General features: G+C 70.0%; 92 protein-coding genes, 1 tRNA gene and 4 pseudogenes (1 of these 97 running past the window's edge). 56 read left to right on the top strand and 41 right to left on the bottom strand.

The genetic code is table 11. From position 1 onward, the window contains the following. Positions 1–2154, bottom strand: partial view of an AfsR/SARP family transcriptional regulator gene (locus tag ACTWQR_RS07860; RefSeq protein WP_443226191.1) — the 5' portion only. The gene continues 807 nt to the left of window position 1, outside the view; 2154 of the gene's 2961 nt are visible here — the first part of the coding sequence; it begins with the start codon at positions 2152–2154; the stop codon falls past the left edge of the window. A gap of 268 nt (positions 2155–2422) precedes the next feature. Between ACTWQR_RS07860 and ACTWQR_RS07855 the strand changes: the two genes are divergently transcribed. The 8 genes from ACTWQR_RS07855 (at position 2423) to ACTWQR_RS07820 (ending at position 12394) form a co-directional block, all read left to right on the top strand. Then, a complete protein-coding gene (locus ACTWQR_RS07855) occupies positions 2423–3640 on the top strand; it encodes an amidohydrolase family protein (protein WP_443226190.1) in 1218 nt (405 codons plus the stop codon). A 74-nt stretch (positions 3641–3714) separates the two neighbouring features. Continuing rightward, positions 3715–4620: a TIGR03619 family F420-dependent LLM class oxidoreductase gene (locus ACTWQR_RS07850; RefSeq protein WP_443226309.1), complete on the top strand. Its 906-nt coding sequence runs from the start codon at positions 3715–3717 to the stop codon at positions 4618–4620. A gap of 157 nt (positions 4621–4777) precedes the next feature. Further along, entirely contained in the window at positions 4778–5560 is a 783-nt protein-coding gene (locus ACTWQR_RS07845) for an SDR family NAD(P)-dependent oxidoreductase (protein ID WP_443226189.1), read from the top strand. A 131-nt stretch (positions 5561–5691) separates the two neighbouring features. Next, positions 5692–6810 carry an LLM class flavin-dependent oxidoreductase gene (locus tag ACTWQR_RS07840; RefSeq protein WP_443226188.1) on the top strand — a complete coding sequence of 373 codons (1119 nt, stop codon included), beginning with the start codon at positions 5692–5694 and terminating at the stop codon, positions 6808–6810. Between the two features lie 131 nt (positions 6811–6941). Beyond that, on the top strand, positions 6942–8672 hold the full coding sequence (locus ACTWQR_RS07835) for an N-acyl-D-amino-acid deacylase family protein (RefSeq protein WP_443226187.1): 1731 nt from the start codon (positions 6942–6944) through the stop codon (positions 8670–8672). Positions 8673–8706: 34 nt separating this feature from the next. Further along, positions 8707–10170 carry an aldehyde dehydrogenase family protein gene (locus ACTWQR_RS07830; protein WP_443226186.1) on the top strand — a complete coding sequence of 488 codons (1464 nt, stop codon included), beginning with the start codon at positions 8707–8709 and terminating at the stop codon, positions 10168–10170. 111 nt (positions 10171–10281) lie between these two features. Next, entirely contained in the window at positions 10282–10455 is a 174-nt protein-coding gene (locus tag ACTWQR_RS07825; RefSeq protein WP_443226185.1) for a hypothetical protein, read from the top strand. 271 nt (positions 10456–10726) lie between these two features. Further along, positions 10727–12394: a serine/threonine-protein kinase gene (locus tag ACTWQR_RS07820; RefSeq protein WP_443226184.1), complete on the top strand. Its 1668-nt coding sequence runs from the start codon at positions 10727–10729 to the stop codon at positions 12392–12394. Here the strand turns inward: ACTWQR_RS07820 and ACTWQR_RS07815 are convergent. Genes ACTWQR_RS07815 through ACTWQR_RS07805 form a run of 3 tightly spaced genes read right to left on the bottom strand, consistent with a single transcriptional unit; the run spans position 12391 to position 13848 of the window. Further along, positions 12391–12786, bottom strand: coding sequence for a nitroreductase/quinone reductase family protein (locus tag ACTWQR_RS07815; protein ID WP_443226183.1), 396 nt, complete (start codon positions 12784–12786; stop codon positions 12391–12393). The genes ACTWQR_RS07820 and ACTWQR_RS07815 overlap by 4 nt on opposite strands. Before the next feature lies 1 nt (position 12787). Continuing rightward, positions 12788–12985, bottom strand: a complete 198-nt coding sequence (locus ACTWQR_RS07810; RefSeq protein ID WP_443226182.1) for a DUF397 domain-containing protein — start codon at positions 12983–12985, stop codon at positions 12788–12790. Positions 12986–12996: 11 nt separating this feature from the next. Beyond that, on the bottom strand, positions 12997–13848 hold the full coding sequence (locus ACTWQR_RS07805) for a helix-turn-helix domain-containing protein (protein WP_443226181.1): 852 nt from the start codon (positions 13846–13848) through the stop codon (positions 12997–12999). A gap of 224 nt (positions 13849–14072) precedes the next feature. Here ACTWQR_RS07805 and ACTWQR_RS07800 point away from each other — a divergent pair, with 224 nt between their 5' ends. The 4 genes from ACTWQR_RS07800 (at position 14073) to ACTWQR_RS07785 (ending at position 16852) form a co-directional block, all read left to right on the top strand. After that, a complete protein-coding gene (locus ACTWQR_RS07800) occupies positions 14073–14516 on the top strand; it encodes an ATP-binding protein (protein ID WP_443226180.1) in 444 nt (147 codons plus the stop codon). A gap of 104 nt (positions 14517–14620) precedes the next feature. Beyond that, on the top strand, positions 14621–14896 hold the full coding sequence (locus ACTWQR_RS07795) for a hypothetical protein (RefSeq protein ID WP_443226179.1): 276 nt from the start codon (positions 14621–14623) through the stop codon (positions 14894–14896). Continuing rightward, positions 14893–15174, top strand: a complete 282-nt coding sequence (locus ACTWQR_RS07790; RefSeq protein WP_443226178.1) for a hypothetical protein — start codon at positions 14893–14895, stop codon at positions 15172–15174. Before ACTWQR_RS07795 ends, ACTWQR_RS07790 begins: the two co-directional genes overlap by 4 nt. A 163-nt stretch (positions 15175–15337) precedes the next feature. After that, positions 15338–16852, top strand: a complete 1515-nt coding sequence (locus ACTWQR_RS07785; protein WP_443226177.1) for an alpha/beta hydrolase — start codon at positions 15338–15340, stop codon at positions 16850–16852. Positions 16853–17012: 160 nt separating this feature from the next. On the opposite strand, the gene ACTWQR_RS07780 is transcribed toward ACTWQR_RS07785, so the two are convergent. Next, positions 17013–18611, bottom strand: a complete 1599-nt coding sequence (locus tag ACTWQR_RS07780; protein ID WP_443226176.1) for a CehA/McbA family metallohydrolase — start codon at positions 18609–18611, stop codon at positions 17013–17015. 201 nt (positions 18612–18812) lie between these two features. On the opposite strand from ACTWQR_RS07780, the gene ACTWQR_RS07775 reads away from it, so the two are divergent. Continuing rightward, positions 18813–19589, top strand: coding sequence for a LuxR C-terminal-related transcriptional regulator (locus tag ACTWQR_RS07775; protein ID WP_443226175.1), 777 nt, complete (start codon positions 18813–18815; stop codon positions 19587–19589). Between the two features lie 188 nt (positions 19590–19777). Here the strand turns inward: ACTWQR_RS07775 and ACTWQR_RS07770 are convergent, their stop codons facing one another. Then, positions 19778–20593, bottom strand: a complete 816-nt coding sequence (locus ACTWQR_RS07770) for a hypothetical protein (protein ID WP_443226174.1) — start codon at positions 20591–20593, stop codon at positions 19778–19780. 124 nt (positions 20594–20717) lie between these two features. Then, entirely contained in the window at positions 20718–21431 is a 714-nt protein-coding gene (locus ACTWQR_RS07765) for a hypothetical protein (protein WP_443226173.1), read from the bottom strand. 277 nt (positions 21432–21708) lie between these two features. Between ACTWQR_RS07765 and ACTWQR_RS07760 the strand changes: the two genes are divergently transcribed. Together ACTWQR_RS07760 and ACTWQR_RS07755 are read left to right on the top strand one after the other, a co-directional pair. Further along, a complete protein-coding gene (locus ACTWQR_RS07760; RefSeq protein WP_443226172.1) occupies positions 21709–24300 on the top strand; it encodes a bifunctional FO biosynthesis protein CofGH in 2592 nt (863 codons plus the stop codon). Between the two features lie 184 nt (positions 24301–24484). Then, positions 24485–25051, top strand: coding sequence for a hypothetical protein (locus tag ACTWQR_RS07755; RefSeq protein ID WP_443226171.1), 567 nt, complete (start codon positions 24485–24487; stop codon positions 25049–25051). A gap of 127 nt (positions 25052–25178) precedes the next feature. Here the strand turns inward: ACTWQR_RS07755 and ACTWQR_RS07750 are convergent, their stop codons facing one another. The 4 genes and pseudogenes from ACTWQR_RS07750 to ACTWQR_RS07735 form a co-directional block, all read right to left on the bottom strand. Beyond that, the gene (locus ACTWQR_RS07750) at positions 25179–28592 is read right to left on the bottom strand and encodes a S8 family serine peptidase (RefSeq protein ID WP_443226170.1); all 3414 of its coding nucleotides are present in this window, start codon (positions 28590–28592) and stop codon (positions 25179–25181) included. 247 nt (positions 28593–28839) lie between these two features. After that, entirely contained in the window at positions 28840–29487 is a 648-nt protein-coding gene (locus ACTWQR_RS07745; protein WP_443226169.1) for a response regulator, read from the bottom strand. Further along, a pseudogene (locus ACTWQR_RS07740) lies at positions 29478–29909 on the bottom strand (sensor histidine kinase); the annotation flags it as partial. The pseudogene ACTWQR_RS07740 and the gene ACTWQR_RS07745, both read right to left, overlap by 10 nt. Before the next feature lie 131 nt (positions 29910–30040). Further along, the gene (locus tag ACTWQR_RS07735; RefSeq protein WP_443226168.1) at positions 30041–30550 is read right to left on the bottom strand and encodes a DUF2165 domain-containing protein; all 510 of its coding nucleotides are present in this window, start codon (positions 30548–30550) and stop codon (positions 30041–30043) included. A gap of 117 nt (positions 30551–30667) precedes the next feature. Here ACTWQR_RS07735 and ACTWQR_RS07730 point away from each other — a divergent pair, with 117 nt between their 5' ends. Further along, positions 30668–33502, top strand: a complete 2835-nt coding sequence (locus ACTWQR_RS07730) for a tetratricopeptide repeat protein (protein WP_443226167.1) — start codon at positions 30668–30670, stop codon at positions 33500–33502. Here the strand turns inward: ACTWQR_RS07730 and ACTWQR_RS07725 are convergent. Beyond that, positions 33453–34340 carry a hypothetical protein gene (locus ACTWQR_RS07725; protein ID WP_443226166.1) on the bottom strand — a complete coding sequence of 296 codons (888 nt, stop codon included), beginning with the start codon at positions 34338–34340 and terminating at the stop codon, positions 33453–33455. The genes ACTWQR_RS07730 and ACTWQR_RS07725 overlap by 50 nt on opposite strands. 80 nt (positions 34341–34420) lie before the next feature. Here ACTWQR_RS07725 and ACTWQR_RS07720 point away from each other — a divergent pair, with 80 nt between their 5' ends. Together ACTWQR_RS07720 and ACTWQR_RS07715 are read left to right on the top strand one after the other, a co-directional pair. Further along, a complete protein-coding gene (locus ACTWQR_RS07720) occupies positions 34421–35206 on the top strand; it encodes an SDR family oxidoreductase (protein ID WP_443226165.1) in 786 nt (261 codons plus the stop codon). A 143-nt stretch (positions 35207–35349) separates the two neighbouring features. Next, entirely contained in the window at positions 35350–36915 is a 1566-nt protein-coding gene (locus ACTWQR_RS07715; protein ID WP_443226164.1) for a sodium:solute symporter family protein, read from the top strand. Here the strand turns inward: ACTWQR_RS07715 and ACTWQR_RS07710 are convergent. The 5 genes from ACTWQR_RS07710 to ACTWQR_RS07690 all read right to left on the bottom strand — a co-directional run bounded on the left by ACTWQR_RS07710 (position 36905) and on the right by ACTWQR_RS07690 (position 41293). Beyond that, a complete protein-coding gene (locus tag ACTWQR_RS07710; RefSeq protein ID WP_443226163.1) occupies positions 36905–37090 on the bottom strand; it encodes a hypothetical protein in 186 nt (61 codons plus the stop codon). The genes ACTWQR_RS07715 and ACTWQR_RS07710 overlap by 11 nt on opposite strands. A gap of 107 nt (positions 37091–37197) precedes the next feature. Next, the gene (locus ACTWQR_RS07705; RefSeq protein WP_443226162.1) at positions 37198–38352 is read right to left on the bottom strand and encodes an ADP-ribosylglycohydrolase family protein; all 1155 of its coding nucleotides are present in this window, start codon (positions 38350–38352) and stop codon (positions 37198–37200) included. Between the two features lie 428 nt (positions 38353–38780). Beyond that, positions 38781–38981 (bottom strand): DUF397 domain-containing protein, encoded by a 201-nt coding sequence (locus ACTWQR_RS07700; RefSeq protein WP_151483176.1) that lies wholly within the window; start codon positions 38979–38981, stop codon positions 38781–38783. Positions 38982–39295: 314 nt separating this feature from the next. Then, positions 39296–40168 carry a helix-turn-helix domain-containing protein gene (locus tag ACTWQR_RS07695; protein WP_443226161.1) on the bottom strand — a complete coding sequence of 291 codons (873 nt, stop codon included), beginning with the start codon at positions 40166–40168 and terminating at the stop codon, positions 39296–39298. 369 nt (positions 40169–40537) lie between these two features. Next, positions 40538–41293, bottom strand: a complete 756-nt coding sequence (locus ACTWQR_RS07690) for a GOLPH3/VPS74 family protein (protein WP_055615874.1) — start codon at positions 41291–41293, stop codon at positions 40538–40540. Positions 41294–41538: 245 nt separating this feature from the next. Here ACTWQR_RS07690 and ACTWQR_RS07685 point away from each other — a divergent pair, with 245 nt between their 5' ends. Both ACTWQR_RS07685 and ACTWQR_RS07680 read left to right on the top strand, forming a co-directional pair. Then, positions 41539–44526, top strand: coding sequence for a D-alanyl-D-alanine carboxypeptidase (locus ACTWQR_RS07685; RefSeq protein ID WP_443226160.1), 2988 nt, complete (start codon positions 41539–41541; stop codon positions 44524–44526). A 200-nt stretch (positions 44527–44726) separates the two neighbouring features. Beyond that, complete coding sequence (locus ACTWQR_RS07680; protein WP_443226159.1) at positions 44727–46712, top strand: MFS transporter; 1986 nt, start codon at positions 44727–44729, stop codon at positions 46710–46712. An 85-nt stretch (positions 46713–46797) separates the two neighbouring features. Here ACTWQR_RS07680 and ACTWQR_RS07675 read toward each other — a convergent pair whose 3' ends face one another. The 3 genes from ACTWQR_RS07675 to ACTWQR_RS07665 all read right to left on the bottom strand — a co-directional run bounded on the left by ACTWQR_RS07675 (position 46798) and on the right by ACTWQR_RS07665 (position 48843). After that, positions 46798–47667, bottom strand: a complete 870-nt coding sequence (locus tag ACTWQR_RS07675; RefSeq protein WP_443226158.1) for a MerR family transcriptional regulator — start codon at positions 47665–47667, stop codon at positions 46798–46800. Positions 47668–47858: 191 nt separating this feature from the next. Further along, the gene (locus ACTWQR_RS07670) at positions 47859–48365 is read right to left on the bottom strand and encodes a glutathione peroxidase (RefSeq protein ID WP_443226157.1); all 507 of its coding nucleotides are present in this window, start codon (positions 48363–48365) and stop codon (positions 47859–47861) included. A gap of 112 nt (positions 48366–48477) precedes the next feature. Then, positions 48478–48843, bottom strand: coding sequence for a PH domain-containing protein (locus ACTWQR_RS07665; protein ID WP_443226156.1), 366 nt, complete (start codon positions 48841–48843; stop codon positions 48478–48480). A gap of 233 nt (positions 48844–49076) precedes the next feature. On the opposite strand from ACTWQR_RS07665, the gene ACTWQR_RS07660 reads away from it, so the two are divergent. The 3 genes from ACTWQR_RS07660 (at position 49077) to ACTWQR_RS07650 (ending at position 53238) form a co-directional block, all read left to right on the top strand. Next, positions 49077–50804, top strand: coding sequence for a PA14 domain-containing protein (locus ACTWQR_RS07660; protein WP_443226155.1), 1728 nt, complete (start codon positions 49077–49079; stop codon positions 50802–50804). Positions 50805–51083: 279 nt separating this feature from the next. Continuing rightward, positions 51084–51719 (top strand): TetR/AcrR family transcriptional regulator, encoded by a 636-nt coding sequence (locus ACTWQR_RS07655; RefSeq protein WP_443226154.1) that lies wholly within the window; start codon positions 51084–51086, stop codon positions 51717–51719. Positions 51720–51924: 205 nt separating this feature from the next. Continuing rightward, on the top strand, positions 51925–53238 hold the full coding sequence (locus ACTWQR_RS07650; protein WP_443226153.1) for an MFS transporter: 1314 nt from the start codon (positions 51925–51927) through the stop codon (positions 53236–53238). A 113-nt stretch (positions 53239–53351) separates the two neighbouring features. Here the strand turns inward: ACTWQR_RS07650 and ACTWQR_RS07645 are convergent, their stop codons facing one another. From ACTWQR_RS07645 to ACTWQR_RS07625, 5 genes are all read right to left on the bottom strand, one after another. After that, entirely contained in the window at positions 53352–55091 is a 1740-nt protein-coding gene (locus ACTWQR_RS07645; RefSeq protein WP_443226152.1) for an ABC transporter permease, read from the bottom strand. Between the two features lie 4 nt (positions 55092–55095). Further along, positions 55096–56271, bottom strand: coding sequence for an ABC transporter ATP-binding protein (locus ACTWQR_RS07640; RefSeq protein WP_443226151.1), 1176 nt, complete (start codon positions 56269–56271; stop codon positions 55096–55098). 117 nt (positions 56272–56388) lie between these two features. Further along, entirely contained in the window at positions 56389–57450 is a 1062-nt protein-coding gene (locus ACTWQR_RS07635; protein WP_443226150.1) for an ABC transporter substrate-binding protein, read from the bottom strand. 930 nt (positions 57451–58380) lie between these two features. Further along, on the bottom strand, positions 58381–59133 hold the full coding sequence (locus tag ACTWQR_RS07630) for an SDR family oxidoreductase (protein WP_443226149.1): 753 nt from the start codon (positions 59131–59133) through the stop codon (positions 58381–58383). Between the two features lie 66 nt (positions 59134–59199). Then, positions 59200–60240 carry an NAD(P)-dependent alcohol dehydrogenase gene (locus ACTWQR_RS07625; protein WP_443226148.1) on the bottom strand — a complete coding sequence of 347 codons (1041 nt, stop codon included), beginning with the start codon at positions 60238–60240 and terminating at the stop codon, positions 59200–59202. A gap of 94 nt (positions 60241–60334) precedes the next feature. On the opposite strand from ACTWQR_RS07625, the gene ACTWQR_RS07620 reads away from it, so the two are divergent. The 21 genes from ACTWQR_RS07620 (at position 60335) to ACTWQR_RS07520 (ending at position 82243) form a co-directional block, all read left to right on the top strand. Beyond that, on the top strand, positions 60335–61138 hold the full coding sequence (locus tag ACTWQR_RS07620; protein ID WP_443226147.1) for an SDR family NAD(P)-dependent oxidoreductase: 804 nt from the start codon (positions 60335–60337) through the stop codon (positions 61136–61138). A 117-nt stretch (positions 61139–61255) separates the two neighbouring features. Further along, a complete protein-coding gene (locus tag ACTWQR_RS07615) occupies positions 61256–62464 on the top strand; it encodes an acyl-CoA dehydrogenase family protein (protein WP_443226146.1) in 1209 nt (402 codons plus the stop codon). Between the two features lie 32 nt (positions 62465–62496). Next, the gene (locus tag ACTWQR_RS07610; RefSeq protein ID WP_443226145.1) at positions 62497–64476 is read left to right on the top strand and encodes an oxidoreductase; all 1980 of its coding nucleotides are present in this window, start codon (positions 62497–62499) and stop codon (positions 64474–64476) included. A gap of 118 nt (positions 64477–64594) precedes the next feature. Further along, complete coding sequence (locus ACTWQR_RS07605) at positions 64595–66049, top strand: aldehyde dehydrogenase (RefSeq protein ID WP_443226144.1); 1455 nt, start codon at positions 64595–64597, stop codon at positions 66047–66049. An 89-nt stretch (positions 66050–66138) separates the two neighbouring features. Further along, positions 66139–67680, top strand: a complete 1542-nt coding sequence (locus tag ACTWQR_RS07600) for a GMC family oxidoreductase (RefSeq protein WP_443226143.1) — start codon at positions 66139–66141, stop codon at positions 67678–67680. 281 nt (positions 67681–67961) lie between these two features. Then, entirely contained in the window at positions 67962–68750 is a 789-nt protein-coding gene (locus ACTWQR_RS07595) for an enoyl-CoA hydratase/isomerase family protein (RefSeq protein WP_443226142.1), read from the top strand. 5 nt (positions 68751–68755) lie between these two features. Then, positions 68756–69169, top strand: a complete 414-nt coding sequence (locus ACTWQR_RS07590) for a Zn-ribbon domain-containing OB-fold protein (RefSeq protein ID WP_443226308.1) — start codon at positions 68756–68758, stop codon at positions 69167–69169. Further along, entirely contained in the window at positions 69166–70320 is a 1155-nt protein-coding gene (locus ACTWQR_RS07585) for a thiolase family protein (RefSeq protein ID WP_443226141.1), read from the top strand. The genes ACTWQR_RS07590 and ACTWQR_RS07585 overlap by 4 nt, the downstream gene beginning before the upstream one ends. 42 nt (positions 70321–70362) lie before the next feature. Next, a complete protein-coding gene (locus ACTWQR_RS07580; protein ID WP_443226140.1) occupies positions 70363–71565 on the top strand; it encodes an acyl-CoA dehydrogenase family protein in 1203 nt (400 codons plus the stop codon). Continuing rightward, entirely contained in the window at positions 71562–72536 is a 975-nt protein-coding gene (locus ACTWQR_RS07575) for a phosphotransferase family protein (protein ID WP_443226139.1), read from the top strand. The genes ACTWQR_RS07580 and ACTWQR_RS07575 overlap by 4 nt, the downstream gene beginning before the upstream one ends. A gap of 70 nt (positions 72537–72606) precedes the next feature. Beyond that, positions 72607–73836, top strand: a complete 1230-nt coding sequence (locus ACTWQR_RS07570; RefSeq protein WP_443226138.1) for an acyl-CoA dehydrogenase family protein — start codon at positions 72607–72609, stop codon at positions 73834–73836. Then, positions 73833–74630, top strand: a complete 798-nt coding sequence (locus ACTWQR_RS07565) for an SDR family oxidoreductase (protein WP_443226137.1) — start codon at positions 73833–73835, stop codon at positions 74628–74630. The genes ACTWQR_RS07570 and ACTWQR_RS07565 overlap by 4 nt, the downstream gene beginning before the upstream one ends. Next, complete coding sequence (locus tag ACTWQR_RS07560) at positions 74627–75400, top strand: SDR family NAD(P)-dependent oxidoreductase (RefSeq protein WP_443226136.1); 774 nt, start codon at positions 74627–74629, stop codon at positions 75398–75400. The genes ACTWQR_RS07565 and ACTWQR_RS07560 overlap by 4 nt, the downstream gene beginning before the upstream one ends. After that, complete coding sequence (locus ACTWQR_RS07555; protein WP_443226135.1) at positions 75397–76206, top strand: enoyl-CoA hydratase/isomerase family protein; 810 nt, start codon at positions 75397–75399, stop codon at positions 76204–76206. Before ACTWQR_RS07560 ends, ACTWQR_RS07555 begins: the two co-directional genes overlap by 4 nt. A gap of 47 nt (positions 76207–76253) precedes the next feature. Continuing rightward, on the top strand, positions 76254–77402 hold the full coding sequence (locus tag ACTWQR_RS07550) for an acetyl-CoA C-acetyltransferase (RefSeq protein WP_443226307.1): 1149 nt from the start codon (positions 76254–76256) through the stop codon (positions 77400–77402). 105 nt (positions 77403–77507) lie between these two features. Further along, positions 77508–78131, top strand: coding sequence for a TetR/AcrR family transcriptional regulator (locus ACTWQR_RS07545; protein WP_443226134.1), 624 nt, complete (start codon positions 77508–77510; stop codon positions 78129–78131). Positions 78132–78350: 219 nt separating this feature from the next. Then, a complete protein-coding gene (locus tag ACTWQR_RS07540) occupies positions 78351–78722 on the top strand; it encodes a nuclear transport factor 2 family protein (protein WP_443226133.1) in 372 nt (123 codons plus the stop codon). Then, positions 78719–79096 (top strand): hypothetical protein, encoded by a 378-nt coding sequence (locus tag ACTWQR_RS07535; RefSeq protein WP_443226132.1) that lies wholly within the window; start codon positions 78719–78721, stop codon positions 79094–79096. The genes ACTWQR_RS07540 and ACTWQR_RS07535 overlap by 4 nt, the downstream gene beginning before the upstream one ends. A gap of 37 nt (positions 79097–79133) precedes the next feature. Further along, entirely contained in the window at positions 79134–79454 is a 321-nt protein-coding gene (locus ACTWQR_RS07530) for an EthD family reductase (protein WP_443226131.1), read from the top strand. Positions 79455–79545: 91 nt separating this feature from the next. Continuing rightward, a complete protein-coding gene (locus ACTWQR_RS07525; RefSeq protein WP_443226130.1) occupies positions 79546–81102 on the top strand; it encodes a class I adenylate-forming enzyme family protein in 1557 nt (518 codons plus the stop codon). A gap of 100 nt (positions 81103–81202) precedes the next feature. Beyond that, the gene (locus tag ACTWQR_RS07520) at positions 81203–82243 is read left to right on the top strand and encodes an MBL fold metallo-hydrolase (protein ID WP_443226129.1); all 1041 of its coding nucleotides are present in this window, start codon (positions 81203–81205) and stop codon (positions 82241–82243) included. 132 nt (positions 82244–82375) lie between these two features. On the opposite strand, the gene ACTWQR_RS07515 is transcribed toward ACTWQR_RS07520, so the two are convergent. The 4 genes from ACTWQR_RS07515 to ACTWQR_RS07500 form a co-directional block, all read right to left on the bottom strand. After that, complete coding sequence (locus tag ACTWQR_RS07515) at positions 82376–83134, bottom strand: SDR family NAD(P)-dependent oxidoreductase (protein WP_443226306.1); 759 nt, start codon at positions 83132–83134, stop codon at positions 82376–82378. Between the two features lie 38 nt (positions 83135–83172). Beyond that, complete coding sequence (locus ACTWQR_RS07510; protein ID WP_443226128.1) at positions 83173–84213, bottom strand: phosphotransferase family protein; 1041 nt, start codon at positions 84211–84213, stop codon at positions 83173–83175. Positions 84214–84233: 20 nt separating this feature from the next. Then, on the bottom strand, positions 84234–85436 hold the full coding sequence (locus ACTWQR_RS07505) for an acyl-CoA dehydrogenase family protein (RefSeq protein ID WP_443226127.1): 1203 nt from the start codon (positions 85434–85436) through the stop codon (positions 84234–84236). A gap of 337 nt (positions 85437–85773) precedes the next feature. Further along, positions 85774–89046, bottom strand: coding sequence for a BTAD domain-containing putative transcriptional regulator (locus ACTWQR_RS07500; protein WP_443226126.1), 3273 nt, complete (start codon positions 89044–89046; stop codon positions 85774–85776). 214 nt (positions 89047–89260) lie between these two features. On the opposite strand from ACTWQR_RS07500, the gene ACTWQR_RS07495 reads away from it, so the two are divergent. Further along, positions 89261–89644: a hypothetical protein gene (locus ACTWQR_RS07495; RefSeq protein WP_443226125.1), complete on the top strand. Its 384-nt coding sequence runs from the start codon at positions 89261–89263 to the stop codon at positions 89642–89644. Between the two features lie 103 nt (positions 89645–89747). Here ACTWQR_RS07495 and ACTWQR_RS07490 read toward each other — a convergent pair whose 3' ends face one another. Both ACTWQR_RS07490 and ACTWQR_RS07485 read right to left on the bottom strand, forming a co-directional pair. After that, a complete protein-coding gene (locus ACTWQR_RS07490) occupies positions 89748–91205 on the bottom strand; it encodes a VCBS repeat-containing protein (RefSeq protein WP_443226124.1) in 1458 nt (485 codons plus the stop codon). A 219-nt stretch (positions 91206–91424) separates the two neighbouring features. Further along, positions 91425–91980: pseudogene (locus ACTWQR_RS07485) on the bottom strand (MFS transporter); the annotation flags it as partial. Positions 91981–91989: 9 nt separating this feature from the next. On the opposite strand from ACTWQR_RS07485, the pseudogene ACTWQR_RS07480 reads away from it, so the two are divergent. Beyond that, positions 91990–92186 (top strand): annotated as a pseudogene (locus ACTWQR_RS07480) (SDR family NAD(P)-dependent oxidoreductase); the annotation flags it as partial. Between the two features lie 296 nt (positions 92187–92482). Here the strand turns inward: ACTWQR_RS07480 and ACTWQR_RS07475 are convergent. Further along, positions 92483–92555, bottom strand: a tRNA-Arg gene (locus ACTWQR_RS07475). A gap of 211 nt (positions 92556–92766) precedes the next feature. Beyond that, positions 92767–93921 (bottom strand): histidine kinase, encoded by a 1155-nt coding sequence (locus ACTWQR_RS07470; protein ID WP_443226123.1) that lies wholly within the window; start codon positions 93919–93921, stop codon positions 92767–92769. 173 nt (positions 93922–94094) lie between these two features. Between ACTWQR_RS07470 and ACTWQR_RS07465 the strand changes: the two genes are divergently transcribed. Then, entirely contained in the window at positions 94095–94304 is a 210-nt protein-coding gene (locus ACTWQR_RS07465) for a hypothetical protein (RefSeq protein ID WP_443226122.1), read from the top strand. A gap of 355 nt (positions 94305–94659) precedes the next feature. Continuing rightward, positions 94660–96903, top strand: a complete 2244-nt coding sequence (locus tag ACTWQR_RS07460; protein WP_443226121.1) for an MMPL family transporter — start codon at positions 94660–94662, stop codon at positions 96901–96903. A 110-nt stretch (positions 96904–97013) separates the two neighbouring features. Here the strand turns inward: ACTWQR_RS07460 and ACTWQR_RS07455 are convergent, their stop codons facing one another. Continuing rightward, entirely contained in the window at positions 97014–97853 is an 840-nt protein-coding gene (locus ACTWQR_RS07455; RefSeq protein ID WP_443226120.1) for an IclR family transcriptional regulator, read from the bottom strand. A 96-nt stretch (positions 97854–97949) separates the two neighbouring features. On the opposite strand from ACTWQR_RS07455, the gene ACTWQR_RS07450 reads away from it, so the two are divergent. From ACTWQR_RS07450 to ACTWQR_RS07440, 3 genes are all read left to right on the top strand, one after another. Next, on the top strand, positions 97950–98948 hold the full coding sequence (locus ACTWQR_RS07450) for a 5-dehydro-4-deoxyglucarate dehydratase (protein ID WP_443226119.1): 999 nt from the start codon (positions 97950–97952) through the stop codon (positions 98946–98948). Between the two features lie 187 nt (positions 98949–99135). Beyond that, positions 99136–100473: a gluconate:H+ symporter gene (locus ACTWQR_RS07445; RefSeq protein ID WP_443226118.1), complete on the top strand. Its 1338-nt coding sequence runs from the start codon at positions 99136–99138 to the stop codon at positions 100471–100473. A 65-nt stretch (positions 100474–100538) separates the two neighbouring features. Beyond that, on the top strand, positions 100539–101873 hold the full coding sequence (locus ACTWQR_RS07440) for an enolase C-terminal domain-like protein (RefSeq protein WP_443226117.1): 1335 nt from the start codon (positions 100539–100541) through the stop codon (positions 101871–101873). A gap of 105 nt (positions 101874–101978) precedes the next feature. On the opposite strand, the pseudogene ACTWQR_RS07435 reads toward ACTWQR_RS07440, so the two are convergent. After that, a pseudogene (locus tag ACTWQR_RS07435) lies at positions 101979–102047 on the bottom strand (hypothetical protein); the annotation flags it as partial. A 468-nt stretch (positions 102048–102515) separates the two neighbouring features. Here ACTWQR_RS07435 and ACTWQR_RS07430 point away from each other — a divergent pair. Continuing rightward, on the top strand, positions 102516–103352 hold the full coding sequence (locus tag ACTWQR_RS07430) for a ScbR family autoregulator-binding transcription factor (RefSeq protein ID WP_443226116.1): 837 nt from the start codon (positions 102516–102518) through the stop codon (positions 103350–103352). Here ACTWQR_RS07430 and ACTWQR_RS07425 read toward each other — a convergent pair. The 3 genes from ACTWQR_RS07425 to ACTWQR_RS07415 all read right to left on the bottom strand — a co-directional run bounded on the left by ACTWQR_RS07425 (position 103330) and on the right by ACTWQR_RS07415 (position 107356). Beyond that, positions 103330–103959, bottom strand: coding sequence for an NADPH-dependent F420 reductase (locus ACTWQR_RS07425; RefSeq protein ID WP_443226115.1), 630 nt, complete (start codon positions 103957–103959; stop codon positions 103330–103332). The two genes, ACTWQR_RS07430 and ACTWQR_RS07425, sit on opposite strands and share 23 nt — an antisense overlap. A 161-nt stretch (positions 103960–104120) precedes the next feature. Then, entirely contained in the window at positions 104121–105815 is a 1695-nt protein-coding gene (locus ACTWQR_RS07420; protein ID WP_443226114.1) for an IclR family transcriptional regulator domain-containing protein, read from the bottom strand. 257 nt (positions 105816–106072) lie between these two features. Continuing rightward, positions 106073–107356 (bottom strand): M6 family metalloprotease domain-containing protein, encoded by a 1284-nt coding sequence (locus ACTWQR_RS07415; protein ID WP_443226113.1) that lies wholly within the window; start codon positions 107354–107356, stop codon positions 106073–106075. A 352-nt stretch (positions 107357–107708) separates the two neighbouring features. Between ACTWQR_RS07415 and ACTWQR_RS07410 the strand changes: the two genes are divergently transcribed. Together ACTWQR_RS07410 and ACTWQR_RS07405 are read left to right on the top strand one after the other, a co-directional pair. Continuing rightward, positions 107709–108353, top strand: a complete 645-nt coding sequence (locus ACTWQR_RS07410) for a TetR/AcrR family transcriptional regulator (RefSeq protein WP_443226112.1) — start codon at positions 107709–107711, stop codon at positions 108351–108353. Between the two features lie 159 nt (positions 108354–108512). Continuing rightward, the gene (locus ACTWQR_RS07405; RefSeq protein ID WP_443226111.1) at positions 108513–110051 is read left to right on the top strand and encodes an MFS transporter; all 1539 of its coding nucleotides are present in this window, start codon (positions 108513–108515) and stop codon (positions 110049–110051) included. Between the two features lie 228 nt (positions 110052–110279). On the opposite strand, the gene ACTWQR_RS07400 is transcribed toward ACTWQR_RS07405, so the two are convergent. Then, on the bottom strand, positions 110280–110783 hold the full coding sequence (locus ACTWQR_RS07400; protein WP_443226110.1) for a MarR family winged helix-turn-helix transcriptional regulator: 504 nt from the start codon (positions 110781–110783) through the stop codon (positions 110280–110282). Between the two features lie 159 nt (positions 110784–110942). On the opposite strand from ACTWQR_RS07400, the gene ACTWQR_RS07395 reads away from it, so the two are divergent. Then, on the top strand, positions 110943–111704 hold the full coding sequence (locus ACTWQR_RS07395; protein WP_443226305.1) for a dioxygenase family protein: 762 nt from the start codon (positions 110943–110945) through the stop codon (positions 111702–111704). Between the two features lie 270 nt (positions 111705–111974). Here ACTWQR_RS07395 and ACTWQR_RS07390 read toward each other — a convergent pair whose 3' ends face one another. After that, entirely contained in the window at positions 111975–112493 is a 519-nt protein-coding gene (locus tag ACTWQR_RS07390) for a GNAT family N-acetyltransferase (RefSeq protein ID WP_443226109.1), read from the bottom strand. A gap of 167 nt (positions 112494–112660) precedes the next feature. On the opposite strand from ACTWQR_RS07390, the gene ACTWQR_RS07385 reads away from it, so the two are divergent. Beyond that, positions 112661–113659, top strand: a complete 999-nt coding sequence (locus ACTWQR_RS07385) for a sigma-70 family RNA polymerase sigma factor (RefSeq protein WP_443226108.1) — start codon at positions 112661–112663, stop codon at positions 113657–113659. Between the two features lie 894 nt (positions 113660–114553). Here ACTWQR_RS07385 and ACTWQR_RS07380 read toward each other — a convergent pair. Next, positions 114554–115096: an MOSC domain-containing protein gene (locus tag ACTWQR_RS07380; RefSeq protein ID WP_443226107.1), complete on the bottom strand. Its 543-nt coding sequence runs from the start codon at positions 115094–115096 to the stop codon at positions 114554–114556. Positions 115097–115343 lie beyond the last annotated feature (247 nt).

Raw genomic sequence — 115343 nt, 5'->3', positions numbered from 1 at the left:
CGTCGTCTCGTACTGGTGGGAGTTGGCCCCCGATTCGGTCAGGTCCTTGGCCGCCCAGTGGAGATCCACCGCCCGCCGCAGCCTCTCCGTGCCTGCGGCCTGCCGTACGCAAGCCAGCAGCGGAGCCGCCTCGTTGTACAGCCAGTCCCGGGCAGCCGCCCCTTCGGCGAACCGCAACCCTTCGTACTCGGTCGGTTCCAGGTGATCCACCAACCGATCCCCAGGCCGCTCAATCGCATAGACCCCCGCCGCCGTAGCCAAATAAAAGTCCAACAACCGAGACATAGCCGCCCCCCGCTCACTGGGCGGCTGCTCATCCCTCTCCGCACACGCACGCGCGTAGAGCCGAACCAGATCGTGGTAGCGATAACGACCCGGCGCGGCGGACTCCAACAGCGAGGTGTCGACCAGAGACTCCAGCAAGTCCTCGGTCTCTTCCACCGGTAGATCCAGCACCGCGGCCGCGGCCTTCACCGAAATATCCGGCCCATCCGCCAGCCCCAGCAGCCGAAACGCCCGAGCCTGCGCCCGCTCCAGCTGCCCGTACCCCAGCTCGAACGTGGCCTTCACCGCGAGATCCCCGGCCTGCAGCTCATCGAGCCGTCGCCGCTCATCCGCGAGCTTCGCCGCGAGCACGGAAACCGTCCACGTCCGCCGGGCCGCCAGCCGCGAGGCAGCGATCCGGATGGCGAGCGGCAGGAACCCGCAAGCCGCCACCACATCCAGCGCCGCCTCCCGCTCGGAAGCCACCCGCTCCTCCCCCACAATCTTCGTGAAGAGCTGAAGGGCCTCCTCGGGGGACATCACATCCAGGTCCACCAGATGCGCGCCCGCCAGGTCCACCATCCGCATCCGGGAAGTGATCAGCGCGGCGCACCCCTCCGTCCCCGGCAACAGCGGACGCACCTGGGCGGCATCCCGGGCGTTGTCCAGCAACACCAGCACCCGGCGCCCGTCCAGGACGGAGCGGAAGAGGGCGGCCCGCTCCTCCAGGGAGTCCGGGATCGCCGAGTCCGCGGTACCCAGGGCCCGCAGGAAGGCGCCCAGCACCGTCTCAGGCTCAGCCGCCCGCGCCCCCGCCCCCTGCAAGTCCACGTACAACTGCCCGTCGGGGAACGCCCCGCGAGCCTGGTGCGCCACATGCACCGCGAGCGTCGTCTTGCCCACGCCCCCGATGCCGGCCAGCGCCGAGACCGCCATGACCCGTCCCTCGGCGGAGGCGAGCACGTCGCCCAGTTCGGAGACGAAGGAGGCCCGGCCGGTGAAGTCGGGGACGGTGGCCGGGAGTTGGGCCGGACGCACCGGTGCCGCCGCGGGCTCCGCCACCGGAGCGGAGGGTTCCGCCAGCCGCGGGTCGGCTTGGAGAATCCGCTGCTGGAGATCCTTCAGACCGGAACGCGGATCGACCCCCAGCTCATCCGCCAGCAAGCGCCGCGTGTCCGCGTACACCGCCAGCGCCTCGGCCTGGCGTCCGCTTCGGTACAGCGCGAGCATCAGCAGTTCGCGCAAGCGTTCCCGCAACGGATGCGCCGCCGTGAGAGCCGTGAGCTCCGAGACCGCCTCCGCGTGGCAGCCCTGCTCCAGGTCCATGCCCAGGCGGGATTCCAGGAGTTGGAGGCGCCATTCCTCCAGGCGTGCCCGCTGCGTCTCCGCGTACGGGCCCGGAATGCTCGCCAGTGGTTCGCCGTCCCACAGGCTCAGCGTCTTCTTGAGGAGGGACCGCGCATGGCAGAGATCCCCGGTGCTCTTCGCCTTCTCGGCGTCCGCCGCGAGTTCCTGGGCGAGGGCGAGGTCCAGCGCCCCGTCGCCGAGCGACCGGATCGCGTATCCACCCGACTCGCTGACCAGGACACCCGGGTCCAGCACCTTCCGCAGCCGCGAGGCGTACGTACGGACCGCGGCCAGTGCCTGCGAGGGCGGCTCGTCGCCCCACAGCGCGTCGATCAGCTCGGATGCCGTGGCCGTACGCCCCTCGCGGAGCAGCAGGGCCGCCAGCAGGGCGCGTTGCTGCGGGGAACCCGTGGGCAAAGACTCCGCCCCGCGCCATGCGCGCACCGGGCCGAGCACGCTGAAGCGAAGCGTCGCCGCCGTCGAATCCTCGGGACGCCACTGCTCCGGTACCCGCGGCTCCGGTACTCGCGGTACACCGTCCATCGTTGTCCCCCTGCCGAACCACCTGCCGAACCGTCATGACAACCAGGCCAGTTTGCCTTGTTCATGGCGGATGCGTCAGCTGTGGGAGACACCGATCACAGGACGCCGTGCCAAGTCACGCAAGCCCACACGGGGCCCACACGTGGTCCCCGTAACCGGTCGGCCACCCCGGAGACCGTTCACCAGCCTCATTGCGAGAGGGATCAGGGAGCGGGCGGGAGCTGACAGGATAGCTGACGGACCGTCAGATCAGCGCTACCGTAGCCGTATGGAGACCTTCCCGAAGATCATCTCGGTGGATGACCACACAGTGGAGCCCCCCAACGTCTGGCGGGACCGGCTCCCGTCCAAGTACCAGGACCGGGGCCCGCGGATCGTCCGCGCCCCGCTCAAGGAAATGTCCTTCCTGGGCGGCAAGTTCGCCCCCGTCATGGGCAGCCCCGGGGACGACGGCCCCATCGGCGACTGGTGGATCTACGAGGACCTGCACCGCCCCCTCACCCGTCTCGACACGGCTGTCGGGTACGACAGGGACGAGATCAAGCTCGAGGTCATCACGTACGAGCAGATGCGCCCGGGCTCGTACGACGTCCCGCAACGCCTCGCCGACATGGACGTCAACCACGTCCAGTCCGCCGTCTGCTTCCCCACCTTCCCCCGCTTCTGCGGCCAGACCTTCACCGAGGCCAAGGACCGCGAACTGGCGCTCCTCTCGGTGCGCGCCTACAACGACTGGATGGTCGAGGAGTGGTGCGGACCCGAGGCCCGGGGCCGGCTGATACCGCTCATCCTCATACCGCTGTGGGACCCGCAGGCGGCGGCGGACGAGGTGCGCCGTAACGCCTCCCGAGGGGTGCGGGCGGTCGCCTTCTCCGAGATACCTCCGCACCTCGGACTCCCCTCCATCCATACGGACGAGTGGGACCCGTTCCTCGCCGCCTGCGCCGAGACCGGCACCGTCATCGCCATGCACATCGGCTCCAGCAGCCGCATGCCCTCCACCTCCGCCGACGCCCCGCCCGCCGTGGGCTCCACCATCACCTTCGCCAACTGCTGCTTCTCGATGGTGGACTGGCTGATGAGCGGCAAGTTCGAACGCTTCCCGGGGCTCAAGGTCATGTACGCGGAGGGGCAGATCGGGTGGATCCCCTACATCCTCGAGCGCGCGGACGTGGTGTGGGAGGAGAACCGCGGCTGGGGCGGCGTCGCCGACAAGGTCCACCGGCCGCCTTCCGAACTCTTCACCGAGCACGTCTTCGGCTGCTTCTTCGACGACGCCTTCGGGCTGAAGAACCTGGACGCGATCGGCGTCGGAAACGTCCTGTACGAGACCGACTACCCGCACTCCGACTCCACCTGGCCCAAGTCGAAGGAGGTCGGTGAGTCCCAGATGGGGCACCTGGACGCGGACGTCGTCGACCGGATCGTAAGGCGGAACGCGATCGAGCTGCTGGGGCTGACGGAGGACGGGTTGTGGGCACACTGAACGCCAACCCGGCCCCGAGTGCGAGAGCCCAAGCGAGTGCCCAGGTTCCGCCGGAAGGGCGACTGGCCTACGGGATGCAGCTCCCCGTCCAGTCCCAGAGCACCCTCTACGCGGAGGCGTGGGAGGCGGACGCGGGGCCGGACGACCTAGTCGAGATCGCCCGCACCGCCGACCGCTCCGGCTTCGCGTACCTCGCGAGCTGTGACCATGTCGCCATTCCGCGGCGGCTCGCGGCCGCCATGAGCACGGTCTGGTACGACCCTGTCGCCACCCTCGCCTTTCTCGCCGGAGTCACCGAGCGGGTGCGGCTGCTGAGCCATGTCGCCGTTGTCGGGCTGCGGCATCCCCTCCTCACCGCCAAGCAGTACGCGACCTTGGACCATCTCTGCGGCGGGCGGTTGATCCTCGGGGTCGGGGCCGGGCACGTACGGGAGGAGTTCGAGGCGCTGGGGGTGGACTTCGAGCGGCGCGGGTTCGTGCTCGACGAGTCCATCGATGCGTTGCGCTCCGCGCTCGGGGCCGATGAATTCCCGTCCCACCACGGGAAGTTGTATGACTTCGAGGGGCTCGGGCAGCGGCCCCGGCCCACCCAGTCCCGCGTCCCCTTCTGGGTCGGGGGCTCCTCTCCCGCCGCCGTGCGGCGGGCCGCGGTCAGGGGGGACGGGTGGCTGTCGCAGGGGGATTCGCGGGAGCGGCTGCCGGATCAGATCGCTCGGCTGTGGCGGTTGCGGGAGGAGGCGGGGGTTGCCGATTCCTTCACGGTCGGGGCTATCACCGAGCCGTTGTATGTGGGGGAGCCGGGGTGGGCGGTCGGGCGCCGGACCCTCACCGGCGGGCCCGAAGCGCTCGCCGAGTCGCTGCGGGCGTATCGGGCGATGGGGGTGCATCAGATCCAGGTGCGGTTCCGGTCGCGGAGTCGGAATGAACTCGTCGATCAGATGGCGGCGTTCGGGGCGGATGTGGCTCCGCTTCTCGACTGAGCGCTCCGCTGGAAGAACGGTGATGGCTGTGTCGATATGCGGCTCCGCCGCGGGCGCGGGCCGGTGGGGGCTGGTCGCGCAGTTCCCCGCGCCCCTTGCGGGGCGCCCCCCGCGCCCTTGCGGGCGCCGTTCCGCCAATCGTCGCTAGGGAGAACTCATGGGAAAGCTGGACGGACGCGTCATCCTGATCACCGGGGCCGCGCGCGGGCAGGGAGAGCAGGAGGCGCGGCTCTTTGTCGAGGAGGGCGCCGAGGTCGTCATCGGGGACATCCTTGACGATCAAGGGGAGGCGCTGGTCAAGGAGTTGGGCTCGCGTGCCCGGTACGTCCGTCTCGACGTGGGTCGGGAGGCGGACTGGGCGGCCGCCGTGGCTGTCGCGAAGGAGGCGTACGGGAAGCTCGACGGGCTGGTCAACAACGCGGGCATCCTGCGGTTCAACACGCTCGTCGACACGCCCCTCGACGAGTTCATGCAGGTCGTGCAGGTGAACCAGATCGGCTGCTTCCTGGGCATCAAGGCGGTGGCGGGAGAGCTGGCCGCCGCCGGCGGGGGCACGATCGTCAACACAGCCTCGTACACGGCGGTGACCGGCATGGCCGCCGTCGGCTCGTACGCGGCGACCAAGCACGCCGTCCTCGGGCTCACCCGGGTCGCGGCCCTGGAGCTGGCCGACCAGGGGATACGGGTCAACGCGATGTGCCCCGGTGCCATCGACACCGCGATGTCCAACCCGGCCCTGCTGGACCCCACGGCCGACGCCGAGGGGATGGCCAAGGCCATCGACGGGCTGTACCGCAAGCTCGTGCCGCTCGGCCGGATCGGCAGGCCGGAGGAGGTGGCCCGCCTCGCCCTCTTCCTCTCCTGCGAGGACTCCTCGTACATCACCGGGCAGCCGTTCGTGATCGACGGGGGGTGGCTGGCGGGGGTCAGCGTGATCTGATCTCCCGGCCCGACCGATCTGACGTCTCGTCAGCTATTGACGGTCCAAGTGGGCGGTGGAACAGTCGGCTGTGTGAATCTGACGAGGCGTCAGATAGGTCGGACAGGGACTCATGGGGATGGTGAACCTCCTTGGAATTCGGGCTCTTTGTACAGGGATACGTGGGTAAGCGGGCCGAGACGGATCCGCTCGCGGAGCACAAGGCGCTGATGGAGGAGACCGAGTACGTCATCCAGGCGGACAAGTCCGGCTTCAAGTACGCCTGGGCGTCCGAGCACCACTTCCTGGAGGAGTACTCGCACCTCTCGGCGAACGATGTCTTTCTCGGGTATCTGGCTCATGCCACCGAGCGCATTCACCTCGGGTCCGGGATCTTCAACCCCCTCGCCCAGGTCAACCACCCCGTGAAGGTCGCCGAGAAGGTCGCCATGCTCGACCATCTCAGCCAGAACCGCTTCGAGTTCGGCAGCGGGCGGGGCGCGGGCAGTCACGAGATCCTCGGCTTCATCCCCGGCGTCACCGACATGAACTACACCAAGGAGATCTGGGAAGAGACCATCGCCGAGTTCCCGAAGATGTGGCTCCAGGAGGAGTACGCCGGGTTCCAGGGCAAGCACTGGCAGCTCCCGCCGAGGAAGGTGCTGCCGAAGCCGTACGGGAAGTCGCACCCCGCCATGTGGTACGCCGCCGGGTCGCCGCCCTCGTACGCCATGGCCGCCCGCAAGGGCCTGGGCGTGCTCGGCTTCAGCGTGCAGAAGGTCTCCGACATGGAGTGGGTCCTTGAGCAGTACAAGACGGCGGTCGTGGAGGCCGAGCCGGTCGGGGACTTCGTCAACGACAACGTGATGGTGACGACGACCGCGATCTGCGCGCCGACGCATGAGGAGGCGATACGCGTCGCGGTCGGTGGCGGGCTGCACTATCTGCCGTCGCTCGTCTTCCGCTACCACGACACCTTCCCGCGGCCCGAGGGCTTCCCCGTGTGGCCCGAGACGCTTCCCGAGTACAACGAGGAGTTCATCGAACTCCTCATCTCCGAGGAGCTGTTGATCTGCGGGGACCCGGACGAGGTGCTCACGCAGTGCAAGCGGTGGGAGCAGGCCGGGGCCGATCAGTTGTCGTTCGGGCTGCCGGTCGGGGTGCCGAAGGAGGAGACGTTGCAGACGATTCGGCTGATCGGGGAGCACGTGATTCCGAAGATCGATACGGATCCCGTGCACCGGACCACCCGATTCCGTCAGGGGGCGTGAGCCGCGGGTTGGTTCGGAGGCTGCGGGCCGGTCGTGGCTGGTCGCGCAGTTCCCCGCGCCCCTTGGGGGCGCGCCGTACCGCAGCGGGATCTGCGAGACAGCCATAGCTTGAGCTTGAGAGGGGCGTAGGCATGCTCGACCATCTGATCAAGGGTGCGACCGTGGTGGACGGGACGGGCGCCCCCGCTTACACCGCCGACGTGGGCATACGCGACGGGCGTATCGCCGTGATCGGTACCGTCACCGAGCCGGCCCGTACGAGTGAGGACGCCACCGGGCTCGTACTCGCTCCCGGCTTCGTCGACCCGCACACGCACTACGACGCCCAGCTCTTCTGGGACCCGTACGCCACGCCCTCCCTGAATCACGGTGTGACGACCGTGGCGGGCGGCAACTGCGGTTTCACCCTTGCCCCCTTGAACCCCGCGCGCCCCGAAGACGCCGACTACACGCGGCGGATGATGTCCAAGGTCGAGGGGATGTCGCTGGTCGCGCTGGAGGAGGGGGCGCCCTGGAGCTGGCACTCCTTCGGGGAGTATCTGGACGCGTTGGAGGGGCGGATCGCCGTCAACGCGGGCTTCATGGTGGGGCATTGCGCGTTGCGGCGGTATGTGATGGGGCCGGACGCGGTCGGCGGGCAGCCGACGGCCGAGCAGTTGCAGCGGATGCTTCAGCTGCTCCACGAGTCGATGGAGGCCGGGGGATGGGGGCTGTCGACCACCCAGTCCTCCACCCACTCCGACGGCGACGGGAAACCGGTCGCCTCGCGGCACGCGAAGCCGGCCGAACTCCTGGCGCTCTCCCAGGCGGTCGGCGAGCACGAGGGTACGCAGATCGAGGCGATCGTGGCGGGCTGTCTCGATCAGTTCAGTGATGACGAGATCGATCTGTTCGTGGAGATGAGCGCTGTCGCCGGGCGCCCGCTGAACTGGAACGTCCTGACGATCGACTCGGCCGTCCCCGACCGTGTACCGCGACAGCTGGCGGCGAGCGAGCGGGCCCGTAAGGCCGGTGGGCGGATCGTGGCGCTGACGATGCCGATTCTCACGCCGATGAACATGTCGCTGGGTACCTTCTGCGCGCTGAACCTGATCCCCGGGTGGGGTGACGTGCTCGGGCTTCCCGTGCCCGAGCGAATCGCGCAGCTCCGGGATCCCGGAGTGCGGGCCGAGATGCTGCGGCGGGCCGGCTCGAAGGAAGCGGGCGTCTTCCGGCGGCTGACCGACTTCGGGCGGTACGTCATCGGGGACACCTACAGCGCCGAGAACGAGGGGCTCACCGGGCGGGTCGTACGGGACATCGCGGCCGAGCGGGGCCAGGAGCCCTTCGAGTGCCTCGTCGAGATCTGCGCCAAGGACCAGCTCCGTACGGTCCTTTGGCCCATGCCCACCGACAACGACCCCGACTCGTGGTCGCTGCGCCAGGAGACGTGGCGGCACGAGGACGTCATGCTCGGTGGCTCGGACGCGGGCGCCCATCTGGACCGGATGTGCGGGGCGCCGTACACGACCCGCTTCATCGGGGACTGCTTGCGGGGGCGTCGGCTGGTGACTCTGGAGCAGGCGGTGAAGATGCTCACGGACGATCCGGCACAGCTCTTCGGGCTCCGTGAGCGAGGACGTGTCGCGGAGGGCTTCCATGCGGACCTCGTGCTCTTCGACCCGGAACGGATCGACGCCGGCAAGGCCACCCTGGTGCACGACCTGCCGGGAGACAGCCCGCGGCTGGACTCCAAGGCGATCGGCATAACGGCCGTGTGGGTCAACGGCGTCGAGGCCATCCGGGGTGACGCGGTGACGGGTGCCGTGCCCGGCAAGGTGCTGCGGTCGGGGCGGGATACGCGGACGGTGAGCACCAAGTGAGGTACGACCTGGCGACGTACGACCTGGGGGCCAAGTGACCGACGGGCAGCGGCTGTTCATCGGTGGCTCTTGGGTCGCACCCGATGACGGTTTCTACGAGGTGATCGATCCGGCGACCGAGGGTGTCGTCGGGCTGGCGCCCGAGGCCTCGCGGGAGCAGGTGTACGCGGCGGCGGCCGCGGCCCGCGAGGCCTTCGGGGCGTGGTCGCGCACATCACCGGAGGAGCGTGCGGCCGTCCTCGACCGGGCGGCCGGGATCATTCAGCGCAACTTCCTCCCGTACGCCGAACTGGCCCAGGCCGAGAGCGGCGCCACGACCGGGACGGCGCGCGGCATGCAGGTGGGGGTGGGCGTGGCCCGCTTCCGCAGGTACGCGAAGGTGGAGCCGGTGGAGCAGGCGCTGCCACCGCAGATCAACGAGGCCGGGCCCTTCGGCAAGGCCGCTGTCATGGGTGCGCTGGTCGTACGGCAGCCGGTGGGGGTGGTCACCTGCATCACCTCGTACAACAATCCCTGGGCCAACCCCGCCGGCAAGATCGCCCCCGCGCTGGCCATGGGCAACACGGTCGTCGTGAAGCCCGCCCCGCAGGATCCGCTCTCCGTGTACCGGATGGCGGAGGCGCTGGAGGCGGCCGGTGCGCCGCCGGGTGTCGTGAACGTGGTGAGCGGCTCGCGGGCGGAGGTGGGCGAGGCGGCCGTCGACTCGAGCGACGTGGACATGGTGAGCTTCACCGGCTCGACCGCCGTCGGGCAGCGCATCGCCGAGGTGTGCGGGCGCGGGATGAAACGGCAGCTGATGGAGCTGGGCGGGAAGGGCGCGGCGGTCGTCTTCGAGGACGCGGATGTCGAGTCGGCGGTCCGGGGAATCGGCACGACGTTCTCGTTCTACAGCGGGCAGATCTGTACGGCTCCGACGCGGGTGCTCGCGCAGCGGGCGGTGTACGAGCGGGTTGTCGACCGACTGGCCGCGTACATCGGCTATTTGAAGGTGGGCGATCCGCGCGCCGACGGCACGGTGGTCGGCCCGGTGATCTCGGCCGCGCACCGGGACCGTATCGAGTCGTACGTCGAACTGGGCCGCAAGGAGGGCGCGCGGGTGGTCGCGGGCGGGGAGCGCCCCGCACACGGCGCCGAGTTCGAGCGAGGCTTCTACGTGGCGCCCACCCTCCTCGCCGACTGCACCAACGACATGCGGGTGGTCCGAGAGGAGATCTTCGGCCCGGTCGTCGTCGTCCTCCCCTTCGACGACGAGGAGCAGGCGATCACGCTGGCCAACGACAGCGAGTACGGCCTCATCGACTACGTCTGGTCCGGCGACGTGGCGCGGGGATTCCGGGTGGCCAGGCGCCTGCGGTCCGGCGGCGTCGGGGTCAACACGGTCGGGCGCAACATGGAGGCACCGTTCGGCGGCTTCAAGAAGAGCGGGGTGGGGCGGGACGTGGGGTCGTACGCGCTGCATGCGTACAGCGAGTTGCAGTCGATCGTCTGGCCGGGGTGACGTCGGCGGCTGCGCCACCCGGGCCGCACTACAGGACTACAGGGCGCGGGCGGCGGTGGGCCGGAGAGGCTGGGCCGCAGCGTCTTCCGGATCTCCGAGACCGTCTGGCTGGTGGAAGTGACCCGGGAGTCCTGGAATGCGTTTTTCAAAGAATCCCTCCGCGAGTCCTGGCACGTCTGGATCTCCGTCGGCGAACTCGAGCACTTCAAGGAGCCGACTGCCGCCGAGCCGCCGCCGCAGGTGACGACGGACGAAAAGCGGGGGCGGCTGTTCAAGCGCGGCTGAGGGGCGTTTTTCCGAGGTTCCGTAGCGGCGCCTCCGGTGTTCGGTAGCGATCCTCGAACGGGCCGCCGAACGGGGCAAGTTGCCCCTCGCCCCCGAACTGGCTGCCCAGATCATCATGTCCGCCAACTTAAGGCGTGGCGCCCATCGCCGGAACTCCGTCTCAATCTCGAACAGGTTCACGAAACCCGCGCAGTCGTGCTTGACTTTCCAGTCCCGTGCGATCTTGGCGGGGCGGCCGGAGGGGGCCAGGGGATCAGGGGGACGAGGGCCGATGAACAACGCGACCGAGGTGTTCCAGCCACTGCAGGCGGACGACCCGCCACTGGTGGCCGGCTACCGCCTTGCCGCCCGGCTCGGCGCGGGAGGCATGGGCCGGGTCTACCTGTCGCACACGCAGGGTGGCCGACCGGTGGCGATCAAGGTGATACGGCCGGAGCTGGCAGACGATCCGGCCTTCCGGCGTAGGTTCAGCCGGGAGATAAAGGCGGCCCAGCGGGTCCGGGGCGCGTACACCGCCGAACTGATCGACGCCGACGCGGACGGCGTACCGCCCTGGCTGGCCACGCTGTACGTGCCCGGCCCCTCCCTGGCAGACGCCGTCGCCCGGCGCGGACCCCTGCCGGTGCCGGCGGTGCTGTGGCTGATGGCGGGGGTGGCCGAGGCCTTGCAGGCCATCCACGGCGCGGGAATCGTGCACCGGGACCTGAAGCCGTCGAACGTGCTGTTGGCCGCCGACGGCCCGCGGGTGATCGACTTTGGTATCTCGCTGACCTCCGGCATCACCTCGCACACCGCCACGGGAGCCTCGGTCGGCACGCCCCAGTTCATGGCTCCCGAGCAGGCGTCCGCCGGCGAGGTCACGGCGGCGACCGACGTGTTCGCGCTCGGCCAGACAGCGGCGTTCGCGGCGCTGGGCGAGCCGCTGTACGGGGACGGCAACTCGGTCGGCGTGCTGTACCGGATCGTGCACGAGAGACCCGACCTGTCCCTGTTGCCCGCGCAGCTCCGTCCGCTGTTCGCCCGGTGCCTGGCCGCCGATCCGGAGGAGCGGGCCACCCCGGCGGAGATCGTCGAGTGGTGCCGGCAGCGGCTGGGCCGGGGCGTCGACGTGGGCGCGGGGCCGGCCGTCTGGCGCGAGGTCATGGGACCGGAGGTGCCGGTTCCGTCCCCGGTCCCCCATCCCACCCCGGTGCAACCGATGCCGTTGCTCCCGCAGCCGCAACTGCAGCCGACGGTGCCGGTGGCGGACGAGCGGCGGGCCCGCCGACGGCGTATCAGGATGTTGTCGGTCGTCGTGATCGTGGGTTCGCTGCTGTCGGTGGGCGTGGCCTGGACGAACCTGAACCTGTCGGACCGGCTCCGCGACCGGGACGCGGGGGCGTCCTCGACATCCGACCGGGAGTCCTCCGCACGGTCGTCGGCGTCGTCATCCGCGCCGTCCTCGGGGTCGAAGACCGGTGGCCGGGCAGCAGGAGGTTCGGACCCCTCCTCGACCGCGTCCGGGCCGCCGAAACCGATCGCGTACCCCGTGATGATGCTGAACGCGACGCTACGCCTGGATCTCAAGGATCCCTACCGCTACCTCCTCAAGGACGCCGAAGACGCCAAAGACGCCAAAGACGTCAAGGACGACAGGAGCGCAAAGGAACGCAAGGCCGACATCCGCTTCGTCTGCGGGCAGACCTGCGCGCTGGAGAGCGACACGAGTCTGATCGACTGGGTGCCCTCCGAGAAGCCGGGCGCCACCCTGGAATCCTGTCGCGCAACCCTTGTCGACGCCGAGCACACGCTCCCGCTCGCCATTGTGGCGGCCGGCAGCGAGATCTGCTTCGAACACCCTTCCGGAGACGTCGCTCTGTTCGTGGTCGACGTGAAGTCGACGGCGCTGCCGGACAGCGGGTTCGTGAGCGGCGACCTGACGGTCTGGCGGGCGGCCTAATCGGTCAGATCGACCCGCACCGTCAGCAGGTTCGTGCCGACCGCCCGGACCGCGGTGCTGTTCATGCGCGGCAGGGATTTCAGCCGGGCCCGGGCGTCGTCCTCCGGCATCAGATGGGCTGTGCCGTGGTGCCAGCGGCCGTTGACGCGGACCCGGACCTCCGGGTCGGCCTTGATGTTGCGGATGTACTGCGACTTTTCGCCGTACTCGGAGACCAGCCAGAACTCCTGCCCGACGCGGCGTCCGCCTACCGGAGTGCGGCGCGGCAGTCCTGACGTCCGCCCGGTGGTCTCCAGGAGGGTCTGGAACGGGAGGCGACGGTTGATCGGGTTGGCGATCCATCTCTGAACCGACGTGATGGCACGGAATTTGATCTCGTCGGAGCGCGACATCTCAGTTCTGGTTTCCCTTGAGGTTGCCCTTGAGCGTGCGGAGGAGGGTGCCGAAGGTGGTGGGGGTGGTCGAGAGTATGGAGTGGGCGGGGTCGCTGCTTTCGGTGAGATGGATCGTTTTTGCGGTGGCGGCGCCGACGTGGAGGCAGGCGTCGCCTTCCTGGCAGTAGGACGACTTCTGCCAGCTGTTTGTGGACATGGGGCTCCTCTTCACAGGTCTTGGGCGATGGCGTGGATCAGGTCCCGGGACTTCTCGGGGCCCAGGGCGGTGGCCTCCACGACGTTGAGCAGGTTCCGGTACTTCTCCAAGAGTGCTTCGGCGTCCAGCAGTACGGGACCGTGGAACTGGTCGAGTTGTGCGGTGTCGAGCTGTGGAACGGGACCGTGCAGGTAGTTGATGGACTGGCCCGACCCTGGGAACGCACCGACGTCGAACGGGAGTACTCGTACGGTGATGTGCTCCCGCTCACTCATGTCGAGCAGGTGCTGGAGCTGTGCACGGGCCACGTCTCTGCCGCCGACGCGCATGCGCAGGGCCGCTTCGTGAATGACGGTCCGGTACGGGATCGGGTCCGCCCGGTAGATGACGTCCTGCCGCTTGATGCGAAGCGAGACGCGGTGCTCGACCTCTGGTGGCGTGGGCGCGGGGATCACGTGGCGGAAGATCTCGCGGGCGTGGTCGTGCGTTTGGAGCAGTCCCGAGATGTGTGTGGTGTACGCCGTGCGTACGGCAGTGGCGTGGTGCTCCAGTTCGGCGAGGTCGAGCAGTCCTGACGGCAGGATCTCCCGGTACGTGTCCCACCAGCCGCGCGTCTTGTCCGTTGCCATGTCGACCAGGGCGTCGATGAAGGCCTGATCGGGGCAGGAGTACAAGCGGGCCATCGCTCTGATGCGGTCGGGGCTCGCTCCGAACCGCGCCAACTCGACGTTGGAGAGCTGACCTTGGCTGGTCCCCAGCGCGCGAGCCGCCTCGGTCGACGTCATGCCCGCGCGCTCGCGCATCTTGCGCAGCTCGACGGCCAGCCGGATGCGGCGAGCCGTCGGGGCGGGCCGTGCAGCCATGTGAACTCCTCTTGCACACGCGTTCAGTTGGGTCACTCACACGAGGGGAGTTCGCCTGGATTATCTCGGACCGGCGCAAATTTCATTTGCGCCTGCCCTACCTTCGTACTCAGGCGCCCCGCTCAGGAGCACCCCGCTCGACGGAGCGGCCGCGGTCACTGGGCACCGGAAACGACGATCCCAACCTCCTGCCTCCAACTCCCTCTCGTGATCGGAGACTTCCCATGGCAACCGTATCCCCGCCCTGGTCCTACGCCCTGCAACTCCCGCACGATCCACGCGCACCGGGTATCGCCCGCACAACCCTCCGTACCGTCCTCGCCGCCCACGGCCTCGCCGAACTCGCCGTCACCGCCGAGCTGGTGGCGTCCGAGCTGCTCACCAACGCCCACCTGCACACCCAGGGTCCGTACGCCCTGCGGCTGCGCCTCGCCGACTCCGGGCGGCTCCGGGTCGGGGTGTGGGACGCCGACCCGAAGGTCCCGCCCGGCTTCGGCGGATCCCCGGGGGTCCTGGGCGACGTACCCCCGGGCGCCGAACACGGTCGCGGGTTGCGCCTCGTGCGCGCCTGCGCCGACGCGTGGGGCGTGCAGGTGCTGCGCGAACTGGGCGTGTCGAAGGGCGGCAAGCTGCTGTGGGCCGAATGCGGGCACGGGACGGTGGCGTGATGGGGGTGCCGATGTGGGCCCCGGTGCAGGGTTCGCGATGTCCGTCTCGCGAAGGCGGCACCATACTGGGAGGTGGAGCCATGCCCTCTCACCAGGAGCAGAACATGAGCGCACAGCATGAGCACGGCTGGGGAACGATGCCCCTCCCGGAGATCCGGACCGTGGACGACCTGCGCAGCGCGCTCAGCCGGTACGGGTTCCCGGGCGACCGGGAGCGGTTCGAAGCGGAGCTGGCGGCTGCCATAGGAGCCTCCCCGACCAACGACTTCGAGGGCGCTTCCGCCGTGGTCAGGGCCTACCGCCACCGGGTCCGGATCAGGAACTCGCCGGAGATCATGGCAGCCCTCGAGGACGCACGTGCCGGAGGAAGCGGCACATGAACGAAGTTCCGCTGGAGGAGGCCGAGCCCGCCAAGAAGGCGTTGGTCGGCCTTACGGAGGGGGAGCGGGAAACTGTCCGGGACGCACTCGCGGCTATCGGGCGTGATCCGGCGGTCGGCCGCGAGATCCCCGGCTGGCGCCCTCCCTCCGTGGAGTACACGTACACAACGGCGCTCGCGCACGACTCGGCCGAAGCGATCACCGTCGTCTACACGCACACCCCCGGCATGGGTGTGACGGTCGTGTACTACTTCCGTGATCCACAGGTGGTGGACTAGCCAGGCCGGGACCAGGCCGTCTCCTGGTCCCGGGCCACCGTCGCCGCCGGTAATAAGCCGCCGCTCCAGAGCACTACTGGCCGGGTCCATGGAGCAAACCCGAACAAACACAGGCGGGTTGGCCGGATGGAGTGTCCGGGGGAGACCCGCGAGGCTCTTCCGTATGAGGAAAAACAAGCGCAATGTCGCCCTGATCGCCGCCTCCGGCGCGATTCTCGGGCTCACCGCATCCCTCACCGCGCCCCTCACCGCGACGGCCTCAACCGCCGCACCAGCTGCCAAGCCCCTTGAGTGGACGAAGTGCGAGGGCAGCGGGCTCGACCCCCGGCAGGAGTGCGCGACCGTCCGCGTACCCATGGACTACTCCGAGCCCGACGGCAAGAAGATCGGCATCGCCGTCTCCCGTATCCCCAGCGAGAAGCCGGACGTGCGCCGTGGGGCCTTATTGCTGATCGCCGGAGGGCCCGGCGGGGGCAGCCTCGACGAAATCTCCGGGAAGGGGCAGACGCTGCCGCAGGAGGTACGGAACGCGTACGACCTGATCGGGTTCGATCCCCGGGGGTTCGGCCGCTCCGCCCCGGTCAGCTGCGGTCTCGATCGCGGTGACCTGGTCAGGTCCAAGTACTTTCCCTGGCCCGCCCCGGACGGGTCCGTCACCGAGAGCATGGTCACCGCCCGGCGGACGGCCGATGCCTGCGAGCGCAATGGCGGCGAGTTGATGCGGCACATCAGCACCGCCGACAACGCTCGCGACATCGACCGCATCCGGGCGGCGCTCGGCGAGCGGAAGCTGTCCGCGTGGGGCCTCTCGTACGGGTCGTATGTCGGCGCCGTCTACGCTCAGTTGTTCCCGCACCGCACCGACCGCTTCGTGCTGGACAGCAACCTGGACGGGAACGGCGATCGCGTCAATGGCCAGGTCGGCCGCGCCTTGTGGGCGGGGTTCGAGACCGGCGTCGAGGACGTCTTCCCGGAGTTCGCCAAGTGGGCTTCGAAGCCAGGAAACCAGTACCGCCTCGCGGATACGGCGGCCGAGGTGCGGCCGCTCGTCCTGCGGCTCGCCGCCCGGCTGGACCGCGAGCCGATCCCGTGGCCGGGCGCCGACACGGCCGAGCTGAACGGCAACGTGCTGCGCCAAGCCATGGTGGACGCGTTCTACGACCCCGACGACGGCTTCCCGGCTTTGGCCCAGCTGATCCTGGCCGCGCAGAAGGGCACCGTCCCGCCCGCGCCCGAGCCGCCCCCCGAGCCGCTCATACAGAACGCCCTCGCCGTCATCCACGCCACCACCTGCAACGACAGCGACTGGCCCGAATCAAGTACGCAGTACCAGAAGGAGGTTGATCAGAGCCGGGCCAAGTATCCGCTGACCGCCGGGATGCCGAGGAACGCGACGACCTGCGCGGCCTGGCCCTATCCGCTGAAGCAGGATCCGGTACGGATCACCGACCGGGGTCCGTCCACCATCCTCCTCGTGCAGAACGAACGGGACGTGGCCGCCCCGCTGAGCGGCGCCCGCAACCTCCGCGCCGCCCTCGGCGAGCGCGCCGTCATGGTGACCGTGAACTCCACCGGCCACGACGCCTACCTGGGCAATGGCAACGCCTGCGGCGACCGGGCCGTCACCCGGTATCTGGCGACGGGGGAGCGGCCGGCCCGGGACGCCTACTGCGGGTAGCCCCGGCTGTCGTACCGTCCGAGCTGGAGCTGGACAGGCGGCGCACGCCGGCACTGGGGCTCGTGGCCGTGGGGCGGCGACGGCGACACGGCCTTCTCCGTATGCCCGGCCCGCCCCACGGCCCATCCGTCCTTCTAGGGCCGCCTCCCCGTTACACCGCCTACCGCCCCAGGAAGATCGGGTTGGTGAACGCCGCCAGCGCCCCCGGCAAGGGCCCGGCCGCCGCCTCGTGCCGCAGCTCCGCCCGTACGTACGCCGCGTACTGCGCCGTCGTACGCCACTCCACCGTCCCGGAGCCCGACACCGGCAGCACCGCGCTCGTGTGCAGCACGCCCTGGTCCGTGACGAAGCGGGCCGTGCAGCGGGGCGCGCCCGTGACCTCCAGCCGGACGGTGACCGGATCGTCGCGGTCCACCCTCAACCGGCCGCCGATGCCCGCGTGTTCACCCTTGGGACCGTAGGCAGCGAAGGACAGCGACACCGCCTTGGACTCGGCGACGTACGAGCGGCCGGCGCGCAGGCCCTCCTGGATCGCCTCGCGGGTGAGGTCGTCGGCGAGTACGACCGTCTGCGGGGTGCCGACGGGGTCGGGGTCGCGGTGCGCGTCGCTGTTGCCCATCGCGGGGATCCAGCCGCGGCCTTCCCGGGTCTCATTGCTCTCCCGAGCCTCATTGCCGTCCCGAGCCTCATTGCTCTGCCGGACCGACGCCACCAGCATGCTGTCCCAGTCGGCCAGGGACACCTCGTCGTCCGGCCCGTACGGGCCGTTCCACACCTCGACCACGTCCGCCTCGCCGAAGCCGAACTTCCAGTTGCAGCCGATGCAGGTGGCGTGCGGATGGGCGGGTACGACCAGGCCGCCGGAGCGGCGGATCTCCCGCGCGTACTTGCCGAAACGGTTGTCGCGGGCGCGGTAGCGCCAGTCCACGAAGGTCCCGGGGTCCGTGCCGAGCGCGACGACATGGCCGTTGCGCGTCGTCACCTCCTCGCCCAGCATGACCAGGAGGTCGTCACCCGCCTGGTCGGCCCAATGGGCGTGCGCGGCATGGGTGTTGTGCTCGGAGGTGTTGATGAAGTCCAGCCCGGCGGCGCGGGCGAGCGCCGCGATCTCGGCGGGCGTGCGGCGGCCGTCCGAGTACCAGGAGTGCAGGTGGCAGTCGCCCCGGTACCAGGCGCGGCCGCGGCCCTTCGCCCGCGAGGGCGGGTAGGCCGGCTTCACGACGGCGCCGGGTTCGCCGTACGTGAGCGTGATGGTGATCTCGTACGGGAGTCCCTGCGGGGCCACCGTGTAGGGGCCGAGCGCGATGTACCAGGTGCCTTCGCGCACCGGGCCCGGGATGTAGCCCGGTGTCGCGTCGTCGGCGCGGATGAAGAACTCCGTGCGCGCCCCGCCCGACCAGCCGCGGAAGCCCTTGCCGCCCAGCTCGGTGCCGCGCTGGTCGAAGATGCCGATGTCGAGCGCGTTGCCCGCGGTGCCCGCCGGGACGGAGGGCTTCTCGTAGGTGTACGCGACCTTGATCTCCCGTACGCCGGACGGGACTTCGACCGGCAGGTACACGAAGTCCGGCGAACCGGTGGGCAGGGTGCCGCGCACCGTCCGGGTCTCCGAACCGCCGGAACCGCCGGAACTGCCGGAACTGCCGAAACCGCCTGTCTCGTCGGCGCCGCTCGCGAAGCTCACGCTTCCCAACGTAAGCGCCGCGGCGGCCCCCGTCACGAACAGTGCGCGTCTGCCGAAGCCGTGGTCGTCCTCACACATGCTGCTGCTCCCCAGGTGTGGCGATTAGTGGCACGTAGCACTCTGGTATTCAGCCGTGAACTCCCGTACACGGGAAGGGAACCGGCGCCTTTCTTGAAGTTTTGAACAGCTCGGGGCCGGCTCCCGTACGTACTGACGTCATCTCTGTCATGGCTCCGACAGTTCGGCGGAAGGACATGCGGTGTGCGGCCCTTAAAGTGCGTGGACTCGACGAACCTTCCGAACGACACGCTGCAGGTGGCCCTCGCCTGCCCCGACGGCGATTGCACGGACAGCGGCGGGCGTGAGGGCGAGTGGCCGCACCACGGCCTGCCCGGTGCCGAAATGCCCGATGGCGACATGCCGATCCGGACCCATCACATCTCCCCGCCGTACGAAGCCCTGCGCGACGACGGCCTCCGCGACCTGCTGGACGTCGCGGTGCTGCGCTGTCAGGACCCGGTGAGCGAGGTGCCCCGGCTGCTGCGCGCGATGGGTGGGGAACCGGTCCCCGTGGTGGTCACCAGCCCGGCCGCCGAACCCGAGCGGATCGTACGGGCGTTCCAGTCCGGGGCCACCAGTTATCTGGTCGAGGGGGACTACCCTCCTTGCCTGCTCCAGAAGGCGGTCCTGGGTGCCGCCACCGGCCACATGCTGCTCTCGCCGATCGCCACCCGGGCGCTGCTGGAAACGGTGTTGCGCGGTGGTCCCGAGGTGCTGGGCGAACCGCCCGCCACCTCGGGCGAGGGAGAGGGCGAGGACGGGGACGGGGAGCGGCTGCGCGCGGTGCTCTCGCGGCGTGAGCGGCAGATCATGGAGTTGCTGTCCACCGGCCTGAGCGCGCAGGAGATCGGCCTGCGACTGCGTCTGAGAGAGAAGACCGTCCGCAACAACCTCAGCAACATCTACGCCAAGCTGGACGCCCGGGGCAGTACGGACGCGGTCCTGCGCTGGCTGAGAGCCTCGCCCGGCAACACCCTGGGGTCCCAGACCGGCTGAGAATCCCTTTTCGCGCGGCTTTGTTCGCCTGGCACGGTCTTTGTCTGCCCGAGACTCGAACGGTCTTTGTCTGCCCGAGACTCGCTCGGTCTCTGTTTGGCTGAGACTCGCACGGTCGCTGTTTGCCTGAGAGAAGAGTGCCCCCGCGTGGAACGCGGGGGCAGGTCGTGGCCGGGAGTCGCTCGCCGTTACTGTGGCGCGACCTCGGACAGCGGGATTTCGACGTCGGTGACCGCCTCGCCGCCCTTGCCGAATCCCGGCTCCGTTCGCTCCGCGCGAAGGGATTGGACGCTGCCGCTGTTCTCCGCGTTCAGCACCGCGTTCGCCTCGGGTGTGCCGCACTGCACATTGCGCAGCCAGAGCCGGCCGTCAGGGGTTCCGTTCTTCAGGAGCTGCGGGAAGAAGACGTGGAGGGAGGCGGAGCCCTCGCTGGGGGAGAAGAACACCGTCTGGCCGTCCTGTGCTTCCTTGTACGTCGCCTTGATGAAGCCGCTCACGTCGGTGCGCTTGTGCGACCACATGAAGTACGCGATGTGGTCGGGTTTCACGGTGTCCGTCCGATCGAAGGCCAGGTTGGTCTTCGTTTCGTCCCTCGTGATGTTGATTTCGCTCGTCGAGAACTTGGCGCCGATTTCGAAGACCGAGTTGCCCAGCTTGATGGAACTGTCGGTGACGAAGCCTTCTTCCAGCTGGATGACCCTGCTCACCGACGTGCTCACGCTGAAAGTCTTCGAGGTTCCCGTCTGCACCCCGCAGTTGTCGGAAACGGGGGAGACGCGCTCGTTGGGCCCCAGGCTGTTCCTCTTGAACTGGACGTCGACGAACTCGCAGTTCTCCAACTTGTCGGAGTCCGCCTTGCAGTCGGCCTGCACCTCCGACGGCGTGGCGGCCCCCGCCTGGCTCATCAGCGGAATGGCTACCGCGGCGGCGGCCACCGGCGCGAGTATGAGCGTGACGCGCTTCTTCTTGCTCCGGTGGGATCCCGAGCGGTTCGTGCGTGGCATGGTGTTTCTCCTGTGAGGGGATGCGGATCGTCGCAGGTGGAACGGTCCGCCGAGGGAAGGCCGAGGGAAGGCAGAAGGGCGGGGGAAGGCGCGGGGAAAGCGCGGGGGAGGGGCGGGCGCCCGGTCAGCAGTCGGTGAAGACGGGTTTGGCGACGCCGTCCACCACTCCCGGAGCCCCCGCGGCGCCCGGCAGCATGGAGGGTCCCTCGACGACGTCCTCCAGCACGAAGTTCTTCTCGGGGCTGGGGTTTACGGCGAAGCTTCCGGGATTGGCGTCGATGCGCACCCTCCATTCGCCGGTCATGCGCTGCATCTTCGGGGTGAACTCGATGTGCAGCACCTTTCCGGCGGGAACGTCGAAGGTGTCCCTGCTGCCGGCCTTGGCCGATTCGGTCGTCATGTTGAGGCTGCTCTTGTGTACCGACCAGGATCCGCTCAGGGCGCCGAAAATTCCGCCGGAGGCACCTTGCACAACAGTGATCTGCTTGCCCTTGCCCTGCGACACCTCGCTTTCCCACGCGACCGAGACCTTGGCGGGTTCGGTGGCGTCCTCGCAGTTCGGGAAGTCGATCGAAGCCTTTTCGGTGGGGCCGTTGAAGGTCTCGAACTTCGTCTCGACGAAATCGCAGTTGCTGGACTCGAAACCGTCCGCGAAGGCGCCGTTGAAATCCCGTACCGACTGCTGCTTACCGTTGAGCACTTCGGACCTCTGGCACATCCTCATGATCTGCGCCGGCGTCTTCTCCTCCGCGGCGTTCGCCGAGGGCAGCAGGGCGACGACAGCCGCTCCTGTGGCGAGCGCGGATCCGATGGCGACGAGCCGGATGATCTTGGGCATGTCCTGTTCCGTCCTTGGGGGTTTCTTTGCCGTTCCAAGGAGGAGTATTGGGAAAGCGCGGGATCGCCGACAGGGTCAAATATCCCTACTCCTCGGTTACTTCGGGTGGTCGCGAAAGGGCGTTACCAGGGGTAACCGCAGGGAGGCGATTTGCGAACGTACTCTCGGTGACGCAGATCACCGAAGGAACACCGGAGCGTGCTCGGCGTACGGGACGACAGTGGCGATGTTCGATGGCCCCCCGAACCGGTGAACTTGACATACGTATCCTCAAAGGATGACGAGCAGCGCCGACAACGCACGCCCCGAGGCACCCACCGCCAACGCGATGCGCCGCGCCCTCAAACGCGCCCGCGACGGCGTCGCACTCGACGTCACCGAAGCGGCCGTACTCCTCCAGGCGCGCGGCAGTGACCTTGACGACCTCACCGCCTCCGCCGTCCGCGTGCGCGACGCGGGACTGGCGACCGCGGGTCGCCCCGGCGTCATCACGTACTCGAAGAGCGTCTTCATCCCACTCACCCGCCTGTGCCGGGACAAATGCCACTACTGCACCTTCGTCACGGTCCCCGGCAAACTGCGCCGGGCGGGTCACGGGATGTTCATGTCCCCGGACGAGGTCCTCGACATCGCCCGCAAGGGCGCTGAACTCGGCTGCAAGGAAGCCCTGATCACCCTCGGCGACAAGCCCGAGGACCGCTGGCCCGAGGCCCGCGAATGGCTCGACGCGCACGGCTACGACGACACGATCGCGTACGTACGGGCCATCTCGATCCGCATCCTGGAGGAGACGGGCCTGCTGCCCCACCTCAACCCGGGCGTCATGTCGTGGACGGACTTCCAGCGGCTCAAGCCCGTCGCGCCCTCCATGGGCATGATGCTGGAGACGACCGCCACCCGCCTCTGGTCCGAGCCGGGCGGCCCGCACTACGGGTCGCCCGACAAGGAGCCGGCGGTCCGGCTGCGGGTCCTCGAGGACGCGGGCCGGTCGTCCGTCCCCTTCACCAGTGGGCTGCTGATCGGGATCGGGGAGACGTACGAGGAGCGCGCGGACTCGCTGTTCGCGCTGCGCCGCATCTCCAGGGCGTACCACGGCATCCAGGAACTGATCATCCAGAACTTCCGCGCCAAGCCGGACACGGCGATGCGCGGGATGCCGGACGCCGAGCTCGACGAGCTGGTCGCGACGATCGCCGTGGCCCGCCACATCATGGGCCCCGCGGCCTGCCTCCAGGCACCGCCCAACCTCGTCGACTCCGAGTACGGACGGCTGATCGGCGCCGGGATCGACGACTGGGGCGGGGTGTCGCCGCTGACCATCGACCACGTCAACCCCGAGCGCCCCTGGCCGCAGATCGACCTGCTCCGTGAGCAGTCGGCGGAGGCGGGCTTCGAACTCCGCGAACGGCTGTGCGTGTACCCGGAGTTCGTGCAGCGCGGCGAGCCCTGGCTGGACCCGCGGCTGCTCCCGCACGTACGGGCGCTGGCGGACCCGGAGACGGGGCTCGCACGACCGGACGCGGTCGTGGAGGGGCACGCGTGGCAGGAACCCGAGGAGGCGTTCACGTCGTCGGGCCGTACGGACCTCCACCACACGATCGACACCGAGGGCCGTACCGGCGACCGGCGCGAGGACTTCGACCTCGTCTACGGCGACTGGGAGTCACTCCGGGAGGCGGCGGCCCCGGGGATGGCCCCCTCCCGCATCGACACGGACGTTCGGGCTGCCCTGAGCGTGGCGGCCGACGACCCGACGAAGCTCACCGACGACGAGGCACTGGCCCTGCTGCACGCGGACGGCTCGGCGCTCGACGCCCTCACCCGCATCGCGGACGACGTCCGCAAGTCGGTGGTCGGTGACGACGTCACGTACATCGTCACGCGGAACATCAACTTCACGAACGTCTGTTACACCGGCTGCCGCTTCTGCGCCTTCGCGCAACGCCGCACGGACGCCGACGCCTACACCCTCTCCCTCGACCAGGTCGCGGACCGGGCCCAACAGGCCTGGGACGTGGGCGCCGTCGAGGTCTGCATGCAGGGCGGCATCCACCCCGACCTGCCCGGCACGGCGTACTTCGACATCGCGCGAGCGGTGAAGGAGAGGGTGCCCGGGATGCACGTCCACGCCTTCTCGCCGATGGAGGTCGTGAACGGCGCGACCCGGACCGGCATGTCCATCCGCGAGTGGCTGACGGCCGCCAAGGAGGCGGGTCTCGACACGATCCCCGGCACGGCGGCGGAGATCCTGGACGACGAGGTCCGCTGGGTCCTGACCAAGGGCAAGCTGCCCACGGCGACCTGGATCGAGGTCGTCACGACGGCGCACGAACTGGGCATCCGCTCCTCCTCGACCATGATGTACGGGCATGTGGACCAGCCCCGGCACTGGCTCGGCCACTTCCGGACGCTGGCCCGGATCCAGCAACAGACCGGTGGCTTCACGGAGTTCGTGACCCTCCCGTTCATCCACACGAACGCGCCGGTGTATCTGGCGGGGATCGCCCGCCCCGGCCCGACCATGCGTGACAACCGCGCCGTGATCGCCATGGCCCGGCTCCTCCTCCACCCCCACATCCCCAACATCCAGACCAGCTGGGTGAAGCTCGGTACGGAGGGCGCGGCGGAGATGCTCCGCTCGGGCGCCAACGACCTGGGCGGGACGCTGATGGAGGAGACCATCTCCCGTATGGCGGGGTCGAGTTACGGCTCGTACAAGTCCGTCAAGGACCTGATCGCGGTGGCGGAGGCGGCGGGCCGCCCGTCGAAGCCGCGGACGACGCTCTACGGGGAGGTGCCGGAGGAGCGGCAGCAGGCTGCCGCCGTGTCGGACGGGCATCTTCCGGAGTTGCTGCCGGTGCTGGAGTGACAAAAAACGCAGAAAGCACGACAAGCGCGGAGATTGGCTGAGGAGTAGCAGGGGAGCGGTGCTGAGGAGCAGCGGGAGAGCGGTGCTGAGGAGCAGTGGGAGAGCGGCTGGGGAATGGTCGATGGTCCCGTCGGAGTAGGATGATCCGACCCTCCGACGGGGTGAACCAGAGCTGAGGAGATGCGTGTCCGTGCCTGCCCGACGGCTTCCCTCATGGGTCTGGGTCACCGGTCTGACCGTGGTGGCGCTGGTGGTGGTGGCCGTGCTGGCCGTCAGGGCCGACAAGGGCGCGCAGCCGACGGCCTCGGCGAAGCCGAAGCCGTCCGCGTCCGCGCAGACCTCCGCCTCGCCCAAGGAACCCGAGGTGGTCGCCGTACCCGACGGCTCCGGTACGGGACGGCGCGTCGTCTACTCCCTCAACCAGCGCCGGGTGTGGCTGGTCGACGCGAGCGACGCGTCCCGGCGCACCTTCACGGTGTGGCCGGGGACGGTGAGCCCGGGGCTGGGCACGTACACGGTCGGGACCCGGCGCGAGGCCGCCACGGGCAGCGACGGCGTGGAGATCGAGAACATCGTCTACTTCACCGTCGCGTCCGGCATCAACATCGCCTTCTCCAACGCCGTGGACGGTTCGTCTCCGCCGCCGCCCGCGTCGGGGGTGCAGACGGGTGGCGTCCGCATGCGCGCGGCCGACGGGGACGCGGTCTGGAAGTTCGGCACGGAGGGGACCACGGTCGCGGTGGTCGAGTAACGGGCACCGGATACACCGGCCCTGGGCTGCGGGCAGCGGACCCACCGGACCTGGGGCTGCGGGCAGTGGAGGAGTCCGCCGGAGCGATGGCTCCGGCGGACCCGTCCGGTGCGCCTGGCCCACTCGCCTACTTGCCGAAGTACGCGTCGTACACCGACACCGACGACCTGTTGCCCTGCTTGTCGGTGATGTCGGCGCGGAGGGACATGGACTTGTCCTTGGCCGGGTTCTCGGTCGTGACGCGGCCGTCCTTCACCGGGGTCTTCTGCCAGGTGGCGCCGCGGTCGTAGGAGACGTACACGGCCAGTGACCTGAGGTTGCCGTCCGCCGCCGCGCCCTGGACGGTCACCGGGACCGAGACCCTCCGGCCGGCGGGGGCGTGGCTCGTCAGGTCGGTCTTCGCGTCGAAGCGGGCCGTGGAGACGGGGAGCCGAGTGCGGTCCGTGGTCCTGGCCGAGCGGAACGTCCAGGTCGCGTCCACGCGGGTGGCGGCGGCGCCGAGCGCGGGGGCCCGGCGGACGGAGGTCGTCAGGCGGTAGTCGGCGGCTTCGGACGGGACGGTGAAGCCGTCGCCGTTGCCGTCGAGCCGGTCGGAGTTCTCCGCGAGCTCGGTGCCGTTGCGGTACAGGGTCGTCCTGACCGAGGAGTACGTGGTCCGGCCCGCGTGGCCGTCACCGTCCGCGTGCAGCGGCAGGTCGCCGGTGATCGTGTCGCCGTCGCGGAAGACGCCGTCGTCGGCGGCCAGGCGTGGACCGAGCACGCCCGTGTTGAAGCGCACCTCGTAGGTGGCGCCGCCCTTGAAGGCGCGCGGCTCGTCGAAGCCGTAGTGCGACTCGATGGGCAGGGAGCCCTCCTCGTCCGGGGCGCCGTACTGCTCGAAGTCCACCTCCCACTTGGCGTTGTCCAGTGCGGAGAGGTGCAGTGTGCGGGTGCGCGGGAGCTTCTGCGGGGTGGGGATCAGGGAGATGCCGCCGAGTTCCGGGAAGTAGCCCGCCGCGCCGAGACCGCCCTGCTTGCCCGCCGCCGACGCGCCCATACCGACCTTCACCGTGGCGAGGTCGGCGGGCTTGAGGTGCTTGCGGTAGCCGGTCGCCAGTTTCCTGGTGTTGCCGCCCAGCATGACGTCGTACTCGGTGTCGGCGCCCTTCTTCCACACGCCGAGCCACTGCTGGTTCAGGACGCCGGTGGTGACCTCCGGACCCAGGTGGGCGGTGCGCAGTCCGTCGAACGAGTCGACCTCCACGCCCGTTTCGATGTTGTGGCCGTCACCCGCGTACCAGTACCGAGGCGCCACCCACACCGATTTCGCCGCGCTGTCCGGCACCGTGATGTCGACGGGCTTCGCGGTGCGTGCGTCGACGGTCACCGTCATGTCGCGGTCGACCTCCAGCTTCGGCTGGACCAGCCAGTCGGTGCCCGCCCGGGAGTCCGCGGGGTCCTCGGAGATGGTCGTGTCGAAGAGGTAGGTCCCCTTCGGGAGACGGGCCTCGACCGTGCCGGAGGGGTCGTACGGTTCCTGGAAGTGGCCGCCGTCGGGGATGTCCAGGCTCTGCAGGACCGACCTGTAGTCCGGCGTCGGGTGCCCGTCCCGACCCACGAACTTCAGCGTCACGTCGTACGCCTCGGCCTCCCGCCGCACCACCGCGGCCGTACGCACGTTCTGGCCGCCGCCGGTCGCGGTCACATACGCGGAGTACACGCCGTCCAGGGTTCCGCCCGGCTTCGTGTTCGCGGTCAGGTCCACCGAGGCCTTCCCGCCGGCCGGCACGGTCAGCGTCTTCGCCCCGAGCGCGAAGAAGCCGTCGGGGGCGGGCTCGCCCTTCGGACCGGCCGTCGTCACGGCGAGGTCGAGCGTGACGTCCGTCGTACCGAGATTCCGGTACGTGATCTCCTTGGCGACCGGGGTGTCGTCGGTGTGCGGCCACCGCTGGACGCCGAAGTTCACCGACACCGGGTCGGCGACCACCGTCTGCGCGAGGGCCCGGTCGACGGCGACACGTCCCGAACCCTGCTGGTACGGCGTGTGGTCGGCGCCGCCGGTCGCCGAGGCGGTCAGCGCGCCCTTGAGTTCGGCGTACGTCCACTGCGGGTGCCGCTGCTTCAGGATCGCGGCGGCGCCCGCCACGTGCGGGGCCGCCATCGACGTACCGGGGATCGTCAGATAGCCCTCCGGGTTCTGGCCGACCTCCTTCTCGATGACGCTGCCCGGTGCCGCCGCGGCCGTGATGTCCACGCCGGGTGCGGTGACGTCCGGCTTGATGCCGCCGTCGCCGACGCGCGGGCCCCGGCCGGAGAAGTCGGCGAGCCTGTCGTCGCCGTCCACCGCGCCGACGGTGAGCGCGGCCTCCGCGCTGCCGGGGGAGTCGATGCTCTGCTCGCGGTCGCCGGAGTTGCCCGCCGCCACGGCGAAGAGGACGCCCTTCTCCGCGGAGAACTTGTTGACGGCCGCTTCCAAGGGGTCCACGCCGGGGGTGTCGCCGCCGCCCAGGCTGAGGTTCACGATGTCGGCGCCCTGTTCTACGGCCCATTCGATGCCCGAGAGGACGCCGGAGTCGTCGCCGGAACCCTCGTCGTCGAGCACCTTGCCGTTGAGGAGAGCGGCACCGGGGGCGACGCCCTTGTACGCGCCGTTCGAGCGGGCGCCCGTGCCCGCCGCGATGGACGCGACATGTGTGCCGTGGCCGAAGCGGTCGGCCGCGTCGGGGGACGGCGTGAAGTTCTTGGCGGCGATCACCTGGTCCTTGAGGTCGGGGTGGCTCGCGTCGACTCCCGTGTCCAGGACGGCGATCTTGACGCCCTTGCCGTCGTAGCCGGACGCCCACGCCTTGGGTGCACCGATCTGCGGGACGGACTTGTCGAGGCTCGCCCTGCGGACGCCGTCCAGCCAGATGCGGGCGATACCGGCGGCGGCCCGCGCACTTCCGGTCCTCACGGTGCCGCCGGGTGTGTCGGTGACCGCGGCCCACAGATCGGCGGGGTCCCGGGTGGTGAGGGCCTCGGCGTCAAGGGACCTCAGCGTCCGGCGGACCTCGGTGCCGTCCGCGCCGCGTACGTCCGACTTCGCGGCGCCGGCCGCCGCGCCCTGGTAGCCGACGATCACCTTCAGGCCCTGCTTGTGGGAGGCGCGGACCGCCTTCCCGGTCAGCTCGGTGATGTCGAAGAGCCGCCGGTCGAGCCTGCCGGCGGCGATCAGGCGCTGCGCGTCGGCGGGAACGACGAGCGTGTGGCCGCCCTCGACCCTGAGCGTGCGGATCGCGATGTGCTCACGGCCCGCGGCACGTTCGACGCCGGTTACCCGGCCCTTCGCGTCCACGGCGACCCGGTCACCGGTGATGAGGGTGACGCGGTGCGCGACCGGCGCCTTCGTGGCCGCGCGGTCCGCGGCCCCGGTCCTGGCCCCGGCCCCGGCCCTGGTGGAAATGTCCGCCGACACAGGGCCGGTCGGGCCTGCCGACGCCGGGCCCGTCATGCCCGCCGTCAGCGCGACCGCGGCCGCCGCGGCGACCGTGGCGGCGTACGCCCTCTTCGTCCGTCTGTTCACGTCTCCCCCTGGGGATGACAGCAGCTCCCCGCGAACTCGGCTCGCAGGGACGGAAGTTGGTACCACTCAAGGGACGTGAGAGGTCAGGAGGAGAGTTGAGTTCCGGGGCAGAAGTCCGTCGCGCGTACCGCTCGGAACAGGTCGGCGGTACCCGAGAGGGACCGGATCGCGGCCCTCTCCGTCCGAAGACGGATGACCGGAAGTACCACCCCGCCCGACTCCCAGGTCGTCTACGAGTGAGGAGCGGTCACACGCGGAGGTAGGCCGGCACGGCGAGAACCCGGCGGTGCCCCTGGCCGTCGATGTGGAGGTCGAGTTTCTGCAGGATGCTGCTGACGTGCTTGTTCACCGCCGCCTCGGTGACGTGCAGTTCACGGGCGATGGCGGCGTTGGCGCGGCCCTCGGCCATGAGGGCGAGGACTTCGCGCTCGCGCGGAGTGAGCCGCCGCAGGGGATCGTGGCGGCGGTTCAGGAGCTGGCGTACCACCTCGGGGTCGACGACGGTCGCGCCGGCGGCGACCCGGTCCACCGCCTCGACGAACTCGCCGACAGCGCTCACGCGGTCCTTGAGGAGATAGCCGACACCGCTGTCACTGCCGAGGTCGAGCAGATGGGCCGCGTAGGACTGCTCGATGTACTGGCTGAGCACCAGGACCGGCAGGGCGGGGCGCTCGCGGCGCAGGGAGATGGCGGCGCGCAGGCCGTCGTCGGTGTTGTCCGGCGGCATACGGACGTCGGTGACGACGATGTCGGGGTCGTGCTCCCGAACGGCGGTGATCAGGGCGTCCGCGTCACCGACGGCGGCGAGCACCCGGTGGCCGAAGCGAGTGAGCACACCGACCAGGCCGTCCCGCGTCAGCGGGGAGTCCTCGGCGAGTACGACGGTCAGCGGCACGGCAGCTCCACGTGCAGGAGTGTAGGTCCGCCCCGAGGACTGGAGACGCGCAGCCTGCCGTCCGCCGCGGCGACGCGGTCGGCGAGGCCGGTCAGGCCGGTGCCCGCCTCGGGATCGGCGCCACCGACGCCGTTGTCGCTGACGGACAGCGTGAGGACGTCGGTGTGCAGCCGTGCATGGACCTGGGCCCGGGTCGCCCGGCTGTGCTTGGTGGCGTTCGCCAGGGCTTCGGCGATCACGAAGTATGCCGTGGTCTCCACGGAGACGGGCACCCGGCCGGGCAGGTGGACATCGACCGTGACGGGCAGCGCGGAGCGGGCGGCGAGGTTCTCGACGGCCGCGGTCAGACCGTGGTCGGTGAGGGCCTTGGGGTGGACGCCCCGGCTCAACTCACGCAACTCATCTACGGCGAGGGTGACTGCGTCCCGCAACCGGCTCAGGGAACAGTTTCCTCGCCGTGCCACGCCATGAGTGCGTCTACGTCTGCAACGTCACCTGGTACGGCTGAACAGTCCGCCGGAACGGTGACGTTCCGACGGACCGCGTAGTGCGCCTACTTGTCGGAGGCCACCCCGGCCCGGTCGATCGGCAGGTGGATGACCACAAGCACGACGCCGCTCAGCAAGAACACCCGCATCGCCGCGTCCAGGCCGTTCCAGTCCGACGACTGCCACATCGCGAACCACTCGCCGCCGATGGCGATGAAACCGGCGCCGAAGAGGAGCATCAGCATCAGCAGGCCGACGGTGGAGGTCCGCCGGGCCCGGAGGTGGTCGCGCCGGAACCACTGGAACGTGGCCCAGATCAGGATGAGCGCGGCGATCGTCTCCCACGCGATGATCGCGATGTACGCGGCGTCCTGGAGCCCCTTGGACTCGACGGCCCGCCACATCAGGTCGTCGTCCTTGAAGGTCGTGTCCATGGCCAGGACGTGCTGGACGAACTGCTGGTTGGTCCCGAAGTCCGTGATGTTCCCGAATGCCACGAGCGTGATGTAGAGCGCGACCGTGCCCGTGAGCAGAGTCGCCGTGATGGGAAGCGCGCGTGTTGCGGTTGCGGCCATCCTCAAGTCCCCTCTCGAATAAGTGTGTTGGTCAACGACAGCCTTTCACCGCGTATGCCGCTGCCGTCAGCCAGAATGGGGCGGGCCTGACCGGGGGAGAGGCGGAGGGAAGAACTGATGGGGCGTACGGAGCCGCCGATGCCGTCGATGGCGGAGCTCATCCGGCAGCGCAGGAGGGCCGGCTTCGTCGGGCGCGTCGCCGAACGTGCCGCGTTCCGGCAGAACCTCGACCTGTCGCCACGCGACGAGCGGCACCGGTTCCTGTTCCACGTCCACGGCAACGCCGGGGTCGGAAAGACCTTCCTCGTACGGGAGTTGGAGCAGGTCGCCCAGGAGTGCGGGGCTCACACCGTGTACGTCGACGAGGCGGCCGGCAGCGTACCGGAGGCGATGGCCGCGATCGGCGCGCAGCTCGGGCGCCAAGGACACCGGTTCAAGGAGCTGGAGCGGCTGCTGGCCACGCACCGCGAGCGCCGGCACGAGGCGGAGGCGGCGTCGGTGGCGACGCTGGAGCCCGCCGAGCCGGAAGAGCCGTCGACGGCGAGCGTGATCGTGGCCCGTGCGGGGATCGCCGGGCTCGGGCTCGTACCCGGTGTCGGCCCTCTCGCTCAGATCCTCGACGCGCACCAACTGGCCGAAGGGACCGACCGGTTGAGGGCCGGGCTCAGTGCGCGGCTGCGCAGCGAGGACGACGTGCGGCTGGTGCTCTCCCCCGAGAGCGTGCTCACTCCCGTGCTGCTCCGGGAGCTCGCCGAGGCCGCCGCTTCGGTGCCCTGGATCGTGCTGTTCTTCGACACGTACGAGCGGACCGGGCCCTTTCTCGACGGTTGGCTGAACGAGGTGATGACGAACGAGCGCTACGGTGCCGCGCTGCCCGGAAACGTGGTCGTGGTGACCGCCGGACAGCGCCCCTTCGACACCGCCCGCTGGGGCGGCCTGCCGGACTTCGTGGCGGACGTGCCCCTGGCCCCCTTCACGGAGACGGAGGCGCGGAGGCTGCTCGCCGCCCGGGACGTCGTGGCCGAGCCCGTGGTGGCGGAGGTCCTCCGGCTCACGGGCGGCCTCCCCGTACTCGTCTCCACCCTCGCCGAGAGCCGGCCCGCCGACCCCGACGACATCGGCGACCTGAGCGCCACCGCCGTCGAACGGTTCCTGAAGTGGGAGCCCGATCCCGTACGCCGGGCGACCGCTCTCGCCTGCGCGCTGCCCAGACGGCTGGACGCGGATGTGTTCCGGGCGGTCGTGGACTGCGGCGAGGACGAGGCGGCCGGGCTGTTCGCGTGGCTGCGGGGGCTGCCGTTCGTCAGCGATCGCGGGGACCGGGTGCAGTACCACGACGTCGTACGGGTGCCGATGCTGAGGCTGCAGCGCCGGCACTCTCCGCGGGGGTGGGCGGAACGGCACGCACGGCTCGCGGAGGTGTTCGGGCAGTGGCGGGCCGAGGCCGAAGGCCCCCTGGGCTCTGGTGAGTTGTGGGCGGACGAGGGGTGGCGGGAGTTGCGGCTGGCCGAGTCCTATCACCTGCTGTGCGCGGGGCCGCGTGCCGCGTTGCCGGATGTGCTGAGGGACGTCGTCGACGCCTGCAACTGGGGTGACGCCCCCGCTCAGCGCTGGGCGCAGGTTCTGGCGGACGCCGGGGAGGACACGGACGCGCCGGCGGTGGCGAAGTGGGGGCGCGAGCTGCTGGAGGCGCTCGCGGACGGGGGAGTGGTCGACGGCCTCGGACTGCTGTTGAACCGGGCCGGGCTCGACGTACGTGGGCAGGCGGTGGCGCGGGCCGTGCGGGGCAGCGCGCTGCGGGACAGCGGGGCGTACGAACGGGCGCTGGCGGAGCTCGACCAGGCCCTCGCGCTCGACCCGGAGCTGGCGCGGGCCTGGCGCAGCAGGGGCATGACCCACGCGGAGTCGGGCGACTACGCCGCCGGGATCCGCGATCTGGACCGGGCCCACGAACTCGCGCCGGACGACGCCCGGACCCTCGCCGTGCGCGGCGAGTACCACCGGATCCTGGGCCACCACGACGAGGCGATCAGGGATCTGGACCGGGCCGTCGAACTCGACCCGGCCCGCGACTTCCCCTGGGCGTCCCGGGGCGCCGTCCGCAACAGCCTCGGCCAGTACGACGAGGCGCTCGCCGATCTGAACAGGGCACTGGAGCTCAACCCCGACTACGCCTGGGCGCTGGCCCGACGGGCCCGCGTGTGGCGCGCTCTCGGCGAGCCGGAGCGGCAGCTCGCGGACCTGGACCGTGCCGTCGCGCTCAAGCCCGAGTCGGCCTGGATGGCCTGCGAGCGGGGTGACGCCCTGCGCGTCGCCGGCCGCCACCAGGATGCCGTCGCCGACTACGACCGGGCCCTCGGCCTGGACGACGCCTACGCCTCGGCGTACGCGAGCCGTGGCGTGTCCCGTCGACGGCTCGCCCGGCTGGAGGAGGCCCTCGCGGACCTGGACCGGGCGCTGCAGCTCAACCCGGACTACCCCTGGGCACTCTGCCAGCGATCGACGCTCCATCTTCAACTGGACGAGGACGACCGGGCGTTGACGGACGCCGACCGGGCGGTGGAACTCCGTCCCGACGACGCGTGGGTCCGTACATGCCGGGGCCGGGCGCTGCTCCGCCTGCGCAGGTACGGCGACGCGCGGCTGGAACTGGACCACGCACTCGAACTGAATCCTCGGTACAGGTTGGCCCTCATCACCCGAGCACAGCTCCTGGTCGCGCTCGACCTCGACGAGGAAGCGGTGGCGGACCTTGAGCGCGCCAGGGACCGCGACCTCCGGTCCGATGGTTTCGACGACTCCGACCTCGCCGGGCTGGCCGACCTGGTCAACGATCTCCGCAACCGGAATCCCGAGGCCGACGACTCCCTCCGCCCTCTCCTCTCCACCAGGACGACGCGCGTCATCGCAACCGATCGACGTACCGATCCGTCCCCGGAACCGTCGGAATGAACGGCGCCACCAACTCGACCTTCCCCAGGCCGACTTCTTCCACCGGCGCGTCCAGCCCCGTGAAGTGCTCCTCCCAGCACTCCCGCGGATCCGCCTCCAGGAACCACAGCAACGTCAGCCGTGTATCGACCCCCTCGACCTGCTTCACGTACGACATGCGGTCGCCGGGAAGCGGGGTCGGCCGGAAGATCGTGACCATGGCGGCGGGGGAGCCGGCGAGGCGTTTGGGGAGGTGGCGTGAGCGCAGCCACTCCAGCAACTCGGCGCGCTGGGCCGGAGATTCGGCGTCCACGACCTCGACGACCAGCCCCGCGTACGGGTGGTCGAGCGCGTGGAAGTCGCGCGGTCCGGCGGCCCCGTCCCGGTACACCGTCGCCTCGTGGTCCTGGAACGCCGTGAAGACGTGCGTACGGTCCTGGTAGACCCGGCCGTCCCTGTTCAGCCGCTTGTTGATGCCCACCGTCCACTTCATGTGGTCGTCGTAGCGGCCGTCCGTGACCCAGTACGTCGTGATGTAGCAGCCGGCGGTGACCGGCTGGGCTACCGCCGACTTCTCGGGGTAGCGCAGGAGTTGGAGGTCGCGGGTCGCCACCCAGCGGCGGCCCGCGTACATCCAGGGCATCGCCATAGCGCCCGCGTAGTAGTGGTCGTCCTCGTACCAGCGGTTGTACGCGTACTCGTGGCCCGGATGCGGCTCGACCATGGTGATCAGGGCGTGGCCGGGATGGACGCCGTACGGGCCGACGGCGGCCAGTTCCGCGTACACCTCGCTGCGGGTTTCGATTCGCGTGCCGTCTCTCGCGCTGCCTCGGGTGCCGTCTCGCGTGTCGTCGGGCATGGCGTTTCCCTTCCCTCCGCCTCTGGTCGCACCTACTCTGACGGACCGTCAGATCAACCGCCAGAGCCGGGAGGCCCTCGATGTCACTGCTCGCAGGCAAGACCGTCGTCGTCTCGGGGGTCGGCGCCGGACTCGGTCACCAGGTCGCGGCGGCCGTCGTGCGCGACGGAGGCAACGCCGTGCTCGGGGCGCGTACCGAGGCGAACCTCGCCAAGGCCGCCGCCGAGCTTGACCCGGACGGCGCGCACACGGCGTACCGCGCGACGGACATCACCGACGAGAGCCAGTGCGAGGCGCTCGCGGCGCTCGGGCGGGAACGGTTCGGGCGGATCGACGCGGTGGTCCATGTGGCCGCCTGGGACAGCTACTTCGGCGGTCTGGAGGGCGCGGACTTCGCCACCTGGCAGGCCGTGCTCGACGTGAACCTGCTCGGCACGCTGCGGATGACCCGCGCCTGCCTGCCCGCGCTGAAGGCGGGCGGCGGGTCGGTCGTCATCATCGGTACGCAGTCCTCGGTGGCCGCGCCGAGTCAGGTACGGCAGGCGGCGTACGCGGCCTCGAAGGGGGCGCTGACGAGTGCCATGTACTCCCTGGCGCGGGAGCTGGGGCCGCACCGGATCCGAGTGAACACCGTGCTGCCCGGCTGGATGTGGGGGCCGCCGGTGGAGGCGTACGTCCAGTTCACCGCGCATACCGAGGGCGTCCCCGAGGCAGAAGTACTGGAGCGGCTCACAAGTCGTATGGCGCTGCCCGAGCTGGCCACGGACGGAGACGTGGCGGACGCCGCGGTGTTCCTCGCGTCGGACCGGGCGAGGGCGATCACCGGGCAGTCTTTGCTGGTCAACGCCGGTGAGTTGATGCGGTAGCCGCCTCCACGCCACGTTCAGGAACATGAACGGAGGTCAGTAAGCAGAACTATTTTGCCTCCTCTTGACCATACGGGCTGTTGTCGCCGCCATGTCATCGAACCCACGATGAGCGGGCGTTTGACGACCCTGGGAGGGGACACATGAACGGTCTCGACTGGGCCGTGCTCATCGGCTACTTCGGTGTGATGGTCGCGATCGGTGTCTGGTCCCACAAACGGGTCGACAACGTCAGCGACTTCTTCACGGCGGGCGGCAAGATGCCGTGGTGGCTGTCGGGCATCTCGCACCACATGTCCGGCTACAGCGCGGTGATGTTCACGGGCTATGCGGCCATCGCCTATACGTATGGCGTCACTTCCTACGTCACCTGGTCCTTCCCCATCGCCATCGGCATCGCGATCGGGGCGAAGACCTTCGCGCCCCGGCTCAACCGGGTGCGGTCGCGGCTGCATGTGTCCTCGCCGCTGGAGTATCTGAAGAACCGTTACAACCTGCCCACCCAGCAGGCCCTCGCCTGGTCCGGCGTGCTGCTGAAGATCGTGGACGTGGGCGCCAAGTGGGCCGCCATCGCGACCCTGCTGTCCGTCTTCACCGGTGTCTCGCTCAACATGGGCATCCTCATCACCGGCGCCGTGACGGCCGTCTACTGCACGGTCGGCGGGCTGTGGGCGGACGCGCTGACCGAACTCGGCCAGTTCATCATCCAGTTCGTCGCCGGTATCGCGATGCTGGTCGCCGTCATGGTCGAGCTGAACGGCTTCGGCACCCTGTGGAGCGTCTGGGACGAGCCGGCGCTCGAAGGCCACTCCGATCCGCTGGCCGGCGACTACCAGCTGGTCTTCCTGGTCGCCTATCTCTTCATCAAGACCTTCGAGTACAACGGCGGCATGTGGAACCAGGCCCAGCGCTACATGGCCACCGACTCCGCGAAGTCCGCCACGCGCTCGGGCGCCCTGTCCGCCGCGCTCTGGCTGATCTGGCCGCTGGTGCTGTTCTTCCCCATGTGGGTCGCGCCGCTGATCATCAAGACGGACGTGCCGGCCGACTCGTACGCGCTGATGGCCGAACAGCTGTTGCCGCACGGCCTGTTGGGCCTGGTCATCGTCGGGTTCTTCTCCCACACGATGGCCATGTGCTCGTCGGACGCCAACGCGATCGCCGCCGTCGTCACGCGCGACATCATGCCCGCGGTCTCCCGGAAGGCCCGCGAGTGGGACACCCGGATGGGGCTGCTGGCCGCGCGCTGGGCCACGCTGCTCTTCCTCGGCCTGTCGATGGCCATCGCGACCCAGGTCAACTCCGACTTCTTCGGCGACATCATCACCGTCGTCATCAAGTGGGTCGCCGGTCTGATGGGGCCGATCGCGATCCCGCTGATGCTGGGCCTGCTGCCGTGGTTCCGCAAGAGCGGCCCGACGGCGGCGCTGATCAGCTGGGGCGTCGGCCTCCTCACCTTCTGGCTGGTCAACTACCCGATCAGCTGGAACGTCGACGGTGGCGTCCCGCTCCAGTACCAGGTGTCGATCCCGCTCGCGGTCTCGCTCGTGCTGTACATCCTCATCGGTTATGTGAAGCCCGAGGACACGCCGGAACGGGACGCGCTCATCGCGAAGATCAACAGCGATGGCGGCGGCTCGGCGGCCATGGCGATCCCGGTTCCGGCGGAGCCGGCGGACGACGTGGTGAGGGCGCCGGTCAAGGACTGACCTTCGTACGGCAGTGGTCACCGGCCTTCGTGCGGCAGTGGTCCTTGTCCGGCAGTGATCGGCGTACGGCGGCAAGGGCGACCACTCCTCCGGAGTGGTCGCCCTTGTTCAAGCGGATACCAACAACCCCCCAGGCCATGCCTTCCATGCCTTCGGCAGGGGGGGGCGCAGTCATGCCGGGCCCCGGGCCCCGGCCCCCGGGGCCCGGCATGACTGCGTCCCGGGGCCAGGAGCGCCCTTGCGGGGCCACAGAAGAGCTAACGGGGGCGGGTTGGCCGGTGGTCAGACCGCCGGGACCGGCGTGCCGCCCGGCAACGCCGCGTACCCCCGTGGATAGCGGGCGAGCCACCCTTGCGAAGACCCAGCCGGGCCGTGCAGGGCCGGGCCCTGGGTCATCTCCATCGCGAAGTCGTCCGCGAGGACGAGCATGGTGGGGCGCCCCTCCAGCTCGGCCAGCCAGGCCGGAGGAAGGGCGGTCTCGCCGTGGAGGGCGCCGAGCAGGGCGCCGGTGAGTGCGCCGGTGGCGGCGGAGGGGCCGCTGTGGTTCACCGAGAGGCACAGGCTGTGGCGGGTGTCCTCGCCGACCAGCGCGCAGTAGACGGCGACCGAGAGCAGACCCTCCGCCGTGCCGTCGCCGGCCAGGTCCTCGATGCGGGCCGGGGTCGGCATGCCCTGCCGTACGGCACCCAGCGCCTGCTGCAGCGCGTCCGCGACGGGCTGCTGACCCGGCCGCACGGCGAGCAGCTGGAGCGCCCGCTGGACGGCGGTGTCGAGGCTCTCGCCGCGCGCGAGCCCGTGCACGATCACGGCGTACGCCCCCGCCGCCAGGTACGCCGTGGGGTGCCCGTGCGTCTGCGCCGCGCACTCCACGGCGAGCTGCATCACCAGCTGCGGCTCCCAGCCGACGAGGAGCCCGAAGGGCGCGGAGCGGGCCGCGGCCTCGACGCCCTGCTCCTCCGCGTTCTTGGGGCAGTCCAGCGTGCCCATCGTCTCGTCGCCGAGCCCGACCAGACAGGCCCGCGGGGGCTCACGGCGCGCGTACAGCCACTCCTCGCGCGCCAGCCACCCGTCTTCCTTGCGGCGCTCGTCCGGCCCCCAGTCGCGCTGCGTGGAGGCCCACCGCAGGTACGCCCGGTGCAGGTCGGTCGGCGGATGCCAGGCGCCCGTGTCCCGGCGCACCTGGGCACGTATCAGCCCGTCGAGCGTGAACAGGGTGAGCTGGGTGAGGTGCGAGACGGCACCGCGCCGCCCGTACCCGAAGGACAGGTCGACGACGCCCTCCGCGCCGTGCGCCTCCTGGATCTCCTTCAGCGTGAGATCCCCGACGGGCGAACCCAGCGCGTCACCGACGGCCGAGCCGAGCAGCGTGCCACGCACCCGGCTGCGGAAGTCCTGCTGTTCGGTACGGCCCCAGGCAGCACCGGCTGTCGCACCCACCGAGGCCTCCTGAGATCCGGCTCCGACTCCGTCCGTACGGCTGACTGCTCAGCACTGTAATCGAACGGGAACGGTCCGTTGAGGGCTCGAACGGTATGCGAAAAGTGGCCCGTCTGGTCACTTTTGGTGACGATCGGAGGGTATTTCCTTGCCCGGGTTACCGCGGTAACCCGGTAACGGGGGTACTGCGGAAACCCCGGAAGGGCAACAGGCGGAAGGGCAGCAGTCGGATGGGCAACAGAACGCCGCCAAGCCTTCGGTCGGCATTGGCGGCGGAAAAGAGCCGAGCCCCCTCGGCCGGGACGGCGGGCCAGTCGAGAGGGCTCTTTCGTGGTGCGTGTGCGGTTAATCGATGCGACGGTGATCGATGCGGTTGTTGACGCAGGTGTCGGTGCTCTTGCTGTTGCTGCGCGAGACATCCGTTGAGATCAGACGGTGCCCCGGCTCACCTCTGACACGAAGGCGTTCCACGACTCGGCCGGGAAGGCCAGCGTGGGGCCCTCGGGCACCTTGGAGTCGCGGACGGCGAGCGCCGTCAGGACGGGGGACTTGACCTCGACGCATGCGCCGTTTCCTTGGGAGTACGAAGACTTGGTCCACGTATCCGTGGCGCCCTGCTTGATTGCCATGTTCGCTCCGGTAGCCAGTTGCTGAGTTGCTGTCACCGCGCTGCGGATCCTTTATGGAACCCACGGTTCGGTTTCCGCCAAGGTTGTTGCTGCTTGGCGTGATCGACGCTACTCGCCAACATCGGCGTACGAAGCGACTATTCACTCGACCGGATGGCATATACCGGTTGAGTCTTCCGTTGTGATGCGGAGAGGGTGTAGAGTGCCGCATCTTTTCGACGAGGTCGCTGAAAACAGGCCCCGAGCCACCTCAGGACGCGCAGTCCCCAGCGCGCCCAGACCTCCAGTCGCGCCGTCCTCCGGTCGCGCGGTACTCAGTGCGCGGCGCCCTCATGCGCGTAGTCCTTGGCGACGTCCGCGATGAACTCGCGTGACTGGTCCGCGTTGAGCGCCTGGGCCCGGAGGTGCTCGTACATGACGCTGTACTTCTGGACGTCGTTCGCCTTCTCCAGGTACAGGTCGCTGGTGACGCCCTCGATGTAGACCACGCTCGAGTCGGCGGCGTCCGGGAACTCGAGGATCGCGTACTGCCCGCTCACGCCGGGATGGGCGCCCATGGTGAACGGGATCACCTGCACCGTCACATACGGCACGTGGGACATCTCGACGAGGTGCTCCAACTGCTCGATCATCACCTGCCTGTTGCCCACGGTCCGGCGCAGCGCGGCCTCGTCGAGGACGGCCCAGAGTCTCAGTGGGTTCTCCAGGTCGGAGATACGTTCCTGTCGGCGCAGCCGTACCTGGACGCGCTTGTCCACGTCGCCGGGGGCCGCCTCCGGGAGCGCGCCCGCGATGAGGGACTCGGCATACGGACGGGTCTGCAGCAGGCCCGGGACCACCAGTGGGTCGTACACGCGCAGGCTCGCCGCGTCCGTCTCCAGACCGATGTAGACGCTGTACGGAATGTCGCCGAAGGAGTGCCACCAGCCCTGCTGACGCGAGTCCTTGGCCATCTGCATCAGCGAGTCGACGATCCGGACGTCCTCGACCTCGTACACCCCGCACAGATCGCGGACGTCACGCTGGCTGATGCTGCGCCGCCCGTTCTCCAGGCGGCTGATCTTCGACTGCGAGACGAGCAGCCGCTCGGCGACCTCTTCTGCCGTCATGCCCTTGAGCTCGCGGAGCCGACGCAGCTCCTGGCCCAACCGGCGTCGCCTGACGGTGGGATTGACATTGGACGCCACGGGACGTGCACCTCCGGCTGCGTGCTGCCTGTACTTTGCGTATCTGCTGTTGAGCAGATTGCCACCAAGGTGCTTGCTACCGCTGGGAAACAGCGGATATGCCGGGCGTACGCGCCAGTTGGCGCCACCTCGCGCCACCCGGCGTGGAACTGAGTGGAACTGTGGTGAGGCGTGAGGCGTTGGATCTGTGACGACACGCGGCCCAGCGGCTCCCGACCGGGTCTTGGGGACTTGCGGTACGGCGCTGAAGTGCGTGCGCGTGATGCGCGACGCACGGTGCGTTCTGCTGCGGTACAGCGGATGCTGCGGTACAGCGGGTACAGCGGTGATTCGGTTCTGCAGGTACTGCCGGTGTCGTGGATCAGCGGCTCAGTGAGCCACGGCACGCGCCATGGAACCGCGGCGCGGTTGCATCGGAACGCCCCTGGCGGGCTCCGGTGCGGGCCTGGCTCCGGGGGCGGCCTGACGGCCGGCCGGGGCCGGGCTGCGGCGTGGCTGTGCCGCCACACCGTTCTGGACGTCCATCACGGCGTGCGCCACGAGTCCGCCCATGGGGTCGTGCCTGATCAGGTCCCGGAGGCGGGAGCGCGATGAACGCCCTTCGTTCCCCGGGTAGAGGTGCTTGCCCAGGCCGACGGCATGCGCCAGCGCGGCCAGTGCGGCGGTCCGCGGGTCCGGCGGTACGCCGGTGCGGATCGCACTGTCCAGCCGGGCCCTGATCTCCCGGCTGATCTCCGTGTCCGTCGCCTGATAGCGAGTCGTCGGAAGCACCCCGCACATCTGTCCCGCCACGGCATGCACCATGCCGCACCGCTCCAAATGCGATAGATACGTCTGGCGCAGCCCCAGTCGGGGTCCGCCAATCCAGTTCACTGCGCGTACTGGAGCACCCCGCCTGCGGAGTAGTTCCAGCGCACAGTCCAATGTCGGATCTCCGGTCGGCCGTGGTGCCACCACGGCGATACGATCCCCGTCTGGGGCTATCCGTCCGGCCAGTGCCAGCTCTACTAGCTGTGCTCCGGCCAGGCCGAGGTCGAGCGACTGCGGCTGTGCGGTGGTACCCGTGGTCGGGTCCAACGCCAGCAGCAAAAGCTCCTCCGGAAGTGTTCTGCGGCTCCTGCCCATCCATGCCTCCCCGCGTGGATGAATGACAGGGTGACCCCTCTCACATTGGTCTGTCGAGGGCGCGTGACCGGTTCGTAGTGGAACCAGTAGATATGTCGTTCTCGTCTACCAGGGAGGTTAAGCCCGCACACAGGACACTGGTACATGGTTCGGACACGGGTGTCCGGGCGGGCGTGCGGGGTTTTACGGGTTCCGTGCAGGGTTTTACGGGTTCATGGTTCGGTTGGGCGCACGGTGTGTGGCGCATGGAGGAGGCATCGGTGGCGGGCGAGTCCCCCGACAGGTCGAAGCAGCACGAGTCGTCGGTGGAACCGACGTCGGGGAGTACGTCGGGGGGCACGGCTCCGGTTCCGGTTCCGGATCCGCGGCTGGCGGTGGCGCGCGAGGCTGTGACCGCGGCGGCTCGGGTGGACACGGCCACGGCCGTCTTCTCGACGAAGCGCTACGCGAAGCGCTCCGAGGGTTCGGCGGGGTCTGTGGCTGCTGAGGCTTCATCGGGAAGTGACGGCTCTCCGGAGCCGGAGAGCGCCGAGACGGGTGCCGCGAAGGGTGCCGAGGGCGGCGACGGGCGCCTGCGGGACGCGGTGGCGGCCTGGGTCGCCGGAGCGGACGAGGAGGCGCCTGAGGGCGCTTCTGGGGGCGCGGGAGCGGACTCGGGTGCTCCGGATGCTTCGGACGCCTCCGAGGGCGATGTGGGGGCGGCTGAGGAGATCTCTGACGTCAGCGCCGCCGACGCCGCCCACGCCGATGAACGCTCGGATGGCGCGACTGTGGAGGACGTCTCCGAAGCCGGGGGTTCCGGCGGCCCGGGTGCCGACTCGGTCCGTGGCGATGACGGCGACGGTGGCAGTGGTGGTGACGTCGAGGCCGGGGACGGGGACGGGGCTGAGGCGTCTGCGGAGGTCGGGGGCGAGAGGAACGCGGAGGTGGCCGAGGTGGCTTCCGCCGACGCCGACATCGCCGACGACGGTGACTCCGAGCCCGAGGCCGGCGCCTCTTCGGTGGCCGAGGGCGGGAGTGACGCGGACACCGACAGCGACAGCGGCCCGGGCTCCGAGCTGGGCAACGGTGCTCCTCCCGAGGCCGAGACCCAGACCGAGGCCGAGGCCGAGACCGACGGCGACGCGGACTCCGAGCCGGACGCCGACGCTGACGCCGCTGCCGACCGGGACTCCCTCGACGACGTGGATGACGACGCGGACACGGACTCCGAGCCGGAGGATGCCGCCTCGGCGAAGGCCCCGGCCGAGGATGACGCTTCCGCCGATGTCGCGCCGGACGGGACATCCTCCGACGCCGCTGTGGACCGTACGCGTACGGCGGACGGTGACGACGCGGAGGACTCCGCGGACGACCGGCCCGTAGCCGATGCGGAGCCGGCCGACTCCGCCGACTCCGCCGACTCCGCTGACGCCGAGCGGGAGCCCGCGGACGAGCCGCACGACGAGCCGCACGACGAGCCGCGGGGTGGCGCCGACGCCGAGCCGGGCGCCGAGACCGCCGATTCCGAGGGCGAAGCCTCCGGTGGCGCGGACGTCGACCAGGACGCCGATGCCGACGCCGGCTCGGCCGCGGAGTCCGGCGAGGCGATCCCCAAGCCCCGCGTCGACCAGCCCACCGCCACCTTCAAGGTGCGGCCGCCCGCCGTGGATCAGCCGACGGCCATGCTCAAGCTGGGCGGCGCAAGGCCCAAGACCGGGCCGGACGCCGATTCGGGCGCCGAGTCGGACAAGGACTCCGCGCCCAAGCCCGGTGGCAAGTCGGGCGGCAAGGCCGCCCCCGAGGCGCCGTCCGAGCGCACCAGCAAATTCGTGGCCCTGAAGCCGCTCGACGAACCCGCGCCGCCGAAGCCGAGGCCGGCCGCCCCGCCGACGGTTCCGCCCGCCGCCGAGACAGCCGCCGTCCCGCAGGTCGGTCCGGAGCGGACGGCGCAGCAACCCCTCCCGCCGAAGCCTCCGTTGGACCTGCTGGCGGAGCTGACGAACACGCCGCCGCCCCGGCAGACCCCGGTGCGGACGGTCGTGCGGCGGGTGAAGATCTGGACGCCGCTGGTGCTCCTGTTGGCCGTGGTGTTTGCAGTCGTACAGGCCGTACGCCCGTTGCCGACGCCCACGCTGACGCTGACCGCCGACGAGTCGTACGCCTTCGAGGGCCAGAAGGTCTCCCTGCCGTGGCCCGACGAGGGCCAGGGCTGGATGGACGTGAACGGCATCGGCACCGTCGACGACTTCGGCGAGCAGAGGCCCGTCGCGATCGGCTCGGTCGCCAAGGCCATGACGGCGTACTTGATTCTCAAGAACCACCCGATGAAGGCCGGCGAGGAGGGCAAGCAGATCCCCGTCGACGCGAAGGCCGAGACGGAGGGTGGCTACGACGAGCAGAACGAGTCGACCCTCAACACCGTCAAGGAGGGTGACACCCTCACCGAGAAGCAGGCCCTCGCCGCCATCATGATCCCCTCCGCGAACAACATCGCGCGGCTGCTGGCCCGTTGGGACTCCGACGGTTCCGAGAAGGCGTTCGTCAAGAAGATGAACGACGCCGCCAAGGACCTCGGCATGAACGACACGACGTACACCGACCCCTCGGGCCTGAAGGAGACCACCGTCTCCACCGCCGAGGACCAGGTGAAGCTCGGCAACGAGCTGGTGAAGATGAAGGCGCTGACGGACATCACCAGGCTGCCGGAGTGGATCGACCCGTCCGGCAAGAAGTGGCGCAACTGGAACGACCTCGTCCCGTACAACGACGCCATCGGCATCAAGACCGGCTCCACCACGAAGGCCGGTGGCAACCTGCTGTTCGCCGCTACCAAGGAGGTGGGCGGAGAGACCGTGACGGTTGTCGGCGCGATCCTCGGCCAGCACAAGCCGCCGATCATCGACACGGCCAACGCGGTCAGCCGGACCGCGATGGTCGCCGCCCAGGACGTGCTGACCTCGCGGACGATCCTGAAGAAGGGTGACGTCGTGGGGTACGTGGACGACGGGTTCGGCGGGCAGACGCCGGTCGTCGCCACGAAGGACGTCTCCGCGGTGGGCTGGGCCGGAAAGACCGTCAAGCTGAACCTGAGCGAGGACGGTACGACGATTCCGAACGAGGCGAAGGCGGGAACCAAGGTCGGTTCGCTGAGCGTCGGTGACGGCACGGGCGACGCCGTCGAGGTGCCGGTCGCGCTCCGGTCCGACCTGACCGAGCCGGGCTACGGCGCGAAGCTGACCCGGATCGGCTGACAGTGCCGGCAGTGCTGGTAGTGCCGAAAGTGCTGGCAGTGACGTATACGTCAGTCCTCTGACAAATCGATCGCACCTCGTCGACGGAGACCCGCCCGGGCGCTCCCCGACGGGGTGCGTGCTAGCGTCGCGAGAAGGGCAGGTCGCCCGCCGCGGGGCCCGGCCGAGAGCGAAACAACGGGACACGGGAGTGCCTTCACGTGGCGACAGCGGAGCCGAAGCACGCCGACGACGCCGAGCCGAGCCGAGGGGCCGGCCAGCGAATACACGTGCGTGCGCGTCCGGTCGGGGGGCACGAAGACTCCCGACCGCGCGAGCTCCACGACGACGACCGCGACAGAGGCCCCGACAGCAGCGGTCGTGACGGAGGCCCTGACAGCGGGCGTGACAGCGGCGAAAGCCGCGACGAACCCACCGGTCACCACACCTCGTCACCCACCCGGCCCCCATCCCGCCTCGCTCACTTCATCCACCGTCACCCGGTAGCCTTCGCCACCGCGCTCTCCGGCGTCCTGCACGTCATCTGGTTCTTCACGTTCGCGAACAGCGGGGGCGACCTCGCGGCGCAGGACGCATGGGCCGAGTTCGTGGGGCGGCATCCGGATTCGGCGTACAACCTGGCTTGGTACGGCGGGATGCACCCGGTGTCGTACAGCGTGGTGTCCCCGTACCTGATGTCCTTGCTCGGTGTGCGGACGACGATGATGATCGCGGGGACGATCTCCGCCGGGCTGCTCACGCTGATCCTCATTCGGAGCAAAGCCGTACGGAATCCCGTGTGGGCGTCCCTCGCCGGAGTGTTCGCGCTCCTTTGCAACGCCGCGTCCGGGCGCGTGACCTACGGTCTCGGCACGGTCTTCGCGCTCGGTGCCACCGCGGTCGTCTTCTGCTGGCCGTACCGCTGGCGCTACAAACGCTGGGCCAAGGCCCTGTGCGCCGCCCCCCTCGCCGCGATCGCGACCGCCGCGTCCCCCGTGGCGGGGCTCTTCGTCGGCCTGGTCGCCGTGGCGCTCTTCCTGCAGAAGCGCCGCCCGGGCGCGTACGCGCTGGGCATCGCGCCCGCCGTCGTCGTGGGCGTCTCCGCCTGGCTGTTCCCCTTCTCCGGTACGCAGCCGATGGTGATCGGCTCGGCCTCGCTGCCCTTCATATACGCGGCGTTCGTCTTCTTCCTCGTTCCCAAGGAGTGGAAGACCGTCCGGATCACGGCGGCGGTGTACGGCCTCGCCGTCCTCCTCGTCTGGCTGATCAGCTCGCAGATCGGCTCCAACATCAGCCGCCTCGCGATGCTCTTCGCGGGCGTAGCGCTGCTCGCCGCGCTGCCGTTCACGGTGCCGGGCTCACGCAAGTGGTACGCGATCGTCGTGGCCTTCGCCGGATTCGTCACGTGGATCGGCTACAAGGCGGTGGACGACGTTGTCCACACCACGCCCGCCGCGTCCTGGGCGCGCGAACTGGCCCCACTGGTCAACCAGCTCCAGGTGGTCGACGCCGAGAAGGGCCGCGTGGAGGTTGTACCGGCCCGCTCCCACCGCGAGGCGTCCGCCCTCGCCCCGTACGTCAACCTCGCCCGCGGCTGGATGCGCCAGGCGGACATGGAACGCAACCCCCTCTTCTACGACGACACCCTCAACTCCGCGAACTACCACGAGTGGCTCCAGCGCTGGGCCGTCCACTACGTCGTCCTCCCCAAGGGCGAGCCGGACGGCGACGGCGGCGAGCGCGAGCGGGAGCTGGTGCAGCGCGGGATGCCGTACCTGAAGCAGGTCTGGGGCGACGCCAACTGGCAGCTCTTCAAGGTCACCGACCCCACCCCGCTCGCCGACCCGCCCGCTGTCGTCGACCGCGCCGAACAGGACGAGCTGACCATCGAGGTGAAGAAGGCGGGCCGGGTCTTCATCCGTATGCCGTACTCGCCGTGGCTCGGCCTCGTCGACGCCGAGGGCAAGGGCGTGAAGCCGCCGCAGGAGACCGAGGAGTCCAAGCGGCGCGAGGGCGACGACGTGCCGAAGACGTTCGACAATGTCAACGGATGTCTGATGGAGGCGGAGGAGGACGCGAAGGGCGACAAGTGGACGGAGCTGCTCGCTCCGCGGGCCGGCACGTATCGCCTGGCGGCGCCTTATCAGTTGCCTCGGGGTACGGGGTGTCCGGAGGAGTTGCGGGAGGCTGTTCGGGGGGCCGGGTGAGCTTCCGCGGGTCCGGTTGTGATGTGCGGGTCCGTTGTGGCTGGTCGCGCAGTTCCCCGCGCCCCTTAAAGGGGCTGCGCCCCTTCTACGGTGCGACCGGGAACGCCACGTCGCACACCGGGTCCTCCGGGCCCGCCTCGTCCCAGTCCGCGAAGTAGATCTCGCGGCACGGGCCCGCGTTGGCCAGGCCCTCGCGGGCCATCCACGCCTCCACCGCTTCGAACGCGGCGATGATCTGTGGGTGGGCGACCTGGGCCTTGGTGATACGGGTGTAGGCGAGGCGGCGGGCGGGCTCGACGCGGACCGCCGCACCCCACGCGCGCGCCTGCGCAGCGGCCCAGGCTCGCGCCGCCCGCGCGTCGGAGACGGGCAGGCAGGACTCGACGGGGCCGTCGCTCTCCTGGGAGACCTCGGAGTGATAGACGACGAACGGTGCGCCGGTCGTCCCGCCGCACTCGATCGCGGCCGACTCGAGCCGCCCCAGCGACGCCGGGATCCACGTGGGCAACTCGTCCACGAGGGTGTGCCGCTTCTCGGTGATGAGCCACTGCTCCGGTACGTCCACGGTGTGGACCTCGAACTTCGCGTACAACTCCGCACTCCTTCCGGAAAGCCGTCCACGGAGGTAGTGCGCGAGTGTCCGCTGCCCGGCGAGGCGTTCCTCGATGTCCGCCCAGTACGTGGCGACGAGTTCGGCCGCCTGTACGCCGTCGGTCTCCTGCCTGTCCACGACCTCGGCGATCCGCGTGAGCGGCATGTCGAGCTGGCGCAGCAGGAACACCATGCGGGCCCGCTCGATCTGGGCGGCCCGGTAGTAGCGATAGCCGGTCGCCCCGTCGACGTGCGCGGGGGCCAGCAGGCCCAGCCGGTCGTACAGCCGTAGCGCCTTCGGCGAGAGCCGCGCGCGGGCGGCGAACGCGCCGATGGTCAGCGGTTCCTCGTCGACAGGTTCCATGGGTCGCACCGATCGCGTGGGTTCCACAGGCCCATCCTCCGTCACCGGGCGCGTGCCGCCCGGCGGGGAGGACGGTGGGCCCTGCCCCAGGGGCAAGGTCAACGGGCCGTGCGAGCCGACGAGCGGCTCGGCCGACGGGAGAGGCGGGTGACGAGTGACGCGGTCGACGAGCGACGCGGTCGACGGGAGGCTCAGGCGACGAGCGACTCGACCGCCGCGACGACCTCGGCCGACTCCGGCTCGGTCTGCGGCGAGAAGCGGGCGACCACCGTGCCGTCCCGGCCGATCAGGAACTTCTCGAAGTTCCAGCGGATGTCGCCGCTGTGCCCCTCGGAGTCCTCGAAGGTCACGAGCCGCTCGTAGAGGGAGTGGCGCCCCTCCCCGTTCACGTCCACCTTCTCGGTCATCGGGAACGTCACGCCGTACGTCGCCGAGCAGAACTCGGCGATCTCCTCGGACGTGCCGGGCTCCTGGCCCATGAACTGGTTGCAGGGCACCCCGAGGACGGTGAAGCCCTGCGCGGCGTACTGCTCGTGGAGCCGCTCAAGGCCCGCGTACTGCGGGGTGAGCCCGCACTTGGAGGCCACGTTGACGATGAGGACGGCCTTCCCCTGGTACTGGCCGAGGTCGGCGGAGCCGCCCTGCAGGGCATCGATGTCGACGTCGAGGACTGTGGTGCCGGAGTTGTCAGTAGTCATAAGCGGATGCTAACTCCGGTCGGCCGGAGCAGGGGCGGCGCCCTGGGCCTTGATAGGCCGCATCGAGTTGAGCGCGACCGCCCAGCCGCCTGCCCCTACTGGCCCCGTCGCGCTACCGCGCCACGAACTGCGTGAGGATCGCCTGGACTTCGTAGATGTCGACGCCCTTGGTGAAGGTCTTCTCGATCGGCGCAGCCGTTCCGGAGATCCAGATCTTCAGCTCGGCGTCGAGGTCGAAGTGCCCCGCGGTTTCGACGGAGAAGTGGGTGATGCTGCGGTACGGGACGGAGTGGTACTCCACTTTCTTGCCGGTGATCCCCTGCTTGTCGATCAGGATGAGGCGACGGTCGGTGAAGAGGATGGTGTCGCGTATCAGCAGGTACGCGGCATGCACCTGCTCGCCCTGCCCGAGCAGCCGCGCGTAGTCCCGCTCAGCCTTCGCCGGATCGACGGTGTGCGCGTTTCCGAACAGCGCCATGACAGGTCCCCCCATGGGTTGTGTGAAGTCACGTCAGCGGATTGATGCCGCCAGAATCAGTGACGACTGGTTCGTGACGTCTGGTTCTTGCTGACTGTCCTGCTGACTGTCCTGCTGACCGGTTCCTGCCGGTGAGCCCGGATTCTCGCGGCTCGTACAACCAATCGCCGCTCCGGGAGGTCGTGATCGTCGGCGGTCACTCCGGCCGCCGACGATCACGACCGAAGGAACGCATGAACCCAGCCAGAGGCACCGTGGCAGCGGCCGTGGTGCTCACCACCGCCGGCACACTGCTCACCACCGCGGCCCTCCCGGCGTCCGCCGCCGTGAGCTGCGCCTCCCCCGTCTACAAGAGGCAGTTCTTCTCGAACACCACGTTCTCCGGTACGCCGAAGAAGACGGACTGCGACTCGAAGATCGACCAGAACTGGGGCACCGGGGCCCCGGCGTCCGGCCTGCCGTCCAACAACTTCGGTGTCCGCTGGACCGTTACGAGGGACTTCGGCTCCGGCGGCCCCTTAGCCCTGCCCGTCGAGTCCCGGGACGGCATCCGCGTCTACCTCGACGGCACCCGCAAGGTCGATGTCTGGAAGAACGTCTCGACCACGCAGGCGAAGACCGTCAACATCACCATCCCGTCCGGGAAGCACACCCTGCGTGTGGACTTCGTCAACTGGACCGGCGCCGCGAACGTCAAGTTCGCCTACACACCACGCACTTCGGCCACCGTCGACAAGGTCAAGCCGCTCATTCCCACGGGGACTTCCGTCTCGTACGACCCGGCGGGCGGCAAATCCAAGCTGTCCTGGGCCAGGAACAAGGAGATGGATCTCGCCGGCTACCGCGTCTACCGACGCGTCGAGGGCGCCTCGTTCGGCACCAGGCCCCTCGCGACGACCACCTCCACCTCTTACACCGACACCCCGCCGGCGACAGGCCTGACCTACCACTACGAGGTCCGCGCCTACGACAAGGCGGGCAACGAGTCGACCGGCACGGCCGATCGGGGTGTCACCACCGCCGACCGGACAGTGCCGGCCGAGCCCACCCTGATGAACGCCACCAACGAGCCGGGCGGTCTGCGGATCACCTGGCACCCGAACGGGGGCGTGCAGCCGTCGTACCGGGTCTACCGGTCGACGAGCGCGGACGGCCCGTTCACCAGGATCGGCAGCCCGGAGCCGGGGAAGATCCACTATCTGGACGCCTCGGCCGTCTACGACGTCAGGTACTTCTACTACGTGACGGCCCTCGACGCGGCGGGCAACGAGTCCGTTCCGTCCGTCACCTTCAGCGGCACACGGCGGGACGTCGGACCGCCGCCCGTCACCGACCCGACACCACCGCCCGTCACCGGACTGGCCGCCACCCCGACCGAGTACGGCTTCAAGCTGAACTGGGACGCGAGCCCGGCCACCGACCTCGCGAAGTACGTCGTCTACGCGGGCCGGCCCGCGGGGGGCAACGAGAACTGGTGCATCGCCAGCGAGGTGGCGGACGTGCCGGCCGGCACCACCTCGTACGCGTACACCAGCCGTCCGAACGGCGAGCGCCTCTGTTTCATCATCCGCGCCTTCGACACCCGCGGGGACTGGCCCAACGGGGAGCTTTTCCCCGTGAACGCGTACGAGCTCGACACGACGCCGAGCGTGGCGACGCCCGGGGGTTCGCCGCTGAAGGTGGTCGCGAAGCCCGCGACGGGCAGCGAGGGGAACGCGCTGACCTGGACGGGGCTCGACGCGTCGGCTCCGGAGGCCGCGGGCGGCTACCGCGTCCAGCGCTGGAACCCCGCCACCACCTCGTACGAGAAGATCGCCGACCTCGGCGCGAACGTCTCCGAGTACTTCGACACCGGCGCGAAGCGCGGCACCACGTCCTACTACTGGGTGACCGCCGTGGCCGCGGACGGTACGGAGTCCCTGCCGGGGGGCGCCTGGACGGTCACCGCACCGGCCGAGTGAACTGAAGAAGTGAACTGAAAAAACGCCGGACAGCGCGAAGGGCCCGGAGGTTCAGCCGAACCTCCGGGCCCCTTGGTTTTTGGGGCGGTGTTTTGCCCCGGGTGCTGGATCTCCATCGAGGCCAACAGAGGTTTCCCGGTCCGTCGGCATACCGCACTCTCGAAGGGGCCGCGATCCCGGATGCGTTACCGTGAGCTGGAGCGGAGTGGACGTGCTGGCCGGAGTGGACGTTGGGACTGCGGCTACGCATCGCTAGCCGATGGACAAGGCAGGGGAAGCGTGACGTCGAAGCGCGGCAGTCGGTCGGGGGTAGCCGCCCAGGGTCGCACGTCGGTCGGCCGGACCCCGGGGCCGCGTGCGGCGGAGATCCGGAACGCGGCTCTCGTCCTGTTCGCCGAGCGAGGGTACGCCGCCACCACGATGGCCGACATCGGCGAAGCGGTGGGGATGCGCGGGCCGAGTCTGTACAAGCACGTGGGCTCCAAGCAGGAGCTGCTCACCCAGATCATGACGGGCACGATGGACGACCTGCTGCGGAACCACGGCGTCGCTGTCGCCGGTTGTGAGGACGTGGTGGAGCGGCTGCGCCGGGCCGCCGAGGCTCATGTTCGCTACCACGCCCGGCACCGCCTCGAGGCGTTCGTGGGGACCCGGGAGATCCGCAGCCTGGAGGAGCCCCACCGTACGGACGTCCTTCAGCGGCGTGCGGCCTACGAGCAGGCGTTCCGGACGCTGCTCACTGAAGGTGTGAAGGCCGAGCGCTTCAGCATCACCACGGTGAAGCTGACCTCCTACGCGATCCTGGATCTCGGGATGGGCGTGCCCGTCTGGTACCGCGAGCACGGTGATCTGACGGAAGACCAGGTCGTCTACCAGTACGGCGACTTCGCCCTGCGGCTGGCCGGCGTGCGCTGAGCCCGCACTGCTCACTAAACTGAATCCGATTCAATATTTCAAGTGGTCGTGCTGTGTCGATGCTGTGCCCATGTCGCTCGCGTGCGGCGTGCATGTCGCACGGCCAAAAACTCCTGCGCCAAGGCTAGCTGTACTGAGTTCAGTTCTGTAGCCTCCCCGGCGTCGGCAGGGTAAGGGACCGTGCCGTGGGAAGGAGAGTCGGAGCATGAGTGCCACTCAGCGTTCCGCCACATCAGGGGCGGAGTCAGGGGCGGAGTCAGCGGCCTACGATCCGCGTACGGTGCGCCGCGCGATGCTCGCCGGCAGCCTCGGCACCCTGATCGAGTACTACGACTTCAGCGTCTACGGATATCTCGCCGTGGTGATCGCTCCGCAGTTCTTCCCGAGCGCGGATCCGGCGGCCTCGCTCCTGGCGACGCTCGCGGTGTTCGCCACCGGCCTGGTCGTGCGGCCGGTCGGCGGCGTCTTCTTCGGATGGCTCGGCGACCGATGGGGCCGTCGCAAGGCGCTGGTCTCCTCGGTGCTGTGCATGGGAGTGGCCAGCAGCCTCACGGGACTGCTGCCGACCTACAGCCAGATCGGCGTGGCCGCCGCGGTGCTGCTCCTCCTGGCCAGGGTGGTGCAGGGCATCTCCACCGGTGGCGAGTCGGTCGGCGCCTACACCTACATCTACGAGTCGGCGCCGCCCGAGCGCAGGGCCTTCCTCGGTGCGGTCACGCCCATCGGGTCCAACCTCGGGTTCATGTTCGCGGCCGCCACGGCCGGGGTGATCTCCGGGCTCGCCACGAAGGACCAGATGTCCGACTGGGGCTGGCGGCTGCCGTTCCTCATGGCCGTGCCGCTCACACTGTTCTGCCTGTGGGCCCGGCTGCGGATCGAGGACACCCCGGAGTTCGAGGAGGCCGCACGCCGCGCGGACATCCCCTCGGCTCCGATCCGGGAGGTCCTGTCCACCCACCGCGCGGCGCTGCTGCAGTCCATCGGCCTGTCCATGGCGCAGGGCGGCGCCATCTTCCTCGGGCTGACGTACATCGGCATCTACCTCTCCACCGACCTGGGATACGACTCCACGCAGGTGCTCTGGCTGAGCGCGGGCGTCGTCCTCGTCACCGTGCTGCTCATGGTGCCGGCCGGCTGGCTCTCCGCCCGGTTCGGCTCCCGACGCATCCTGCTGTTCGGGTTGCTGGGCTTCCTGGTGACCGCCTACCCCGCGATGATGCTCATGGGCCGGCACAGCCTGGCCCTGGCCGGCGTCGCCTACCTGCTGTTCATGCTGAGCAGTGCCTTCGTGCAGGTCCCGGCGGCCAGTCTGTGGCCGCACCTGTTCGAACGCCGGGTCCGGTACACCGGCATGGCGATCGGCTACAACATCGGCACCGTCCTCGCGGGCGGTACGGCTCCGTACATCGCGACCTTCCTGGTCCAGCGGACCGGCAACCTGCTCTCCCCGGCGTTCTTCGTCATGGCGGTCTGCCTGATCGGGATCGGATCACTGCTCACCGTCCGCAAGGATGTGTAGAGGCGTCGGGGGTATGACCTCCGGTGCGGTGAGCGGCGGTCACCGCACCGTGCCGGCGCCGTCGGCCCCCGTCCTGCCGTCGAGTGAGCCCACGCCCCTGTCCCCGTCCCTGCTCACAGCTTCTCGAAGATGTCGGAGCCCGCGACGGACATGGCCACGAAGACGCCTGCCGAGGTCACCAGCGTCATGACGAGCGCGATCGCCGCGACCAGCGGGTAGGAGCCGTTGGACCAGTAGTCGAAGAGGATGGTGCCCATGACCTGCGTCGTGGGTGCCCGTACCAGTATCGAGGCGGTGAACTCGTGGGTGAGCAGCACGAACATGAGCGCTGCGGCACCCGCGAGCGTGGGGCGCAGCAGCGGCAACACGATCTCGGTGGTGGTCCGCAGTGCCCCTGCCCCGCTGGTCCGCGACGCCTCCTGGTACGTGTCGCCGAGCGCCACCATCCCGGACAGCTGCATCCGGGTCGCGAAGGGCAGCATCAGCGTCACGTAGACGAGGACGATCACCGTTCGGGTGCCGTACAGAATGAACGGCTCGCGGCTGTACGTCAGCAGGAAGCCGGCGCCGAAGACCACCGCGGGGATCCCGAGGGGCATCGCCACGATGAAGTCGACCGCCGCCCGGATGATGCGGAACCGGCGCCCCTTGAGCAGCAGCGAGGCGGCGACGAAGCCGAGCGGAAGCGCGATGGCGACGGAGATGACCGAGGTGACGAGGCTGTTGACGATCGCGTCGGTGATCCCCGACTCCTGGAACACGCGCCGGAAGTTGTCGAGCGTGAACCCGCTCGGTTCGATCCTGCCGCTCCAGAAGGCGGAGAGTGACACCACCGTGAGCGCGCCCAGCGGCAGCGCGAGCGCGACCAGGCCGTACAGGACGATGCCCGTGACCGCCACCCACGACGGCCGCCCGCCGGACCGGAACGCCTTGCCGCCGTGCGTGACGAAGCGGCTGTGGTCGCCGAGGATCACCTTCTGGAAGAGGACGACGGCGATGCCGAAGAGCAGCAGCGGTGAGCCGATCGCGGCGGCCCTGCCGTAGTCGACCGGGCTCTGCGACACGGCGACGTACATGTCGGTGGTGAGGACGTTGACGCCGTTGTTCCTGCCGAGCAGCAGGGGGCCCGTGAACTGGCCGAGTCCCAGCAGCAGGGCCACGAATCCGCCGTACACCAGGACCGGTCGCAGCAACGGCAGCGTCACCCGGAAGAACACCCCGGCCGGCGACGAACCGCTGACCTGCGCCGCCTCGATCAGCTCCGAGTTGATGTTGCCGAAGCCGGCGCTGACGAACAGGTAGACGAACGCGGTCAGGCCGAAGCCGGTGATGAGCACGATCCACGGCAGCGTGTAGATGTCGACGGGGCCCTCGTCGAGATGGTTCCACCAGGGCAGGTTGCGCAGCGCCGCGTTGAGGTAGCCGGGGCGGGGCGAGAACAGGAACGCCCAGCCGGTCACCGCGGCCACGGCCGGGACCACGATGGGCAGTACGGGCAGGACCCGCAGCAGCCGCAGGCGGGGTGGCAGGCGGGTCGCCGCCCAGGCCAGGAACGTGCCGAGGACGAGCGCGATGACCAGCGAACCCAGCGCCATACCGGCCGTCGTACGCAGCGTCTCGGCCATGTCCGGGCTGTCGAAGGCGGCGCTGTAGCCACGGGCGTCGTCCTCGAAGGCCAGCCGTTGCAGGCCCACCAGAGGAGCGATCACCAGGTAGCCGATGGCGGCCAGGAAGGCGAGCGCGCCGAGCCGTGGCAGGTGGCGCCGCGCCCGTGTCAGCGCCGTCGAGGGTGACGGGGCCGGGTGCGGCGGTGTCGTCGCGGGGGAGGGGGCGGGTACGGCGGGTGCGGTCACGATGTCACGCCCCCACTGCCGCGGCGGGGGCGTGCTCGGCTGTCCGTACCCCGGCGGCGTCGTAGTAGATGGCCGCGTCCTTGGCGAACCACGCGGTCACCCGCTGTCCCCGTGACAGCCCCCGGGCCCAGGGCTTGCCGGTCAGGGGCGCCCGGGCGTGCAGGCGGCTGTCGCCGATCGCGACGACCACGTCCATGTGGCGCCCGCCGAACTGAGCGTCGACGACCTCCGCCGGGAGGCCGACGCCGTGGGCCGGCGGCTTCTCGTCGGCCGGACAGAGCTGAAGGTCGTCGGGGCGCAGCCGGGCGGCGACCTCACTGTGCGAGCGGGGCACCGGGAGCTCGTCGACCACGGTCCCGTCCGGTGCGTCGGACCGGCCGTCGGCGTCCGATGGGGAGGCGAGGGCCCATCCCCCGCCCTGGCGCCGGAACGGAAGCCGGTTCGACATGCCGATGAAGCCGGCGACGTACTCGGTGGCCGGTTCCTCGAAGACCCGCTCCGGTGTGTCGAGTTGCTCGATCCGCCCCGCGTTCATGATCGCCAGGCGGTCGCCGAGTGCCAGCGCCTCGCTCTGGTCGTGGGTGACGAACACGGCCGTGAAGCCCAGCCGTGCGTGCAACTCGTGCAGTTGGGCGCGCACCTGGTCGCGCAGCCGGGCATCGAGGTTGCTCAGCGGCTCGTCGAAGAGCACCAGGTCGGGTTGGGCGGCCAGGCCGCGGGCCAGCGCGACCCGCTGCTGCTGGCCGCCGCTGAGCTGCGCGGGATAACGGTCGAGCAGGGCGGAGCATTCGACCAGCTCCGCCGCCTCCTCGATCCGCGTGCGCGCCTGTTCCCGGGCCACCCGCCGGGTTCGCAGGGGATATCCGATGTTGCGGCGCACCGTCATGTGCGGCCACAGCGCGTACGACTGGAACACCATCCCGATCCGGCGCTTGTTCGGGGGAAGGTTGACCTTCCCGCGTACGTCAAGCACCGTCTGGTCGCCCAGCGAGATGCGTCCCACATCGGGCGTTTCCAGACCGGCCAGACAGCGCAGAGTCGTGGTTTTTCCGCAGCCGCTCGGGCCGAGCAGAACGATGAACTCGCCCGGCTCGATCTCCAGCGACAAGTCGTCCACGGCGACCGCGGGCGGCTTGCCGGCGAACCTTTTCGTCAGACCCTCGATGCGCACGTGGGACACGGGGGACTCCTCACATCCAAAGATCAGGTGAGTGGGCACCCGTCGGCGCGGGTGCCCACACTGCTGTGCATCGGTACTGGCTGATGCGCTCCACCGCCCCTACTGGAACAGTGACTTCTACTGGAACAGCGACTTCCACTTCTTCTGGTACGCGGCCACGGCCTCGGGTGTGAGCTTGGCCGGATCCTGCACTCGTACCTTGTCGTTGGTGATCACCGTGCCGGGGACCTTGGGCAGTACCGAGCCGGCGGACGGCGTGATCAGCTCCTGTCCCTTGGCGGTCACCATGAAGTTGGCGAACAGCTGGCCGGCGTTGGGGTGCGGGCCGCTCTTCAGCACCATGCCGTAGTACCGGGCACCCCAGGCGCCCTCCGGCGGCATGCGGTAGTCGACGGGTGCGCCCTTCTTCTTCGCGGGCTCCAGCGCGATCGGCGCTGTGAAGCTGCCGGCGGCGATCTCGCCGGACTGCAGCGCCTCGCCCATCGGCAGGGAGCTGGGGTAGATGCGCGGCTTCTGGGCGGCCAGCTTCTTCACGAAGTCCGCGCCGTACGTCTCCTCCAGCCACAGGTAGAAGTCGACGAGCGACGGCGCCGTCGGCTCGACGACGCCGATCTTGCCGCCTGCGAGTGACGGGTCGAGCAGGTCCGGGTAGTCGGTCAGCCCTTGGGGAAGGAGCTTGGAGTTCCAACCGAACGTGAGCACCGCGGAGTTGGTTTCGAAGTAGTCGCCGTCATGGACGTACTGCTTGACGTCGTAGTCGCCCTTGCCGGTCAGTTCGGGACCGGTCGGCGCCAGGAACCGCCCGGCCTCGGCCTGTGGCTTCACCCAGGACAGGCTCGCGCTGACGTACATGTCGGCGATGCCCTTGCCGGTGTTGAACTCCGTCTCGACCTTCACGCCGAGGTCACCGTCGACGCCCCGGACGGTCTTGACGTCGATCCCCGGGTACTTGGCCTCGAAGGCCTTCGCGAGGTTGTTGAGGGCGGTCAGATCCTGGGCCGAGTAGACCGTGATCTGTCCTTCGTCCTTCGCCGCGGCGACCAGTTCGTCCATGCCCGCCGATGCGGGCACGACCTTGGAATCGGCGTTGTCGTTGCCGCCGCCGCACGCGGCGACCAGCAGTGTGGTGATCGACAGCAGGATGAGCAAAGCCCCGCGCCGTTGCGGATCGGATCTCATTCTCGGCTCCCTTGGATGAAACCGGCTCCCGGCCGAACGGGCGCAGAACCGGGTGGATTTTGCGCCGAGGGTGGCCGGATTGCCAAGATTTCGTGAAGCTACCAAACTGAACTCGGTTAGGCAATAGAATGCGCAGCGCACGAATGAGGGGCGTCGGGGCGGTGCGGGGTGGCCGTGCTCGGCCCCGGCCCGGCTTGGGCGTGGCCAACGACGACCACATGAATGCAGGGATGCCTTCACGCGTCAGTCGCGCCGCAGGGGTGGGCGGTGGCCGGGCTGTACGCGGAGTGGGGTAGGGCCGTCGTCCGATGGAATGTGCTGGACTTATTTCAGTTCAGTAGCGGATTGATGGAGTCGCCGGCGGATGGGCGGCGGCTGGTTGAGTCGTTCGCACCGACGAGGTGGCGACGACGAACGGTACTGGGCTCGGTATGCCCGGGGACACTCCCGGGAGCCACGTGGCCCGCCTCGGTCGGCGGCGCTCTCACGATGCGTGACGCCGTCGATCCGCACAAGCGTCTTGCCGGTGTTGTCGCCCCGCAGCCCCGCAGCCTTCCGCAGTCCTGCAGCCCCACCGGCGCCACCGGCGCCTGCGTCAGCCCGTCGACGACGGTTTCGCGAGGGCGGAGGCGGCCTTCGCGGACCCGTGCGCCCACGTGTCGACTCGTCTCGGGCAGTGGGTGGGTGTGGCCGCCGGCTCGGAAGCCGCGCATCGTCGGGCCCGCTCCGGAAACCTCATGCCGGCAGTGACGAAGGTCCGACCTCCGCAACGCGCGGTACCGCGCCCCGTAAGCTTGATCCTTAACGTCTGGCTTGGTCTCGTTCGTAGAGGGTGCTCGGGCGTTTGACGGTTTTACCCACGTCGTGACGGGTGGCGGGGTGCCGGTTCTTGGAGCCCGGCGGGCGACCGGGGCCGGGCCTGACCAAGCCCTACTGGTCCGCTGTCGCGTGGGCGTGACCGACGTGGCCGATGGTCTGGCCGCCGTCGACGAGGAACTCGCCGCCCGTGGTGTAGGAGGCGTCGTCGCTCGCCAGGAAGAGCACCATGCGGGTGACCTCCTCGGGCTCCCCGATGCGCGGTACCGGCTGATCGGCGAAGAGCCCGGGTGCGGCGCCGTCACCCATGGGCGTGCGGATGACGCCCGGATGCACGGAGTTGACGCGCACCCCGGTGCCCGCCATGTCCAGCGCGGCGGCCTTGGTCATTCCCCGAATCCCCCACTTGCTCGCCACATAGCCGATGCCGTCGGCGAAACCCATGAGGCCGGCGGCCGAGGAGATGTTGACGACCGCCCCGTGGCCGCGGCCGCGCATGCCGGGGAGGACGGTGTGCATGCCGAGGAAGGTGCCCACCATGTTGACGTCGAGGATCCGGCGGAAGTGCTCGGGCGACTGCTCCTCCACGCCGCCGAAGTGAACGATCCCCGCGTTGTTGACCAGGACGTCCACGGGGCCGAAGGTGTCCTCGACGGTACGGACGACGGACTGCCATGCCTCTTCGTCGGTGACGTCCAGGTGGTGGTACCGCGCTCCGGGGAGGCCTTCGGCCAGGGCCTTCCCCTCGTCGTCGAGCAGGTCGCAGACGGCGACCCGGGCGCCTTCCGCGACCAACCCGCGTACATGTGAGGCGCCCATGCCCCGGGCCCCACCGGTGACGAGCGCGACCTTTCCGTCGAAGCGCATCCTGGACTTCCCTTCCGCGTATGCGTGCATGTCTGAACCCGGGTACGCGTCATGTCTGACACCCGGTCAGTCGGGGACGAGTACGGCCCGCCCGCGCACCCGGCCCCGACGAAGCCGGTCGATCGCCTCCGGTGCGGCGGACAGCGGGAACCGCTCCGTCTCGACGTGGATCGCCCCCGAGCGTGCCAGCGCGACGACCTCGGCGAGTTCGGGACGGGTTCCCCAGAAGGGCAGCGAGAGCCTGAAGCCCGGCGGGAGAACACCCGGCTTGGAGACCGTCAGACGGCCGCCTCCGCTGCCGACGACGGCGAGTTCACCACCCGGCCGCAGGACACCGGCCGCGAGTTCCATCGTCTGCGTCGTGCCGACGAAGTCCAGCACGGCATCCACTCCGGCGCCACCGCTCCGCGCGCTCAGAACACGGGCGGTGTCCGCCCGCATCAGGGTGCCGAAGTCCGCGCCGGAGCGGGCCGCGAGAGCCAGCGCCTCCTCCCGGACGTCGACCGCCAGTACGCGGCTCGCGGTGGTCGCGCGGAGGATCTGCACGGCCAGGTGGCCGAGCCCGCCGACGCCGATGACGGCGGTGGTGGTGCCCTCCCCGAGTGCGTGCCGGAGCCCGGCCACGGCGTGGTAGGAGGTCAGGCCCGCGTCCGAGAGCGGAGCCGCCTGATCGGCCGGCAAGTCGTCGATCGGCACCAGATGGCGGGCGGACGGGACGAGCACGTACTCGGCCATTCCGCCGTCCCGGCCAAGTCCCGCCCCGTGCCAGGCGAGGGTGGCGCGCCGGTCGCAGTAGTTGTCCCGGCCCGCGGCGCAGCGATCGCAGGCGCCGCAGCCCCACGGTCCGTACAGCACCACGCGGTCACCGACCGCCACCCCGCCGGCGTCGGGCCCCAGGGCCGCGGTGCGCCCGGCGACCTCGTGCCCGAGAGTGAACGGCAGCCGGTAGGGGAGTACGCCCGGAGCCGCGTCGATGACGTGCAGATCGGAGTGGCACAGCCCCGTGGCTTCGACGCGCACCAGCACCTCGGCGCCCTGGGGGACGGGCCGCTCGACCTCGGTCTGTGCCGGGGGTTCGGCCCACGCCGTCAGCCGCAGTGCCCTCATCTTCACCGTCCCAGGTCTTGTCAGCCCCGCGGTCGTCACGGTAACAGAGATGAAGTCAGTTCAATAGGATGCGGGCGGTGAAGGGGAGGTCGACTTGACGCGCAGGGATGTCCAGACGAACAGGTTCGCGGACAAGGTGGCGATGGTGACGGGCGCCGGCTCGGGCATGGGTGCGGCGGTCGCCCGGCAGCTGGTCGCGGAAGGCGCGCGGGCCGTCGTCCTGGCCGACGTGAACGGCGAGGGTGCCGCGACTGTCGCCAAGGAACTGCCCGCCGCTGAAGTGGTCGCACTCGACGTGGCGGACGCGGCGGAGGTCGACGGCGCCGTCCAGGGTGTACTGCGCCGGCACGGGCGGCTCGACGTCCTGGTGCACGCGGCCGGGGTCGACGACCCCGAGGTCAAGCAGCGCATCGCGGACGCGCTGGTCGAGGGGCGGCCCGTCGAGGTGACCGGTTCCCTCGACGACGCGTCCTGGCGCCGTGTCATGCGAGTGAACCTGGACGGTACGTTCCATGTGCTGCGCGCCGCGGTGCGGGCCATGCGCCCCTTCGGTGCCGGGGCGATCGTGGTGATCGGCTCGTCGTCGGCCTTCGACACCCCCGTCGGCTATCCGCACTACGCCGCCTCCAAAGCCGGTGTGCACGCACTGACCCAGGCCGTGGCCAAGGAGGTCATCGCGTCCGGGATCCGCGTGAACGTGGTGGCTCCGGGGCCGACGGAGACGGGGATGGCGGCGCGCACCCCCGAGGCGCTGCGGGCCGGTTTCGCCGACCCGCGGGTGCGCCCGTACGCGACACCCGAGGAGATCGCCGACATCGCGCTCTTCCTGGCGAGCGACGCCGCGGCGAACCTGGTCGGCGCGGTGCTGCTCGCCAACGGCGGCCGGTTCACCGCCTGAGCGAAATCAACTCGTGCACGGGGCTTGTCCGGTCCGGAGCGCTGTGCCTACGGTCAATGAATTGAGTTCAGTTCTTACTCGTTAGTGTGTCAGTGGTAACGGCACGATGGAGACCTCATGCACCGTCGTCACCCCGAGATCGACCCCCAGTCGCTGTCCGAAACCGACGAACAGCGGCAACTGCGTACCGTCCTGCGGGACTTCTTCACCGAGGCAAGCGGTCCCGAGGACGTCCGCAAGCATCTGGCCACCCCGCGCGGATACGACGAACCGCTCTGGGCGCGGCTCGCGGGCGAGATCGGGGTACACGGACTGGCCGTTCCCGAGGAGTACGGCGGGTCGGGCTTCACGTTCGCCGAACTGGCCGTAGCCCTGGAGGAATCCGGGCGCGCCCTGTGCTGCGCGCCGCTGCTGCCCACGGTGGCCCTCGCCGCTCACGCCCTGCTGTACAGCGGCGACCGCACGGCGTGCGAGCGCTACCTGCCGCGGATCGCCGACGGCACGCTCACCGCGACCGTGGCCGGGTTCGACGCCGCTGAACCCGACGGGTCCGACGAGCGCGTCAGGTCGGTCAAGCCCGGCGTCACGGCCGAGCAGGGCGGCTCGGGCTGGTTGCTGCGCGGGCAGGCGGACTTCGTAGTCGATGGGGCCGGCGCGGATCTCATTCTGGTACGGGCCCGAACCCCCGCCGGGCCAAGGCTGTTCGCCTGTGAGCCCACGCCGGACACCAGTCGGCGGACTCCGCGCCGGGTCCTCGACGAGACGCGGCGGCAGGCGCTGGTGGAGTTCCGAGGGGCCCCGGCCACCACCGTGGGCACGGCGGAGGACGCCGAGGACACCGTCTCGGCGACCCTCGACACCGGGCGGGCCGCGCTGGCGGCCGAACAGGTCGGCGGCAGCGGGCACGCGCTGGACGCCACGGTCGAATTCGCCGCACAGCGCCACCAGTTCGGGCGCCCCATCGGGTCCTTCCAGGCGGTCAAGCACCGGCTGGCCGATGTGCTGGTCGCGCTGGAGGCGGCACGCTCGGCGTCGGCGTACGCGACCGCGTGTTCGGCCGCGCGGGCGATGTCCTCGCCGTCCGCCGTCGCCTCGCCGCAACTGCCGGTGGCCGCTTGTGCCGCCGCCGTGGTCTGCTCCGAGACCTTCCGCCTGGCGACGGCCGAATACGTCCAACTGCATGGCGGCATCGGCTTCACCTGGGAGCACCCGGCCCATCTGTACGTGCGCCGCGCACGCAGCAGCGAGGCGCTGTTCGGCACGGCGGACAGGCACCGGGCCCGACTCGCCGAACTCATCGGTCTCGCCGTCCGCTCCGCCGCCTGAACCGGCGGCCAAGAGGACAGCGAGGAGGCTGTATGACGCCGACGCCACGCACCCCGCAACTCGCCCTCGCCGAACCGTTCACACTCGGCGCACTCACCCTGCGCAACCGCCTCGTCGCCACCGCTCACGCCACCGCCGCCGTCAGCGACGGCGCTCCCACCGAGACCGACGCGGCCTACTGGCGGCGGCTGGCCCGGGGCGGCGTCGGCATGGTGATCACCGGTGGCACCGCCGTGGCCCCCGAGTCGACGCTGCCGCAGCGCTACCTCACCGAAGCGTGGCGCCCCGAGATCAAGGACGCGGTACGCCGCCGCGCCGAGGCCATCACCGACGAGGGCGCTGTGGCCGTGGCGCAGCTCGTCCACCTCGGCCGGGAGACCCTGGGCGCCGGCACGTACTACGCGCCGATCTCCGCCGCGGCAGTCCGCTCGCCCCGCGAGGGGGCCGCGCCCCACCCGCTGAGCACGGAAGAAGTACGCGGTGTCGTCGACGCCTTCCGCATCTCCGCGGCGAACAGCGTGCAGGCCGGTTTCCACGGCGTGGAATTACACGCCGGCCACGGCTATCTGCTCGCCCAGTTCCTCTCCCGGCACACCAACACCCGCGACGACGAGTACGGCGACCGCATCGCCCTGCCCGCCCAGGTGATCGACGCCATCCGCACCGAGATCGGTGAACTCCCCATCGGCGTACGGGTGTCGGTGGAGCCCGGCGAGGACTCCGGACTCGGCCTGGACGACCTGACCGAGCTGCTTCCACGGCTGTGCGCCGCCTCGCCCTTCGCGTACGTCAACGTCACCACCGGCGTCCGCAACACCTACGTCCCCGGCATGGCCACCACTCGCCCGCCGCTGCTGGAGTCCGTGACCCGGCTCCGCTCGGCCGTCGCACTGCCTCTCCTGGTCAGCCAGAGCTTCCGGTCGGTGGCGGACATCGAGCGGGCGCTGGACCAGGGGGCCGATCTGGTCGGGATGGCCCGGCCGTTCATGGCCGACCCCGACTTCGCCCGCAAGGTGATCGCGGGCGACGAGCGGTCCGTACGCCCCTGCACGGGCTGCAACGAGGGCTGCCGGACCTTCGAGCCGACCGGGTCCTGCACGGTGAACCCCGAGCTGGGTCCGCCGGGAGCCGCCGCCCGCCCGGCCGTTCCGCTGCTGCTCACCCGGCCGGGCGGCGGCAGCGGTCCTGTCGTCGGTGGCCCTGTCGCCGTCCTGGGAGCGGGCCCCGGCGGCATGGAGTGCGCGCTGGCGCTCGCCCGTCGCGGCGCGGACGTGACCGTCTTCGACACGGCCCGGCAGGCCGGCGGTCAGGCACGCCTCGCCTCCCTCGCCCCGCACCGTCCCGGTTGGCGGAAGTTCGTCGACTACCAGCGCGAGCAACTCTCCGATCTTGGTGTGCGAGTGCTGCTGGGGACCTCGCCGGGGCCGGACGACCTGGCGGCGTACGCGCAGATCGTGCTCGCCACCGGCGCGGAGGAAGAGTCCGTCTCCGTGCCCGGCGGGCTTCGGACACTCACGAGTTCCGATTTCCTGCGCCGGTACGCGGACGTCGTACCGGACACGCCCGGCGTCGCCGTCCTCGACGACGGCTTCGGCTGGTGGCAGGGCATCAGTGCCGTGGAGAGCGCGCTGGCGGCCGGCGCCCGGGAGGTCACCGTCATCACCCCCGGCACCGGTTTCGCCACCGGCCTGTCGCCGGAGAACCGCACGCAGCTGATGAACCGGCTCACCGGTGCGCCCCTGCGCGTCGTCGCGATGAGCACCGTGACCTCGACGACCGCCGACGGTGTGCGCCTGCGCCATGTCCTGGACGGTCGGGAGACGCTCCTCGCCGCCGATGTCCTGGTCACCGTCGGTGAACGCCACCCCCGCCGCCCCGACTTCTCCCCGGCCGCCCACCAGACCGTCCGCGCGGTCGGCGACTGCGTCGTGCCGCGCCGCATCGCGCACGCGGTCGCGGAGGGGCGCGCGGCGGCCGAGGCCTTGGCGGCACGGGCGGCGAGGCCGCTGTGACGGTCCGTGTGGGGGAGGCGATCCGTCCGTGGGCCGGCCCATGACGCCCCTGACCCGGGCCGCGAGCACACCTTTCCTCCGAAGTGTTTCCGCGTTTCCCCAGAGAGGCCCTGACCACATGGCACACCACTACGACCGCATCCTCATCGGAGGCCGGCTCACCGCCCCCTCCACCGACCGCGTCACGCAGGTCGTCTCACCCAGCACCGAGGAGGTCATCGGCCACGTCCCCCTGGCCTCCACGGTCGACGTCGACGCCGCCGTGGCCGCGGCCCGCCAGGCGTTCGACGCCGGCCCCTGGCCGAGGTGGAGCGTTCAACAGCGCGCCGCGGCCCTGCGTGACCTCGCCGACCGCCTCGACACACGTGCGGCCGAGCTGGCCGGACTGGCCATGGCCGAGACCGGCTGCCCGCGCGGCTTCGCCGAGGGCTACTTCGCCGTCGCCCCCTCCAACTACCTTCGCTTCTATGCCACGTTGGCCGAGGGACACGTCTTCGAGGAGGAGCGGGTCAACGGACCGACCCGCACGCTCGTCGTCCGCGAGCCCGTCGGCGTCGTCGTGGCCATCCCCGCCTGGAACGGCCCGCTGCCGCTGACCGCCCAGAAGATCGCCCCCGCTCTGATGGCCGGCTGTACGGTCATCGTCAAAGTGCCGGTGCAGGATCCGCTCGCCTGCCATGTGTTCGCCGAGGTCGTCGCCGAATCGGCCGTTCCCGAGGGCGTCATCGGCCTGTTCGCCGCCGATGCCGCGGAGAGCGAGTACGTGGTCGCCCACCCCGGTGTGGACAAGGTCAGCTTCACGGGAAGCACCGCGGTCGGCGCTCGCATCGCCGAGGCGTGCGGCCGCGACATCCGCCGAGTGACCCTGGAACTCGGCGGGAAGTCGGCGGCGATCGTGCTGGAGGACGCCGACATCGACGCCGTCGTCCCGGGACTCGTCGGCTGCGGCGCCGCGTTCATGCAGGGCGAGATCTGCACCGCCCAGACCCGCGTCCTGCTGCCGCGTTCCCGCTACACCGAGTTCACCGAGGCCCTGGCCCGCCAGATGAGCGCCCTGCCCATCGGCGACCCGGCCGATCCCGCGACCGTGATCGGACCGTTGATCACCGAGGCGCACCGGGCGCGCGTCGAGGAGTACATCGCCCTCGGCAGGAAGGAAGGCGCCACCGTGGCCTGCGGCGGTGGCCGCCCCGCGGACCCGAGCACCGGCTGGTACCTCGAACCCACCCTCTTCACCGACGTCACCAACGACATGCGGATCGCGCAGGAGGAGATCTTCGGCCCCGTCGTCGTCGCGATCCCGCACGACGGTCCCGACCACGCCGTCGAACTCGCCAACGACTCGCCGTACGGGCTCTCCGGAACCGTCTGGACCCAGGACGAGGAAGCCGCCCTCCGGATCGCCCGCCGCGTGCGCACCGGAACCTTCAGCATCAACGCCTACACGCTCGACATCAACGCCCCCTTCGGCGGCAGCAAGAAGTCGGGCATCGGCCGCGAGAACGGCCCTGAAGGCCTCGACGACTTCCTCGAATCCAAGTCGATCGCCTTGTCGGGCGCCCCCCTGGGCTGAGGACCGGCTTCGTCTCAACGAAGAGCCTCATCTCAAGACTCGTCCTGAAGAAGAGCTTCATCTCAACGAAGAGAAGAAGAGAGGTAACCATGGCACGTCGCATCGTCGTGTGCGGCGGAGGTTCCGCCGGTGGTGTCCTGGCCGCCCGGCTCAGCGAGGACCCCGCGAACACCGTCACGCTGGTCGAGGCGGGTCCCGACTACCGCACCCCGGAGGAGACCGCCCCGGAGGTGCTCGACGCCGACCAGTTCGGGTTCACCACCCACGACTGGGGCTACGAGTCGGCCGACCATGTCGTCGATGCCGACAGCATCCCGATGTTCGGGATCGTCCAGCAGGGCGTCGTGCCCGTCCTCCGCGGCAAGGTCATCGGCGGCTCGTCGTCCGTCAACGGCGCCAACGCCCTGCGGCCCACCCCCGAGGACTTCGCGCGCTGGACCGGACTGGGCAACGACCGCTGGTCCTGGGACCAGGTGCTCCCGTATCTGAAGAAGCTGGAGGACGACCCGGTCGGCGGGGAACTGCACGGCACCGGAGGCCCCGTACACATCGAGCGCTTCACCGAAGGCAACGGGCTGCGCCCGGTCATGTCCGCGTTCCTGGAGGCCTGTGCGCAGGCCGGCCACCCCATCCACCAGGACATCAACGGCGCCCGCCGGCGCGGCGCGGGCCCGGTCCCCTTCAACCGCAGGAACGGCATCCGGCAGAGCTCGGCCATCGCCTACCTCGGCCCGGCCCGCCACCGCGAGAACCTGACCGTACTGGGCGGACGGACCGTTGACCGCGTGGAGTTAACCGAGGACGGGACGGCCCGTGCGGTGATCCTCGCCGACGGCACCGCTCTCGAAGCCGACCTGGTCGTCCTGTCCGCCGGGGCCATCGGCAGCCCGGCGATCCTGATGCGCTCGGGCATCGGCCCGCGGCGGCTTCTCGAAGAGCTGTCCATCCCCGTGACGCGGCACCTCGAAGGCGTCGGCAGGAACCTCCGTGACCATCCCATGGTCTACCTCACCTACGCCGTGGACGAGGAGGCGGTCGGGGAGGAACTCATGCCGCCGCTGCAGACCGTCCTGGCGTTCTCCTCGGCGGACGGCGCGGGCGCGGGCAGCCAAGGCGAAGTCGACCTGCACGCGCTGCCGTTCACCATGGAGCCCGGGGTGATGCTCGTGCCCCTCGCTGTGGTCCGCCCGTACTCGTTGGGCAGGGTGGAGATCACCTCACGCGCTCCAGACGCCGATCCGAGCATCCGGTTGGGGCTGTTCGACCATCCCGACGACGTACGGCGCATGGTGGCCGGCATCCGGCAGATCCGGGAGATCATGGGCTCGGGTCCACTGGAGAAGTACGTACGTGCCGAGACGTGGCCGGGCCCCGACGCGACCACGGACGCCGACCTCACACGGGCCGTCCTCCAGGGCAAGAACACCTACTGCCACGCGGTGGGAACCTGCGCGATGGGCGGGGAGGGCACCCCTGCCGCGGTGGTGGACCAGGCCGGGAAGGTACACGGTGTCGACGCGCTGTACGTCGTCGACGCCTCCACCATGCCGGACATCCCGGCCGTGCCGACCAACACCACGGTCATGATGATGGCCGAGCGCTGGGCGGACCAACTGGGCCGTGGCGCCTGACGGTTGGCGGGAGCGCACACCGTACGACCGCACTGCACGACCGCACCGTATGAGTGAGCCGCCCACCGGACATCCGGCGGGCGGCTCACCGGCATGGGAGGCGGTGTGGTCGGCGGTCGTAGGTGGCGGTGGCGGTGGCGGATTCGAATCATGTTCAGTTTAATTCGCCGGGAAATGGCCAACCTTTGAACCAGTCTCGATCAAAGGGTTGACAGGATCCTTCAGCGCTTCCAGACTCGTAGTGAATTCAGTTCAGTTTGGCGAGTTGGAGAGGTCGGAAAATGGCAGTGGAAGACGAGATCCAGTTCGAGCGCGACGGTCACGTCGCCCGTGTGTGGCTCAACCGCCCGTGGAAGAAGAACTGTGTCACCGTGCCGATCCTGGACCGGCTCGACGAGATCATCACCGAGGTCGACGAGGATCCCGAGCTGCGGGTTCTGGTGGTGCGCGGCCGCGGCGGCACCTTCTGCTCGGGCTTCGACCTCGACAGCCTCAAGGCGGAGTACGTCGGCAAGTCCAACGCGATCGACGTCGCGGTGAAGTCCGCGAAGGTGTGCGACCGCCTCTACTCCATGAAGACCCCCTCGGTCGCGGTCCTGGAGGGCTACGTCACCGCCGGCGGCTTCGAGATCATGATCTCCTGCGACTTCGCCATCTCCGCGGACGACGCCAAGATCGGCGACTTCCACATCCGCCGCGCCCTATTCGGCGGGGCCGGCCCGATCTACCGGGTCCCGCGCATGATCGGCATCCGCAAGACCAAGGAGCTGATGCTCACCGGCAAGCTCCTCTCCGGTGTCGAGGCCGTCGACTTCGGACTGATCAACAAATCCGCCCCGGCCGACAAGCTGGACGAGACGGTCGATGCCTTCATCGGGGACCTCGTCGACAAGAGCCCCTTCATGATGTGGCTGACGAAGATGACGATCGACCGCAGCCTGGACGCCGACATCCAGTCGCTGATGGTGATGGAGCACCTCGCCGTGGGCGTGGCCCTCAACTCCGAGGACGCGAACGAAGGCGTGTCGGCGTTTCTGGAGAAGCGCGAACCCAAGTGGACGGGGCGCTGATCCGGATGGCCACGGATCCGCGGAGCCCGACCGTCACCACCGCCGTCGCCGCCGGGCTCCAGGGCTCACGCTGCTCCGGCTGCGCGGTGACGGTCTACCCCGCGGAGGACGCGTGCCCGCGCTGCGGCGGACCGGCCGAGCCGGCGGTCCTCCAGGGCACGGGCAGGCTGTGGACCTGGACAGTGCAGCGGTACGCCCCCAAGTCCCCGCCCTATCAGGCACCGCCCGGCGGCTTCGAACCGTTCGCGCTCGGCTACGTCGAGCTGGCGGAAGGCGTGCGCGTGGCCGCCGTACTCGAAGTCGACAACCTCGACGACGCCGGCAACCTCGACATCCGCATCGGCATGCCCCTCACCGTGATCGCCGGCCACGGCGTCCCGCGGGCCAGGCCCACGACCCCCGGCGAGGAGGGGACATGAGTACCGACGTCCTGATCTGCGGCGCCGGGCGCACGCCGTTCGGCCGAACGGAGGCGAGCGGCCGGCAGCTGGCCGTCGGTGCGGTGAACGCCGCGCTGGCGGACGCCGGGATCGAGTGGCCGCGGGTGGGGGCCGCGTTCGGCGGCAGCGACAGCGCCGGCCTCGCCGACACCCTGGTGGCCCAACTCGGCCTGACCGGGCTGCCGTTCGTCAACGTCAAGAACGGCTGCGCCACCGGCGGCAGCGCGCTGGTCTCCGCCGTGAACGCGATCCGCTCAGGTATGGCGGACGTCGTCCTCGCCGTCGGCTTCGACAAACACCCGCGCGGTGCCTTCGACCCGAGGCCCGAGGACTGGGGGCTGGGAGCGGAGTACGGCAGCGACGGGCTGATGGTCACCACCCAGTTCTTCGGCATGAAGATCCAGCGCTACATGTACGACCACGGCATCACGCCGCGGACCCTCGCCCTGGTCGCCGAGAAGGCGTACCGCAACGGTGGTCTGACCCCCGAGGCGTGGCGTCGCAAGCCGGTGTCCGCCGAGGAGATCCTCGACTCCGGCATGGTCAGCGACCCGCTGACCCGCTACATGTTCTGCTCCCCGGGAGCGGGCGCGGCCGCGCTGGTGCTCTGTTCGCCAGAGGCCGCACGCGGCCTGGACACCCTGGACGGCCCGCCGGTCACCCTGCGCTCGGCGGCGGTACGCACCCGGCGTTTCGGCTCGTTCGAGGTGTTCAGCCCCTGGATCCCCGGGGGCCCGCTCACCAGCGTCAGCCGTGATGCCTCGGCTGCCGCCTTCGAGGAGGCCGGGGTCGGCCCGGGCGACGTCGACGTCTGCCAGTTGCAGGACACCGAGAGCGGCGCCGAGGTCATGCACATGGCCGAGTGCGGGTTCTGCGAGGACGGCGAGCAGGAGCGGCTGGTCGCCTCCGGTGCCACCGAGATCGGCGGGAGCCTGCCGGTCAACACCGACGGCGGCTGCATCGCCAACGGCGAACCCATCGGCGCCTCGGGGCTGCGCCAGGTCTACGAGATCGTCCAGCAGCTGCGCGGACGGGCCGGCGAACGCCAGGTTCCCGGCGAACCCAGGATCGGTTTCACGCACGTGTACGGCGCCCCGGGCGTGAGCGCGTGCACGGTGCTGTCCCGCTGAGTGGCCCGAAGAATGCCCCGCTGAACGGAGGTGGAGGAAGAGATGAGCGCCATCCCGGAACCCGAGGAGTTCCGCGCCCAGGCCCGGCAGTGGCTCGCCACGGTCGCCCGGCCGCGCGCCGCCGACGAGGTGTGGGGCAGCGGCTCCGACTCCGTCGCCGTGTTCGAGAACTGGACCGAGGAGCAGGAGCGCGAGCACACCGCCCGCATCCAGGAGTGGGAACGCACCCGCTACGACCAGGGGTGGGGCGCGCTCAACTGGCAGGAGGCGTACGGGGGCCGCGGTCTGCCCGCGTACTACGAGCAGCTCTACCGCACCGAAGAGGCGGCCTTCGACGTACCCCATCGCACCGAGGTCTTCCCGGTGACGCAGCAGCTCGTCGCCCCCGCGATCGGCATCTGGGGCACCGAGGAGCAGAAGGAGCGCTGGCTGCGGCCCATGCTGCGCACCGACGAGCCGGCCTGCCAGCTGTTCTCGGAGACCGAGGCCGGCTCCGACCTCGCCGCGGTGCGGACCAGGGCGGTGCGTGACGGCGAACACTGGGTGCTGACCGGGCACAAGGTGTGGACCTCCGGGGCCCGCGTGGCGACCTGGGGCGTCGCGGTGTGCCGTACCGATCCGGACGTACGCAAGCACGCCGGTATCACCGTCTTCCTGGTGCGCATGGACGCGCCGGGCGTGACCGTACGGCCCATCCAGCAGATGACGGGCGGCACCAGCTTCAACGAGGTCTACCTCGACGGCGTGGTGGTGCCCGACACCGACCGGCTCGGGCCGGTCGGCGAGGGCTGGCGGGTCACGCTCAGTGTGCTGGCCGCCGAACGGCTCGACTCCGGCAGCCTCGGCCTGGACAACGCCGACCGGGCGCTGGAACTCGCCGGGAACCTGCCGCGCCCGCTCACCGGCAGCGAACAGCAGCGGGCAGCCGACCTCCACATCCGCACCCTCGTCCAGCGGCTCATGGGACTGCGGGTGACCGCCGCCCTCGTCGCCGGACGCGAGCCCGGCGCGGAGGCCTCGGTCGGCAAGCTCTACGCCACCGAGACCATGCGGCGCACCAGCGATCTGGTCTCCGAGCTGCTGGGCCCGAGCCTGGTCGCGGACACGGGGGAGTGGGGCACCTACGCCTGGACGGAGCACCTGCTCGGCGCACCCGGCTACAGCATCGCGGGCGGCACCGACGAGATCCAGCACAACATCCTCGCCGAACGCGTGCTCGGCCTGCCCAAGGAGCCCGTCCGATGAGCACGGCCACCGAGGTGCCTCAGCTGGCCGTCCGGGTCCGCGACCGGCTCGCCCACCGTCATCCAGGCACTCCCATAGGCGAGTTGACGGTGCTGCCCGGCGGCCACTCGGGGCTGACCTACTCGGTCACCGCAGGGGATGCCAAGTACGTCGTCAAGGCGGTGCCTCCGGGGCAGCGGCCCGTCGGACGCAACGACGTGCTGCGCCAGGCGCGGGTGCTGGGCGCGCTGGCCGGATCCGCGGTGCCGGTCCCGGGCGTAGCGGCCGTCGACGAGACACAACCCGCCTGGTTCGCCATGGACTTCGCCGCCGGGGAGGCCGTCGAGCCCGTACTCGACGAGCCGGAGGTGCCCGCGGCGACGGCCCGCGCCAGGATGCTGGAGATCGCCTCCGTTCTGCGGCGGCTGCACGCCACCGATACCCGTACGCCCGGGCTCGATCCGCCCGAACCACTCGACGCGGCAGGCGAGTTGGAGCGGTGGAGCCGCACCCTGCACGCCGTACCACCGGAACTCCGGCCGGGCGGCGAGGAGTTGCTGGCTCGCCTCGCCGCTGATGTGCCCGGCGGCCTTCCACCGGTTCTGCTGCACGGGGACTTCCGGCTCGGCAACGTGTTGTGCGTCGGCGAGCGCGCGGAGGCCGTCGTCGACTGGGAGATCTGGAGCGTCGGCGACCCGCGCATCGACCTCGGCTGGTTCCTGCTCTTCGCCGACCACCGCAACTTCCCCCAGCTGGGGCGTGCCGTGCCCGGCCTGCCCAGTGAGGCCGAGCTGTTGGACGCCTACCTCGGCGGCCGGCCCGCGCTGCCCGCGATGGACTGGTTCCGGGCGCTCGGCCGCATGAAGATGGCCGCGATCATGGGCCACAACCTGCGGCGGCACCGCGAGGGCAAGCACCACGACCCGGACCAGGAGCGACTGCCGCCCACCATCGCCGCGATGATCCGCACGGCACGCGACATCCTCGGCTGATCCGGACCGACCACACGAACCCCGGGCACCCCGACACCCCGGCACCCCCCGCCCCCGGACAGGAGCAATCGTGGATTTCGGATTCTCGCCACGGGCGAGTGAACTCCAGGACCGCATGCGGTCGTTCATGGACCAGCACGTCTTTCCAGCGGAAGCGGTCTACGACCGGCAGCTCGCCGAGGCGGACGACCCGCACGCGCTGCCGCCCGTCATGACCGAGCTGAAGGAGAAGGCGCGCGCCGAGGGCCTGTGGAACCTCTTCATGGCGCACGGCCACTGGGGCGCGGGGCTCACCAACCTCGAGTACGCGCCGCTCATGGAGCTGGCGGGCCGCTCCGTCATCGGCCCCGAGGTGTTCAACTGCTCGGCGCCCGACACCGGCAACATGGAACTGCTCGCGCTGTACGGCACGCCCGAGCAGCAGGAGCGGTGGCTGCGCCCCCTGCTGGACGCGGAGATCCGCTCCTGCTTCGCCATGACCGAGCCGGAGGTCGCCAGCTCCGACGCCCGCAACATCCGTACCCGCATCACCCGCGACGGCGACAGCTACGTCGTCAACGGCCGCAAGTGGTACACCTCCGGGATCCTCGACCCCGACTGCAAGCTGATCATCCTGATGGGCAAGACCGATCCGGACGCGCCCACCTACCGGCAGCAGAGCATGCTGCTCATACCCCGGGACACCCCGGGCATCACGGTCCTGCGCGACCTGCCGATGTTCGGCTACACCGACCGGCTCGGACACGGTGACGTGCTCTTCGAGGACGTCCGCGTCCCGGTGGAGAACATCCTCAGAGGCGAGGGGGAGGGCTTCGCGCTCGCCCAGGGGCGGCTCGGTCCGGGGCGGATGCACTACGCGATGCGCGCCGTGGGCTTCGCCGAACGAGCCCTGCGGCTGATGTGTGAGCGCGTCACCGACCGCGTCGCCTTCGGCGGGCCGCTCGCCGATCAGGGCGTGGTGCGCGAGTGGATCGCCCGCAGCCGCATCGAGATCGAACAGCTGCGCCTCCTCGTCCTCAAGTCCGCCTGGCTGATGGACACCGTCGGCAACGCGGCCGCCCGGATGGAGGTCGCCGCGATCAAGGTCGCCGCGCTGGAGGTCGCCCACAAGGTGGTCGACCGCGCGGTGCAGGCGCACGGCGCGGCGGGGGTCAGCGACGACACCGTACTGGCGCGGCTGTACGCCATAACGCGGGCGCTGCGCATCGCCGACGGCCCCGACGAAGTACATCTGCGGACGGTGGCCCGCCAGGAACTCGCCAAGTACCGCAAGACCGACACGAAGGCAGGGGCAGCGTGAGCGCCAACACCCTCGACGGCAGTGCCCACCCCCTCCACGGCAAGGTCGCCGTCATCACCGGCGGATCCCGCGGCATCGGGCTCGGCATCGCCACCGCCTACCGGGCAGCCGGGGTCCATGTCGTGATCGCGGCCCGCAAGGCGGCCGGACTCGCCGAGGCGCGCGAGGAGTTGCTGCGCGTCAAGGGTGACGGCGACCTGCACACGGTGGTGGCCAACGCCGGCGAACCCGAACAGGCCGAGGCCTGCGTCGACGAGACCATGGCCCGCTTCGGCCGGGTCGACATCCTGGTCAACAACGCGGCGACCAACCCGTACCACGGCGATCTCCTCGACCTGGACCTGCCACGGGCGGAGAAGACCGTACGCGTCAACCAGTACGGAATGATCGCCTGGACCCGGTACGCCTGGCGGGCCTGGATGGCCGAGCACGGGGGAGCGGTGGTCAACATCGCCTCCGTCGGCGGGCTGATCGTCGACCCGCACATCGGCTACTACAACGCCACCAAGGCCGCCATGCTGCACATGACCCGGCAGCTCGCCTACGAACTCGGGCCGCGGGCACGGGTGAACGCCATCGCGCCCGGGCTGATCAAGACGGAGCTGGCGCGGGCGGTGTGGGAGGTGCGCGAGCCGATCCTCACGGCCAAGCTGCCGCTGCGGCGCCTCGGCACGGTGGAGGACGTGGCGAACGCGGCGCTGTTCCTGGCCTCCGACGCCTCCTCCTGGATGACCGGCCAGACCCTCGTGCTCGACGGCGGCGCTACCGCCCTGCCGATCGGGGTGGACGAGTGAGCGCGCCGCGATCCGCCGCCGAACTGTTCTCGCTGGAGGGCAGAACGGCCGTTGTCACCGGCGCCTCCGCCGGGCTCGGCGCGCGCTTCGCCGCCGTCCTCGCGCAGGCCGGCGCCACCGTGTTCGCCGCGGCCCGCCGCATCGACCGGCTGAAGGAACTCGCCGACTCCGACGCGCGCATTCACCCGGTCGCCTGCGACGTCTCGCTGGAAGCCGACCGTACGAGGCTGGCCGAGACGGCGCTGGCCACTACGGGCCGCATCGACATCCTGGTCAACAACGCGGCCGCCTCCGGCGAGACGCGTGCCGAGGACGAGTCCCCGGACACCTTCGCCGACGTGCTCGGCGTGAACCTCACCGCGCCCTTCCACCTGGCTCGGCTCACCGCCGAGGCGCCGGGGCAGGCGGGCGGCAGGAGCGTCATCAACGTCTCCTCCATCCTCGGCCTGGTCTCCGCCGCTCCCCTCGGCGGCGCGAGCTACTCGGCGTCCAAGGCCGGACTGATCGGCCTGACCCGGGAGTTGGCCGGGCAGTGGGGTCGCAGCGGCATCCGCGTCAACGCGCTCGCGCCGGGCTGGTTCCGCACCGAGATGACCGCGGACCTCTTCGGCGACGAGCGCTCCAGCCGCTGGGTCGAGCGCAACACCCTGCTGGGGCGCGGCGGCGACGGCCATGAACTCGACGGCGCCCTGCTGTTCCTCGCTTCGGACGCCTCCTCGTACTGCACCGGTCAGGTCCTGACCGTCGACGGCGGATGGACGGCGCGATGAAGGCCGGAGAGACGAGGGTCGGCATTGAGATCCACGACAGCGGACTGGCCCATGTCACCCTGTGCCGGGGCGAGGCGGGCAACGCCATCGACCTGGACATGGCGCGCGGACTGCTGGACGCGGCGCGGACCTGCGCACGTGAGGCCGTACGGGCCGTGCTGCTCACCGGTGAGGGGAAGTCCTTCTGCGTCGGAGGCGACCTCAGGGAGTTCTCCCGGCTGTCCGGCGAGGCACTGGAGAAGCACCTGACCGCGGTGACCGACGCGTTGCACGACGCCCTGCGTACGTTCGCCGCGATCGACGCGCCCATGGTGGCCGCCGTCCAGGGCGCGGTCGCCGGCGCGGGCATCGGCCTGGCCGCGGCCGCCGATGTGACCCTCGCCGCCTCCGACGCCTCGTTCACCGCCGCGTACACCGGCATCGGCTACTCACCGGACGCCGGAGTCAGCTGGTTCCTGCCCCGTCTCGTCGGACCCAAGAGGGCCCTGGACCTGCTGCTGACCAACCGCCGCATACCGGCGGCGGAAGCCGCGGCGATCGGACTGGTGAGCCGGGCCGTGGCCCCCGGCCAACTGGCCACGGAGGCGGCGCGCACGGCTGAGGCCCTGTGCGGCGGACCCACCGCCGCCTTCGGAGCCACCCGCCGGCTCGTCGCCGCGGGACTGACCGCGGACCTCGGTCCGCACCTGGACCGCGAGGCCCGCGCGCTCGCCGCCGCGGCGGCCTCCGACGCGGGCCGCGAGGGCGTCGCCGCCTTCCTGGGCAAGCGGACGCCCGACTTCACGCGCGTCCCGCCCAGCAGCTGAACCCGTACCCGAAACCCCTGGAGCTCACCGTGCCCTCCGTACCCACTGTGCCGGAAGCATTCATCGTCGGAGCCGTCCGCACCCCCGTCGGCCGCCGCAAGGGCACGCTCAGCGGCGTGCACCCCGCCGACCTCGGCGCTCATGTGCTGCGTGCGCTGCTGGAACGCACCGGGGCCGACCCGGGCGCCGTCGACGACGTGTACTTCGGGTGCGTCAGCCAACTCGGCGCACAGACCGGGAACATCGCACGCACCGCCTGGCTGTCGGCCGGGCTGCCGCAGCACGTCCCCGGCACCACCATCGACCGCCAGTGCGGTTCCTCCCAGCAGGCCGTGCACTTCGCCGCGCAGGCGGTGGGCTCCGGCGCCGCCGACCTCGTCGTCGCAGGTGGGGTGGAGGTGATGAGCCTGGTGCCCATCGCCAGCCCGATGTTCGTCGGCGAACAGGCCGGCATGGGCAGCCCGTTCGCGGGGGACGGCTGGCGCGAGCGCTTCGGGGACCAGGAGGTGTCGCAGTTCCGCGGGGCCGAGCTGATCGCCGAGAAGTGGGGTGTCTCCCGTACGGACATGGAACGGTTCGCGCTCGCCAGTCACCAGCGGGCCCTCGCCGCCCAGGCCGACGGCGCCTTCGACGACGAGATCACTCCGGCCTTCGGGCTCGCCGCCGACGAGGGGCCGCGTGCCGACACCACCCTCGAGAAGATGGCCGGCCTGAAGACCCTCACCGAGGACGGCCGGCTGACCGCCGCCGTAGCCAGCCAGATCTCCGACGGGGCCGCCGCCCTGCTGATCGCCTCCGCGGAGGCGGTGCGCCGCCACGGCCTGACACCGCTGGCCCGCGTCCACACCATGGCCGTGGTCGGCTCGGACCCGATTCACATGCTGACCGGTCCCATCCCCGCCACCGAGAAGGTCCTGAAAAAGGCCGGGCTGTCGATCGGCGAGATCGACCTGGTCGAGATCAACGAGGCATTCGCCTCCGTCGTCCTTGCCTGGCAGAAGGAGATCGGCGCCGCCCCGGAGCGGGTCAACGCCTTCGGTGGCGCCATCGCGCTCGGGCATCCGCTCGGCGCCACCGGTGCCCGGCTGATGACCACGCTCGTCCACCAGCTGCGCAGGACCGGCGGACGTTATGGTCTGCAGACGATGTGCGAGGGCGGCGGTATGGCCAATGCGACCGTGATCGAGCGCCTGTGAGCGCCTGTGAGCGACTCTGACCGGAAGTCGATTGGCAACTGAGTTCAGCTTGGTACTACTCTCGGGTACGGAAAAGGTGGGCGGCAGCCAGGAGACGGGTCAGGCATGGCGACAAAGATCGTTGAACCGGAAGCGGGGCCGAGGTCCAAGCGCGCCGCCATTCTGGCGGCCGCCGTCGACTGCTTCGGCGAGACGGGGTTCGAGGCCACCAAGTGGTCGACCGTGGCGGAGCGGGTCGGCATCGGGCAGACCGCGCTGTACCACTACTTCGAGTCCAAGACCCACTGCCTGCTCACCATCATGCGGCTGGAGCTCCAGCGCTCCCACGACAAGTTCACGGAGGCGACCGCGGACGTCGCGGAGCCGGTGGAAGCGCTCCGGGCGGCCGTTCGCGCGGCGTACGACGTCTCCGACCAAGAGGTCCTGCAGATGCGCATCCTGCAGAACCACATGGACCTCCTCTCCGGCCCGCGCAAGTCCAAGCGGGAGGAGGCCGAGCGCGTAGCGGCCCGCCAGCTGGTCCAGCTCGTCGAGCGGGACTGGACGAACCTGCTGGTACGGGGCATGTCCCAGAGCGCGTTCCCGCTTCGCGACGCGCAGTTGCTGGGCGCGAGCGTGCTCGGCCTGATCGTCAGCGTCTGGCGGTGGTACCGGCCGTCGGGGCCGACGCCGCTGTCGGAGGTCAGCGAGCTGATCGAGGGCGCCTGCGTGCGGATGGTCGCCACGTGACGCCCTGAGCGTCCCGGTCTTCTGCCCTCGCTTCTGCCCCCGTCGGTTTCCGGCGGGGGCTTTGTAGTGCCGGTGTTCCGGGGCCGCTACCGTCGCGGCAGCTCCGCTCCGTGAAGCACTATTGCCAGGCGTGTTTCCACCGGATTACCATCCTAACTGAATTGAACTTGGCTCAGATTGATCTCGTGGTCAGCGATCGCCGACCGAAGGAGCTCACTCATGGCGTTGCGCGCATACATGGCCAGCATGGACAGCCGGCATCCGGAGCGGACGCTGGACCTGCTCGAACCCGACTTCTCCTTCCTCATCGCCCTGCCGGGCAAGGAGGTCATCGGCAAGTCCAAGGAGGACTTCGCCGCGTACATCGCGGGCCGCAACCCCGTGGACCGGTCGCACGAGATCCTGCGCTGCAGCCGGGACGGCGACGTCGAGACCGTCTATGGAGTGGTGACGCAGGGCGGGCGGTACTCCGGCTCCTTCCTCTCGGCGGCGGTGATCTCCCCCGGCGGACTCCTGGCGCGCTACCAGTCCTTCTTCACCACCTCGTTCGAGCTGGTCGACTGGTCCGCGCAGGACAGGAGCCGGGCATGACAGACACCTCGACCGGGGCCCCGTTCCTCACCGCATGGTTCGAGATCCTCGACGGGGACGAGCCGTCCCGGATCCTCGACCTGATCAGCGACGACTTCTCGCTGTCCATCCTGTTCTCCACCGGCGGCGGCAACGCCACCGACTTCGCGGGCGACCGCGCCGCCCTCGTCGGCTACCTCGAACAGCGCGAGAAGGGCACCCGCACCCACCACCGGCTGTCGGCGACCACGCTCGGCCAGGACGAGCTCTTCCTGGGGGAGGTACGACGAGCGGGGGTCCCCGAGGCGAGCTTCGTGGCCGCCGGGCGGGTGAACGACGAGGGCAGGCTGCAGCGCCTGCTGATCGGGCGCTCGTCCGAGATCCGCTTCGACTGATCGCACACCTTCACCTCACCACGTACGGAGGAACCTCATGTACAACCTCGTCCTGCTGGCAGCCCGGCCTCCGGAGTGGACGCACGAGCAGTTCATCGAGTGGTGGCGCGGCGACCACGCGGAGCTGACCTACCGCCTGCCCGGACTGCGGGCCTGGCGGCACACCGAGATCGACGCCGCTCTGGAGCCGCGCTCCGAAGGCTGGGACGGGCTCTCCGTGCTCGGCTTCGACTCCCCGGAGGACCTGAAGAAGGCCCTCGCGAGCCCCGAGTGGGCCGAGGCCGTGGCACAGGTCGGCGACATGAAGGGCCGCCGCATCGCGGTCATGGGGCACGAGGCGGAGATGTTCGCCGCCTGAGTCGCTCCTGCCGGACGATTCCGGCTCACCGGCACGGCACGTATCCCAGCGTTCAGTAGACGGAGTTCGGCACAGCGCAGCGAGGGACAAGATGCGACAGGTAGTGCGGGAGTTCCAACAGAAGGCGGACGAGGCGGACTTCGTCGCGGTCATCGACGACGCGGGCAGCCATACGGCACGGCAACTGCTCGACGAGGCCACGCTGATGGCCGCGGCGCTGTCCACCGAAGGTGCCGAAGGAGCGGGCGGCACCGTCATGGTCCAGGCCGACAACTCATGGCGTACGGTCGCCGCCACCCTCGCCGTGGGCATGAGCGGCCGGGACGGGGGTGTGATCGCGGTGGTCAATCGGCACACCACCCATGCCGAGTTCACCGCGGCCTGCCAGGACATCCGCCCGGACGCCGTGATCGCCGAGCCCTCCGCGATGGACGAGTGGGCGGTGGCCGAACGGCTGCCGGGCTCGCCGCGGACGGTGCTCGACGGCTGGACGTGCCTGTCCACGCCCCGAAAGCGTGAGGTGTCGCGCTGGTCGGGCGGTGCCCTGATCGGTCTCACCTCCGGGTCGACCGGGCGGCCCAAAGGCGTCGTACAGTCCGAGTCGGCCCTGCGCTACGCCGCCACGAGCACCGTCACCGCCAACGGCCTGTCGCCCGGTGACGCCGTCGCCGCCATCGTGCCGTTGTCGTCGACGGCGGCGTACTGCTTCGGTGTCTACCTCGCCCTCATGCTGCGCGGACCGCTCGTCATGACGGGCAAGTGGGACCGGGCCGTCGCGCTGCGGCGGATGGCCGACGCCGATGTCCGCTGGACCATGTGCGTACCGACCATGGCGTTGCAGATGGGCGCCGAGGCGGCCGGCTCCGGCATCCTCGGCGGCGTCCGGTCGATCACCGTCGGCGGCGGGCCCATGGACCGCGGTGCCCTGGCCCGGGCCGAACAGTCCCTGGGCACGAAGATCCTGCGCGTCTTCGGCATGTCCGAGTGCCTCGGCCACACCTCGCCGAGCCCCGACGACCCCGAGGAGATCCGGCTCGGCAGAGACGGTCGTCCTTTCCCGGGTACGGACGTACGCGCGCTCACCCCCGACGGGCGGCCGGCCGGACCGGGCGTGACCGGCCGGGCGCAGGTGCGCGGCCCTTCCCTCTTCCTCGGCTACGCCCGCGGCGGCGAGGTCGAGCCGCCGGAGCTGACGGAGGACGGCTACCTGCCCACCGGCGACCTGTTGATGACCCACGAGGACGGCACCGTCAGCATCATGGGCCGTGAGAAGGACATCATCATCCGTGGCGGCCGCAACATCGACATCACCGAGATAGAGCGCGCGGTCGCCAGTTACCCGCGCGTGGCCAGGGCCTGTGTCGCGGCGGTCCCCGACGACGTCCTCGGCGAACGAGTGGCGCTGCTCGTCGTCACCGAGGACGGCGGCGGCATCGACCTGGCCGAGGTGACCGGACACCTGGAGAACGTCGGCCTGTCCAAGACCAAATGGCCCGAATTCGTGTACTGCATCAAGGAACTGCCCCAGACGAAGGTCGGCAAGCTCGACCGGAGCGGGGCCCGGGAGCTGGCCCTCAGTCTGAGTGCCCGTACGCCCGACGACGAGGCCGCACGACGGACAGGCGTGACGACGCCTGACGGGGCGTGACGGAGCCCGACGGGGCCCGACGAGGCAACGATTCGCGAGATTGTGCCGTCGCGCATGCCAACCGGCATGATCCCGCGGCGGTACGCCAATAAGGAGGATCATGACAACGCGGTTCGACCAGGGCCCGTGGGCCGCAGCCGGAGTCCAGACCGTACAGCCCGGGGTGCACCGCGTTCCTCTGCCACTTCCCAACGACGGCCTGCACGCCGTCAACGTCTACCTGCTGGAGGACCTCGCCGACGACGGTGGCATCGTCATGATCGACGGCGGCTGGGCGATCCCCGAGGCGCGCAAGGCGCTCGAGGAGGCCCTGGCCGCCATCGGCCGCGACCTCGGCGACATCAGCCACATCCTGGTCACCCACATCCACCGCGACCACTACACGCACGCGGTCGAACTGCGCCGGCTGCTGGGCTCGCGCGTCTACCTCGGCGCGGGGGAACGCCCGGGTCTGGAGATGCTCGACCGACTGGGCAGCGACGAACCCGCGGGCTCACTGGAGACCCTGCGCAGGGCAGGCGCCGGCGAACTGGCCGACCGTATCCGGGCGATGGACCACGGCGGTTACGACCCCAGCGTGTGGGAGGCCCCCGACCGCTGGCTCGCCGCCGAGACCCTGAGCTTCGGCGATCGCGAACTGCGTGTCGTGCCAACTCCGGGACACACCAAGGGACATGTGGTCTTCCTGGACGAGCAGCGGGGGCTGCTGTTCTCCGGGGACCACGTCCTGCCGCACATCACCCCGTCCATCGGCTTCGAGCTGGCCGAGCCGGGCGGCCGGCCGCTCGCCGACTACCTGGACTCCCTGCGGCTGATGAACCGTTACGCCGACGCCCGGCTGCTGCCCGCGCACGGGCCGGTCTCCGACAGCGCGCACACCCGGGTCGCCGAGCTGCTCGCCCACCACGACGACCGGCTGGCCAAGAGCCTGACGGCGCTGGGCGAAGACTCGCTCGACGCCCATGCGGTGGCGCGCAAGCTCGGATGGACGCGGCGGGCGGTGCCGTTCGGCGAGCTGAATGCCTTCAACCAGATGCTCGCGGTCAACGAGACGGCGGCGCATCTGGATGTCCTCGTGCTGCGGGGGCGGGTGACGGTGACATCCGTGGGCGGGGTGGACCAGTACACACGCGTGCGGTGAGCGCATCGGCCGTGTGAGGTGACATCACTGGCCGCGGGCTCCGTCCTTCGGCCCTGGTCCTTCGGCGCTCGGCCCTCGGCTTTCGGCTTTCGGTCTACGTCTCGGGTCTCGGTCTCGGGTTCCGGTTCTCGGTCAGCGTGCGGTCCAACCCCCGTCCACGTACAGCTCGGAGCCGGTCATGAAGCTCGCGTCCTGCGAGGCGAGGAACGCCACCGCTCCCGCGACCTCGTCGGGCCGGCCCAGCCGCCCCATGGGGGTGCCCTCCACCATCGCGGTGTGCCGGGGCGTGCCCCGCCACAGTTCGCGGGAGCGGGGCGTTTCGATGAAGCCGGGGTGGATCGAGTTGACGCGCACGCCGCGCGTGGCCCAGTGCAGCGCGGCGTTCTTCGTCATCAGCCGGACCGCTCCCTTGGCCGCGTGGTACGAGAACTGGCTTCCGAAGCCGCCGACCGTACCGAAGATCGAGGCGATGTTGACGATCGAGCCGCCACCGGAGCGCTCGATCGCGGGCCCGCCGTACTTCATGCCGAGCCAGACCCCGGTCTGGGTGACCGCGATGACCTTGTCCCAGGATTCCCGGGTCTCCGTCTCCACGGTTCGCGTCTCGGCGATGCCCGCGTTGTTGACGAGCACGGACAGGCCGCCCAGCTCGGCGACCACCCGCTCGACCGCGCGGCGCCACGTCTCCTCATCGCTGACGTCCAGGGCCAGGCCGAGCGCTCGCGCCCCGCCGTCCGTCAGTTCCTTCGCGAGTGCCTCACAGCGGTCGGCGTCCACGTCGGTCACCGCCACCGCGGCACCCTCGGCGGCCAGGCGGCGTACGACGGAGTCTCCTATGCCGCCGGTCGCGCCGGTAACCAGGGCGGTCATTCCGGACAGCCGGTCTCGCACGGGGTCTCCTTCGTCGCGTACGTCGGTGCCGGTGATCGTCATGCCAGCAGCTCCAACCCCGAGCGCAGCAGCGCCGGGACCGCGGAGCCGACCAGCTCGAAGCCGGTGCCGACGGTCTGACCCGCGCGATAGCGGGCGTGGATGCCCTCGGCGATGACGGCGAGCTTGAAGCAGGCCAGCGCCTGGTAGAAGGCCAGGGCCTCGATGTCCCGGCCGGACCGCGTGGCGTACCGCTCGGCCAGCTCGCGGCCCGCGGGGAAGCCGGGGTTGGCCGTGGGGACGTGGCGCGCCCCGAGTACCGGCTCGCAGACCGGATCCCAGTACATGAGCAGCATCCCGAGGTCGGCGAGGGGATCACCGAGCGTGGCCATCTCCCAGTCGACGATCGCGGCGATCCGCCCGAAGTCGCCGGGTGCCAGGATGGTGTTGTCCAGGCGGTAGTCGCCGTGCACGATCGCCGGAGCGCCGCTCACGGGCAGGGCACGGGCGAGCCGGCCGTGCAGGGCTTCGAGGTCGGGCAGCGCGCGGGTGGCGACCTTGTCCCACTGGCTGCGCCACCGCCGCACCTGGCGCTCCAGATAGCCGTCGGGACGGCCGAAGTCGCCGAGCCCGACGTCGGCGGGGTCGACCGAGTGCAGTGCCACCAGGGCGTCCACCAGCGCATCGGCGCTGCGCCGTGCGTCGGCCGGAGGCAGCGCGGCGACCTCGTCACCGTCGCGCAGCACGGCGCCCTCCACGAAGTCGACGACGCAGAACGGCGCCCCGATCACCGTCGGGTCCGTGCACGAGAGCACGGCTCGGGCCACCGGTACTCCGGTGCCGCCGAGCGCGGCGACGACGCGGTACTCGCGGTCCATGTCGTGCGCGGTCGGTGTGAGCACGCCCAGCGGTGGCCGACGCAGCACCCATCGGTGCGTTCCGTCGGTCACCTGGTAGGTGAGATTGGAGCGCCCGCCGTGCAGCATCTCGACCCTCAACGGACCCGCGCACTCGGATACGTGCCGCTCGAAGTAGTGCTGCAGCGCAGGCTCATCGACACCCACGACGACCGTTTGAGCCCCTTCGGCCATCTCAGCCATCTCAGTCGTTTCAAAGGAAGTCACCGTACGGCCCTCCGCTCACGAGCGGCCCGCACCGCGCGCTTGGCGATGGCCCAGCGATGCGTCTCGGACGGGCCGTCGTAGATGCGGAACGGACGCACCTCCCGGTACAGCCGCGACAGCGGGGCGTCGCCGGAGATGCCGAGCGCGCCGCACACCTGCACGGCCCGGTCGACCACGCGGTTCACCGCTTCGGAGACGTACGTCTTCGCGATCGAGGTGTGCTGAGCGGCCGAGCGGCCCTGGTCCAGTTCCCAGCAGGCCCGCCACAGCACCGCGCGACTGGTCTCGATGTCGATCTCGGAGTCGGCCAACAGCTGCTGCACCATGCCCAGTTCGGCCAGCGGTTTGCCGAAGGCCGAGCGATCCACCGCGCGCTCCAGGGCGATGTCCTGTGCCCGGCGTGCCACCCCGAGCCAGCGCATGCAATGCGTCATACGGGCGGGCCCGAGACGTACCTGGGCATGCGCGAAGCCCTGGTCCACCTCGCCGAGCACGGCGCCGTCACCGACCTCGCAGTTGTCGAAGGCGACTTCGCTGTGCCCGCCGAACAGACCCTGATCCAGGGTGTCGATGTTCCGGACGATCTTCATGCCCGGGTTGTCGGCGTCTATGAGGAACATGGTCGCGCCGCCGGCGTCGCCCGGCCCGCCGCTCGTGCGGGCCATGCAGATGGCGAAGCCGGCTCCGTCGGCGCCGCTGATGAACCACTTGCGGCCGTCGATCCGCCAGCCGCCTCCCGTCCTCGTCGCCGTGGTGGCCAGCGCACGAGGATCGGATCCCGCGCCCGGCGCCGGCTCGGTCATCGCGAAGCAGGACCGCACCTCGCCGGCCGCCAACGGCCGGAGATACCGCTCTTTCTGCTCCTCGTCGGCGACCACTTCGAGCAGGTGCGTATTGCCCTCGTCGGGCGCCGCGCAGTTGAGGGCGAGCGGGCCCAGCAGCGAGTATCCGGCCGCCTCGAACACCACCGCCTGCCCGCGGAGATCCAGCCCGAGCCCGCCCCACTCCAGCCCCACATGTGGAGCGAACACCCCAGCGGCCCGGGCCGCCTCCTGGAGCCGACGCCGCAGTGGCTCCGGCCCGGCATGGACGTTCCCGTCGCATGCCTGCTCCTCGGGCAGCACCACGTCCCGGACGAATTCGGTGGTGCGCCGCGCGATGTCGGTGACCTTCTCGTCGGCCTCGAACTCGATCGACACGTTGACCCCTGACCTCGGCTACTGAGCATTAGCCATCACAGGGCCGAACGGACCTGCCTGTCAAGGGATCTGCCAGATTTGAGGGACGAGACCGAAGAGGAGGGCGAGGCTGCAGCCGCCGAACGAGGCTAATAATCAATAGCTTCGGGTGCGTCAAGGGTGGAGGTGACCTGCCGAGTGGGCCGGGTCGGGTCGTGAGAGCCGGTCATTTACCGGACTCCTCAGGCGTGGGTACCCTCCGCCTGGCCGGACGCCTGCACACCGCATCGGCGTCTCGAACGAACCTCGACCTGCGCGGGCTCGTCAACGGCGTGATGTGGCGGTCCGTACGGGCGCGTCACCAGTCGAGATCTCTGTACTCCTCCGCCGGCACGCCAACGCCCGAGAAGATGTCCAAGGCCTGCTGCCTCATGCGGTCGGCGGCTGTGTCCTCGGTTTTGTGGAGGGCGCGACCGAGGAGCATCAGGGTCCGGGCTTCGCCGAGGCGGTGGCTGGTCCGACGGTGTACGGCCAGGGCCTCGTGGCCGAGCTTGATGGCTGTGGCGTGGGCCGCCTCGGACTCCGCTGTCGCACACAGGACTGTCAGGGCCTGGCCCTCCACCACGCGGAATGAATGATCGCGCGCCAGGCTCAGCGCCTGCTCGGCATGGCTGCGGGCCTCGTCGTACCGGCCCCGTTGTGTGTGCGTGAGGGAGAGCCCCAGGATGCAGTCCGCCTCGGTGCGTCTGTGGCCCGACTCGCGGGCCAGGGCGAGAGCCTGTCCGCCGGCCCGCACCGATCGGTCGAAATGGGCCAGTTTCCGGTGGGCGGCGGCGACCGTGTTGAGGATGCCGGCCTGAATCCAGCGCCGCCCTCTGTCCTGGCCCATGGCAAAGGCACGCTCGGCCTGTTCCAGCGCCTCGTCATGATGTCCGAGCTCGAGGTTGATCCTCGCGACGGCGTCCAGCATCATGGCGCGGTCGTTGCGGTACCCGCCCTTCCCGTCAGCGGTCACCCCGGGACCGAGGGCGTCAAGGCCATCGGTGAGGCGGCCGAGTTCCCAGTACACCCAGCCCAGATTCTGCAGAGCCAGGCTGTGGCCGTTCCAGCCGATCTCTTTGTTTCGGCTGATGGCCAGTTCGAGGTGATCCGCGGCCTCGCGCAACCGGCCCAGGTCCCGGCAGGTCACACCGAGGACGACCAACCCCAACGCTTCAAGGTGACGATTTCCGGCTTCACGGGTGATCCGCAAGCCGGTCGTGACATGCTCGCGCGCGCTGTCGAGGCGCGCCATGCTCCATTCCGCCTGGGCCATGCCGCCGAGACCCGCTGCCTCGCCCACCGCCCACCCGAGCTCCCGACTGATTTCCCGTACGCGCGTGTGGTGATCCATCGCCTGCCTGCCCTGCCCCCGGTCCGACTTGAGCAGTCCGAGGCTGCTGTGCATGGCTGCCTGGCCGAACAGGTCGCCTTCGGCCTTGGCCGCGTCCAGCGCCGTCTGTGCGGTCGCCTGCCACGTCGCCCGCGGCAGATGGAGCCAGAAGTAGCCGAACAGTGCGTTGGCCAGGTGCCAGGCGACCGGGCGGGGACCGTGACGGCCGGAATGGTTGATGAGGGCGAGCAGATTCGCCCGCTCCGCTTCCAGCCATTGTCCGGCTCCGGCAGCGAACGGAACGCGCGGCTGATCGCCTGGGGCGAGGTCGTGGGGCAGATCCGCGAAGAGCCAGCTTCCCCCGGCGGTGCGAGCGGCGCTCAGGTACCAGACCAGGACACGTTTCAACGAGGCGTCACGATCCGCCGCCACGTCCTCGACTTGCGCACGCTCCTGCGCGTACTCCCGAAGAAGATCGTGGAAACGATACCGGCCCACCGTCGCAGGCTCGATCAGGTGGGCAGCGGCCAAGGCACCGAGCAGGCGGCGGGCCTGCTGCACCGGTGCGTCCAGGAGGGCTGCCGCGGCCTCGGCGGTGAGCTCCGGGCCGGGGAACAATCCGAGCAGGCGGAACAGCCGACGGGCGGCAGGGGCCAGAACTCGGTACGAGGCCGAAAAGGCCGTCCGCAAGGGGAAGTTGTCGTCATCGTCCGGCTCCAGTGCCTCCAGCCGGTTGCCCTCGGACATCTCGGTGACCAGATCGGCCAGGCGCAGCCCCGGATCGCCCGCCAGCCTCGCGGCGGCCACGCGCAGCGCCAGTGGAAGGCTGCCGCACAGCCGGATCAGTTCGTCCACCGCGAGGGGTTCGGCGGAAAGCCGGTCCGTGCTGAGCGTCTCGCTCAGCAGCGCGCGGGCCTCAGCCGGCAGGAGGAGGTCCAACGGCAGAGCGTGCGCACCGTCGCGGACCACTAGATCGCCGAGCCGGTTACGACTGGTGACCACGACGCAGCAGGATGTGCTGCCCGGAAGCAGCGGACGCACCTGCTCCGCCGAAGCCGCGTTGTCCAGCAGCACGAACAGGCGCCGGTCGGCCAACAGGGTCCGGTACACGCGCGCCTGCGCCTCGTCGTTCGCCGGGATCTCCGACGCAGCGAGCCCCAGGCTGCGCAGCAGTAGCTCAAGGGCTTCGCCGGGCTCGAGTGGCTGCCGGTCGTGGTCGAAACCGTGGAGGTTCACGTACAGCTGGCCGTCCGGGAAGCGGTCACGTACCTGGTGCGCCCAGTGCACCGCCAGAGCGGTCTTGCCGATGCCGGCGGCGCCGCCGATGGCGGAGATGACCACGGTGTTCGTCGGCCCCTGGTCCTGCTCGGGCGGAAGCAGAGCGTGCAGTTGGGCGAGTTGGGCGGTGCGGCCGACGAATCCGGCGGCGTCGTGCGGCAACTCGGCCGGCGCCGACGGAGCGCTGTCGCGTGGCGGGTGAGCGGACCGTTGTGGTGCCCCTGGTCGTATCGGCGCGGCTGCTGCCGGGTCATCACGGAGGATGAGCTTGGAGAATGTCTGCGAGGCGGGAACCGCCGGGCCGAGGAGGCAGGCGTCGTCCTGGCGCAGCACCGCCTCGTACACCCGGCGGAGCTCCTCACCGGGATCGACTCCGAGTTCGTCACCCAGGCGTGTGCGCATGTCCTGATAGGCGTTCAGCGCTTCGGCCTGACGGTCGCAGCCGTACAGAGCCCGCATACGCAACGCCAACAACGACTCGTCATACGGATCGGACGCGGACAACGCGGCGAGGTCGTCCAGAGCATCGCCGAACCGGCCGAGCAGAACCAGGCATTCGAGCCGGGTCAGCCGGAGCGAGCGTCGGCGCTCCATCAGCCGCTCCCGCTCGGCGTGCGCGAAGGGTCCCGGCAGGTTGGCCAAGGGTTCGCCCTGGAACAGAGCGAGCGCTGCGGACAACTGGTCCGTCGCGGTGGCCAGGTCTCCGGAAGCCTTTGTGCGCAGCGCCTCATCGCCCCGTTCGGCCAGGTCCGACAGATCGAGCCGGGCCTCGTCGACCACGAAGCGGTACCAGCCCTTGCCGCTGCGGATCACCGACTCCGTGTGCCGGGTGCCTTCGAAGTCGAGTGTCCTGCGCAGCGGGTTGACGTGACTGGCCAGCACTTTGTTTCCTGTCGCGGGTGGCTCCGACCCCCACACCCCGTCGAGTAGTTGCTCGTGGCTCACCACAGCCCCCTGACGGAGCAGCAACGCGGCCAGCACGGCCTGCCGCTTGACAGGCCCCAGATCAAGGGGTGCTTCGCCCCGCCAGGACCGTAACGGCCCGAGCACCTCGATCCGAAGCCGCTGAGGAGATCTCCCGCCCACCCCGAGCCTCCGCTCCCGCACTTCATCGGAACTTCATCAGCATTGCAGCACGTCCGGCCATGGTGACGGACGAGACATCGCACAACCCGCACAAGCGAAGGGGGCTCGAGTGACCGAAGCGGCCGAAGTGGAATTGGTGGCCACCGCGTTGGCCACGGGGGCGGCGGCCGGACTCACGGACTCCGCACCCGGAATCGTCCACGAGCTCCACGCAGGACTGAGAGAGGCGGTACGCCGACGATTGGGCGGGCGCGGCGCCCACAGCGCGGGCGGCGGCGGCTACGGCGTACGGGTGCTGGACGCGTACGAGACGGACCCCGACGTGTGGCGGACGCGGCTGCTCCAAGTCCTGACGGGTTCCGGGGTGGAGAGCGACGAGGAGGTCCTCGCCGCGGCCCGTGCCGTGCTCCGCGCGGAACGCCGGACGGGCCACCTCACCGTGGACGCCCGCGGCGCCAACGGGCTCCTTGTCGGGGACGGCAAGACATGTTGAGTTGAGGGGCCCCGGCCCCGCCGTCCCACACGACAGTCAGCACAACGGGAGGGGCGGCGCCGGAACCTTCCGGTGCCGCCCCTCCCGTTGTCTGTCCACGTGCTCAGGAGCCCGACATGGCGTCCCCGAACATCGGGTCGTCCCCCGAGTTCCCGATGTCCACGGACGACGCACCGAAGCTCACCGCGCCGGTGGCCGTGACGCCTCCGGTGGAGCCGCGCAGGACCCACACGGCACCGTCGTCGCTGTTCTCGCCGCCCGCGCCCACCGACAGATCGGCGCGGCCGTCCTTGTTGTGGTCGGCGAGGTGGATGGCGTCGCCGAACATGTCCGACGACTCGTTGGCGCCCGGGACACCCGGGGTGCCCTGGTTGAAGGACTGGGCGCCGGTCCCCGTCAGGCCGGAGGCGCCGCCGCGCAGCACCCAGACGCTGCCGGCGTGGTCGCCGGAGCCGATGGACTCGAAGGGGGCGCCGACGGCGAGGTCCGGGTAGCCGTCGCCGTTGGTGTCGCCCGCGGCGAGCGTGTTGCCGAAGAGGTCCCACGACTCGTCCGCGCCCGGCACGCCCTCGGTGGCCTGGCTGAAGACGCCGGTGCGGGCGGTGTCGACGCCGGCCGCGGCGCCGTAATACACGGTGGCGTAGCCGCCGAGCGCCGTCTGATCCCCGATGGGGTTGTCGTCGGTGCCGATGACGAGGTCGTCGTGGCCGTCCCTGTCGAAGTCGGCTGCGGTGAGCGAGGCGGGGTTGTCGTCGCTCACCTGGGTCTGCAGGGTGAGCCCGGCCGAGGAGCCCCGGTAGACGAAGGCGCCGGCGAAAGAGCCCACCACCACGTCGTCCGTGCCGTCGTCGCCGAAGTCACCGGCGGCCAGATCGACGGCGCCGTTCGGGTACGCGCCGGACTCGATCTGGGCGTCGAAGCGCAGCTTCCCGGCCGCGCCGCCCGACTTGGTGAAGCCGCCCTTGAAGATCCACACGTCCTTGCCGGTGGAACCGACCGCCAGATCGGCCTTCCCGTCACCGGTGAAGTCGCCGACCGCGAGGGACTGGCCGAACCGGTCGTGGCCCGACACGTTCGGGTCGCTGATCGCCGTGCCGCCCGACAGGCCGGACGAGCCGCCCCACAGGATCGTGACCGAACCACCGTCGACATCGCCGCTCACGTCCTCCAGCGGTGTGCCCACGACGAGATCGCCGTAGCCGTCCCTGTTGAGGTCGCCGTGCGCGAGTTCGGTGCCGAAGCGGTCGGAGGTCTCCGAGGCGCCCGGCACGCCGGAGGAACTCTGCGAGGTGGTCTTGTGGCGCGCGGCGCTGATACCGCTCGACGAGCCGTAGTTGACGACCACGGCGCCCGCCTTCGCCTTCCCGCCCGCGACGGCACCCGGGGCGCCGGTCGCCAGATCACGGTAGCCGTCACCGTTGAAGTCGTCGGCGAGGCCCGACGCGGCGGCACTCGCGCCGCCGGGCAGGGTGATGAGCAGGCCACCGGCTAAGACGGCCGCGACGGCGGTGGCGCCCAGGACGACGGGACGCCGGGAGCGCTTGTGGTGGGGCCGGGACATGAGTTCCTCTCCAGGACATACGTACGGACTGAGAGATGACCTCTGGTGAGCCTGAAGGGTTGTACGGGAAAAGGGAGGTGCCGGTGCCAGTGCCAGTGCCGGTGTCGGCGACGTGGCGCACGGTAGCGATCGGGCACTTCCGGGGCATGAAGGGGGCCGTGCGGCTCGGGTGTTGTTGCGACGCCTTACGGGCGCTCCGTGTGCCAGGGACACGAACCGTCAGGCGTCGAATTCGTGGTCGCGGGTCTCTGGCAGGGCAAGCAGGCACAGGAGACTCAGCAGGCAGAGCCCGCCGGTGTAGAAGCCGAGGACGAGCGGTGATTCCCATTGGCTGTTCAGCCAGGTGGCGACGAGCGGGGCGAAGCCGCCGGAGGGTGTTGGCGAGGATGAAAGCTGCGGAGGCTCCGGTGTAGCGCAGCCGGGCGGGGAACAGCTCGGGGAGGAAGGCCGCCACCGGGGAGAACATCAGCGCGAGCAGCATGAGTCCGACGGTGTAGGCGCCGGTGATCAACAGGGCGTCGCGCGAGCTCAGGGAGGCGTACATGGGCACCGCCCACACAACGCAGCCGACGGCTCCGGTCAGCATCACCGGACGGCGGCCGATCCGGTCGGCCAGCCCGGCGACCGGGACGGTGATGGCGTTTCCGGCCGCCGCGCCGATGCTCGCGGCGGTCAGCATCGTGTTCTGGGGGATGCCGAGCGACTTCGGCCCGTACGAGATGCTGTAGACGATCGTCAGGTAGTAGACGGCCGAGCCGCGGCAGCAGCGGCCCGTTCAGTCTTCGTGACCGGGGGGAACAGGGGATCGGGCTGGCCATAGCTCGCCACTTCGCAGCGGCGGGGGACCGGGTCACGGTGACCTACCGAGGTGACGAACCACCCGCTACCGAGAACCTCCTCGCCGTATGCTGCGATGTGACGGACGGTCAGCAGGTGGACCAGGCCTTCAAGGAGGCCGAGGCGGTCCACGGTCCGGTCAAGCGGGCCTTCTCTGCCTCGGCCCTGGTCTCGGCCTGGCCGTGGAGGTGGATGTCCTTCTTCGTGGGCGCGTCGCGCCCGGACGGACCTGAAAGCCGGCCCCGTTGGGGCGATGCTGCCGCGCTGACGTCGCCTGGATGTCTTGGTTGCCATGACCTGGAACCTATTCATGGTTAATGCGCAACACGGCGGCCTCGCCCGGATCGCCGACATCGGGCACCTTGGCCACGAACGCCGCCCCATGGCCACGACGAACAGCGCGACTACCTCGCAGAGGTAAACGCGCTGGTCAGGCACTGTGCCCCCGGCAGGATTCGAACCTGCGACACCCGCTTTAGGAGAGCGGTGCTCTATCCCCTGAGCTACGAAGGCGGGGCTTGTGTGTGGAGGCCGGCGTTGGACTCGATGGGCGAGTCGTGGCCGGGTCTCCCGGTCAAGCGCTGAGCGTTCTGGATCATACTGCTGCGGTGTGGGAGGGTTGCGGGCCTCCGCATGACACGCCGCAGCGCCTGGCAGGACGCTCGATCGACAGCGTACCGGATCGGGGCTGGGGCGGGGCGCTGGTATGTGGAGCCGGCATTCCTCACCACTCGCACGGCAGCCCCACATCGATCACGGTCGGGCCGCCGGCAGGGCTCGCCAGATGTACCGTGCCGTCGAGTGCGGCGACCCGTCGCCGTATGCCGAGTAGCCCCGAGCCGGTTCCTTCCTTGGCTCCGCCCCGGCCCTCGTCCCGTATGGACACCCTCAACTCGGTGGTGGCACGGCCGAGTTGGACCGATGCGCTCGGTGAGCCGCTGTGTTTTGCGGCGTTGGTCAGGGCCTCGGACACGACGAAGTATGCGGCGGCTTCCACGGCGGCCGGGGCGCGGGGTTCGTGCTCCGCCTCGTTTGTGGTGACGGTGACGTCGAGGCCGCTGGTTGCGGCCAAGGCCCGTACCGCGCCTGCCAGGCCGCGGTCGGTGAGGATGGGGGGATGGATGCCGCGTACGACGTGTCGTAGTTCCGTCAGGGCGTCCTCTGCCTGGTCCTGGGCGTCGCCGAGGAGTTTGCGGGCGCCGTGGGGGTCGCGTTCGTATGTTCGTTTCGCGAGGCCCAGGTGCATGGACAGGGAGAGCAGGCGGGCCTGTGTGCCGTCCTGCAAGTCCTGTTCGATGCGGCGTAGTTCGGCCTCGTGGGCGGCGACCAAGCCTGCCCGGGTCGCGGTCAGTACCTCGACCCGTTCGGTGAGGCGCGCCTTCGGTGAGGGCTTCAGCAGGGCGGTGGACCACTTGGCGTCGAGGTCCGCGAGACGGGTGATCAGGGGGAGGACCAGGGGTTCGCGGCTCAGCAGTCCGCAGCGTACGCCGTCCAGCACCAGGCCCGCCGGCCACAGCGGGAGTGCCAGGATCAGCAGCCAGCCGTAGGCGTAGTGGGTGATCATCCAGCGCAGGTCTGTGGTGGTGCCGGGGTCGTGAAGCGCGGTGCGCAGGCGTTCGCGTAGTAGGCCCTCGTCGAGGGGGAGGTACGCCTCGGGGATCTGCCGGCCCGTCCAGGTGGCCACCTGGTTGCGTTTGGCTCCGGCGATCCGGCGTACCAGCAGCACCGTCTCGGGGAGCACTCCGGCGCCGACCACCGCGAGGGTGACGGTGGCAGTGAACAGCAGGACCGTGATGAAGAGGATCGAGCCGGAAGCCAGGGCCGCGGCCTTGGCCAGCTGGACCGTGGCCCTGGCCGCCTGCCCCACTGTCTTCCGCATGCTGTTCAGGCTAGGTGGCAGGTGGGCCCCGCGCGGGGGAGCAGGCCACCGTGCTGATGGTGTAGCCCGGTACACCACGGTTCGGGAGCGTGCTCTCTCGTGGCGGTTGGTCGGCAAGCGGGATTGTTGATCTCGGAAGTTCACGGCCTCCCGCCCACTTGGAAGGACCCCCCATGACCATGAAGTCGCTGCTCTCGTGGACCGTGCTCGCGACGGTTTTCCTGGCCGGCCTCACCGCCACCGTGGCCTCCAGCGCCGTCCTCGATGGCGCGCAAGGGGTCATGGCCGCCGTCGGCATGGGCGTCATCTCGCTCGGAGCGTGCTCCGGCCTCCTCCAGAAGCACGGAGAGGCGCTCAACCTGACGCGCGGCAAGCACGCCTGACACGCCGGATACGGCTGCTACGCCGGACAGTCCCTCGTACCTGGTCCGCCCGCACTCTTACGTACCCGGCCACCCCTCGATGTGTCCGAACCCCCTTTGAAGCACCCGAATTGAAGTACCCGAATGCCGCTTTGTCGTGCCCAAAAGCACGCGAAAGAACATGAAAGCGACTGGAAGAACTCGGCAGCAGTACGCGGAAACACCCCGAAAAAGCTCAGCCCGCCCCCGCCCGTCCCACACATCTCGTTACACACACCCCACTCCACCCCACAACCCCACCGCACACACCCCACCGCACACACCTCACCGCACACACTCCACCCCAGCTCAACAGCCCAGACCCTGGAGACCTCCCGTGGCTACTTTTCTCTATCGACTCGGCCGTCTGACCTTCCGGCGGCGCTGGCTCGTCACCTTCCTGTGGGTGGCGGTGCTGGGAGCCGTCGGCTTCGGCGCTGCCGTAGCCCCGGAGGCCCCCGACGACTCGAACGCCATGCCGGGGATCGAGTCCCAGAAGGCGTTCGACCTGATGGAACAGCGTTTCCCCGGTGCCGCGGCCGACGGGGCCAACGCCCGCATCGTCTTCGTCGCCCCCGACGGACAGAAGATCACCGCGGCCGACAACCGGGCCGTCATCGACCAACTCGTGGACGAGGCGGCCGACGACACCCAGGTCGCCACTGCCGTAAACCCCTTCCAGGTCAACGCGGTGAGCAAGGACGCGACCACCGCGTACGCGACCGTCACCTACAAGGTCGGCGCCGACGACCTCACCGACGCCGGCAAGAAATCCCTCGAGGACGCGATAAACCAGGCCCGGGACGCCGGGCTGACCGTCGAGGTGGGCGGCAACGCGCTCGAGACCCAGCCCTCCGCGGGCGGCTCGGCCGAAGCGATCGGCATCGCCATCGCCGCCCTCGTGCTGATCACGACGTTCGGATCGCTGGCCGCGGCCGGGCTTCCGCTGCTCACCGCCATCCTCGGCGTCGGCGTCAGCATGGCCTCCATCACGGCCCTGGCCGGCACACTGGGCCTGTCCGCCACCACCGGCACCCTGGCCACCATGCTCGGCCTGGCCTGCGGCATCGACTACGCCCTGTTCATCGTCTCCCGCTACCGCGAGGAACGGGCCAAGGGCCACCCGCCCCAGGAGGCGGCCGCACTGGCCACCGGCACCGCCGGCTCGGCGGTCGTCTTCGCCGGCCTCACCGTCGTCATCGCACTGGCCGGACTGTCCGTCGTCGGCATCCCGATGCTCACCAAAATGGGACTGGCCGCCGCCGGCGCGGTCATCGTCTGCGTGCTCATCGCACTGACCCTGGTCCCCGCCGTCCTCGGCTTCTGGCCCAACGCCGTCCTCTCCCGCAAGGCCCGCAAGACCGGGTACGTGAAGGAAACCGTCGACACCAACGGCGGCACCCGCTGGGCCCGCTTCGTCCTGCGCCGCCCCGTCCCCGTCCTGCTCGCCTCCATCGCCGGTCTGGGCACACTCGCCCTGCCGGTGACCGACCTGCAACTGGGCATGCCCGGAGCCGAGGCCAAGCCCACCTCCACCACCGAACGCCGCGCCTACGACGCCCTCGCCGACGGCTTCGGCCCCGGCTTCAACGGACCCCTCACCATCGTCGTGGACACCCGGGCCACCCACGACCCGAAGGCCGCGAAGGCCGCCGTCAAGACCATCGAGAACAAGATCGGCGCCACCGACGGAGTCGTGTCCCTCTCACCGGCCCGGTTCAACCAGGCCGGTGACACCGCCATCTTCTCCGCGGTCCCGGCCACCGCACCCACCAGCGAGCACACCAAGACCCTCGTCAAGAGCATCCGGGCCGACCGCCCCGCCACCGAGGCCGCCACCGGCGCCGAGTTCGAGGTCACCGGCACCACCGCGATGAACATCGACGTCGCCCAGAAGACCCAGGACGCGCTCATCCCCTACCTGATCGTCGTGGTCGGCCTGGCCGTCCTGCTCCTCATGGTCGTCTTCCGCTCCGTCCTGGTCCCCATCAAGGCAGCCGTCGGGTTCCTGCTCTCCGTACTGGCCGCGCTCGGCTCGGTCATCGCGGTCTTCCAGTGGGGCTGGGGCGCCGCGCTCCTCGGCGTCGAGACCACCGGCCCCATCATGAGCATGATGCCGATCTTCCTCGTCGGCATCGTCTTCGGCCTCGCCATGGACTACGAGGTCTTCCTGGTCGCCCGCATGCGCGAGGCCCACGTCCACGGCGACAGCCCCCACCAGGCCGTCGTCACCGGCTTCCGCTACAGCGCCCGCGTCGTGGCCGCCGCCGCACTGATCATGATGGCGGTGTTCTCCGGCTTCATCGGCGCCGGCGAATCCATGATCAAAATGATCGGCTTCGGCCTCGCCATCGCCGTCCTCTTCGACGCCTTCGTCGTCCGCATGGCCTTCGTGCCCGCCGTCCTGGCCCTCCTCGGCAAGACCGCCTGGTGGATGCCCCGCCGGCTCGACAAGATCCTGCCCACCGTCGACGTGGAGGGCGAAGCACTCACCCACCAGACCACCGCCGTACCCAGCCAACAGCCCTCCGTACCACCGGTCGTCGAGGACAAGAGCACGCTGACCTCCACGAGCGGCTGATCTCGGCACACCGAGGACCGCCCCGACCAACACGTCAGGGCGGCCCTCGGTCCGTACGGACCCGTATGGACCTGCACGATCCGCACGGACATGAGAGAAACGGCGGATGGTCAACGCCAGTCGGGAGCCCCCGAGAGCGGCGACAGACGAGTCTCGATCTTCATCCGTATCTCCCGCATGACAGCGACGACGCGGGCCTCGTGCTCCTCGGTGAGCCGGGCCACCGGAACCGAGCAGCTGATGGCGTCGGTGGCCGGTGCGTCGTACCGCAGGGCGAAGCCGAAGCCCGCGATGCCGGTCACCGTCTCCTCGCGGTCGATGGAGTAGCCGCGCTCACGCACCCCCGCGAGGTCGGCGAGCAGCGTGCCGCGGTCGGTGTGCGTGTTCGCCGTGAAGGCGGTCAACGGGCCGTCAGGGAGCGGGAGTTCGTCGTCGGAGCGCTCGGCGAGCAGTGCCTTGCCGAGGGCGCCGGCATGGGCCGGGACCCGGCGGCCGACCCGGCTGATGGTGCGCAGGTACTCGTGGGACTCGCGGGTCGCGAGGTAGACGACGTTCGGGCCGTCGAGCCGGGCGAGGTGGATGGTCTCGCCGAGCGCGTCCGAGGCCTCGTCGAGGTAGGGGCGTACCGCGCGGACGTGCGGGTCGCTGTCGAGGTAGCTCGTGCCCGTGAGCAGGGCGCGGATCCCGATGCCGTAGAGGGAGCCGGTGGTGTCGGAGCGTACCCAGCCGCAGTCGACGAGGGTCTGCAGCAGCTGGTACATGCTGCTGCGCGGTACGTCCAGCTCCTCGGCCAGTTCGTCCAGGCGGGCCGGCCGGTCTCCGCGTGCGGCGAGCAACTCGAGCAACGCGACGGTGCGGGACGCCGACTTCACCCCACGGACGCCGCTGCTCTCCGGCGTACCTCCGCGGCCGCCGGGCGTACCTCCACGGACCTCACTGCTCTCCGGCATGGCCTCATCGTAAATCCGCGCTGCCGCACCCATTGACCCACCGCGTTCACCGACCTAACCTCCGTTCTCATACATGTACGCCATCTGCATATAGGGATGAGATTCGTGATGCGGTTCAGTGCGGAGACAGAAGCGGAGACAGAAGACGTCACCCAGCGGCTGCGTGACGGTATGGCGGGCGGGGTGCTGTCCTTCCCCCTCACGAGCTTCCGGGACGACGGCGGCCTCGACCTGGAGTCGTACCGGACGTATCTGACCGCCCAGTTGGAGACCGCACCCGGCGCGGTGTTCCCGGCCTGCGGGACCGGGGAGTTCTTCTCGCTGGACGAGGACGAGTACCGCGCGGTCGTCGCGGCCACGGTCGAGGTCGCCGACGGCAGGCTGCCGGTGGTCGCGGGCATCGGCTACGGCTGGGCGCAGGCGCTCCGCTTCGCCCGGATCGCGGAGGCGGCGGGCGCGGACGCCCTGCTCGTACTGCCCCACTACCTCGTCGGGGCCCCGCAGGACGGCCTGGTGGAACAGTTGCGCCGGATCGCCGCCGGGACCTCGCTGCCCCTCATCGCGTACCAGCGCGGCCAGGTCGCCTTCACCGCCCACAGCCTGCGCCGGATCGCCGAGATCCCCACCCTCATCGGCCTGAAGGACGGGCACAGCGACCTCGACCGGCTCCAGCGCCTCACGCTCGCCGCGCCCGACGGTTTCCTCTTCTTCAACGGCGCCTCCACCGCCGAGATCCAGGCCCGCGCGTACGCCACCGTCGGCGTCCCCGCCTACTCGTCGGCCGTCCACGCCTTCGCGCCCGAGATCGCGGACGCCTTCTTCTCCGCCCTGCGGGACGGCGACGACGCGGTCGTGCACAAGCTGCTGCGCGACTTCTACGTCCCGCTCGTCGAACTGCGCGACCGGGTGCCGGGCTACGCCGTCTCGCTGGTCAAGGCCGCCGCCCGGCTGCGCGGCCTCCCGGTCGGCCCGGTACGCGCCCCGCTCACCGACCCCGGCCAGGCGGACCTCGCCGATCTGGAGACGGTCCTCGACGACGGCCTGAGCCTGGTGGGAGCCGTACGACGCCCCGCCCGACCGACTCAGGCCCGCTAGCCCCCTTAGCCCCCCTCATCCACCGCCACCCGGCTCCGGTAATGAGCCGACCCGTCGACGTGCCCACGCCCAACCCATGCCCACCCGTGCCCACCCGTGCCCACCGGCTATTTGGCCCACGGCTCAACGGTTCAACGGCTCCATGGCTCAACGGCTCCATGGTTCAACAGTTCAAAGGGGAACTGACATGCCTCTCCTCGTGGTCGGGATCAGCGTTCTGATTCTGCTCCTCCTCATGACCAGGCTGAGAATGAACGGCTTCGCCGCCCTCCTGCTGGTGGCGGTCGGCGTCGCGCTGGTCCGGGGGATTCCGGTGGCGGACATCCCGGACATCCTCTCGGAGGGCATCGGGGGTCAGATCGGCGACACGATGCTCACCATCGGGCTCGGTGCCATGGTCGGCCGCGTCATGGGGGACTCCGGCGCCGCTCAGCGGATCGCGGGCAAACTACTCGACGCCTTCGGACCACGAGGGGTCCAGGTGGCCATGGTCGTCACGTCCATGCTCATCGGCGTGACCATGTTCTACGAGGTCGCCTTCATCATCATCGTGCCGATCGCGTTCACCCTGGTACGGGTCACCGGGGCGAAACTGCTCTGGGTCGGCCTGCCGATGTCGATCGCCCTCTCCACGATGCACAGCTTCCTGCCGCCGCATCCCGGACCCACCGCGGTGGCCGCGACCTTTCACGCCTCCGTCGGACTGACGCTGTTCTACGGCCTGTTCATCGCCGTCCCGGCCGGTGCGCTCATTGCGCTCACGTGGCCGCGCCTGCCGTTCATCAGGCGGATGAGCCCCTCCATACCCAAGGGTCTGGTCAGCGACCGCGAGTTCGCCGACGGGGAGATGCCCGGCCTGGGCTGGTCGCTGGGCGTGGCGCTCTTCCCCGTCGTCCTGATCGCCGGCGCCGCGGTGACCGACCTGGCCACCTCGTCCGAGACCCCGTTCCTGAACTTCATCGCCTTCATCGGATCGGCGCCGATCGCGCTGCTGCTGACCCTGGTCCTGGCGGTCTGGGCGTTCGGACCGCGGATCGGCCGCAGCCTCGCCGACGTCAGCGCCTCGTGCACCTCGGCGGCCCAGGCGATGGCGATGATCCTTCTGGTGATCGGCGCCGGCGGCGCCTTCAAGAACGTCCTCGTCGAGGGCGGGATCTCCGACTACATCAAGGACGCCACGGACGGCTGGTCGATCTCGCCGATCATCCTCGCGTGGCTCATCGCGGTCATCCTCCGCGTGGCCCTCGGCTCGGCGACGGTCGCCGTCGTCACGGCCTCCGGCGTGGTGCTGCCGCTCCTCGCGGGCGGCGGGGTCAGCCCCGAGCTGATGGTCCTCGCCGTCTCCTGCGGGTCGATCGCCTTCTCCCACGTCAACGATCCCGGATTCTGGTTGTTCAAGGAGTACTTCAACCTCTCGGTCATCGAGGCGATCAAGGTCCGTACGAGCTACACGACGGTGCTCGCGATCCTCGGCCTGGGCGGCGTCCTGGCGCTCGAGTGGGCCCTCGACGTCCTCAATATCTGATCCCGATACCTGATCCCGATACCTGATCCCGGCTCCAGTCGCCTCTCTCCACAAGGACCTTGATGATGAGTCAGCAACCGACGGTCACCGAGTTCACCGTCTACCCCGTCGCCGGCCGGGACTCCATGGAGCTGAACCTCTCCGGCGCGCACGGCCCCTACTTCACCCGCAACGTCGTCGTACTCAAGGACTCCGAGGGGCGTACGGGACTGGGCGAGGTGCCCGGCGGGGAGAAGATCACCCGGACTCTGCGCGATGCCGAGTCCCTCGTCGTCGGCGCGAAGGTGGGCGACTACAAGCGTGTCCTGCGCGAGATCGGCGACCGGTTCGCCGACCGCGACGCCGGCGGACGCGGCGCCCAGACCTTCGACCTGCGGACCACGGTCCACGCCGTCACCGCCGTCGAGTCGGCGCTGCTCGACCTGCTGGGCCAGCACCTCGACGTACCCGTCGCGGCCCTCCTTGGCGACGGCCAACAGCGCGACTCCGTGCGGGTGTTGGGCTACCTCTTCTACGTCGGCGACCCCGACCGCACCGACCTGGAGTACGTGCGCGAGCCCGAATCGCCCGTCGACTGGTACCGCATCCGGCACGAAGAGGCCCTCTCGCCCGAGGCGATCGTCCGGCAGGCCGAGGCCGCCTACGACCTCTACGGCTTCCGGGACTTCAAGCTCAAGGGCGGTGTCCTGGCGGGCGCCGAGGAGGTCAAGGCCGTACGGGCGCTGAAGAGCCGCTTCCCCGAGGCCCGGGTCACCCTCGACCCGAACGGCGCGTGGTCCCTGCGTGAGGCGATCGAGCTGTGTACGCCCCTGGTGGGCACCCTCGCCTACGCCGAAGACCCCTGCGGAGCCGAGGGGGGCTACTCCGGGCGCGAGATCCTGGCCGAGTTCCGTCGCGCCACCGGCCTGCCCACCGCGACCAACATGATCGCCACCGACTGGCGGCAGATGACCCACGCCCTGGCCCTTCAGTCGGTTTCCATCCCGCTGGCCGACCCGCACTTCTGGACCATGCAGGGCTCGGTGCGCGTGGCCCAGCTGTGCAACGCGATGGGGCTGACCTGGGGGTGCCACTCCAACAACCACTTCGACATCTCGCTGGCCATGGTGACCCACTGCGGGGCGGCGGCCCCGGGCGAGTACAACGCCCTGGACACGCACTGGATCTGGCAGGAGGGCCTGGAGCGGCTCACCGTCACCCCGCCGCGCATTGCCGACGGGGAGATCGCCGTCCCAGACGCGCCCGGCCTGGGCGTCCAGCTCGACATGGACCGCCTCCTCGCGGCCCACGAGCTCTACCGGAGGAAGGCCGGCCCGGGGGCGCGGGACGACGCCATCGGGATGCGGTTCCTGGTTCCCGGCTGGGAGTTCGACGGCAAGCGCCCCTGCCTCGTGCGCTAGGGGAGGGGCCGCGCCCCTTGTCTTCAGGGGCCACGCCGCGAGGTCGGCCTCGGCGGCGGGGAGGGCCGCCCGGGTGAACAGGGTGAGCATGGTCTCGGACATGCGCATCGCGTTCTCGCCGTACGACATGCCCGTCTCGCCGAGCACCGAGGCGATCCAGGGGTGGCGCAGCATCGTCGTACGCAGGCTGTGCGCGCAGTGGGCCACGCCAGCACGCCAGTGGGCCGGGTCCTTCGAGTCGGGGACCTCGATGTCGCCGCAGATCTCGTCCACGGCCAGCTCGATCAGCTCGTCCTTGTTGGCGACGTGCCGGTAGAGCGACGTCGCGCCCGCGCCGAGCCGGGTGCCGAGCTTGCGCATGCTCAGCACGTCGATGCCCCCCCGCGTCGAATAGCGCGAACAGTGTTCCGGGCCCCGGTGACGCACCAAGCAAAGATGTGGACCATCCGGTTTTGTTCTCGGCTCCGGAAAGCGGTCTGCGGTCCGTCGACGGGCCGACGACGGGTCTCGTTCCTGCGGCGGTCCCGTAATTACATGTCTGGTAGGAGGTATGGAAACCGCCAGAGCGGTTTGTTAGCGTGGTGGGTCCTCGGCTGCCCAACCGGCAGCAGCCGTCGGCAACCACACCAACGGAGAGCCCTGATGGCCCAACAGGAACGCGCGGTACGTACGCGCAACGCGTTGATCGAGTCGGCGGCCGAGCTCTTCAGCAAGAACGGCTTCGAGGTCGTCACCCTCTCCGCGATCAGCGCACGGGCCGGGGTCAGCAATGGCGCCCTGCACTTCCACTTCGCCAGCAAGGCGGCGCTGGGCACCGCGGTGCGGGAGGCGGCGGCGCGGCGGCTGCGGATGATGACGGCCGGCGCCGCGGGCGGGCGAGGGAGCGAGGACGGGAGCGGGCCGGCGGAGACCGGCGGCGCGTTGCAGGTGTTGGTCGACGCCACGCACGCGTTGCTCCGGGGACTCGGGCACGACGTGGTCCTGCGGGCCGGGTTCAACCTGAGCGACAGCTCCGAATCCGTGGCGGCCGGAGTCGATCTCCGGCGCCAGTGGCAGGCCTGGGTGGAGAGCGTGCTGGCCGAGGCGGCCCGGGAGGGGGCGCTGGCGCGGGACGTGCCGGTGCAGGACGCGGCCAACGCCGTGATCGCGGCCACCGTGGGGTTCGGGACGCTGGGGAGCCGGAATGCCCAGTGGTTGTCGCAGCGCGTGCTGACTCGCTTCTGGGCGCTGATGCTTCCGCGGCTCGCGACGGAGAGGTCGCTCAAAGGGCTGGTTGCCTCGGGGCGGCGGCGCGATGATCCGGGTCGACGCGAAGACCCCGGCCGGCGGGAGGGGTCGGGGCGGCGGGAAGACCCCGGTCGGCGGGAGGGCTCGGGGCGGCGGGAGGATCCGGGGCGGCGACGGGAGGGGAGACCGCGGGTCGAGGGCGCCCCTGTTTTCCCGCCGCCGCCCCGCATCACCGCGAGGTCGGGCGCGTAACGACGTCGATGTTGAACACGTGGGTCCCCAGGCCGCCGGCGATTCCGGTGAAGAGCAGGGCGAAGTGCTCCTGACCGCGTGAGCTGCCGATGCCGCCGATGTCGAGCTGCGCGGACGGCGGCCAACCGAGGTCGCCGAGCAGTCGGCCGGTGAGCTGCTTGGCCGCGTCGCTGTCACCGGACAGGAAGACGGTGCTCGGGCCGTCCAGCGCACCGGGCGCCTTCATCACCGACGCGTCCATCGTGCACAGCGTCTTGACCACCGAGGTGTCCGGGAACGCCTCCTGAATCAGCTCCCCCAGGCTGCTGTTGGGGTGGGCGAGTTCCGTGAAGTCGTCGGACAGGCCCACACCCACGTCGACCAGCGTCTTCCCGGCGAGAGCCGCCGCTCCGACGGTGCGCAGCACGTCCAGTGACACGGTGCCCGGCGTCGCGTTGACCACCACCTCCGCGTCCGCGACCGCCTCCTCGAGCCCCGCGACGGCGAAGCCCACGCCCGTACGTTCCTTCGGCCTGCGCGAGCCGAGCACGACATCGTGCCCCGCGGCGGACCATCCGGCTGCCAGCGCACGGGCCACATTGCCCGTGCCGAGAATCCCTATACGCATGCCGCGACGCTAACCGCGCGCGCGTCCCCGGCGGATCGGGCTGTCGGCCGGGAAGTCACCGGTACTAAAGGCGTAGGCCCGGGTGTCACACCTTCATCCCTGGGCGGGTACGAGACCGGCCGCAGCCGTTCTCGTACCCGCCCACACGTCTGGCCCGCCGGCTAGGCGACCCGAGTGAACCGCCCGGCCACATGCAGATCCGCCTCGATCCGGCCGGAGGCAATCCGCAGCTCCGGCAGCACCTCGGCCACACACTGTTCGACCGAGCGCCGCGAACTGTGCATGGCCACGTTCACGGCCGCCACGACTCGGCCCCCCCGGTCCCGGACCGGGACCGCGATCGAGCGCAGGCCCTCCTCCAACTCCCCGTCGACCAGGGCGTATCCGGCCTCCCGTACGCGGCCCAGGGTGGCCGTGAGCGCTGCCGGATCCGTGACCGTGTGCGGGGTCAGGGCGCGCAGCTCGGGCCCCTCGGGCAGGTGGCGGTGGCGCTCGCCCGGAGCGAGGTCCGCCAGCATGACTCGGCCCAGGGAGGTCGCGTACGCGGGCAGGCGGGTGCCCAGCGTGATGTTGACGCTCATGATGCGACTGGTGGCGACGCGGGCCGTGTACTGGATCTCGTCGCCCGTCAGCACCGCCAGGGACGCCGAGTCGTGCAGCCGGCCCGCCAGCTCGGCCAGATGAGGCGCCGCGATCTGGGGGAGCGAGGTGCGGGAGAGCGGCGGGAAGCCGAGACCCAGGACGCGGGGCGTCAGCGTGAAGGTGCGCCCGTGGGCCGCCACGTAGCCGAGGTGCTCCAGGGTGATCAGCGCGCGCCGGGCCGTAGCCCGCGCGAGCCCCGTGGCCTGGGCGACCTCGGTGAGCGTCAGCTCGGCCCTCCCCTCGCCGAACGCCGTCAGCACGGTCAGCCCGCGGGCCAGCGACTCGATGAACTCCCGGCCCAGTTCCTGCTTGGACCCCCCGGTCCAGGCGGCGAGGCCCGAGGGTGCGACGGACGGCTCGACCCGATCCGAGGGGGAAACGGGGACAGCGGCAGAGCGCAGCTCCTGCTCCATCCCGTGCACCGTCGCCCGCAGCCTGGGCAGCAACGTGTCCCGGAGTGATGCCGCGGTGTGCCGGCTCGTGTGGCTCACCACGCTCACCACACAGGCGATCCGTCCACGCTCGTGATCGCGTACGGGCATGGCCAGGGCGACCAGCCCCGGCTCGATCAACTGGTCGTCCAGAGCCCAGCCCCGGACCCCCGACTCCCGGGTCCAGGTCTCGAACTCCTCGTCGCCGGTGGGGTGTTCGCGGGGCGGCACGGCCGGAAACCCGCGGTCCTCCGGATCGGCGGCCCGCCGCTCCCGCCACCGCGCCCAGTCCTCGGGCGCCCACTCCGTGGCGAACAACGGCCCCGGCGCAGTCCGTTCGGCCGGCAGCAGGTCACCGATCCGGAAACTCAACGACATCGCGCGGCGCCGCGTCGCCTGGTGGATGAACCGGATCCCGTCCTGGTCCCCGACCGCCAGCGACACCGACTCGTCCAGCTCGTCCGCGAGTGCGTCGGCCCGCGCGCCCAGCAGCCCGGGCAGCCGCAGCGCGGCCAGATACGCGTTGCCCAGCTCCATCAGGCGCGGCGCGAGCACGGCGTCCCGGCCGTCGAGGCGTACGTATCCCATGCGGGCCAGGGTCGCCGCGATGCGGTCCACCGTGGACCTGGCCAGCCCGGTCGCCTTCTCCAGGCCGCTCAGACTCGACGTCCCGCCCGCCTCGGTGAGCCGGCGCAGCACGGAGATCCCGCGCATCAGCGGGGCGACGGCTTCAGCGGGTACGACCGCGTCGGGCTTGGCGGGTGTGAGGTGTGTCGGTGGCATGGGCTCCCCATTACGGTGTCCGGAACACGGTAATGAATGCGGGCCGGCGGCTTGGCCGAGCGGTCGGCCGAGCGCTCCGCCCGGCGCTCCGGGGAAGGTCCGTGCGGAAGCCGCGGGTTGGTCGTGGCTGGGCGCGCCCCGCGGTGGAGCCGCATATGTCACAGCCCCGCGCCCCTGAAGTGAGGGGGCGGTGCGGCTGCCCGGCGTTTGAAGGCGAACCACACGCCTGAAGGCGAAACCACACCCCCACCAACGCCTCAGCGGCGAGTGACGTACACCCGGTGGTTCCCGGCGGAGTCGGCTCCCGCGACCGTGATCCGGATGCCGGTCTCGAGGTCCTTGAAGTACTGCCCGGGGCGGAACGGCGCGTCGGAGAGTTCGGCGTGGACGTTCGGGCTGCGGGTGCAGCCGCCGCTGTCCTTCGTGGAGTCGACCACGGTGATCGGCCCGTGGCCGGTGTCGATGTCCGCGTCGACCTTGTAGATGAGCACGCCCGACTTGCAGACCGCCTCGTCGTTGCCCGCGAGGGTGCGCAGCTCGATCGCGTACCCCGTCCTGGGGCCGAGCGGCACGAAGACCAGCTTGCCGCCGGTGCCCGGCTCGGCCAGCGGAGTCAGTACGTGTTCGGTCGTGCCGGCCTCGGCCACGCAGCCGACCTGGGAGTCGTCGAGCCAGCCGAGCTTCCACTTGTGCCAGCCCAGCAGGTCGTTGTCGGCCCCCCAGTCCTCGCTCATGATGTCCCAGTGCCCGACCGCGCCGCCCCCGTCCTGGGTGTAGAGGTCGGGCAGCCCGAAGGCGTGGCCGTTCTCGTGGGGGAGTACGCGGTAGCCGGTTTCGCCGTACGAGCCGGAGCCGTCGTCCTGGCGGCTGTAGATGAAGGACGCGTTGGCGACGGGCACCCCGTCCGCGACCGGTGCCTCCGTGTTGCCCGCGAAGGTCACCGACAGAACCGTGTCCAGGGCCGAGGGGCCGGCGTTCGGGGTGACCAGGATGTTCAGGAGGTCGTACTCCCGGAAGTCCACTGTCGGGTCGGCGGTGGCCACGATGTCGTGCACCAGGTCGCGGTAGCCGGGATCGAAGGGGGCGCCGCGTTCTATCCCGTACCCCTTGAAGGATTTGGGCATCCGCAGCCAGCGGCCGATGGGGGCCTCGGGGCGGTAGTCGAGGCGGCCGTACGAACTGGTGCGGAACCATTCGGTGGTCTGCGGGAAGAACTCGCCGAAGCGGTCGAGCGCGCTGCCCTCACCGGGCGCGTCGGAGAAGTCCACCATCAGGTTCAGCGCCCGGACGGTGCCGGTGGAGCGGGAGTAGCCCGCCGTCGTGGGGATGCCCTCCGACATCTCCACGCCCATCGAGCCGCTGATCATGCAGGGGCCGAGCGGAGACGATCGCGTCGGCGCGATCGGTCCCGCGGCCGTCGTCGAGCCGGCCGTCAGATGTCCGCTCCCGGCGGAGGTGCTGACCGCCAGGGTGAGGAGGGTGACCGAGGCGAGGGCTGCGGCACGGCGGCACGGGGGTATCCGACGGCTGGTCGGCTGCATGCAGGGGCCTTTCGCTCCAGGCAGCCGGCCGTTTCTGGCTGCACCCTGTTCGATCACCCTCTGCCGCCGGATGCGCGGGCGCGCGCTGGAGGAGACCGATCGTGGGAGGCCGGCGCTCCGGGCCATGTCGGAGCCCACCCGAACCCGGTTGGAGCGCGCCCGCGGCCAGTTCGCGCCCCGCCCCGAAGATGTGTGGCGCAGGTCACAGGAAGCTCGGGAAATAACTGGGGATCGTTTCCCCGTTTAGCCATGTGTCCGCAGGAAACGGGGACCGGATCCCCGGATCGCGCGTACGAGGCCCAAGAGGGCCGAGAGCAGCGGGCAACGAGAAGACCGTCGAACGGAGTACGCCGTGGAGACCGCCACCGCCGTGCAGCGCAAGGCGCCCCGCCCGCGGGCCGACGCCCTGCGCAACCGGGAGCGGATCGTCGCCGCAGCGCGGGACATGTTCGTCGAGTTCGGCTCTGAAGTGCCGCTCGACGAGATCGCCCGCCGTGCCGGCGTCGGCAACGCCACGGTGTACCGAAACTTCCCGGACAAGGACGCCCTCCAGCGTGAGGTCGTCTGCTCGGTCCTGGACCGGGTCTCCGAGCAGGCCGAGCAGGCGCTGGCCGAGAGCGGCGACGCCTTCGAGGCCCTCTCCAGGTTCGTCCACGCGTCGGCCGACGGGCGGATCGGCGCACTGTGCCCGATGCTCTCGGCGTCCTTCGACACGAACCATCCCGATCTGCTCGCTTCGCGCGAGCGGATCGACACGCTGGTGGAGGGGCTCATGGCGCGCGCCCGCGCGGCCGGCCAGCTTCGCCCAGATGTCGCCTACGGGGACCTGATGATCGCCGTCACCCAGCTCACCCGGCCGCTGCCAGGCACGGGGTGCCTGGACATCGACACCTTCGTACACCGCCACCTGCAGCTGCTCCTGGACGGGTTCCGGGCACCGGCCCGCTCCGAACTGCCCGGCACGGCCGCGACCTTGGAGGACATGCGATACGCATGACCGATTAGTTCCGCCTCGCTCGCCAGTCCCTACCAGCGATGACACAACCCGCGCTTACGTAACCCCACTTACGTACTGATCTTCCGGCCCGTCACCGTCGACGAGCCGCGCCCCACCACGTCCTTTTCACGAGTTCGAAGTCCTGAAGTGGGTACCTCCATGTCTGAAACAGCCCCGGCCGCCGCCACAAAGGCGCCGGCTCCCGATGCCAACCGCTGGAAGGCGCTGACGTTCATCGCGCTCGCCCAGCTGATGGTCGTGCTGGACGCGACCATCGTGAACATCGCGCTTCCCTCGGCCCAGCAGGACCTTGGGATCTCGGACGGCAACCGGCAGTGGGTCATCACGGCCTACGCCCTCGCCTTCGGCGGACTCCTCCTGTTCGGCGGCCGGATCGCCGACCTGTGGGGCCGCAAGCGCACCTTCGTCGCCGGTCTGGTCGGCTTCGCCGCCGCGTCCGCCCTCGGCGGCGCTGCCACGAACGAGGCGATGATGCTCGGCGCCCGTGCCCTGCAGGGTGCGTTCGGCGCGCTGCTCGCGCCCGCCGCGCTCTCCCTGCTCGCCGTGATGTTCACGGAGCCCAAGGAGCGCGCCAAGGCGTTCGGTATCTACGGTGCGATCGCCGGTGGCGGCGGCGCCGTGGGCTTCATCCTCGGCGGCCTGCTCACCGAGTACCTCGACTGGCGCTGGACGTTCTTCGTGAACATCCCGTTCGCCGTCGTCGCTGCCGCGGGCGCGTACTTCGTCATCCGTGAGCCGTCCGGCAGCCGCAACCGCTCGCCGCTCGACATCCCGGGCGTCGTCCTGTCCATCCTCGGTCTGGTCACGCTGGTCTACGCCTTCACCCGCGCCGAGTCCGACGGCTGGGGCGACTCCACGACCGTCGGCCTGTTCGTCGCCGCGGTGGTGCTGCTCGCCGCGTTCGTCTTCACCGAGTCCAAGGTCAAGGCCCCGCTGCTGCCGCTGCGCGTCATCACCGAGCGCAACCGCGGAGGCGTCTACCTCTCCCTCGGCCTCGCGATCATCGCGATGTTCGGCCTGTTCCTCTTCCTGACCTACTACCTGCAGCTCGTGCTGGGCTACTCGCCGGTCAAGACCGGCCTCGCCTTCCTGCCGATGATCGGCGGCATGATGGTGGGCTCCACCCAGATCGGCACCCGCCTGATGACCCGGGTCCCGCCGCGCCTGCTGATGGCTCCGGGCTTCCTGGTCGCCGCGGCCGGCATGCTCTTCCTCACCCAGCTGGAGCTCGGCACCTCGTACGCCAGCGTGATCCTGCCGGGGATGATCCTGCTCGGCCTCGGCATGGGTACGGCGTTCATGCCCGCCATGTCCCTGTCCACGCACGGTGTCGAGCCGCGTGACTCCGGTGTCGCCTCCGCGATGGTCAACACCTCGCAGCAGGTGGGCGGAGCGATCGGTACGGCCCTGCTGAACACCATCGCCGCCTCCGCGACGACGGCGTACATCAAGGACCACATCGGCGGCGCCGGTTCCCAGGCCCAGCAGCAGCTGGTCCAGCTGGAGGGCCAGGTGCACGGGTACACCAACGCGATCTGGTTCGCCGTCGGCATCCTGGTCCTCGCCGCGACGATCGCCGCGACCTTCATCAACACCGGCCGTCCGGACACCGCCGCGGTGACCGGCTCCGGCGAAGGCGCCGAGGACGAGCTGAAGGTCCCGGTGATCGCCCACTGACGGGCCGACCGGTACCCCACGTGGTCACCCACTGACCCTCGTACGTATGCGGGGTGGGGACGCCTTCGTACGTACGAATCCGGGATCTGCCCCGGCTCCGCGAGCGGCGGAGCCGGGGCAGATCCATGCCCGGAGCACCCCGCAAGGGGCGCGGGGCTGCGACATCGCGGCGGAGCCGCAACCACCGAACGACAGGCGTTTCCCGGTTGAACCCAGCGGGGCGACAGGTCAGCGGAGCCAGGGCAGGTCGGCGCCCGCCTCCTTGGGCTGGAGGCCCTCGGCGATGAGGCGCATGGCCTCGCCGAGGGCCTTCTGCTGGTCCGGGGTGAGCCGGTCGAAGAAGGCCTGGCGGACGGCGTCCACGTGTCCGGGCGCGGTTCGCCTCAGGACCTCGTACCCCTGATCCGTGAGAACCGCGAACTGCCCGCGCTTGTCCGATGGGCAGTCCTCTCGCCGCACCCAGCCGTTCTTCTCCAGCCGGGCGATGGCGTGTGAGAGGCGGGACCTCGTGATCTTGGCGCGCATCGCCAGCTCGGTCATCCGCAGCCGCCTGAGCGGCGCTTCGTTCAGCTGCACGAGCAGGCCGTAGTAGATGTGCGGCATGCCCGCGTCACGCTGCAACTGGCGGTCGAGATGGTCCTCAAGGAGAAGGGTCGCGTGCAGATACGCACGCCAGGTGCGCTGTTCCTCGTTGTTGAGCCAGCGGGGCTCGTCAGCGGATGCCGTGTTCATACACCTACTGTACGAGGCCCCTCTTTGAATGTTAAACCAATGGGGAGTAGGCTCTGTTCATATAGCTTGATAGTTCAAGCAAATAGAGTGAGTCGACCAGTCGAAAGGGGAGTCACCGCCATGTCCGCCGCCACCGAGGAACGTGCCGCCGAAGCGCGCATGCCCGCCCTCTACCTCTCGCACGGCGCCCCGCCGCTGGCCGACGACCCGTTCTGGCCCGGCCAGCTCGCCGCCTGGTCCGCCGACCTGCCGCGCCCCAAGGCGATCCTCATGGTCTCCGCGCACTGGGAGGAGGCCCCGCTGGCCCTGGGCGCGACCGAGTCCGTCCCCCTGGTCTACGACTTCTGGGGCTTCCCCGAGCACTACTACCAGGTGCGGTACGCGGCTCCCGGCGCCCCCGAACTCGCCGAGTCCGTCCGCAAGTTGCTGCGCGCGCCCGGCACCGCGGTCCAGGACATCCCGGACCGGGGCCTCGACCACGGGGCGTATGTCCCGCTCGTGGAGATGTTTCCCGAGGCCGACATCCCGGTCCTGCAGATCTCGATGCCCACACTCGACCCGGTCCGCCTCATGCGCATCGGCCGCAAGCTGGCCCCGCTGCGCGACGAGGGCGTCCTCATCGTCGGCTCGGGCTTCTTCACCCACAACCTGGCGGCGCTGCGGCAGGGCGGGATTCCCGGCTGGTCGGCGGAGTTCGACGAGTGGGGCCACCGGGCGCTCGACTCCGGCGACGTGGACGGCCTCCTCGACTTCCTCCACAAGTCCCCGGCCGGCCGACTGGCCCACCCGCGGACCGAGCACTTCGCCCCGCTGTTCGTGACGATGGGGGCGGCGGACGCCTTCGGTGAGCTGGGCGAGCAGCGGTCGGTGATCGACGGGTTCTGGCTGGGGCTGGCGAAGAGGTCGGTGCAGTTCGGGTAGGGCTCCGCCCACTGGTTTCCCCGTCGGCTTCCCGCTGTTTCCCGCTGTTTCCCCACTGGGGCAAGGGAGTTGCTGCTTCGCTTGGCGATGTGACGGAACGGGGCGGGGCGGACAGCCGGGTCAGCGATCACCCGATGTAAGAGGCATGATCCCTGCCGCGATGGCGAAACTGCCCAGGCTCGTGGACCCGGAACAACCTGAATGAAGCCACCAAGACGAAACCACCGGAACAACCGGAACAAACGGGACAACCGGAATGAAGGACCCTGCCTAAAGCTCCTTCTCGTACCAGGCCACGTCCCAGTACCGCCCGAACTTCCGCCCCACCTCCCGGTACGTCCCCCCGTACCGGAAGCCGAACCGCTCGTGCAACCGCACCGACGCCTCGTTCGGCTGCGTGATCCCCGCGTAGGCCCGATGCAGATCCTCGCCCGCGAGCGCCTCGAAGAGCGCCTTGTACAGCAACGTCCCCACGCCCAGCCCATGCGCGTCCGGGGCGAGGTAGATCGTCACCTCCGCAGACGTGACGTACGCGGGCTTCGCCCGGAACGCGCTCGACGTGGCGTACCCCAGAATCTCCTGTGAGTCCACCGCCGTGGCAACCATCAGGCGATGCGGGCCGTCTTCAGGGTGGGAGAGCAGCCAGGGGCGGCGTTCTTCCGGAGTGAAGGTCGCGGTGTCGAAGGTGATCGGCGTCTCACGTACGTAGTGGTTGTAGATGTCGGTGAGGGCATCGAGGTCACCTTCGACTCCTGGCCTGACCTGCACCTCTGTACGTTCCGACGGCATCTCGCCTCCCTCGTGGCGGCACAGGGTACTGCAAGATCAGAAAAATCGAGGGGCGGGTTGGGAATTCTGTCCGGATTCCAGTCGTTGTTTCCATCAGATGGAGGGCACCCGGGAGGGTGCCCGAGCCACCACTAGGACCCGCAAGCCCACCACGCAAGGGAGCACGCATGGCAACCCGTGCCGTCGCCCGTCGTAAGTCCGCCACTGGCGGGAACGACGCGGCAAGCAGTGTTCGCGCTGTAGGCGGCGAGATCGCCGATCGCGACCTGGTCGGCATGTATCTCGACGAGATCGCGCGTACACCGCTGCTCGATGCCGCCAAGGAAGTCGAGCTGTCCCAGATCATCGAGGCGGGTGTGTACGCCCAGCAGATTCTCGACGGCGAGGTCACCGACGCCAAGGCGGACGCCTCCCGTGAGGAGCTCGAAGCGCTGGTCGCGGACGCCGAGCGGGCCAAGGACATCTTCATCAGGTCGAACCTGCGCCTGGTCGTCGCGGTAGCGCGACGCTATCCGCGCAGCGGCCTGCCCCTGCTGGACCTGATCCAGGAGGGGAACGCGGGACTGGTCCGCGCGGTGGAGAAGTTCGACTACCGCAAGGGCTTCAAGTTCTCCACGTATGCGACCTGGTGGATCCGTCAGGCCATCACCCGGTCGATCGCCGATCAGTCACGTACCATCCGGCTCCCCGTCCACCTGGTGGAGGAGCTGGGCCGGATCCGCCGTGTGCAGCGCGAGTTCAACCGCAAGAACGGCCGCGACCCCGAGCCCGCCGAGATCGCCGCCGAGCTGGATACGAAGCCGGAGCGCGTCATCGACGTGCTGGACTGGGCCCGTGACCCGGTCTCGCTGAACATGTCGGTGGACGACGAGGGCGAGACCCAGTTCGGCGACCTCCTCGAGGACACCTCGGCCGTCTCGCCCGAGCAGTCCGTGCTCACGCTGCTGCGCAGCGAGGAGCTGGACGACCTCATCGGACGCCTCGACCAGCGCACGGCCTCGATCATCAAGATGCGGTACGGCATCGAGGACGGCCGGGAGCGCACGCTGACGGAGGTCGGCAAGGAGCACGGCCTCACCCGCGAGCGCATCCGCCAGATCGAGAAGCACGCGCTGATGGAGCTGAAGAAGCTGGCCCGGGACACCGGGTTCGACGCCGCGGCGTAAGGTCTCCGCTTCGGGGGCTGGCCGCTTTGGATCTAGTCGCTTCGGATCCAGCCGCTTCGGGGCTTGTTCCGAAGCAATTCGAAGCAATTCGATGCAATTCGAAACCAGGCCTCGAACGGAGTCGTACAGAAGGCCGTTTACGGCCGCTTCAACTACCCGAGCCCTGGGCAAAAGACTCCAGGGTCCCCGAGCCGAGTCCCGACGCCCTCCCCCCCCCCTGGCGCCGGGGCTCTCCCAGAGCCGAGTTCCGGCGCCTCCCCCCCCCTGGCGCCGGGGCTCGGCTCTACATTTGCGCGACTCGCTACGCCTCGGCGTCCGGCCAAGCCGAGGCCAGGTGTTGACCGCCACTCCCGAGGCGTACGACGGTACGGGGGTGCAAGATTCTGCTGATCAGCCTGGGCTCCTCCATCACGCTGCTGGGACTGGCCCATGCCGACGGAGTGCTCGGTCCGCCGGCCGGCGCGGACCGGCGATGGGCTCTGGACCACCTGTTCTCCGACAACGCCGAACTGGGCAACGTAAGCCTGTCTGGCATCGAGCGTCGGCTGTTGCCCGATCCATCGAATCAGCGGAAACGCGCCGAACTCCCCAGAACCAGATTCCACCAGTAGGTAGGCCCGGGAGTCAGTTGCCCGCCAAGGGCGTTCGGCTGCTTGACGCGGTCAAGCGGGTGCGGGTGCGGGTGCGTGAGCTCACACCGACGGGCGCAGCCAGGGCGAGCAGCCGAAGCGGTTGCGCCCCCCTCGACCCATCCCACCCCAACCCACCCCAACCCACCCCCTACAGGCGGACGCCCCAAGTGGAAGCTTTGGGACGCCGGGGCGCCCTATCGGGTGTCCCAAAGTTTCCAATCGCTCAGCATGAATCCGCTCGGGGCAGACCCGGCCGGTCCCGTTAGACGCGGTCCAGAGGTCGGTGTGGCTTTTCGGGGGGCTCTGACTTGATGGTGTCACCGGGACGCACTACGCCGCCGTCCTTCACGACGCTCATGATTCCGGCCTTGCGCACGATGTTCCCCGCCTCGTCGCGGCCCACGACCCGCTTCAGCAGACCGTCCTGGAACATGTCGATCTGCAGGCAGGGATTGCGCAGGCCGGTGACCTCGACGACTGCCTCGTCGCCAATGCGCAGCAGGGTGCCGACGGGCAGACCGAGCAGGTTGATGTCGCGGGTGGTGATGTTCTCGCCGAGTTCGCCGGGCGCCACCGCGAATCCTTCTTCGCCGACCTCGGTGAGGAGTTCTTCCTGGATGAGGTGGACCTGACGCAGGTTTGGCTGAGTGGGGTCCTGCGCGACGCGCGAGCGGTGCTTGACCGTCACACCCGCGTGTACGTCCCCTTCCACTCCGAGCCCGGCCAGCAGCGTGATGCTGTCCCGGTTCGGCTTCGTGAACGAGTACTCGCCGTTGCTGCTGACCGCCGTCACCGTCCCGTTCATACCCTCGGAACCCCTCTTCCGGAACCCCTTCTTCAGCCTTCAGCCTCTTTGGCAGCGATGACTCCGCCAGAGCCCAGAGCCCAGAGCCCAGACCTCGACCCTCAACCCACCCAGCACCCGCGATCAATCGCAGGGGCATACCGTAATGGGTCACCCCGGACCTGAACCCCGGGGTGACCCAGATCGAACATTGTGTCACGAGGGCAAACTCTGTCGACCGGCACGGACTCCGCGACCGCCAGCACCC

It is taken from the genome of Streptomyces sp. 2A115 (assembly GCF_052245575.1).
Lineage (GTDB): Bacteria > Actinomycetota > Actinomycetes > Streptomycetales > Streptomycetaceae > Streptomyces.
The sequence above is the reverse complement of the archived record's forward strand: the minus strand, read 5'-3'. Positions and strand labels throughout refer to the sequence as shown.

Excerpts from the sequence above, each read along its gene's own strand:
- ACTWQR_RS07855 (WP_443226190.1), top strand. The coding sequence starts at position 2,423 with ATGGAGACCTTCCCGAAGATCATCTCGGTGGATGACCACACAGTGGAG.
- ACTWQR_RS07850 (WP_443226309.1), top strand. The coding sequence starts at position 3,715 with ATGCAGCTCCCCGTCCAGTCCCAGAGCACCCTCTACGCGGAGGCGTGG.
- ACTWQR_RS07845 (WP_443226189.1), top strand. The coding sequence starts at position 4,778 with ATGGGAAAGCTGGACGGACGCGTCATCCTGATCACCGGGGCCGCGCGC.
- ACTWQR_RS07835 (WP_443226187.1), top strand. The coding sequence starts at position 6,942 with ATGCTCGACCATCTGATCAAGGGTGCGACCGTGGTGGACGGGACGGGC.
- ACTWQR_RS07820 (WP_443226184.1), top strand. The coding sequence starts at position 10,727 with ATGAACAACGCGACCGAGGTGTTCCAGCCACTGCAGGCGGACGACCCG.
- ACTWQR_RS07815 (WP_443226183.1), bottom strand. The coding sequence starts at position 12,786 with ATGTCGCGCTCCGACGAGATCAAATTCCGTGCCATCACGTCGGTTCAG.
- ACTWQR_RS07810 (WP_443226182.1), bottom strand. The coding sequence starts at position 12,985 with ATGTCCACAAACAGCTGGCAGAAGTCGTCCTACTGCCAGGAAGGCGAC.
- ACTWQR_RS07805 (WP_443226181.1), bottom strand. The coding sequence starts at position 13,848 with ATGGCTGCACGGCCCGCCCCGACGGCTCGCCGCATCCGGCTGGCCGTC.
- ACTWQR_RS07800 (WP_443226180.1), top strand. The coding sequence starts at position 14,073 with ATGGCAACCGTATCCCCGCCCTGGTCCTACGCCCTGCAACTCCCGCAC.
- ACTWQR_RS07795 (WP_443226179.1), top strand. The coding sequence starts at position 14,621 with ATGAGCGCACAGCATGAGCACGGCTGGGGAACGATGCCCCTCCCGGAG.
- ACTWQR_RS07790 (WP_443226178.1), top strand. The coding sequence starts at position 14,893 with ATGAACGAAGTTCCGCTGGAGGAGGCCGAGCCCGCCAAGAAGGCGTTG.
- ACTWQR_RS07785 (WP_443226177.1), top strand. The coding sequence starts at position 15,338 with ATGAGGAAAAACAAGCGCAATGTCGCCCTGATCGCCGCCTCCGGCGCG.
- ACTWQR_RS07780 (WP_443226176.1), bottom strand. The coding sequence starts at position 18,611 with ATGTGTGAGGACGACCACGGCTTCGGCAGACGCGCACTGTTCGTGACG.
- ACTWQR_RS07770 (WP_443226174.1), bottom strand. The coding sequence starts at position 20,593 with ATGCCACGCACGAACCGCTCGGGATCCCACCGGAGCAAGAAGAAGCGC.
- ACTWQR_RS07765 (WP_443226173.1), bottom strand. The coding sequence starts at position 21,431 with ATGCCCAAGATCATCCGGCTCGTCGCCATCGGATCCGCGCTCGCCACA.
- ACTWQR_RS07760 (WP_443226172.1), top strand. The coding sequence starts at position 21,709 with ATGACGAGCAGCGCCGACAACGCACGCCCCGAGGCACCCACCGCCAAC.
- ACTWQR_RS07735 (WP_443226168.1), bottom strand. The coding sequence starts at position 30,550 with ATGGCCGCAACCGCAACACGCGCGCTTCCCATCACGGCGACTCTGCTC.
- ACTWQR_RS07730 (WP_443226167.1), top strand. The coding sequence starts at position 30,668 with ATGGGGCGTACGGAGCCGCCGATGCCGTCGATGGCGGAGCTCATCCGG.
- ACTWQR_RS07725 (WP_443226166.1), bottom strand. The coding sequence starts at position 34,340 with ATGCCCGACGACACGCGAGACGGCACCCGAGGCAGCGCGAGAGACGGC.
- ACTWQR_RS07720 (WP_443226165.1), top strand. The coding sequence starts at position 34,421 with ATGTCACTGCTCGCAGGCAAGACCGTCGTCGTCTCGGGGGTCGGCGCC.
- ACTWQR_RS07715 (WP_443226164.1), top strand. The coding sequence starts at position 35,350 with ATGAACGGTCTCGACTGGGCCGTGCTCATCGGCTACTTCGGTGTGATG.
- ACTWQR_RS07710 (WP_443226163.1), bottom strand. The coding sequence starts at position 37,090 with ATGACTGCGCCCCCCCCTGCCGAAGGCATGGAAGGCATGGCCTGGGGG.
- ACTWQR_RS07700 (WP_151483176.1), bottom strand. The coding sequence starts at position 38,981 with ATGGCAATCAAGCAGGGCGCCACGGATACGTGGACCAAGTCTTCGTAC.
- ACTWQR_RS07690 (WP_055615874.1), bottom strand. The coding sequence starts at position 41,293 with ATGGGCAGGAGCCGCAGAACACTTCCGGAGGAGCTTTTGCTGCTGGCG.
- ACTWQR_RS07685 (WP_443226160.1), top strand. The coding sequence starts at position 41,539 with ATGGAGGAGGCATCGGTGGCGGGCGAGTCCCCCGACAGGTCGAAGCAG.
- ACTWQR_RS07675 (WP_443226158.1), bottom strand. The coding sequence starts at position 47,667 with ATGGAACCTGTCGACGAGGAACCGCTGACCATCGGCGCGTTCGCCGCC.
- ACTWQR_RS07670 (WP_443226157.1), bottom strand. The coding sequence starts at position 48,365 with ATGACTACTGACAACTCCGGCACCACAGTCCTCGACGTCGACATCGAT.
- ACTWQR_RS07665 (WP_443226156.1), bottom strand. The coding sequence starts at position 48,843 with ATGGCGCTGTTCGGAAACGCGCACACCGTCGATCCGGCGAAGGCTGAG.
- ACTWQR_RS07660 (WP_443226155.1), top strand. The coding sequence starts at position 49,077 with ATGAACCCAGCCAGAGGCACCGTGGCAGCGGCCGTGGTGCTCACCACC.
- ACTWQR_RS07650 (WP_443226153.1), top strand. The coding sequence starts at position 51,925 with ATGAGTGCCACTCAGCGTTCCGCCACATCAGGGGCGGAGTCAGGGGCG.
- ACTWQR_RS07635 (WP_443226150.1), bottom strand. The coding sequence starts at position 57,450 with ATGAGATCCGATCCGCAACGGCGCGGGGCTTTGCTCATCCTGCTGTCG.
- ACTWQR_RS07630 (WP_443226149.1), bottom strand. The coding sequence starts at position 59,133 with ATGCGCTTCGACGGAAAGGTCGCGCTCGTCACCGGTGGGGCCCGGGGC.
- ACTWQR_RS07625 (WP_443226148.1), bottom strand. The coding sequence starts at position 60,240 with ATGAGGGCACTGCGGCTGACGGCGTGGGCCGAACCCCCGGCACAGACC.
- ACTWQR_RS07615 (WP_443226146.1), top strand. The coding sequence starts at position 61,256 with ATGCACCGTCGTCACCCCGAGATCGACCCCCAGTCGCTGTCCGAAACC.
- ACTWQR_RS07610 (WP_443226145.1), top strand. The coding sequence starts at position 62,497 with ATGACGCCGACGCCACGCACCCCGCAACTCGCCCTCGCCGAACCGTTC.
- ACTWQR_RS07605 (WP_443226144.1), top strand. The coding sequence starts at position 64,595 with ATGGCACACCACTACGACCGCATCCTCATCGGAGGCCGGCTCACCGCC.
- ACTWQR_RS07600 (WP_443226143.1), top strand. The coding sequence starts at position 66,139 with ATGGCACGTCGCATCGTCGTGTGCGGCGGAGGTTCCGCCGGTGGTGTC.
- ACTWQR_RS07595 (WP_443226142.1), top strand. The coding sequence starts at position 67,962 with ATGGCAGTGGAAGACGAGATCCAGTTCGAGCGCGACGGTCACGTCGCC.
- ACTWQR_RS07590 (WP_443226308.1), top strand. The coding sequence starts at position 68,756 with ATGGCCACGGATCCGCGGAGCCCGACCGTCACCACCGCCGTCGCCGCC.
- ACTWQR_RS07585 (WP_443226141.1), top strand. The coding sequence starts at position 69,166 with ATGAGTACCGACGTCCTGATCTGCGGCGCCGGGCGCACGCCGTTCGGC.
- ACTWQR_RS07580 (WP_443226140.1), top strand. The coding sequence starts at position 70,363 with ATGAGCGCCATCCCGGAACCCGAGGAGTTCCGCGCCCAGGCCCGGCAG.
- ACTWQR_RS07575 (WP_443226139.1), top strand. The coding sequence starts at position 71,562 with ATGAGCACGGCCACCGAGGTGCCTCAGCTGGCCGTCCGGGTCCGCGAC.
- ACTWQR_RS07555 (WP_443226135.1), top strand. The coding sequence starts at position 75,397 with ATGAAGGCCGGAGAGACGAGGGTCGGCATTGAGATCCACGACAGCGGA.
- ACTWQR_RS07545 (WP_443226134.1), top strand. The coding sequence starts at position 77,508 with ATGGCGACAAAGATCGTTGAACCGGAAGCGGGGCCGAGGTCCAAGCGC.
- ACTWQR_RS07540 (WP_443226133.1), top strand. The coding sequence starts at position 78,351 with ATGGCGTTGCGCGCATACATGGCCAGCATGGACAGCCGGCATCCGGAG.
- ACTWQR_RS07535 (WP_443226132.1), top strand. The coding sequence starts at position 78,719 with ATGACAGACACCTCGACCGGGGCCCCGTTCCTCACCGCATGGTTCGAG.
- ACTWQR_RS07530 (WP_443226131.1), top strand. The coding sequence starts at position 79,134 with ATGTACAACCTCGTCCTGCTGGCAGCCCGGCCTCCGGAGTGGACGCAC.
- ACTWQR_RS07525 (WP_443226130.1), top strand. The coding sequence starts at position 79,546 with ATGCGACAGGTAGTGCGGGAGTTCCAACAGAAGGCGGACGAGGCGGAC.
- ACTWQR_RS07520 (WP_443226129.1), top strand. The coding sequence starts at position 81,203 with ATGACAACGCGGTTCGACCAGGGCCCGTGGGCCGCAGCCGGAGTCCAG.
- ACTWQR_RS07510 (WP_443226128.1), bottom strand. The coding sequence starts at position 84,213 with ATGGCTGAGATGGCCGAAGGGGCTCAAACGGTCGTCGTGGGTGTCGAT.
- ACTWQR_RS07490 (WP_443226124.1), bottom strand. The coding sequence starts at position 91,205 with ATGTCCCGGCCCCACCACAAGCGCTCCCGGCGTCCCGTCGTCCTGGGC.
- ACTWQR_RS07470 (WP_443226123.1), bottom strand. The coding sequence starts at position 93,921 with ATGCGGAAGACAGTGGGGCAGGCGGCCAGGGCCACGGTCCAGCTGGCC.
- ACTWQR_RS07465 (WP_443226122.1), top strand. The coding sequence starts at position 94,095 with ATGACCATGAAGTCGCTGCTCTCGTGGACCGTGCTCGCGACGGTTTTC.
- ACTWQR_RS07455 (WP_443226120.1), bottom strand. The coding sequence starts at position 97,853 with ATGCCGGAGAGCAGTGAGGTCCGTGGAGGTACGCCCGGCGGCCGCGGA.
- ACTWQR_RS07450 (WP_443226119.1), top strand. The coding sequence starts at position 97,950 with ATGAGATTCGTGATGCGGTTCAGTGCGGAGACAGAAGCGGAGACAGAA.
- ACTWQR_RS07445 (WP_443226118.1), top strand. The coding sequence starts at position 99,136 with ATGCCTCTCCTCGTGGTCGGGATCAGCGTTCTGATTCTGCTCCTCCTC.
- ACTWQR_RS07440 (WP_443226117.1), top strand. The coding sequence starts at position 100,539 with ATGAGTCAGCAACCGACGGTCACCGAGTTCACCGTCTACCCCGTCGCC.
- ACTWQR_RS07430 (WP_443226116.1), top strand. The coding sequence starts at position 102,516 with ATGGCCCAACAGGAACGCGCGGTACGTACGCGCAACGCGTTGATCGAG.
- ACTWQR_RS07425 (WP_443226115.1), bottom strand. The coding sequence starts at position 103,959 with ATGCGTATAGGGATTCTCGGCACGGGCAATGTGGCCCGTGCGCTGGCA.
- ACTWQR_RS07420 (WP_443226114.1), bottom strand. The coding sequence starts at position 105,815 with ATGCCACCGACACACCTCACACCCGCCAAGCCCGACGCGGTCGTACCC.
- ACTWQR_RS07415 (WP_443226113.1), bottom strand. The coding sequence starts at position 107,356 with ATGCAGCCGACCAGCCGTCGGATACCCCCGTGCCGCCGTGCCGCAGCC.
- ACTWQR_RS07405 (WP_443226111.1), top strand. The coding sequence starts at position 108,513 with ATGTCTGAAACAGCCCCGGCCGCCGCCACAAAGGCGCCGGCTCCCGAT.
- ACTWQR_RS07400 (WP_443226110.1), bottom strand. The coding sequence starts at position 110,783 with ATGAACACGGCATCCGCTGACGAGCCCCGCTGGCTCAACAACGAGGAA.
- ACTWQR_RS07395 (WP_443226305.1), top strand. The coding sequence starts at position 110,943 with ATGCCCGCCCTCTACCTCTCGCACGGCGCCCCGCCGCTGGCCGACGAC.
- ACTWQR_RS07390 (WP_443226109.1), bottom strand. The coding sequence starts at position 112,493 with ATGCCGTCGGAACGTACAGAGGTGCAGGTCAGGCCAGGAGTCGAAGGT.
- ACTWQR_RS07385 (WP_443226108.1), top strand. The coding sequence starts at position 112,661 with ATGGCAACCCGTGCCGTCGCCCGTCGTAAGTCCGCCACTGGCGGGAAC.
- ACTWQR_RS07380 (WP_443226107.1), bottom strand. The coding sequence starts at position 115,096 with ATGAACGGGACGGTGACGGCGGTCAGCAGCAACGGCGAGTACTCGTTC.